Origin of the sequence: Pseudomonas sp. HB05 (assembly GCF_016756915.1) — a bacterium.
Classification (GTDB): domain Bacteria; phylum Pseudomonadota; class Gammaproteobacteria; order Pseudomonadales; family Pseudomonadaceae; genus Aquipseudomonas; species Aquipseudomonas alvandae.
Genome location: NZ_JAESPG010000009.1, coordinates 115,343 through 202,868, shown reverse-complemented (window position 1 = coordinate 202,868; position 87,526 = coordinate 115,343). Strand labels below are relative to the sequence as shown.

The 87,526-nt window shown below is 60.4% G+C and carries 77 protein-coding genes, 3 tRNA genes and 1 pseudogene (1 of these 81 only partly in view); 35 read left to right on the top strand and 46 right to left on the bottom strand.

What is annotated here, in order from left to right; all coding sequences use genetic code 11:
• The first annotated feature begins 475 nt into the window (after positions 1–475).
• Positions 476–802, top strand: coding sequence for a DUF6124 family protein (locus JMN22_RS11460; protein WP_198797784.1), 327 nt, complete (start codon positions 476–478; stop codon positions 800–802).
• A gap of 197 nt (positions 803–999) precedes the next feature.
• On the opposite strand, the gene pvdP is transcribed toward JMN22_RS11460, so the two are convergent.
• On the bottom strand, positions 1,000–2,616 hold the full coding sequence (gene pvdP, locus JMN22_RS11455; protein ID WP_198797785.1) for a pyoverdine maturation tyrosinase PvdP: 1,617 nt from the start codon (positions 2,614–2,616) through the stop codon (positions 1,000–1,002).
• A gap of 258 nt (positions 2,617–2,874) precedes the next feature.
• Here pvdP and pvdM point away from each other — a divergent pair, with 258 nt between their 5' ends.
• The 5 genes from pvdM (at position 2,875) to JMN22_RS11430 (ending at position 12,570) form a co-directional block, all read left to right on the top strand.
• Positions 2,875–4,245: a pyoverdine-tailoring dipeptidase-like protein PvdM gene (gene pvdM / locus JMN22_RS11450; RefSeq protein WP_198797786.1), complete on the top strand. Its 1,371-nt coding sequence runs from the start codon at positions 2,875–2,877 to the stop codon at positions 4,243–4,245.
• Positions 4,242–5,522 carry a pyoverdine-tailoring periplasmic protein PvdN gene (gene pvdN, locus JMN22_RS11445; protein WP_030140033.1) on the top strand — a complete coding sequence of 427 codons (1,281 nt, stop codon included), beginning with the start codon at positions 4,242–4,244 and terminating at the stop codon, positions 5,520–5,522. The genes pvdM and pvdN overlap by 4 nt, the downstream gene beginning before the upstream one ends.
• A gap of 20 nt (positions 5,523–5,542) precedes the next feature.
• Positions 5,543–6,418 carry a dihydropyoverdine dehydrogenase gene (gene pvdO / locus JMN22_RS11440; RefSeq protein ID WP_198797787.1) on the top strand — a complete coding sequence of 292 codons (876 nt, stop codon included), beginning with the start codon at positions 5,543–5,545 and terminating at the stop codon, positions 6,416–6,418.
• A 327-nt stretch (positions 6,419–6,745) separates the two neighbouring features.
• Complete coding sequence (locus JMN22_RS11435; RefSeq protein ID WP_198797788.1) at positions 6,746–8,404, top strand: cyclic peptide export ABC transporter; 1,659 nt, start codon at positions 6,746–6,748, stop codon at positions 8,402–8,404.
• 38 nt (positions 8,405–8,442) lie between these two features.
• Positions 8,443–12,570: a non-ribosomal peptide synthetase gene (locus JMN22_RS11430; protein WP_198797789.1), complete on the top strand. Its 4,128-nt coding sequence runs from the start codon at positions 8,443–8,445 to the stop codon at positions 12,568–12,570.
• A gap of 138 nt (positions 12,571–12,708) precedes the next feature.
• Here JMN22_RS11430 and JMN22_RS11425 read toward each other — a convergent pair whose 3' ends face one another.
• Positions 12,709–14,748 carry an oxidoreductase gene (locus JMN22_RS11425; protein WP_198797790.1) on the bottom strand — a complete coding sequence of 680 codons (2,040 nt, stop codon included), beginning with the start codon at positions 14,746–14,748 and terminating at the stop codon, positions 12,709–12,711.
• A gap of 235 nt (positions 14,749–14,983) precedes the next feature.
• Between JMN22_RS11425 and JMN22_RS11420 the strand changes: the two genes are divergently transcribed.
• The 3 genes from JMN22_RS11420 to JMN22_RS11410 all read left to right on the top strand — a co-directional run bounded on the left by JMN22_RS11420 (position 14,984) and on the right by JMN22_RS11410 (position 18,478).
• Positions 14,984–16,201: a DUF3422 domain-containing protein gene (locus JMN22_RS11420; RefSeq protein ID WP_030140028.1), complete on the top strand. Its 1,218-nt coding sequence runs from the start codon at positions 14,984–14,986 to the stop codon at positions 16,199–16,201.
• A gap of 106 nt (positions 16,202–16,307) precedes the next feature.
• On the top strand, positions 16,308–17,438 hold the full coding sequence (locus JMN22_RS11415) for a carbon-nitrogen hydrolase family protein (protein WP_198797791.1): 1,131 nt from the start codon (positions 16,308–16,310) through the stop codon (positions 17,436–17,438).
• A gap of 2 nt (positions 17,439–17,440) precedes the next feature.
• Positions 17,441–18,478, top strand: coding sequence for an AraC family transcriptional regulator (locus JMN22_RS11410; protein WP_198797792.1), 1,038 nt, complete (start codon positions 17,441–17,443; stop codon positions 18,476–18,478).
• A gap of 298 nt (positions 18,479–18,776) precedes the next feature.
• Here the strand turns inward: JMN22_RS11410 and JMN22_RS11405 are convergent, their stop codons facing one another.
• From JMN22_RS11405 to JMN22_RS11360, 10 genes are all read right to left on the bottom strand, one after another.
• A complete protein-coding gene (locus JMN22_RS11405) occupies positions 18,777–19,634 on the bottom strand; it encodes a DUF2242 domain-containing protein (RefSeq protein WP_198797793.1) in 858 nt (285 codons plus the stop codon).
• A 224-nt stretch (positions 19,635–19,858) separates the two neighbouring features.
• Entirely contained in the window at positions 19,859–21,730 is a 1,872-nt protein-coding gene (locus JMN22_RS11400; RefSeq protein WP_198797794.1) for a SurA N-terminal domain-containing protein, read from the bottom strand.
• 224 nt (positions 21,731–21,954) lie between these two features.
• On the bottom strand, positions 21,955–22,227 hold the full coding sequence (locus JMN22_RS11395; protein WP_008077714.1) for an HU family DNA-binding protein: 273 nt from the start codon (positions 22,225–22,227) through the stop codon (positions 21,955–21,957).
• Between the two features lie 149 nt (positions 22,228–22,376).
• A complete protein-coding gene (gene lon, locus JMN22_RS11390; RefSeq protein ID WP_030140023.1) occupies positions 22,377–24,773 on the bottom strand; it encodes an endopeptidase La in 2,397 nt (798 codons plus the stop codon).
• A gap of 162 nt (positions 24,774–24,935) precedes the next feature.
• Complete coding sequence (clpX, locus tag JMN22_RS11385) at positions 24,936–26,219, bottom strand: ATP-dependent Clp protease ATP-binding subunit ClpX (protein ID WP_030140022.1); 1,284 nt, start codon at positions 26,217–26,219, stop codon at positions 24,936–24,938.
• Between the two features lie 112 nt (positions 26,220–26,331).
• Positions 26,332–26,967, bottom strand: coding sequence for an ATP-dependent Clp endopeptidase proteolytic subunit ClpP (clpP, locus tag JMN22_RS11380; protein WP_030140021.1), 636 nt, complete (start codon positions 26,965–26,967; stop codon positions 26,332–26,334).
• A 93-nt stretch (positions 26,968–27,060) separates the two neighbouring features.
• On the bottom strand, positions 27,061–28,371 hold the full coding sequence (tig, locus tag JMN22_RS11375; RefSeq protein WP_030140020.1) for a trigger factor: 1,311 nt from the start codon (positions 28,369–28,371) through the stop codon (positions 27,061–27,063).
• Positions 28,372–28,792: 421 nt separating this feature from the next.
• Positions 28,793–28,877 (bottom strand) — tRNA-Leu (locus JMN22_RS11370).
• Positions 28,878–28,936: 59 nt separating this feature from the next.
• A tRNA-His gene (locus JMN22_RS11365) sits at positions 28,937–29,012 on the bottom strand.
• A gap of 40 nt (positions 29,013–29,052) precedes the next feature.
• Positions 29,053–29,129 (bottom strand) — tRNA-Arg (locus JMN22_RS11360).
• A 281-nt stretch (positions 29,130–29,410) separates the two neighbouring features.
• Here JMN22_RS11360 and folD point away from each other — a divergent pair.
• Positions 29,411–30,265, top strand: a complete 855-nt coding sequence (gene folD / locus JMN22_RS11355; protein WP_030140019.1) for a bifunctional methylenetetrahydrofolate dehydrogenase/methenyltetrahydrofolate cyclohydrolase FolD — start codon at positions 29,411–29,413, stop codon at positions 30,263–30,265.
• A gap of 329 nt (positions 30,266–30,594) precedes the next feature.
• Positions 30,595–31,533: a D-alanyl-D-alanine endopeptidase gene (gene pbpG, locus JMN22_RS11350; protein WP_198797795.1), complete on the top strand. Its 939-nt coding sequence runs from the start codon at positions 30,595–30,597 to the stop codon at positions 31,531–31,533.
• Positions 31,534–31,583: 50 nt separating this feature from the next.
• On the opposite strand, the gene JMN22_RS11345 is transcribed toward pbpG, so the two are convergent.
• Positions 31,584–31,787, bottom strand: a complete 204-nt coding sequence (locus JMN22_RS11345) for a DUF6021 family protein (protein ID WP_039589130.1) — start codon at positions 31,785–31,787, stop codon at positions 31,584–31,586.
• Between the two features lie 101 nt (positions 31,788–31,888).
• Positions 31,889–32,566, bottom strand: coding sequence for a peptidase C39 family protein (locus tag JMN22_RS11340; RefSeq protein WP_198797796.1), 678 nt, complete (start codon positions 32,564–32,566; stop codon positions 31,889–31,891).
• A 225-nt stretch (positions 32,567–32,791) separates the two neighbouring features.
• On the opposite strand from JMN22_RS11340, the gene JMN22_RS11335 reads away from it, so the two are divergent.
• Complete coding sequence (locus JMN22_RS11335; RefSeq protein WP_187293323.1) at positions 32,792–32,947, top strand: hypothetical protein; 156 nt, start codon at positions 32,792–32,794, stop codon at positions 32,945–32,947.
• 65 nt (positions 32,948–33,012) lie between these two features.
• On the opposite strand, the gene JMN22_RS11330 is transcribed toward JMN22_RS11335, so the two are convergent.
• Both JMN22_RS11330 and JMN22_RS11325 read right to left on the bottom strand, forming a co-directional pair.
• On the bottom strand, positions 33,013–33,762 hold the full coding sequence (locus JMN22_RS11330; protein WP_030140015.1) for a TerC family protein: 750 nt from the start codon (positions 33,760–33,762) through the stop codon (positions 33,013–33,015).
• A gap of 28 nt (positions 33,763–33,790) precedes the next feature.
• Positions 33,791–34,054 (bottom strand): hypothetical protein, encoded by a 264-nt coding sequence (locus tag JMN22_RS11325; protein ID WP_198797797.1) that lies wholly within the window; start codon positions 34,052–34,054, stop codon positions 33,791–33,793.
• A 136-nt stretch (positions 34,055–34,190) separates the two neighbouring features.
• Here JMN22_RS11325 and nhaR point away from each other — a divergent pair, with 136 nt between their 5' ends.
• Positions 34,191–35,087, top strand: coding sequence for a transcriptional activator NhaR (gene nhaR, locus JMN22_RS11320; RefSeq protein WP_198797798.1), 897 nt, complete (start codon positions 34,191–34,193; stop codon positions 35,085–35,087).
• On the opposite strand, the gene JMN22_RS11315 is transcribed toward nhaR, so the two are convergent.
• Positions 35,084–36,238, bottom strand: coding sequence for an MFS transporter (locus JMN22_RS11315; protein ID WP_198797799.1), 1,155 nt, complete (start codon positions 36,236–36,238; stop codon positions 35,084–35,086). The genes nhaR and JMN22_RS11315 overlap by 4 nt on opposite strands.
• A gap of 281 nt (positions 36,239–36,519) precedes the next feature.
• Between JMN22_RS11315 and sstT the strand changes: the two genes are divergently transcribed.
• Positions 36,520–37,752 carry a serine/threonine transporter SstT gene (gene sstT, locus JMN22_RS11310; protein WP_030140011.1) on the top strand — a complete coding sequence of 411 codons (1,233 nt, stop codon included), beginning with the start codon at positions 36,520–36,522 and terminating at the stop codon, positions 37,750–37,752.
• 72 nt (positions 37,753–37,824) lie between these two features.
• Here sstT and JMN22_RS11305 read toward each other — a convergent pair whose 3' ends face one another.
• Complete coding sequence (locus tag JMN22_RS11305) at positions 37,825–38,334, bottom strand: DUF1993 domain-containing protein (RefSeq protein ID WP_030140010.1); 510 nt, start codon at positions 38,332–38,334, stop codon at positions 37,825–37,827.
• A 130-nt stretch (positions 38,335–38,464) separates the two neighbouring features.
• On the opposite strand from JMN22_RS11305, the gene JMN22_RS11300 reads away from it, so the two are divergent.
• The gene (locus tag JMN22_RS11300; protein ID WP_030140009.1) at positions 38,465–39,112 is read left to right on the top strand and encodes a YceH family protein; all 648 of its coding nucleotides are present in this window, start codon (positions 38,465–38,467) and stop codon (positions 39,110–39,112) included.
• Between the two features lie 5 nt (positions 39,113–39,117).
• Here the strand turns inward: JMN22_RS11300 and JMN22_RS11295 are convergent, their stop codons facing one another.
• Positions 39,118–39,939, bottom strand: a complete 822-nt coding sequence (locus tag JMN22_RS11295) for a shikimate 5-dehydrogenase (RefSeq protein ID WP_198797800.1) — start codon at positions 39,937–39,939, stop codon at positions 39,118–39,120.
• Between the two features lie 249 nt (positions 39,940–40,188).
• On the opposite strand from JMN22_RS11295, the gene JMN22_RS11290 reads away from it, so the two are divergent.
• The gene (locus JMN22_RS11290; protein ID WP_198797801.1) at positions 40,189–40,539 is read left to right on the top strand and encodes a hypothetical protein; all 351 of its coding nucleotides are present in this window, start codon (positions 40,189–40,191) and stop codon (positions 40,537–40,539) included.
• 82 nt (positions 40,540–40,621) lie between these two features.
• Here JMN22_RS11290 and JMN22_RS11285 read toward each other — a convergent pair whose 3' ends face one another.
• The 7 genes and pseudogenes from JMN22_RS11285 to arsN2 all read right to left on the bottom strand — a co-directional run bounded on the left by JMN22_RS11285 (position 40,622) and on the right by arsN2 (position 49,963).
• Entirely contained in the window at positions 40,622–42,142 is a 1,521-nt protein-coding gene (locus tag JMN22_RS11285; protein WP_198797802.1) for a nucleobase:cation symporter-2 family protein, read from the bottom strand.
• Between the two features lie 138 nt (positions 42,143–42,280).
• Positions 42,281–43,102: an arylamine N-acetyltransferase family protein gene (locus JMN22_RS11280; protein ID WP_030140006.1), complete on the bottom strand. Its 822-nt coding sequence runs from the start codon at positions 43,100–43,102 to the stop codon at positions 42,281–42,283.
• Between the two features lie 110 nt (positions 43,103–43,212).
• Positions 43,213–44,007, bottom strand: coding sequence for an exodeoxyribonuclease III (xth, locus tag JMN22_RS11275; RefSeq protein ID WP_030140005.1), 795 nt, complete (start codon positions 44,005–44,007; stop codon positions 43,213–43,215).
• A 70-nt stretch (positions 44,008–44,077) separates the two neighbouring features.
• The gene (locus JMN22_RS11270; RefSeq protein ID WP_198797803.1) at positions 44,078–46,654 is read right to left on the bottom strand and encodes a bifunctional diguanylate cyclase/phosphodiesterase; all 2,577 of its coding nucleotides are present in this window, start codon (positions 46,652–46,654) and stop codon (positions 44,078–44,080) included.
• A gap of 202 nt (positions 46,655–46,856) precedes the next feature.
• Positions 46,857–48,428: a sensor domain-containing diguanylate cyclase gene (locus JMN22_RS11265; protein WP_198797804.1), complete on the bottom strand. Its 1,572-nt coding sequence runs from the start codon at positions 48,426–48,428 to the stop codon at positions 46,857–46,859.
• Between the two features lie 223 nt (positions 48,429–48,651).
• Positions 48,652–49,309: pseudogene (locus JMN22_RS11260) on the bottom strand (ribonuclease T2 family protein).
• Positions 49,310–49,537: 228 nt separating this feature from the next.
• Positions 49,538–49,963 (bottom strand): arsenic resistance N-acetyltransferase ArsN2, encoded by a 426-nt coding sequence (gene arsN2, locus JMN22_RS11255; protein ID WP_198797805.1) that lies wholly within the window; start codon positions 49,961–49,963, stop codon positions 49,538–49,540.
• Between the two features lie 191 nt (positions 49,964–50,154).
• Here arsN2 and JMN22_RS11250 point away from each other — a divergent pair, with 191 nt between their 5' ends.
• Positions 50,155–51,306 carry a mechanosensitive ion channel family protein gene (locus JMN22_RS11250; RefSeq protein ID WP_030140000.1) on the top strand — a complete coding sequence of 384 codons (1,152 nt, stop codon included), beginning with the start codon at positions 50,155–50,157 and terminating at the stop codon, positions 51,304–51,306.
• 87 nt (positions 51,307–51,393) lie between these two features.
• Positions 51,394–51,873, top strand: coding sequence for a hypothetical protein (locus JMN22_RS11245; RefSeq protein WP_030139999.1), 480 nt, complete (start codon positions 51,394–51,396; stop codon positions 51,871–51,873).
• A gap of 31 nt (positions 51,874–51,904) precedes the next feature.
• On the opposite strand, the gene JMN22_RS11240 is transcribed toward JMN22_RS11245, so the two are convergent.
• Together JMN22_RS11240 and JMN22_RS11235 are read right to left on the bottom strand one after the other, a co-directional pair.
• Positions 51,905–52,147, bottom strand: a complete 243-nt coding sequence (locus tag JMN22_RS11240) for a hypothetical protein (protein WP_051065964.1) — start codon at positions 52,145–52,147, stop codon at positions 51,905–51,907.
• A gap of 107 nt (positions 52,148–52,254) precedes the next feature.
• Positions 52,255–53,478, bottom strand: coding sequence for an MFS transporter (locus tag JMN22_RS11235; RefSeq protein ID WP_198797806.1), 1,224 nt, complete (start codon positions 53,476–53,478; stop codon positions 52,255–52,257).
• Positions 53,479–53,718: 240 nt separating this feature from the next.
• Between JMN22_RS11235 and JMN22_RS11230 the strand changes: the two genes are divergently transcribed.
• Positions 53,719–54,636 carry an AraC family transcriptional regulator gene (locus tag JMN22_RS11230; protein WP_198797807.1) on the top strand — a complete coding sequence of 306 codons (918 nt, stop codon included), beginning with the start codon at positions 53,719–53,721 and terminating at the stop codon, positions 54,634–54,636.
• Here the strand turns inward: JMN22_RS11230 and JMN22_RS11225 are convergent.
• Together JMN22_RS11225 and JMN22_RS11220 are read right to left on the bottom strand one after the other, a co-directional pair.
• Positions 54,620–56,140: an amino acid racemase gene (locus JMN22_RS11225; protein ID WP_198797808.1), complete on the bottom strand. Its 1,521-nt coding sequence runs from the start codon at positions 56,138–56,140 to the stop codon at positions 54,620–54,622. The genes JMN22_RS11230 and JMN22_RS11225 overlap by 17 nt on opposite strands.
• A gap of 11 nt (positions 56,141–56,151) precedes the next feature.
• Positions 56,152–57,459 carry a cation:dicarboxylate symporter family transporter gene (locus tag JMN22_RS11220; RefSeq protein ID WP_198797809.1) on the bottom strand — a complete coding sequence of 436 codons (1,308 nt, stop codon included), beginning with the start codon at positions 57,457–57,459 and terminating at the stop codon, positions 56,152–56,154.
• A 226-nt stretch (positions 57,460–57,685) separates the two neighbouring features.
• Here JMN22_RS11220 and JMN22_RS11215 point away from each other — a divergent pair, with 226 nt between their 5' ends.
• The gene (locus JMN22_RS11215) at positions 57,686–58,603 is read left to right on the top strand and encodes a LysR substrate-binding domain-containing protein (protein ID WP_198797810.1); all 918 of its coding nucleotides are present in this window, start codon (positions 57,686–57,688) and stop codon (positions 58,601–58,603) included.
• Here the strand turns inward: JMN22_RS11215 and JMN22_RS11210 are convergent.
• From JMN22_RS11210 to JMN22_RS11200, 3 genes are all read right to left on the bottom strand, one after another.
• Entirely contained in the window at positions 58,592–59,485 is an 894-nt protein-coding gene (locus JMN22_RS11210) for a LysR family transcriptional regulator (RefSeq protein WP_198797811.1), read from the bottom strand. The two genes, JMN22_RS11215 and JMN22_RS11210, sit on opposite strands and share 12 nt — an antisense overlap.
• 4 nt (positions 59,486–59,489) lie before the next feature.
• Entirely contained in the window at positions 59,490–60,176 is a 687-nt protein-coding gene (locus JMN22_RS11205; protein WP_033864494.1) for a cysteine hydrolase family protein, read from the bottom strand.
• Between the two features lie 338 nt (positions 60,177–60,514).
• Positions 60,515–60,790, bottom strand: coding sequence for a hypothetical protein (locus JMN22_RS11200; RefSeq protein ID WP_198797812.1), 276 nt, complete (start codon positions 60,788–60,790; stop codon positions 60,515–60,517).
• A 333-nt stretch (positions 60,791–61,123) separates the two neighbouring features.
• On the opposite strand from JMN22_RS11200, the gene JMN22_RS11195 reads away from it, so the two are divergent.
• Both JMN22_RS11195 and JMN22_RS11190 read left to right on the top strand, forming a co-directional pair.
• Entirely contained in the window at positions 61,124–61,402 is a 279-nt protein-coding gene (locus JMN22_RS11195; RefSeq protein ID WP_198797813.1) for a BrnT family toxin, read from the top strand.
• Between the two features lie 3 nt (positions 61,403–61,405).
• Positions 61,406–61,768, top strand: coding sequence for a BrnA antitoxin family protein (locus JMN22_RS11190; protein ID WP_198797814.1), 363 nt, complete (start codon positions 61,406–61,408; stop codon positions 61,766–61,768).
• Between the two features lie 34 nt (positions 61,769–61,802).
• Here JMN22_RS11190 and JMN22_RS11185 read toward each other — a convergent pair whose 3' ends face one another.
• Together JMN22_RS11185 and JMN22_RS11180 are read right to left on the bottom strand one after the other, a co-directional pair.
• Positions 61,803–62,660 carry a TIGR03915 family putative DNA repair protein gene (locus JMN22_RS11185; RefSeq protein ID WP_198797815.1) on the bottom strand — a complete coding sequence of 286 codons (858 nt, stop codon included), beginning with the start codon at positions 62,658–62,660 and terminating at the stop codon, positions 61,803–61,805.
• Positions 62,651–63,871 carry a putative DNA modification/repair radical SAM protein gene (locus JMN22_RS11180; protein ID WP_198797816.1) on the bottom strand — a complete coding sequence of 407 codons (1,221 nt, stop codon included), beginning with the start codon at positions 63,869–63,871 and terminating at the stop codon, positions 62,651–62,653. Before JMN22_RS11180 ends, JMN22_RS11185 begins: the two co-directional genes overlap by 10 nt.
• A gap of 161 nt (positions 63,872–64,032) precedes the next feature.
• Between JMN22_RS11180 and JMN22_RS11175 the strand changes: the two genes are divergently transcribed.
• The 5 genes from JMN22_RS11175 (at position 64,033) to tal (ending at position 67,797) form a co-directional block, all read left to right on the top strand.
• A complete protein-coding gene (locus JMN22_RS11175; protein ID WP_085987050.1) occupies positions 64,033–64,203 on the top strand; it encodes a YhfG family protein in 171 nt (56 codons plus the stop codon).
• Entirely contained in the window at positions 64,203–64,808 is a 606-nt protein-coding gene (locus JMN22_RS11170; protein WP_198797817.1) for a putative adenosine monophosphate-protein transferase Fic, read from the top strand. Before JMN22_RS11175 ends, JMN22_RS11170 begins: the two co-directional genes overlap by 1 nt.
• A gap of 116 nt (positions 64,809–64,924) precedes the next feature.
• Complete coding sequence (locus tag JMN22_RS11165; protein WP_334597298.1) at positions 64,925–65,596, top strand: metallophosphoesterase; 672 nt, start codon at positions 64,925–64,927, stop codon at positions 65,594–65,596.
• 100 nt (positions 65,597–65,696) lie between these two features.
• On the top strand, positions 65,697–66,692 hold the full coding sequence (dusA, locus tag JMN22_RS11160) for a tRNA dihydrouridine(20/20a) synthase DusA (protein ID WP_198797818.1): 996 nt from the start codon (positions 65,697–65,699) through the stop codon (positions 66,690–66,692).
• 178 nt (positions 66,693–66,870) lie between these two features.
• Positions 66,871–67,797 (top strand): transaldolase, encoded by a 927-nt coding sequence (tal, locus tag JMN22_RS11155; protein WP_198797819.1) that lies wholly within the window; start codon positions 66,871–66,873, stop codon positions 67,795–67,797.
• 219 nt (positions 67,798–68,016) lie between these two features.
• Here the strand turns inward: tal and rssC are convergent, their stop codons facing one another.
• The 3 genes from rssC to JMN22_RS11140 form a co-directional block, all read right to left on the bottom strand.
• Positions 68,017–68,499, bottom strand: a complete 483-nt coding sequence (gene rssC / locus JMN22_RS11150) for an anti-sigma factor antagonist RssC (RefSeq protein ID WP_181286889.1) — start codon at positions 68,497–68,499, stop codon at positions 68,017–68,019.
• The gene (gene rssB, locus JMN22_RS11145) at positions 68,499–69,680 is read right to left on the bottom strand and encodes a two-component system response regulator RssB (RefSeq protein WP_030139975.1); all 1,182 of its coding nucleotides are present in this window, start codon (positions 69,678–69,680) and stop codon (positions 68,499–68,501) included. The genes rssC and rssB overlap by 1 nt, the downstream gene beginning before the upstream one ends.
• 344 nt (positions 69,681–70,024) lie before the next feature.
• On the bottom strand, positions 70,025–70,714 hold the full coding sequence (locus JMN22_RS11140; protein ID WP_030139974.1) for an MlaA family lipoprotein: 690 nt from the start codon (positions 70,712–70,714) through the stop codon (positions 70,025–70,027).
• Positions 70,715–70,914: 200 nt separating this feature from the next.
• Between JMN22_RS11140 and JMN22_RS11135 the strand changes: the two genes are divergently transcribed.
• Both JMN22_RS11135 and JMN22_RS11130 read left to right on the top strand, forming a co-directional pair.
• On the top strand, positions 70,915–71,535 hold the full coding sequence (locus JMN22_RS11135; protein ID WP_198797820.1) for an HAD family phosphatase: 621 nt from the start codon (positions 70,915–70,917) through the stop codon (positions 71,533–71,535).
• Between the two features lie 109 nt (positions 71,536–71,644).
• The gene (locus JMN22_RS11130) at positions 71,645–71,908 is read left to right on the top strand and encodes a DUF4404 family protein (RefSeq protein WP_198797821.1); all 264 of its coding nucleotides are present in this window, start codon (positions 71,645–71,647) and stop codon (positions 71,906–71,908) included.
• A 172-nt stretch (positions 71,909–72,080) separates the two neighbouring features.
• On the opposite strand, the gene queF is transcribed toward JMN22_RS11130, so the two are convergent.
• Both queF and copI read right to left on the bottom strand, forming a co-directional pair.
• Positions 72,081–72,911: an NADPH-dependent 7-cyano-7-deazaguanine reductase QueF gene (queF, locus tag JMN22_RS11125; protein WP_030139971.1), complete on the bottom strand. Its 831-nt coding sequence runs from the start codon at positions 72,909–72,911 to the stop codon at positions 72,081–72,083.
• Positions 72,912–72,971: 60 nt separating this feature from the next.
• On the bottom strand, positions 72,972–73,496 hold the full coding sequence (gene copI, locus JMN22_RS11120; RefSeq protein WP_030139970.1) for a copper-resistant cuproprotein CopI: 525 nt from the start codon (positions 73,494–73,496) through the stop codon (positions 72,972–72,974).
• A gap of 158 nt (positions 73,497–73,654) precedes the next feature.
• Between copI and JMN22_RS11115 the strand changes: the two genes are divergently transcribed.
• Together JMN22_RS11115 and JMN22_RS11110 are read left to right on the top strand one after the other, a co-directional pair.
• On the top strand, positions 73,655–74,335 hold the full coding sequence (locus JMN22_RS11115) for a heavy metal response regulator transcription factor (RefSeq protein WP_030139969.1): 681 nt from the start codon (positions 73,655–73,657) through the stop codon (positions 74,333–74,335).
• Positions 74,332–75,681: a heavy metal sensor histidine kinase gene (locus tag JMN22_RS11110; protein WP_198797822.1), complete on the top strand. Its 1,350-nt coding sequence runs from the start codon at positions 74,332–74,334 to the stop codon at positions 75,679–75,681. Before JMN22_RS11115 ends, JMN22_RS11110 begins: the two co-directional genes overlap by 4 nt.
• A gap of 162 nt (positions 75,682–75,843) precedes the next feature.
• On the opposite strand, the gene JMN22_RS11105 is transcribed toward JMN22_RS11110, so the two are convergent.
• The 3 genes from JMN22_RS11105 to JMN22_RS11095 form a co-directional block, all read right to left on the bottom strand.
• Positions 75,844–77,088, bottom strand: coding sequence for a lipoprotein-releasing ABC transporter permease subunit (locus tag JMN22_RS11105; protein WP_198797823.1), 1,245 nt, complete (start codon positions 77,086–77,088; stop codon positions 75,844–75,846).
• Positions 77,089–77,151: 63 nt separating this feature from the next.
• Complete coding sequence (gene lolD / locus JMN22_RS11100; protein ID WP_437127700.1) at positions 77,152–77,850, bottom strand: lipoprotein-releasing ABC transporter ATP-binding protein LolD; 699 nt, start codon at positions 77,848–77,850, stop codon at positions 77,152–77,154.
• Positions 77,843–79,093 (bottom strand): lipoprotein-releasing ABC transporter permease subunit, encoded by a 1,251-nt coding sequence (locus tag JMN22_RS11095; protein WP_198797825.1) that lies wholly within the window; start codon positions 79,091–79,093, stop codon positions 77,843–77,845. The genes lolD and JMN22_RS11095 overlap by 8 nt, the downstream gene beginning before the upstream one ends.
• Positions 79,094–79,187: 94 nt before the next feature.
• On the opposite strand from JMN22_RS11095, the gene JMN22_RS11090 reads away from it, so the two are divergent.
• Positions 79,188–79,784 carry a PilZ domain-containing protein gene (locus JMN22_RS11090; RefSeq protein WP_030139964.1) on the top strand — a complete coding sequence of 199 codons (597 nt, stop codon included), beginning with the start codon at positions 79,188–79,190 and terminating at the stop codon, positions 79,782–79,784.
• Positions 79,781–80,503 carry a glycerophosphodiester phosphodiesterase gene (locus JMN22_RS11085; protein ID WP_030139963.1) on the top strand — a complete coding sequence of 241 codons (723 nt, stop codon included), beginning with the start codon at positions 79,781–79,783 and terminating at the stop codon, positions 80,501–80,503. The genes JMN22_RS11090 and JMN22_RS11085 overlap by 4 nt, the downstream gene beginning before the upstream one ends.
• A gap of 42 nt (positions 80,504–80,545) precedes the next feature.
• Here the strand turns inward: JMN22_RS11085 and sthA are convergent, their stop codons facing one another.
• Positions 80,546–81,940: a Si-specific NAD(P)(+) transhydrogenase gene (sthA, locus tag JMN22_RS11080; protein ID WP_003183399.1), complete on the bottom strand. Its 1,395-nt coding sequence runs from the start codon at positions 81,938–81,940 to the stop codon at positions 80,546–80,548.
• Positions 81,941–82,281: 341 nt separating this feature from the next.
• Positions 82,282–83,274 carry an FAD:protein FMN transferase gene (locus JMN22_RS11075; protein ID WP_236010386.1) on the bottom strand — a complete coding sequence of 331 codons (993 nt, stop codon included), beginning with the start codon at positions 83,272–83,274 and terminating at the stop codon, positions 82,282–82,284.
• Between the two features lie 227 nt (positions 83,275–83,501).
• On the opposite strand from JMN22_RS11075, the gene JMN22_RS11070 reads away from it, so the two are divergent.
• Positions 83,502–84,800, top strand: coding sequence for an MFS transporter (locus JMN22_RS11070; protein ID WP_198797742.1), 1,299 nt, complete (start codon positions 83,502–83,504; stop codon positions 84,798–84,800).
• 170 nt (positions 84,801–84,970) lie between these two features.
• Here the strand turns inward: JMN22_RS11070 and JMN22_RS11065 are convergent, their stop codons facing one another.
• Positions 84,971–86,434 carry a glyceraldehyde-3-phosphate dehydrogenase gene (locus tag JMN22_RS11065; protein WP_030139960.1) on the bottom strand — a complete coding sequence of 488 codons (1,464 nt, stop codon included), beginning with the start codon at positions 86,432–86,434 and terminating at the stop codon, positions 84,971–84,973.
• 168 nt (positions 86,435–86,602) lie between these two features.
• Between JMN22_RS11065 and mfd the strand changes: the two genes are divergently transcribed.
• A protein-coding gene (mfd, locus tag JMN22_RS11060; protein ID WP_198797743.1) for a transcription-repair coupling factor crosses the window boundary here: on the top strand, positions 86,603–87,526 show its start. 2,526 nt of this gene lie beyond the right edge of the window; 924 of the gene's 3,450 nt are visible here — the first part of the coding sequence; its start codon is at positions 86,603–86,605; the stop codon falls past the right edge of the window.

The following is an 87,526-nucleotide window of genomic DNA, read 5'->3' as shown; positions in this document are numbered from 1 at the left end:
AGCTTGCTCCCGCTGGGCTGCGCAGCGACCGCAAAATCTGGGTCTGCTGCGCCCGAGACGTCGGCCCAGCGGGAGCAAGCTCCCTCGCCACGGTATATTTGTCTCTTCACAAATTGTGTTCGGCTTTGGTTCTGTTTATCCGGCCATGTAGGACTCCCGAGTAAGGCTACGTTGCCTTGCGTCATTGCCTACAACTACGCCAGAATCCGCCGGCTTGTGCGCTTGGCTCGTGGCTTTTACTGTTCTCGGGTCGCTGATTTCAGCGATCGGGTTTGGTAGCCCGCGAGTCAACTAGGCGCAAGCGCCACCTCTTGCAGATGCTGTCTGGGCATCTGTTTCATGGTGGCCGTGCGCAGGGCGTCTTCGGGCGCGCCGGGTTCCTAGTGCTCCGGTCTACCAACCCGCGTACGGCCGCCACCCAATCGTTTGGTAGCGATGGTTTCGGCTCCTGAAAATGAATACTAGGAGTTACACCATGTTCAAAATTACCCCCAATCCCCCCGACGACGACGCCAAAAAACTCAACGAAGCCGCCGACCGCGCCCTCGCCTTTTACCTCGATCCAAAACCTGGAAAACCAAAGCTACCGCCGGGCCAGTTGTTCACCGTGGCCCAAGGCGCGGACATGGAGTGCCTGCTGGCCAACCTCAGCGAAACCCTCGCTTCGGTCAATGTCATGGCCAACGAACTGGCCTTTGATCTGGAGGGGGCGCCACGGAGTTTTGCACTGGGGATCCAGCAGATGATCGAGCTGAGTGAGCTACTGGCAAACCGCGCCCTGGATATCGCCGCACCGCGCTGACATATCTGAAGCCAAGCGATACCCGTGGCGAGGGAGCTTGCTCCCGCTGGGCCGGTCCGACGTCTCGGGCGCAGCAGCCCCATAATCTTGCGGTCGCTGCGCACTGGAGCGCCAGCCCGGCCGAGCGGGAGCAAGCTCCCTCGCCACAAAAGCAGTCATTGCGCACAGCACCAGGCTCTGTCAGTTCGAGCCTGGGCTCACACCGGCCTGGCCTTGAGATTCCGCGCATACCAAGGCCTCTGCGGCACGCGGCGGAACAGTTGCGCCAGCTTGTCGTCATCGCTGCCAAACGTAATGCGCAACGCCAGTTTCATGGTTTCCGGATCCATCTCCACCGAATGCCCAACCTGCAACCCCGGCGTGGTGCTGCAGCCGTGGGTGTCCGGGCCCAGCCACGGGTCGGCGATTTCCACCCAGCGACCCGGGGCGAACCAGGGCACGCCGTTGACTTCGAGCCGGCTCACTTCGCCAGGATGAAAACGTTCGTGGGCACGGAACCAGTCTTCGAGGCGGTCGTCGATCCAGCCGTGGAAGGCCCAGAACACCGGGTTCACATGGGAGGAAAACGGATCGCCGAGAAAGTCGTTTTCCGGTTCGAACCAGCGCTGGGCGAAGTCGGCCTGATCACGGGCGAACGGCACCGGATGGCCGTTGGAAGGATCGCGCGGCACCGAGGCCCAGCGCATGTGCAGCCAGTCATGCAGGCCCAATTCCACTTCCGAACCGAACTGGCCCAACGTCAGTTTCGATAGATAGCGCGGGTCGCGATAACGGGATTCCCAGACCTGGAAATTGCTGTGATAGGTCTCGGCGGTCTTGATGTCGCTGACCCACTGGGCGTATTGCTCGTCGCCACGGGCCAGCCAGGTCGGTGGCAGTGCAGTCCCGTCGATGTTGTCGAAATACCGGGCAAAGCCCAGGCGATCACGTTCCAACTCCGGTTGCGGCAACGGGAAGCGTGGCCATGACGGCAGCGGTTGGAAAGAACGCGCCGTGCCGAGCATATGCCGGTGCATGAAAAAGAAATCCACCCCCGAGCCGTTGCGATCCTTGCGCGGCCCACGGGCGTCACGCTCGTTGTCTCGCGGCCCGGGTTGCCAGCCGATGCCGCGCAGGGCGTCGCGCTTGTCTTCGTCGAGGGTGTGCCATTTGTCTCGCGAGGCATGCCAGAGTTGGTGGAACAGCCGGTGCTCGGGCGACACCAGCCAGGCCAGCAGCTTCGGGCTCAGCGGTGTCCGTTCCCGGGCTTCGGGGAATCGCTGTTTGACGGCGACGAATTGATTGTCGAGTTCCGGCAATGCCAACGGGCGATCCAACCGCAACACCCGGCCGCTGAGGGTCGCCGTGCCGGCATTGCCGAAACCGGCCCAGACTTCGTCGAGGGTCATGATGAATTCGTAGTCCGGCGCGTCATGCCTGGCAGCGATCAAGCGCCAGCTCAATTGCTTCGGGTCGCTGCCAGCCAGGTCGCCCAGCACTCGATAACGCGGCTCATCCCCAGCGCGCAGGCGTTCGGCGGTATCGACGCAACCCACCAGGCCACGGCCCTTGTGGGCGATGTCGAGGAAGACTTCCAGGTTGTCGTTCGGCAAGCCGTCGAGGCCGGCATCGCGCCCGCTGAAACGGATCGTCCAGACGCCCCGCAGCGTGTTTGCCCGACGCTGTCCGGCGACGTCCGCCACATCGAAGGAAGCCTCGCCGGGGGTGATGGTCGGGTCCGGCCGGGTCAGTTCGCGATGCCCGTAATACACCGCAGGCACGGCGGCACCGGTCAGCGCCAGGCCTGCCATGAACCATCGTCGAGAAATCGTCATTGCCTTACCTGTGTTCGCCCTGGGGTGGGCTTTATCCAAGCTAGAACGATGGGCGTCCTGACAAATTTATAGAGACTGTGAGGGCCTCATCGCGAGCAAGCTCGCTCCCACAGGTGAGCGCATTCCAAATGTGGGAGCGAGCTTGCTCGCGATGGCGGTCTCGAGAACACCTAAATTTCCCGCCCGATCACTCGTTCCCCCCAGATAGCAAAGGCCCCCGCGCCTGTCCTTCCAAGGCGAACCAGACTGAGATCGGCAATGACAACACCACGTTCTAGAAAGGCTCTTTTCACCGGCGTGCCCCTGGCCCTGGCGCTGGTTGTCGGTGGCGGGCTCGCGGCCTGGGACCATTGGTGGCGGGACAACCCCGGCTACCCGGTCAAGGTCATGAAGGAAGCCCGGGAATTGCACGAACGGCTGCTGTCCTTCGACAGCCACATCACCGTGCCGCTAGATTTCGGCACCGCCGGCAACGAAGCGGACAAAGACGGCAAGGGCCAGTTCGACCTGGTGAAAGCCAATCGCGGCCACCTCTCCGGTGCCGCATTGACGATCTTCGGCTGGCCCGAGTTGTGGAACGGGCCCAATGCGCCACACAAGCCCACCGCCGGATTCGTCGAGGAAGCGCGCAACCAACAAGAAGTGCGCTACAAGATCATCACCGGCATGGTCCGGGACTTTCCCAACCAGGTCGCCATCGCCTACACCCCGGACGATTTCCGCCGCCTGCACGGCGAAGGCAAGTTCGCGATTTTCATCAGCATGCTCAACGCCTATCCCCTCGGCCACGACCTGAGCCTGCTGGACCTGTGGACGGCGCGAGGCATGCGCATGTTCGGCTTCAGCTACATCGGCAACAACGACTGGGCCGACTCCTCGCGACCGCTGCCGTTCTTCAACGACTCGCCCGACGCCCTCGGCGGCCTGTCGGACATCGGCAAGCAAGCGGTGACACGCCTGAACGACCTGGGCGTGATCATCGATGTGTCGCAGATGTCGACCCAGGCCCTGGAGCAAGTCGCGCAACTGAGCCGCACGCCCTTGGTGGCCTCCCATTCCGCGCCACGAGCCATGGTGGACATCCCGCGCAACCTCAGCGACAAGGAAATGCAGCTGATCAAGGCCAGTGGCGGCGTGGTGCAGATCGTGGGGTTCTCCCAATACCTGCGCCCATTGACGCAAAAGACCCAGGACAGACTCAACGCCCTGCGCGAACGCTTCGACCTGCCGCCGCTGCCTAATCTGGCGATGGCGCTGATGCCGGGCGACCCGATCATCGCCGCGTGGCCGGAACAGAAATTCGGCGAATACGCCGGCCAGCTCTACGGCATTCTCGAAGAGGAACCCAAGGCCAGCCTCAAGGATTTGGGCGATGCCATCGACTATGCCGTGCGCAAGATCGGCATCGATCACGTCGGCATCAGTTCGGACTTCAACGAAGGTGGCGGCGTGAAGGGCTGGGAGAACGTCGGCGACATCCGCAACGTCACCGCCGAGCTGCTGACCCGTGGCTACTCCGAGGGCGACATCGCCAAGCTGTGGGGCGGCAACTTCCTGCGGGTCTGGGACCAGGTGCAGAAAGCCGCAAGCCCCGCTATTGCCTCGGCGCAGAAGGCCGCCCAGCCATGAACGAGCGCCGGATCTTTCTCAAGCAAGCCGGGGTCCTTGCCGCCGGTCTGTCATTGCCCGCCAGCCTGCCCGCCACGGCCAGCGCCGATCCAATGCCACCGCTGCCCAAGGACAAATGGGCGCAGCTGCGCTCGCTGTTCAACCAGGACCCGGACTATTTGCACTTCTCCAACTTCCTGGTCACCACCCACCCGCGCCCGGTGCGCGAGGCCATCGAGCGGCACCGCGCCGCCCTGGATAAAAACCCCGGGCTGTTGATGGACTGGGACTTGGGCGTCACCGAAGCGCGCGAGGAAAACGTGCGGACCTGGGCCGGTCGCTACCTGCAAGCGAACCCGAAGCAGATCGCCCTCACTGGCAGCACCACCGAAGGCCTGGCGATGATCTATGGCGGCGTCCATGTGCGACCCGACCAGGAAATCCTCACCACCGCCCACGAACATTACGCCACCCACACCATCCTCGACCTGCGCAAGCAACGGGACGGAACACGGGTGCGCAAGATCAAGCTGTTCGAGAACGCCCACGGCGCCAGCGAGGCGGAAATCCTCTCGGCCATCGACCGCAACATCCGCCCCGAGACCCGCGTGCTCGGCATGACCTGGGTGCATTCGGGCAGCGGCGTGAAGTTGCCCATCGGCAAGATCGGCGCCCTGGTGGACAAGCACAACCAGGGCCGCAGCGATGAACAACGCATCGTCTATGTGGTGGATGGCGTGCACGGTTTCGGCGTGGAGGATTTGAGTTTCCCGGAGATGAATTGCGATTTCTTCATCGCCGGCACCCACAAATGGATGTTCGGCCCACGGGGCACCGGCGTGGTGTGCAGCCGCAGCGAAGAGGTCAAGTACGTCACACCGATCATTCCGACCTTCTCCGAAGCCACGACGTTTTCCACCACCATGACCCCGGGCGGTTACCACGCCTTCGAGCATCGCTGGGCGGCGGACGAAGCGTTCAAGCTGCACCTGCAACTGGGCAAGGCCGAGGTCCAGGCGCGTATTCATGCGCTCAACAGTTACCTGAAAAAACACCTGCTCGCGCTGCCGCAGATCGAGCTGGTGACGCCGCTGAGCCCCGAGCTGTCGGCCGGCTTCACCTTCTTCCGGGTCAAGGATCGCAAGAGCGATGAGATCGCCGCCTACCTGATGCACAACCGCGTGGTCGCCGATGCCGTGCACCGCGATGCCGGGCCAGTGGTCCGCACCGCGCCGGGGCTGCTCAACACTGAAGCCGAGATCGATCGCTTCACGGCGCTGCTGGGCAAAACACTCTGATGACTGATCGAGAGCAATTGATGAACCGATTTTTATTGAAGACGCTTCCGGCATTGGCCCTCACCGCACTGTTGCCCTCCAGCGCCCAGGCCTCGCAGCCGGGCCAGGTGTTCCGCGACTGCAAGGACTGCCCGGAAATGGTCGTGCTGCCCACCGGCACCTTCCAGATGGGCACCCCGGAAAACGAGGTCGGCCGCGAGCCCGACGAGGGTCCGATGCACCCGGTGACGTTTGCCAAGCCGTTGGCGATCAGTCGCTTCCAAGTGCTCAAGGGTGAATGGTTCGCCTACCTGCGCGATACCGGCTACGTGATGCCCGATGGCGACAAGCGCCCCGGACGCGCGTGCCAGGCCGGGGTTCCGGACTATCAGGGCAGCGACCCGCGCAAGCAGTACACCGACCGGCACCCGGCGGTGTGCATGAATTTCGAAGAGGCCAACGCCTACGTGGCGTGGCTGTCGAAAAAGACCGGCAAGCCGTACCGATTGGTCAGCGAATCCCTGCGCGAATACGCCGCGCGTGGCGGCAGCACCGGCCCATTCCCCTTCCCGTTCGATGAAGGCAAGGACTACAGCATCGCCCAGCACGCCAACACCTATGGCGCCGCCGATGGCTACAACTTCACCGCCCCGGCCGGCAGCTTCGCACCCAACGCCTTTGGTGTGTATGACATGCACGGCAACGTCTACGAGTGGACCACCGATTGTTTCAACGAAAACTACACCGATGCGCCAAGCGACGGCAGCGCCGCGCTGACGGGCAACTGCAAGGTGCGACGCATCCGTGGCAACGATTGGGGCGAAGCGCCGGTGTTTTCCCGTTCGGGCAATCGCAATGCGGTGTTTTCCGATGCCCGTGGTGACTGGCTGGGGTTTCGGGTGGCTCGGGATATGTAGATCGGCAGGTCCACCCAAATACCTCTTTGGACATGGTGGCCCTGTGGCGAGGGGATTTATCCCCGCTGGGCTGCGAAGCAGCCCCAATGAAATCGCCGCGTGATCTCGGACTGATCGGTGTTGCCTGCTTGGGGGCTGCTTTGCAGCCCAGCGGGGATAAATCCCCTCGCCACAAATGATGTGGGTTAGATGGTTCCGCGTTAAATCCTCTTCCCCTCCAATCGTTCCTTAGGTGGGCGCGCCCCAACCGGCGTGCCGCTGTCCTCCAGCCCATGCGGTGAAAGCCCGCGATAGCCTTCGACCTTTTCATCTAGCAGGGAAACCTCCATGAGCCAACCAAAACGCGGGGTGATCACCGAGCTGTTCATCCTGCTCAAACCCTTCCGGCTGATTGTCGCAGGCTCCATCCTCCTGGGCATGCTCGGCGGGCTGAGCATCACCGCCCTGCTGGCAACCATCAACGACGCGCTGAACGCCGATGCCGGGCCGACGCCCCAGGTGCTGGCTACCTTTGCCGGCCTGTGCATGGCGGCGCTGCTGACCTCGATCCTGTCGGACATCGGCACCAACCACGTCGGCCAGAACATCATCGCCAGCCTGCGCAAATCCCTCGGCCAGAAAGTCTTGCTGGCGCCCATCGAGCAGATAGAGCGTTTCCGCAGCCATCGGCTCATCCCGATCCTGACCCACGACGTCAACACGGTCAGCAGCTTCGCGTTTTCCTTCGCGCCACTGGCGATTGCCTTTACCGTCACCCTCGGTTGCCTGGGCTACCTGGCCTACCTGTCGCTGCCGATGTTTGCGCTGCTGCTGGTGGCGCTGGTGATCGGCACGGTCATCCAGTACGTGGCGCGGGCCCGTGGGATTCGGGGGTTCGAAGCAGCCCGCGAGGCTGAAGATGCGCTGCAAAAACACTACAGCGCCATCGCTGCAGGCGCCAAGGAACTGCGCATCCACCGCCCGCGCCGCCAGCGCATGTTCAGCCAGCGCATCGAAGCCACCGCCGAGCAGATCTGCGCCACCAACATCCGTGCGGTCAACACTTTCGTCATCGCCAAGACCTTCGGCTCGATGCTGTTTTTCGTGGTCATCGGCCTGGTCCTGGCCCTGCAATCGCTGTGGCTGGGCACCGACAAAGCGGTGCTCAGCGGTTTCGTGCTGGTGTTGTTGTACATGAAGGGGCCGCTGGAATACCTGGTCATGACGCTGCCGGTGATCAGCCGCGCCAACATCGCGTTCAAGCGCATTGCGGAACTGGCCGAGCAGTTTTCCTCGCCGGAGCCGCACCTGCTGCTCAACGACAAGAGCGTGCCCAAGCCGACGATCCAGCAGCTTGAATTGCGTGACGTGCATTACGCCTTCCCAGCGGTCGACGGCAGCCAGGCCTTCGCCCTCGGACCGGTCAACCTGTCCATCGCCCAAGGCGACATCGTGTTCATCGTCGGCGAGAACGGCGGCGGCAAGACCACGCTGATCAAATTGCTGCTGGGCCTCTATGCGCCCCAGGGCGGAGAAATTCTCCTGGATGGCAAGCCGGTATCGGCGGCGGGACGTGACGATTATCGCCAGTTGTTTACCACGATCTTTGCCGACTACTACCTGTTCGATGAACTGGTGCAGGGCGACCAGCAGGTACCCGGGGACGCCAACCGCTACCTCGATCGCCTGGAGATCGGCCATAAAGTCAGCATTCGCGATGGCGCCTTCAGCACCACCGATCTCTCCACCGGCCAGCGCAAGCGCTTGGCGCTGCTTAACGCCTGGCTGGAAGAACGCCCGGTGCTGGTCTTCGATGAATGGGCCGCCGACCAGGACCCGGTGTTCCGGCGGGTGTTCTACACCGAGCTGCTGCCGGAGCTGAAGGCCCTGGGCAAAACCATCATCGTGATTTCCCACGACGACCGTTACTTCGACATCGCTGATCAACTGGTGCGGATGCAGGCCGGCCGGGTGGTCAGTGAAAAGGTCCCGGCAGCCTTCGCCTGAACCTGCCCGACGCCAATGCCGCTTACCGCGAGAACACCATGAACGAACTGCTAGATGATGATCTGCTGGCGCTGCTGCTCGATGAGGTCGCCGACGACAGGCACGCCCTGGCCAGCCGCGCCAGGCTGGATCGCGCGCCCCTGTCTTTCGCCCAGCAACGCCTGTGGCTGGAACAACAGCGGGATCCGACCCGCTCGGCCTACAACCTGCCCCGGGCCTTGCGCCTGACCGGCGAACTGAATGCCGATGCGTTGGAAGACGCGCTGAATCGGGTGATCGACCGACACGACATCCTGCGCACCGCGTTCATCGAAATCGACGGCGCCGCCACCCAGGTGATCGAGCGCAACGCCCGCCTGATCCTGCATCGCGAAGACCTCGCCGGGCTCGACCAGCCGGCGCTTTCCCGGCGCATCGAGCAACACGCCCGGCAACCGTTCGATCTCACCCAGGCGCCACTGATGCGGGCGACCTTGCTCCGATTGAGCCATACCGAACATGTGCTGCTGCTGAACATGCATCACATCGTTTCCGATGCCTGGTCCAACACGATCCTGATGCACGACATGACCCAGGCGTATGGCCGGGCACTGCTGGGTGATCGGTCTGCGCTGCCACCGCTGCCGATGCAATACACCGACTACGCGACCCACCAACGCGGCGACTATCTGCACAGCGCTGCCTGCCGACGCAGTGGCGAATACTGGAGCCAGTACCTGGGCCGTGACTTGCCCGCGCTGGAATTGCCCCAGGATTTCCCGCGCAGCGCGACCCAGCAACACCGGGCCGGTCGCGTACACGTATCGCTGGGTCCGTCGTTGGCGCAATCGCTGGAGGTTTTTTGCCAACGCCAGGGGCTGACGCCCTTCGTGGTGGCGCTGGGCGCCTGGCAATTGCTGCTGTCCCGCTACAGCCGCCAGGACGATTTCACCGTCGGCGTCCCCAACGCCAACCGCAACAGCCATGAAAGCCAGGATCTGGTGGGTTTTTTCGTCAGCAGCCAGGTGTATCGGGCGCGGATCGACTCGACCCGCAGCGCGTTGGATTTCTTACGGGCACTTCGCGGGCAATCCCTCGCTGCGCTGGAGCATGCCGATTACCCGCTGGAATTGATCCTCGATCAATTGGGCGCCAACCCGCTGTTCCAGGTCTTGTTCAACTGGCGCACCGGGTCACAGGCGGCGTCGCTGCCAAGCCCGGATCTGTTGACGTTGGAATTCCTCGACACCGGTGAAGGCCAGGCCAAATTCGATGTGTCGCTGGACGTCGACTATTCACAGCAGCAGATAGTCGCGACGTTCGAGTACAGCCGTGACCTGTACTGCACGACCACCGTCGAGCGCATGGCCGAGCATTGGCAGAACCTGTTGCGAGGCCTGATCGAGGCGCCCGACTGCCCTGTGGGCGAACTGCAATTGTTGAGCGCCGATGAACGCCGGCTGGTCCTGAACGACTGGAACCGCCAACCCACCCGACTGCACAGCGAAAACTGCCTGCACCGGATAATCGAAACCCATGCCGCCCACACAGGTGAGGCGATCGCCCTGACGTTCGACGGGCAGCACATGAGCTATGCCGACCTCAACCGCCACGCCAACCGACTGGCCCATCGGCTGATCGAGCAAGGCGTCGGTCCTGACGTGCTGGTGGGCATCGCCGTCGAGCGCACGCCGCAGATGATCATCGGCCTGCTGGCGATTCTCAAGGCCGGTGGTGCCTACGTACCGCTGGACCCGACCTATCCGGCCGACCGCCTGGCCTACATGATCCAGGACAGCGGCGTCCGGCAGATCCTGACCCAGGCCCACCTGCTTGAGTCATTGGCGTTGCCGGCTGGCATCGACTGCCTGCTGCTGGATCCGAGCGATGCCGATAGCGCCTGGCCTGAGCACAATCCCAACGTGTCCATGGATCCGGACAACTTGGCTTACGTGATCTACACCTCTGGTTCAACCGGCAAACCCAAGGGCGCCCTGCTCGCGCACCACAACGTCAGCCGGCTGTTCCGAGCCACCGAACAGTGGTTCGGTTTCGACCGGCAGGACGTGTGGTGCCTGTTTCACTCCTACGCCTTCGACTTCTCCGTGTGGGAGATCTTCGGCGCGCTGCTGCACGGTGCTCGGTTGGTCATCGTGCCCCACGCCGTGAGCCGTTCGCCCGAGGATTTCTACGCCCTGCTGTGCCAGGAGAAGGTCACGGTGCTCAACCAGACACCGTCGGCGTTCAAGTCATTGCTACGCGTTGCCTGCGAGCCTCGGCAGCCCCTCGTCCATCAATTGCGCCAGATCATTTTTGGCGGCGAAGCGATCGATGTGCAAAGCCTGCGCCCTTGGTTCGAACGTTTCGGGGACCAGGCGTCGCAGTTGGTCAACATGTATGGCATCACCGAAACCACCGTTCATGTCACCTGGCGGCCACTGTCGATGGCGGACTTGCACGGCGAGGCCGCCAGCCCCATCGGCGAGCCCATCGTCGATCTGTCCTGGTATCTGCTCGATGCGCACCTGAACCCGGTGCCCAAGGGTTGCGTCGGTGAGCTGTATATCGGCCGAGCCGGCCTGGCCCGTGGTTATCACCAGCGCGCCGATCTCACCGCCAGCCGTTTCATTCCCGACCCGTTCGACCCGCTGCCGGGTGGACGCCTGTACCGCACCGGGGACCTGGCGCGCTACCTCAGCGACGGCAGCATCGAGTATATCGGGCGCCTGGATCATCAGGTCAAGATTCGCGGCTTCCGCATTGAACTGGGCGAGATCCAGGCGCGCCTGCAAATGCTGCCGGGCGTGGGTGATGGTGTGGTGCTGACCCACGACGGGCCAGGTGGCCTGCAATTGATCGCCTACGTCATCCCGACGCAACCCGCCGTTGCCGAACTGCGCGAAAACCTGCTGGCCGCGCTCAAGGCGCAATTGCCGGATTACATGGTGCCCAGCCATCTGCTGTTCATCGATCACCTGCCGCTCAATGCCAACGGCAAGCTCGACCGCAAGGCCTTGCCCGAACCCGATGCCGCGCTCCGGCATACGAATTACGTGCCCCCCCGCACGCCGTTGGAGGAGGCCTTGGCGCAACTCTGGCAGCAGTCCCTCAAGGTCGAACGCGTGGGTATCAGCGACAGCTTCTTTGAACTGGGCGGGCATTCGATCCTGGCGATCGAGCTGATCGCCAGGCTCAAGGCAAACCTGAATATCACCGTGCGTCTGCAAGAACTGCTGGCCAACCCGAGCATCGCCGAGCTGGCGCTGTTCATCTCGCAGAAACACCGTGAGCAGACGCAGTGCCTCGTCGCCCTGAACAACGCCCCCGCGAGCGCACCGCAGCTGTTTTGCCTGCACCCCAGCGGTGGCATCGTGTTTTGCTATCAACCGCTGGCGCGCAAACTGCAAAACCGGGCACGCACTGTCGGCGTCATGCACCGCGGCTTCAGCGAACCCCATGCAGGCCCCGAGGCCTGGCGCGAGATGATCGCCGACTACAGCAAGGAAATCGTCGCCGCCCAACCGCAAGGTCCCTATTACTTGATGGGCTGGTCCTTGGGCGGGACGATCGCGCTCGACATCGCGGCGATGCTGGAAAGCCAGGGGCACACCGTTGGTTTTCTGGGGTTGGTGGACAGCACGATTCCGGAACGTTTGTATCCCTCAGGCTTGCCGCGTCATCGGCATTTGGCGGGTGACGGAAAAGACGATGCCGCCTCCCAGGATCTGCTTGAAGCGATTGAATACTTCGACCTGCTGTTCCCTTCGCTGACGGAGCGCACGGCGGCTTATCGACAGGAGCGACCGGACAGTCCGGTCAAGGCCTTCCATGAGTGGGCGGCCGGCCAGATCGAGCCTGGGCGAGGCGACCTGTTGTCGATCGTGCAGAGCGTCAAGGAAGAGGTCATGAACGCCCAGGCGTTCTCGGTGCATGATCGGTTGCTGGAGGCGTTTGAGGGGTTCAGCTTCAAGCCGATTCGGGTACGGCCCAGTTGCTGGTGGACACGGGCGGAGAAAACCGCCGAGGAATTGGCATTCTGCGAAGCCCTGCTGATGGAACACAGCCTGAGGGGTGAGCTGCAATGCTCGGTGCATTCGCCGTTGCGCCATAGAAGCATGATCTTTGATGAGGCGTTGCTCGACTCGCTGGTCGAGGCTTTTCTGGCCAATACGGTAGAAGGGAAATAGCCCCTCTGGTCCTATAGAACCTGTGGGAGCGACCCTGCTCGCGAAGAAGCTAGCACACTCAATATCTTCATTGACTGTGACACTGCCTTTCGCGAGCAGGCTCCCTCAGGAGATCCGGATGTCTACAGGCTTCGCGCCTTACAACTGCGCCGCGAGCCGCGAACCCTGGTCGATGGCACGCTTGGCGTCCAGTTCCGCCGCCACATCGGCACCGCCGATGAGATGGACAGTCTGCCCAGCCGCTTCCAGGCCTTCCTGCAATTCGCGCAGCGGATCCTGCCCGGCGCAGATGACGATGTTGTCCACCGGTAGCACTTGCGGCTCGCCCGTCTCGCCAATGCGAATGTGCAGGCCCTCATCGTCGATCTTCAGGTATTCGACGCTGTTGAGCATCTGCACCTGCTTGTTCTTCAAGCCGGTGCGATGAATCCAGCCGGTGGTCTTGCCCAGGCCATCGCCGACCTTGGACTTCTTGCGCTGCAACAGGAACACTTGGCGCGCCGGAGCATGGGGCTCTGCCTTGATCCCGGCGACACCGCCACGCGCCTGGAGGTGGGTGTCGATCCCCCATTCCTTCCAGAACGCCTCGCGGTCCTGACTGGTCGCAACGCCTTGATGGACCAGGAATTCCGACACGTCAAAGCCAATCCCGCCGGCACCAATCACCGCGACACTGCGGCCAACCGGCTTGCGTTCGAGGATCACGTCCAGGTAGCTCAGCACCTTGGGATGTTCCACACCCGGGATCGCCGGTACACGCGGCGCGATGCCGGTGGCCAGGATGATTTCGTCGTAACCGCCCGCCACCAACTGCGCCACATCGACGCGGGAATCGAGGCACAGCTCGACGTGGGTGGTCTGCAACTTGCGCTTGAAGTAGCGCAGGGTTTCAAAGAACTCTTCCTTGCCCGGCACACGCTTGGCGACATTGAACTGACCGCCTATTTCGCTGGCGGCATCGAACAATGTCACCTGATGCCCCCGCTCGGCCGCCACGGTAGCCGCGGACAACCCGGCAGGACCGGCGCCGACCACGGCGATTTTCTTCACCTGGGTGACCGGCAGGTAATTGAGCTCAGTCTCATGGCACGCCCGCGGATTCACCAGGCAACTGGTGAGCTTGCCGCCAAACGTATGGTCCAGGCAGGCCTGGTTGCAGCCGATGCAGGTATTGATCTCGTCCGCCCGGCCTTCGGCGGCCTTGTTGACGAATTCCGGGTCCGCGAGGAAGGGCCGCGCCATGGACACCATGTCGGCATCGCCTTCCGCCAGGATCCGCTCAGCCACGTCAGGCGTGTTGATACGGTTGGTGGTAATCAGCGGAATGCCCACCGAGCCACGCAGCTTGGCGGTGACTTTACTGAACGCTGCCCGCGGCACCTTGGTGGCGATGGTGGGAATCCGCGCCTCGTGCCAACCGATACCGGTGTTGATGATCGTCGCACCGGCCTGTTCGATGGCCTGGGCCAATTGAACGATCTCATCCCAAGTGCTGCCGCCTTCCACGAGGTCGAGCATCGACAGGCGGAAGATGATGATGAAATTGGGGCCGACCGCCTCGCGTACGCGGCGCACGATTTCCACCGGCAGGCGCATGCGGTTTTCATAGCTGCCGCCCCAGCGGTCGGTCCGGTGGTTGGTGTGGGCCGCCAGGAACTGGTTAATGAAATAGCCTTCCGAGCCCATGATCTCGACACCGTCGTACTCGGCCTTCTGGGCCAGCACCGAACAGGTGACGAAATCGCTGATCTGTTTCTCGATCCCCTCTTCGTCCAGTTCCTTGGGCTTGAACGGGTTGATCGGCGCCTGGATCGCGCTCGGTGCCACCTGCTTGGGGCTATAGGCATAGCGGCCGGCGTGAAGAATCTGCATGCAGATCTTGCCACCGGCTTCATGCACCGCCCGGGTGACGATCTGGTGCTTGAGGGCTTCTTCCTCGGTGGTCAGCTTGGCCGCGCCGGAATAAACGCCACCTTCATCGTTAGGCCCGATCCCGCCGGTCACCATCAGGCCCACGCCGCCCCGGGCGCGCTCGGCGAAATATGCCGCCATGCGCTCGAAGCCACCCGGCTTCTCCTCGAGACCGGTGTGCATCGACCCCATCAGGGTTCGGTTGCGCAACGTGGTAAAGCCGAGGTCCAGCGGGGCCAGCAAATGCGGGTAATGAGGGGCGGTCATCGGTAACTCCACTTCGGGCGATCACGGGAAATGCGGAAGCTCTTCGGCCTCCATCGTCTTGCTCGACAGCGTAAGAGCCGGGGTGCAGGCGCTCAATGACCGTAACTGACAAGTTAATGATCCAAATGCGCAGCGACGTCCGGCGACGGTCGTGACTTGCGGCAAAGAGCGCGAGTCCTATGGAAGCTGGCAGGTGCTCTACCCAACAATAACGCCAACCACACGGTCGCCTCGCATGCATCCCCAACGAAAAGAGCTGCACAACGAATTGCACGCCCGCCCGTCACTGTATTTCGACGAACCGGCCCACGTCTTTCACTTGGCCTTGCTGGGTGACAACGTCCGATGCGAAAAGCTGCTCGGGCAGTTGTGCCCCGACACGGTGGCGAGCGAGGCCGCACAGGGCATCACCCGGCTGGACGGGCATCCTCTGAAGTGGGAGCGCCACACCGAATTCTTCACCCTGACCCTGGTCGTTGCGGCGGGCAGCCATGCGCTGCAGTGGGCCGCCTTGCCCGAGTGCCTGGCGCGGGGCATCGAAGAACACCGCGAGCACATCATCAACGCCGTTCAGGTGCTGGTGCGCGGCGAAGCAGGACTCGATCTGGCCAGCTACGGCTTCAAGGACCCGTGCGGCTCCAGCGTCGGCGGCGGCGATGCCGTGGTCTGGAGCGACTTTCGACTGACCGAGGACGGTACCAATCGCTTGCTGTTCATCAATCGAAAACTCAACGCCTACCGCCAGGGACGGATGATCCGGCGGCTGTTGGAAATCGAAACCTATCGCATGATGGCGTCGTTGTCGCTGAGCACCGCCAAGGCACTGGACCCGCAACTGAATGAGTTCGATCGCACCCTCGTGGCGCTTTCCGAGCGCAATGCAAACGCCAGCGGGGTGCATGCCAAGGCCTTGCTGGAAGATATCACCCAACTGTCCCGCCAGGTCGTCAGCAGTACGGTCAAGAATCGCCACCGATTCAGCGCTACCCGAGCCTATGCGCAACTGGTCTTCGAACGCCTGGGCGAGTTGCGGGAAAGCCACCTGGGTGACTGTCAGCGATTGGGCGTGTTCATCGAGCGGCGCTTCAAACCGACGGTGCGGTATTGCGCCGCCACCGAACAGCGTCTTGAACAGCTGGCCATGAGCGTTGCCAACCTGGGCGACCTGCTGCAAGCCCGTGTACAGGTCGAGATGGAGGACCAGAACGCGGAAATCCTGCGCAGCCTCAACGCCCGCGCTGACGCACAAATCAAGATTCAACGTGCCGTGGAAGGTTTATCCATCATCGCCATCACCTACTACCTGATCAACTTGTTCAAACTGGTCTATAGCGGGCTGCATACGCTGGGGGCGAATCTGTCTGCCCGTGACGCGCTACTGGGCATGGCGCCGCCGGTATTGTTGATCATGCTGCTGATCATGCTTCGCATCAGGAAGGCCAAGAGTCACTAGGGCGATGTCCGGTGGACACCCTTTCGCTAATCCATTGTTTTCCGTACCCTGCCAAGTGACTCTTGATGAAAAATCACGATCCTGTACGCGGCGACCGACTGTTCTCATGCGCAAATTTCTGTACCTGCTGTTCTCCCTGGCGTTGTTGGCCGTCCTGATCACCTACGCCTCGTGGACAGCAGACCGCCCGATGGGCCACTACCTGTCGGATCTGCGGATCAACCTGGCGGTCGACCAAGGCACCCCCGCCGATCGAGGCAACCTGCTGGGTATCCAGCCTGAATTATTCCCCACCGACTACCAGAGCCCCGAACGCCTGCATCGAAAGCTCGCGGCCTACCTGCAAACCGCTCGCGACCAAGGCTTTCTCAACGACAAGACCATCGTGGTCCTGCCCGAGCACATCGGCACCTGGTTGATGGTCAGCGGTGAAAAAGACGAGGTGTACCAGGCACCGACCCTCAAACAAGCCATGCATTGGCTGGCGCTCAGCAACCCGTTGGCGTTCCTTCGCGCGTTGGCCGCCGCCCAGGGCGACAACCGCCTGGACGATGCGTACCTGCGCATGAAGGCAGGCGCCATGGCCCGCGACTATCAAATCCTGTTCGGCGGGCTCGCCAGGGAATTCAACGTAACGCTGGTGGCCGGTTCCATCGTCCTGCCCGAGCCCAGCGTCAATGAAGGCGAACTGACCGTCGGGCGCGGCGCCCTGTACAACAGCAGCCTGGTGTTCGGCCGCGACGGCCGCCCCATCGGCCAGCCCCAGCGTCAACGCTATCCGGCCTTTGACCAGCAGGACGTGCTGCAGGCCGAACAGCCAGACGCCACGCATGTCATAGAAACCCCCGCTGGACGCCTGGGCGTGCTGATCGGTACCGACAGTTGGTACCCGCTGCACTATCGGCAACTCAACGAACAAGGCGCGCAATTGATCGCCGTACCGGCCTTCGTCATCGGTCGCGATGCCTGGAACAAACCCTGGAACGGCTATAAAGGCCTGACCACCCCGAGCGAAGTGAGCCTCAAGCCCGGTGAAGTGAACGAAGGCCAGGCCTGGCGACGCCTGACATTGACCAGCCGATTGCCGGTCAGCCAGGCGCGTGGCGGCGTCAGCGTGTTCTTGCGCGGGCAATTCTGGGACAGCGGCAGCGCCGGCCAGAGTTTCATCAGCCACGACGGCCAGCAATTCGCCGACGGCGAAGCCCGTGGCGCACGCCTGCTCAACCTGTGGCTGTGAACATGAAGCCGCAACCGATGCGCCTGGGCGACCTGTCCGTAGGTTTCGTCCACAGCCTCGCTGATGCAGTGGCCAGCCATGGGCAGGATCCTCTGCCACTGCTTGAACAGTATGGCCTCGATGCGGCGCGCCTGGCCGAACCCGGGGCTCGCCTGTCGATTCCGCGCTACATGCGCCTGGGTCATGCCGCGATCCAACTGACCCGGGATCCGGCCCTGGGCCTGCGCATGGGCCAGCTCAGCCGCTTGAGCCAGGCAGGGCTGGCCGGCGTCACCGCGGCGCAAGCGCCTACCGTGCGCGAAGCCGCACGCTGCATGATCCGCTTCGAACCCCTGTACGGTTCCAACTACCGTGGGCAATCGAGTTTCCACGAGGACGCCAGAGGTGCGTGGCTGCGGTTCTATTCCATCAGTCCGTATAACGCCTATAACCGCTTTGTCGTGGATTCGATCATCGCCGGCTGGCTCCAACAGCTGTCCAGCATAAGCGACGTCCCGCTGCGGGCTGAACGTATCGAAATCGAATTCCAGGAGCCGCAGTACCTGGAGGCCTATCGTGTTTTAGGCGAGTGCCCGATCCAGTTCGGCGCCGAACAGAACCAGCTGCGCCTGGGCCTGGACAGTCTTGCCCAGCGCAACCGCCAGCATTGCCCAAGCACCTGGCACCATCTGGTCCAATTATGTGAGCGGGAATTGGAGCAACTGACACGAACCCGCAGCTTGCGTGAGCGCATCATCCAATTGCTGGGACCTTTGCTCAATGGCGGACGGGAGCCGGATCTCGAAGAAGTGGCCATGCGCCTGAAGTTGCCGACCTGGACGTTGCGTCGCAAGCTGGCTGAAGAAGGTACGCAATACAGGGCCATTCTCAACGACACCCGCCGAGACCTGGCCATGACGTACATTCGCGACACGGAACTGGCCTTCGGCGAAATCGCCTACCTGCTCGGGTTTGCCTCAGCCGAGGCGTTCCAGCGTGCTTTCAAGCGCTGGAACAACCAGACGCCGGGAGAGTTTCGTCGCAGTCGCAAGGGCGCTTGAGCGTCGCTCTTTGACGCATACCGCGGCAGCTACCTGGCCTACCTACAGCTCCGTCGCGTCTTCGGCGGGCTCCAACGGATCCAGCTCATACGCCTGATATTCCAGCAGCTCTTCCTGATAGTCATCCATTGCGTGTCCTTCCCAATTCGTTGAACCAGTGCCTGAAGGCCTGGAGTCAGCATAAGGCTGCTTTATGAACAAAACATGAAGCCGAGGCCTCATGAATTAAACGTAGCACAGCATCGGGAATTTAAAGCCGGCAGATGTAGCAAGGGATTACCTCCCTCCCTACATCGACTCAGGACGCAGGAAGCGGCTGGATGGGCTCGGTCGGCGCCGGCAGGGAACTGGCCGGTGGCGGCGTAATGGTTTCCGTCGACGAAGGTGCAGAGGACTCGGGCTCGCTGGGGGCAATCGGCGCGGGTTCGACCGGTGGTGCGACCGGCTCCGACACAGCGGGGGCGGGTTCGACCGGCGTCGCAGGTGCAGGGGCTGGCGTCGGTTCGGGTGCCTGCAGCGCCGCCGGCTGAGGGGCTGGAGGGGGAGCCAATGCAGCCGGTTCGGCCTTGGGCTCGGGAACGCCTAGCTCGGTTTTCGGTTTGTCGCCGGTCTCGACGGCTTTTTTTGCTTCCGGAGGCAGAAAGAGTTCCACCAACGTAAAGAAACGCTCGTAGAACTTGGCTGCCGACACGGTTTCGCTGGCCACCTTGACCATCGAATCATCCGAAGAGCCAATCGGCATCGACACAGACCCCAATACCCCCACGCCCAGGCTGGCGGAGTTATTGATTTTCTTCAGGGCATAACGGTCCTGCAGGGCATTGGCGAATATGGTCGCGCGATGTCCGGGGCCGCCGTCCTCGGCGCAGACCAGATTGAAACTGATCTCCATGTGGGTGTCACCGGTCTGCTGGAAACTCTTGTGACCGCTGACCAGCTTCGGATCGCTGCTGGTGATGATGTATCCCTGGCTGAGCAATGCCCGACGGCCCGCCTCACAGGTCGCCACATCAGTCACCGGATAAGTGCGCGAGAACGTGCCCGAATCATCAAAATTCTCGTGCTCGTAGATGGCCGTCTTCTTGGAGGAACAACCGGTTGCGACGGCCAGCAGCAATGCCAGCCCAACGGTGCGCATGTGAAGTGATCTGAACATTGAACATCCTGGGGAAAACATTCCGGCGCGTATTGTGCAACAGAACGCTGCCGGGCAGCTTGGCTAATCATGTCTCAAAGGGCTTACAAGTCTACGGGTGCTTCTCGACAGGAAAAAGACAAAACTCGACGAATCGACGAAACATCCCTATCCGTAGCAATACACAGATACAAAAAGACCCCGACCTTTCGGCCGGGGTCCTGACAAGCAAAACCTTCAGACCATCAGAAACGCTTGATGTCTGCCTGGCTTTCCAACTGCTTGCGATAAGCCGCGAAGTCCTGCTGGCCGACACGGGACGCCAGGTAGCGGCGATACTCGGTTTTTTCTGCCTCGGTCGGTGCCGCCGCTTCGTTTACGCCATTCAAGCGCAACACCGTCACGCTGCCGTCAGCCAAGGTCACGCTGGCAAACGTCGGCTTGTCCTTCGACTCAGGCTTGAGCATGCGGAACAACGCCTGCAACACGGCAGGGTCAACACCCTCCTGGCCACGGGTAGCCGCTTCGACGGCTTTCCAGCCTTGGCCATTGACGGGCTTGTCCAACGCAGCCTTGCCATCACGCAGGCTGGCGATCAGCTCGTCTGCACGAGTCTTGGCTGCCGCGCTGGCGTGCTCCTTGGCCAACTGGGCGCGGATAGGACCGGCCACGCTTTCCAGCGGCATTTGCTCAGGCTTGCGGTGCTCCTTGGCACGCAGCACCACGACCGTTTCCGGGTCCAGTTCGATGGCGGTGCTGTTGGCGCCCTCCTCCAGGACTTCCGGGCTGAACGCAGCAGTGACTACGGCGCGGTTGGCCGCAATCCCTTCACCGCCTTCACGACCGAACGGCGCCGACGTATGCACGGTCAGCTTCAGGTCCTGGGCCGGTTGGGCGAGGTCCGAAGCTTCAAACGACGCATCTTCCAATTGCTTGGTCGCTTCAACGAAGCGTTGCTCCACCTGCTGGGCCTTCAGCTCACGGGTGAGCTTGTCCTTCAGGCTCGCAAAGGTCGGAACCTCAGGTGCTTCCACGCCCAGCAGCTTGATCAGGTGCAAGCCGAAATCGGTTCGCACCGGCGCCGATACCTGATCCTTGTTCAAGGCGTACAGTGCCTTTTCAAACTCGGGATCATAGACACCTGGCCCGGCATAACCCAGGTCACCGCCATTGTTTGCCGAACCCGGGTCCTGGGAGTATTCCTTCGCCAACGCCTCGAACGATTCGCCTTTGGCCAGGCGAGCCTGGATTTCCTCGATCTTCGCCTTGGCCTGGGCTTCGGTGACCTTGTCGTTCACTTCGATCAGGATATGCGCAGCCCGCCGTTGTTCAGACAGATTGGCGATCTCTTTCTGATACGCCGCTTGCAAATCTTCGTCGTTGACGCTGACTTGGTCGAAGAAAGACGCTTTCTTCAATTCAAGGTAATCGATGACAACCTGATCAGGCGTCATGAATTCCTTGGCATGCTGGTCGTAGTAAGCCTTGACCTCGTCGTCGGTCAACTTCACCGCCGATGGATCTGCCTTGACGGTCAGGGTGGCGAAGTCACGCGTCTGCTTTTCCAGTCGGGCGAACGCCAGCACCTGGGCATCGGTGACGAAGCCGCTGCCGGCCAGGCCGGCGCGCAATTGGCCGATCAGCATTTCCTGGGCCAACATCTGGCGGAATTGCAAGCGACCATAACCCAACTGGCGAATCACTTGATCGAAACGCTCGGGGCTGAACTTGCCGTCGACCTGAAACTCAGGCGTTTGCAGGATCACTTGGTCCAGCGCGGCTTCGGAGAACGCGAATTTCGCGTCATGGGCACCTTGCAACAGCAATTTGCGCTCGATCAGGCCCTTGAGCGCCGAGTCGCGCAGCATTTTTTCGTCCAACAACGAAGCGTCGAAATCCTTGCCCAACTGTTGCATGAGCTGGCGGCGTTGCATGTCGACCGCCTGGCTCAGCTCGTTCTGGCTGATGTTTTCGCCGTTGACCTTGGCCGCTTCGTTACTGTTGGTGGTGGCTTTGAAAATGGCATCGAAACCGGTCAACGCCATCAATGCGACGATGACCCCGATGATGGTCTTGGCAATCCAGCCTTGTGAATTGTCCCTGATATTCTGCAGCATGCGTCCCCCAGAAACGGTTGAACTTCAAATTTAGGCAACCGTGGAGCGTGGGTAGAATCCGGATAGAAGAAAGGCGCATCCGAGGATGCGCCTTCTCGTAACTGGCGGAGCGGACCGGGCTCGAACCCGCGAGCCCTGGCGTGACAGCCCGGATGTTACCGGACGCATTACCGCTCCGCTGCCAAGTCAGGCATGACCCCGACCCGGATAAACTCAATGAAACCTTAGTTAACGGCTTCTTTCAGCGCTTTACCAGCTTTGAAGCCTGGCTTTTTGGCAGCAGCGATCTGCAGCGTCTTGCCGGTCTGCGGGTTGCGACCAACACGAGCTGGACGATCGGTAACGGAGAACGTACCGAAACCAACCAGAACAACAGAGTCGCCAGCCTTGAGAGCGCCAGTGACGGATTCGATTACAGCGTCCAGCGCACGGCCAGCAGCAGCTTTCGGGATATCAGCGGATGCAGCGATAGCATCAATCAGTTCCGACTTGTTCACTCTAAGTCCCCTTATATCTATTTTGAGATGATTCTAAGTTTTTTTGGTGAAAGCAAAAACGAGTGCTGAATGGCCTGCAGACACTTAAGAGCCGCTTTATAACAAGGGCTCTAAAAAACTGTCAAGGAAGCCCCCCAGGCAAATGCGTATTAATGCGTGCTAATTCTTTCCTTAGAGTCAGACTCTCGCTTTTCTTCCTTCGCGACAATCTCCGGAGCCACATCCGGCAAGGGCTCCGGCGCGTATTGCAGCGCAATTTGCAGGACCTCGTCAATCCATTTAACCGGTTTGATCTGAAGATCCTGCTTGATGTTGTCAGGAATTTCCTTCAGATCACGAACATTCTCTTCAGGAATGATCACGATCTTGATGCCACCACGGTGAGCCGCCAGCAGTTTTTCCTTCAGGCCGCCAATCGCCAGCACCTGGCCACGCAGGGTGATTTCCCCGGTCATGGCCACATCGGCCCGCACCGGAATGCCGGTCAGCGCCGATACCAATGCCGTGCACATGCCTACGCCAGCACTCGGACCGTCCTTGGGCGTCGCACCTTCAGGCATGTGGATATGGGTGTCGCGCTTTTCATGGAAATCCAGCGGAATGCCCAGGCTACGAGCACGGCTGCGAACAACCGTCAGCGCCGCAGTGATCGATTCGACCATGACATCCCCCAGGGAGCCGGTCTTGATCAACTGGCCCTTGCCCGGTACGACGGCGGCTTCGATGGTCAACAGCTCGCCACCGACTTGCGTCCACGCCAGGCCGGTCACCTGCCCGATCTGGTCCTGCTGCTCCGCCAGGCCGTAGCGGAATTTGCGCACGCCCAGGAAATGCTCCAGCGAGTCCGAAGTCACCTTGACCGCAAAGCGTTTCTCCAGAGCATGTTCCTTCACCGCCTTGCGGCAGACCTTGGCGATCTGACGCTCCAGGCCACGTACACCGGCCTCGCGAGTGTAGTAACGAATGATGTCGCGGATCGCTTCCTCGTCGAATTCCAGCTCGCCCTTTTTCAGGCCATTGGCCTGGATCTGCTTCGGCGAAAGGTATTTGACGGCGATGTTGATCTTCTCGTCTTCGGTGTAGCCCGGCAGACGAATCACCTCCATCCGGTCCAGCAACGCTGGCGGAATATTCATCGAGTTGGAGGTGCAAAGGAACATCACGTCCGACAGGTCGTAATCAACTTCCAGATAGTGGTCGTTGAAGTTGTGATTCTGCTCGGGATCGAGCACTTCGAGCAACGCAGATGCCGGATCACCGCGCATATCGCTGCCCATCTTGTCGATTTCATCCAAGAGGAACAGAGGGTTGCGCACGCCCACCTTTGTCATCTTTTGAATCAATCTTCCTGGCATGGAGCCGATGTACGTCCGACGATGGCCGCGAATTTCAGCCTCGTCACGCACGCCACCCAGTGCCATCCGAACGAACTTGCGGTTGGTGGCGTGGGCAATCGATTCCGCCAGGGAGGTTTTACCGACCCCCGGAGGCCCAACCAGGCACAGCACCGGGCCACGAATCTTTTTCACGCGTTTTTGCACGGCGAGGTATTCAAGGATGCGCTCCTTGACCTCTTCCAGACCGTAGTGGTCCGCATCCAGGATGTCTTCGGCACGCGCCAGGTCCAGGCGAACCTTGCTCTGGGCCTTCCACGGCACCTGGACCAGCCAGTCGATGTAGGAACGCACCACGGTGGCTTCGGCCGACATCGGCGACATCTGCTTGAGTTTGTTCAGCTCGGCCTGGGCCTTGGCAAGGGCATCCTTTGGCAGGCCGGCGGCATCGATGCGCTTCTTCAGCTCTTCGATTTCGTTATGACCTTCATCGCCGTCGCCGAGCTCTTTCTGAATGGCCTTCATCTGCTCGTTCAGGTAGTACTCGCGCTGGCTGCGCTCCATCTGTTTCTTCACGCGCCCGCGAATGCGCTTCTCGACCTGCAGCAAGTCGATCTCGCCATCGAGCAAGGCCAGTACGTGTTCGACACGGGCCGACAAATCGATGATTTCAAGAATTTCCTGCTTCTGCTCGATCTTGAGGGCCATGTGGGCCGCCATCGTGTCGACCAGGCGTCCGGGCTCGTCGATGCTGTTGAGCGACGACAGGACCTCGGCAGGCACCTTCTTGCCCAATTGCACGTACTGTTCGAACTGCGACAGCAGGCTGCGGACAAACACCTCGGATTCACGCTCCGGCGCATCGACTTCGTCGATCAGCGAGACCTCGGCACGGCAATACCCGTCCACTTCGCTGAAACGCTCGACTGCCCCACGCTGCTCGCCTTCAACCAGGACCTTGACGGTGCCGTCGGGCAGCTTGAGCAATTGCAGGACCGTTGCAATCGTACCTACGCGATAAAGTGCGTCTTCGCCGGGATCGTCGTCGGCAGGATTTCTCTGAGCGATCAGAAGAATCTGCTTATCACCCGTCATCGCGGCCTCAAGGGCTTCGATGGACTTCTCGCGCCCCACGAACAGCGGGATAACCATGTGCGGATACACCACGACATCGCGCAATGGCAGGAGAGGCAATTCGATGGTTGTCTTCATGATTTCGCCTCTACGGCGGCCATAAGGCCGTAAACAGATGGAAGTAAGCTTGAAACCAAGATGGGGGCAGCCTTCAAAAAAAACAAGCGCTAAGACACGTCTAAAACGCGCTAATAGCAAAGGGGCCCGAAGGCCCCTTCTTTTATTTCAACTGCGGGACACTCACGCGTCCGGTGCAGCCTTGGCAGCCGGCTCACTGTTTTCGTAGATATACAGTGGCTTGGACTTGCCTTCTATGACGCTTTCGTCGATGACGACCTTGCTGACGTCGGACTGCGACGGGATCTCGTACATCGTGTCCAGCAATACGCCTTCGAGAATCGAACGCAACCCACGGGCACCGGTTTTACGCTCCAGGGCACGCTTGGCGACGGATTTCAGCGCGTCGGAACGGAATTCCAGGTCTACACCTTCCATTTCGAACAGCTTGGCATATTGCTTGGTCAGGGCGTTCTTCGGCTCGGTAAGAATCTGCATCAACGCCGCTTCATCCAACTCATCCAATGTCGCCAGGACCGGCAGACGGCCGACGAACTCAGGGATCAGACCGAACTTGACCAAATCGTCAGGCTCGACTTCACGCAGGGATTCACCAACCTTCTTGCCTTCTTCCTTGCTGCGCACTTCGGCGTTGAAGCCGATGCCGCCGCGAGTGGAACGATTCTGGATGACCTTTTCGAGGCCAGAGAACGCACCACCACAGATGAACAGGATGTTACGGGTGTCGACCTGCAGGAACTCCTGCTGCGGATGCTTGCGACCGCCCTGGGGCGGAACGGAGGCAACCGTGCCTTCGATCAACTTCAGCAAGGCCTGCTGCACGCCTTCACCGGAAACGTCCCGGGTGATCGACGGGTTGTCGGACTTGCGGGAAATCTTGTCGATTTCGTCGATGTAGACAATACCCATCTGGGCTTTTTCCACATCGTAATCGCACTTTTGCAGCAGCTTCTGAATGATGTTCTCGACGTCCTCACCCACATAACCCGCCTCGGTGAGGGTGGTTGCGTCGGCGATGGTGAACGGAACGTTCAGCAAGCGGGCCAGGGTCTCGGCCAGCAGGGTCTTACCCGAGCCTGTCGGGCCGATCAGCAGGATGTTGCTCTTGCCGAGCTCGACCTCGTCATTCTTCTTGTCACGCTGGTTCAGGCGCTTGTAGTGGTTGTATACCGCTACGGCCAGTACCTTTTTTGCGCGCTCCTGACCGATTACATACTGGTCAAGGATGCCGCTGATTTCTTTGGGCGAAGGCAACTTATGCGCGCTGCTCTCGGCCTGGGCTTCCTGCACCTCCTCACGGATGATGTCATTGCACAGGTCGACGCACTCGTCGCAAATGAAGACCGAGGGGCCGGCAATCAATTTGCGTACTTCATGCTGGCTTTTGCCACAGAAGGAGCAATAAAGCAGTTTGCCGTTGTCCTCGCCGTTGCGGGTGTCAGTCATTCGATCGATCCAAATCCGATAGGCTTGCAACACAAGATGAAGGCAATTGCGGGCTTTTTCAAGCCCGCAGGTGATCGGACATGCCGACCACCCTCATTTTGAGCGGCTTATATTAAGCGGGGCGCTGGCTGATCACTTCGTCGATCAGGCCATATTCACGTGCGGCTTCGGCGCTCATGAAGTTGTCGCGGTTCGTATCGCGCTCGATTTCTTCAAGGGTGCGCCCGCTGTGCTTGGCCATCAAGGTGTTGAGGCGCTCGCGAATGAAGAGGATTTCCTTGGCATGGATCTCGATATCCGATGCCTGGCCCTGGAAACCGCCCAGTGGCTGGTGAATCATCACACGCGAGTTAGGCAGGCAGTAACGCTTGCCCTGAGCACCGGCGGTCAGCAAGAACGCACCCATGCTGCACGCCTGGCCGATACAAGTGGTCGAGACGTTCGGCTTGATGAACTGCATGGTGTCGTAGATCGACATGCCGGCAGTCACCGAACCGCCCGGCGAGTTGATATAGAGATGGATGTCCTTGTCCGGGTTTTCCGCTTCAAGGAACAGCAGTTGTGCACAGATCAGGTTGGCCATGTAGTCCTCAACCGGGCCCACCAGAAAAATCACTCGCTCCTTGAGCAGACGCGAGTAGATGTCATAGGCACGTTCGCCACGGGCGGACTGCTCAATAACCATCGGGACCAGACCGCCTGCGGCCTGGATGTCAGAGCTCTGCTGATAAAAAGAATTGCGGGACATGTCTCGCAGTCACTCCCAAATAGTTATGTCTTGAATACGCATAAGCCAGCGCGAAGGCTGGCTTATGGGTGTGTGTTTCTTACCGCGAAACCATCAATCGGCTTGTGGAGCTTCCACCGGCTTGACCGCTTCTTCGTAAGAGACCGCTTTGTCGGTCACGCTAGCTTTCTGCAGAACAGTATCCACAACTTGTTCTTCCAGCACAACCGAACGGACTTCGTTCAGTTGCTGGTCGTTCTTGTAGTACCAGGACACGACCTGCTCAGGCTCCTGGTAGGCCGAGGCCATTTCCTGGATCAGTTCGCGAACACGGGCTTCGTCAGGCTTGAGTTCGAATTGCTTGACCACTTCGGCAACGATCAGACCCAGCACGACGCGGCGCTTGGCTTGCTCTTCGAACAGCTCGGCAGGCAGTTGGTCTGGCTTGATGTTGCCACCGAACTGCTGGACGGCCTGCACGCGCAGACGGTTCACTTCGTTGTCCAGAAGGGCCTTTGGCACTTCGATCGGGTTGGAGGCCAGCAGACCGTCCATGACCTGGTTCTTCACCTTGGACTTGATGGCCTGGCGCAGCTCACGCTCCATGTTCTTGCGAACTTCGGCGCGGAAACCTTCCAGCCCGGTTTCCTTGATACCGAACTGGGCGAAGAACTCTTCGTTCAGCTCAGGCAGCTTCGGCTCGGAAACGCTGTTGACGGTCACGGTGAACTCAGCGGCTTTGCCAGCCAGGTCCAGGTTCTGGTAGTCCTCTGGGAAGGTCACGTTCAGGACGCGCTCTTCGCCAGCCTTGGCGCCGACCAGGCCATCTTCGAAACCTGGGATCATGCGACCGGAGCCCAGCACCAGCTGGGTGCCCTTGGCGGAGCCGCCAGCGAACACTTCACCGTCAACCTTGCCGACGAAGTCAATGTTCAGTTGATCTTCGGTCTGGGCAGCACGATCAGCCACTTCGAAACGGGTGTTCTGCTTGCGCAGGATGTCCAGCATCTTGTCCAGGTCGGCGTCCGACACGTCAGCGCTCAGGCGCTCGACGGCAATGGACTCGAAACCGGCGACAGTGAACTCAGGGAACACTTCGAACGTGGCAACGAACTCGAGGTCCTTGCCTTTTTCCAGCACTTTAGGCTCGACGGAAGGAGCGCCAGCCGGGTTCAGCTTCTGCTCGACCACAGCTTCGTAGAACGAAGACTGGATCACGTCGCCCACGGCTTCCTGGCGCGCATCAGCTTCATAACGCTGACGAATCACGCTCATTGGCACTTTGCCTGGGCGGAAACCTGGAATCTTGGCCTTTTGGGCAGTCTGCTGCAGACGCTTGTTGACCTGAGTCTCGATACGCTCAGCTGGCACGGTGATGCTCATGCGGCGCTCAAGAGCAGAAGTATTTTCAACAGAAACTTGCATGGATATTCCTCGTTGCACAGACGTTGGCCGGGCGTTTCCGACCCCAGAATCAAGGGCATGCATTCTAGTAGGTCAAACTCAAGAAGTCACCCTACTGAAAACGCGCAGGAAACAGGCGCCGAATTAAGGAGCGGGACAATCGGTCATGCCCCGCCCGGTTTGCAAATACAGTCACTCATCGCCAAGGCTCTGCAAAGCGCTTCTATATATAGAAGCGTCATTTCCAACAACCTGGCATGCCGCCTCCAGAGGAAGGCCGACGAACCTGTCGAGCATCATCGCGAAACACTTTTGCGACGAATCGACTACGACGCGTCCGCGTGAAAACCAGCGCAGACGCGAACACAACCCATGAAAACAAAAACGGCGCAGCCCTTTTCAGGTTCTGCGCCGTTCTCTGCTAATTAAATAGCCACTTGTATGGTGCGGACGGAGAGACTCGAACTCTCACACCTTGCGGCGCTGGAACCTAAATCCAGTGTGTCTACCAATTCCACCACATCCGCGTTTCAAGCTGTTTAAAGCAAAGGCGCCAGACCGTTAAATCTGGCGCCTTTCTAGAATATGGGGTGGACGATGGGGATCGAACCCACGACAACGGGAGTCACAATCCCGTGCTCTACCAACTGAGCTACGCCCACCATATTGCCTTGTTGCGTTACTTGTGCCAAAGCTGCCTAATGGCGCACCCGGCAGGACTCGAACCTGCGACCATCCGCTTAGAAGGCGGATGCTCTATCCAGCTGAGCTACGGGCGCCTTTTTAATCTGTATTCTTGGACGATTACAAACTAAGTGCTTTCAGTTTTGCCGAGTTGAAACAACCAACTCCGCTCCACCTTCTTAACCAGTGCTAGGCTGTGCCCGACAAGTGCGACGAATGTTATAGACGGCCTGATAGGTCGTCAACTCTTTTCTGAAAAAAATTCATTTAATTAAAGGGCTTAGGGGAATTTGCAGACCAAGCGCCTTTGCCCTCACGCCTCGGCATGCGAGAATGCGTTCTCTTTTTTTCCCCTCTCGATGGTTAACCACGCGCAATGACTGCACAACTTATCGACGGCAAATCGATCGCCGCCAGCCTGCGCCAGCAGATCGCCCAACGAGTCACCGAGCGCCGCGAGCAAGGTCTGCGCACGCCCGGCCTGGCGGTGATCCTGGTCGGCAGCGATCCTGCCTCTCAGGTTTATGTCTCGCACAAGCGTAAAGACTGTGAAGAGGTCGGCTTCCTTTCCCAGGCCTACGACCTGCCTTCCGAAACCACTCAGCAGGCGCTGGCCGACCTGATCGACCGTCTCAATGACGATCCGAACATCGACGGCGTTCTGCTCCAGCTCCCGCTGCCAGAACACCTCGACGCCTCGAAACTGCTGGAGCGTATCCGCCCGGACAAAGACGTCGACGGCTTCCACCCTTATAACGTAGGCCGCCTCGCCCAACGCATCCCCCTGCTGCGCCCCTGCACCCCCAAGGGCATCATGACCTTGTTGGAAAGCACCGGCGTGGATCTTTATGGGCTCGACGCCGTCGTCGTGGGCGCATCCAATATCGTCGGCCGTCCGATGGCTATGGAATTGCTGCTGGCCGGTTGCACCGTCACCGTGACCCACCGTTTCACCAAGGACCTGGCGGGCCACGTCGGCCGTGCCGACCTGGTGGTCGTGGCGGCGGGCAAGCCAGGCCTGGTCAAGGGTGAGTGGATCAAGGAAGGCGCGATCGTCATCGACGTGGGCATCAATCGCCAGGACGACGGCAAGCTGGTGGGTGACGTGGTCTACGAGACTGCCCTGCCCCGCGCCGGCTGGATCACCCCGGTACCGGGCGGCGTCGGCCCGATGACCCGGGCCTGCCTGCTGGAGAACACGCTGTACGCGGCCGAAACGCTGCATAGCTGACAAAAGCCCCAACCAAACCGGTGGGAGCGAGCTTGCTCGCGATAGCGGTGCACCAGGCAACACACTTGTTGACTGGACACGACCCTATCGCGAGCAAGCTCGCTCCCACAGCTTTTTTCAGGGGCTGGAGCTTTGATCAGGCTCGTGGCGCTCGGATTACAAATTTTTCAGATCCGACTCGCCAGGATCCCCGTCCATTAAACTTTATTTATTCTTCAGCCCCGCTGGCATGGGCATATAGCGCTGTCCTCGCCCATACTCATAAAATGCGGCGTTTTTTCAACAAGCCGCTGTTTAATGGCCTTTTTAACTCCATCGAGTCTACTCGCGTGAAAATTCGTCTTTCGATCCTCAGCCTGTTTTTCGCTTTCTCAGGCACCTTCATCACGCAAAACGTCAATGCGCAGGAAACCATCGCGGCGCCACGGGACACATCGAAACTTCAAGTCGCCTCCGGCAGCGCCATCCTGTTGGATTTACAGACAGACAAAGTGGTCTATTCGAGCAATCCGGACGTCGTGGTGCCGATCGCATCGGTGACCAAGTTGATGACGGGCCTGATCGTGCTGGACGCCAAGCAGAACCTCGACGAATACATTTCCATGACCATCACCAACACACCGGAAATGAAAGGCGTGTTCTCCCGGGTCAAGCTCAACAGCGAACTGTCCCGCCGGGATACGTTGTTGATCGCACTGATGTCGTCGGAAAACCGCGCTGCGGCCAGCCTCGCCCATCACTATCCGGGCGGCTACGCGGCGTTTATCGCGGCAATGAATGCCAAGGCCAAGGCCCTCGGCATGACCAGCACCCATTACGTCGAGCCGACCGGCCTGTCTATCCACAACGTGTCGACCGCCCGCGACCTGACAAAACTCCTGATGGCCGCTCGCAAATACCCGCTGTTGAGTGAACTGAGCACCACCAAGGAAAAGACCGTGACGTTCCGTAAACCGGTCTACAGTCTCGGTTTCCGCAACACCGATCATCTGGTGCACAAGGCCAACTGGGACATCCAACTGACCAAGACCGGCTTCACCAACGAGGCAGGCCATTGCCTTGTCCTGTTGACCAAGATGGGGAATCGGCCGATGGCCTTGGTCATTCTCGATGCGTTCGGCAAATACACTCACTTCGCCGACGCCAGCCGTATCCGCAGCTGGGTGGAGACGGGGAAAAGCGCCAGCGTTCCGGCAGTCGCCTTGCAATACAAAGCCGCCAAGAACCTCAAGAGTCGCCAGAGCGGCGTGGTGGAAGCGTCCAAATAAGGCGGATACGCCCACAATGAATAGCCCCGACTCGTCGGGGCTATTCACATTCAGGGCTTCAGATCGCCCAATGGATCATAAGGCCTGGAAGAAGGCGGATCCTGATCCTTCTCATCCCGGGGCGCCTTCGCGGGACCTATCGGGTCGACTTGAGGATCGTCGAGATCCGGTGAATCCGGATCGAACCCCAGATCGTCATCGCCGGATGAATGCTCGGAAGAATGCGGCCCCGAAGGTGTTTTCGACTGTGCCATTGCTGCCTCCTTGAATCATGGCCCGGAAACTCCAGGCCCTGACGATAAGAACCCGAGGCAAGCATGGTCGTGCCCGGCAGGTGACGAACGGGGATGTCACTTCAGTGTGCGTTCCCCAATGCCTTGGTGGCGCGCGCTGCCGCCTGCTCCTGCCCTGACCCGGCCAATTCACCGGCGGCCTTCAGCCAACGCTGCGAGTCGACATTGGCCGGAAGCTGCGTAGGTTGCTGGACCAGCACCGCCCAACCCCCTGCGCCCTTGAATGCTGATTCGAACGCACTAAAACTCATCAACGATCGCCGGTTCATCCCGGAGCGCAGCAGCACGGTGCGTTTCTGTCGGTTATACCCCGCAAGAATGGCGTATCGCGGGCCGGACCAGAACGCCGAACCCTCGGTGTAGCGCAACAGCACGGGATAACCCGCCGCCACCTGTTCAAGCAACGCGCCAAGCTCGCTGTCGAGCGGATAGACCACGAGCCCATACTCTCGCGCCAGGGTTTGCAGGTTCTGCTGCAACCGAGGCTCGCCACCCGGCAAGTGCAAAGGTTTTTCCAACAGTCCCGGGGTGATGACGGTGCCCTGCAAAGTCAGCAGCGCCGCCAGCGACTGCGGGGCGCCCTGATACATTTCGCCCCTATAGAACGGCACGCTGTTGAGTTCCACCCGTTCGGGCAGGCGCTGGATCTGCGGCGACACGCTCCCCGCGCACCCCACCAGGGCGACGAGGCAGGACGCCGCCAGTACCAGTGATCGAAAAGATGAAATGACCGACGACATGACGACTCTCTCGTTAAAGCAGACCCGGCATCCGGGCCGGGCTTGGGCGGACGATCATAAGGCGCCCGCAAGCCTGGGTATAGCCATTAACGACAGTTTCACCCTCGCAATAGAACGAACCGATCCGTTGGTCGATTCTACGGATCGACTGCTCGTAACACTTCAGCGACTAGACTGTCCATTGTAATGAGTGCATTGCCCGGCCTTGGGCAGAAGGAGGCACAGATGAGCCTGACGACGACTATTCTGATGCTGATATTCGGCTGGTTGAGCGTAGCCACCGCCATGTTATGGGGCGTGTTGCGGATCGCCCGGCGTCACCATCACAGCCCTGCGCGGCAAAACTCGAAACCCGCCAGGGGCCACGCCGCGGCACATTGATATTTATCGGCCTCTCATGAAAAAGCCGCCCCGGCGTTGGACCGGGGCGGCTTTTTTCACGTTGATCAGTTGTTCTCGACCATCGCCTTTTCCCTGGCGCGCCGGGACAACATGTTCAACACCTCGATCGCCGCCGAGAAGGCCATCGCCGCATAGATATAGCCCTTAGGCACATGGGCACCGAAACCTTCGGCGATCAGCGTCATGCCGATCATGATCAGGAAGCCCAGGGCCAACATGACCACGGTGGGGTTGTCATTGATGAACTTCGCCAACGGCTCGGCCGCCAGCAGCATCACCAGGACCGAAACCACCACGGCAATGATCATGATCGGCAGGTGCTCGGTCATGCCCACCGCTGTAATGATGCTGTCGATGGAAAACACCAGGTCAAGCATCAGGATCTGACCGATCGCGGCGGCAAAACCCAGGGTAACGCCAGACGAGGCCGACTTGGGGTCGTTGGGCGCCGGGTCCATGCTGTGGTGAATCTCGGTGGTGGCTTTCCATAGCAGGAACAGGCCGCCAGCAATCAGGATCATGTCCTTCCATGAAAACGCCTGGCCGAGAATTTCGATGACCGGCTCCGTCAACTGCACGATGAAGGCGATGGTGCTCAACAGGCCCAGGCGCAGGATCAGCGCCATGCCGATGCCTACCCGTCGTGCCTTGACACGGTGTTGCTCGGGCAGCTTGTTGGTCAGAATCGAAATGAAGATCAGGTTATCGATGCCGAGCACGATTTCCATGACAACCAGGGTTGCAAGGGCAATCCAGGCGGTGGGGCTGGCGGCGAGTTGTAACAGATAATCCATGGGTCAGTCCTGACTCGATTAGACGGGGTTAGAGGGTCTTGGTGGAGGTTTCAGATTCTTCAGCGTCTTCTTCAGGCGCTTTCTTGGGACTGATCAGCCCACCCGTGGCGTCGCTGAGGGCTTGTTCGGCCGCCTTGTGCGTATCGTCAATGGCCTGCTTGGCCGTTTCGACCGCTTGTTCCTTCAATTGCTGGGCAAGTTGCTGAGCGCTTTTTTCCGCTTGTTCACAGCCCACCAGGGCCACCGACGACAACGACAGCAAGGCTGCGAGCCCCAGGTTTCTATACATCATGGACAGTGCCTCTCAGAGAATAGACCGAGCACAAAAGATGGCTCACCGATGGCCCGGAATTCTAGAGACGGAAACACTTCAGGAAAATTCGTATTTTTGGCGGTTATACTTCGGTTTTTACGAAGCGGCCAATGTCATGCTCAATTATCGGCAGTTGCATTATTTCTGGGTGGTGGCGAAAACCGGGAGCATTGTGCGTGCCTGCGAGCAACTGAACCTGACCCCACAGACCATCAGCGGACAGATTTCGCTGTTCGAACAGACCTATAACATCAAGCTGTTCCGCCGTGTCGGACGCCAACTGGAACTGACCGAGGCCGGCCGCCAGACATTGCCGTATGCCGAGCATATGTTCCAACTGGGCGGCGAACTGGAACTGATGCTGCGGGCGCAGCCCAACGAGCAGCAAACATTGTTTCGGGTCGGGGTGGCGGATGTCGTGCCCAAATCGATTGTCTATCGGCTGCTGGCGCCGACCATGGAACTGACTGAACCGCTGCGCATCACCTGTCGCGAAGACAAGCTCGAACGGCTGTTGGCAGACTTGGCGATCCAGCGCCTGGACCTGGTGATTTCCGACAGCCCGATGCCGAGCCACCTGGATATCAAGGGCTTCAGCCAGAAGCTGGGAGAATGCGGAATCAGTTTTTTCGCCACCGCCGCGCTGGCCGATCGTCATGGACGGGATTTCCCCCACGGCCTGCATGACGCCCCGCTGCTGATCCCTGGGCCGGAAACCGTGATCCGCAGCCGCCTGCAACGCTGGTTCGCCGAGCAGCAGATCCAACCGCGCATCGTCGGTGAATTCGACGACAGCGCGCTGATGCAGGCGTTTGGTCAATCCGGCAGCGGGATTTTCATCGGCCCCAGCGTGATCGCTGAAGAGGTCAAGCGGCAATACGGCGTGCGGGTCATCGGCCAAACCGATGCAGTGAGCGAGTCCTTCTACGCCATCTCCGTGGAGCGCAAGGTCAGCCATCCGGGCATCGTCGCCATCGCCGAAGGTGCGCGCCGCGAGCTGTTCAGCGTCTAAGCGCAGGCCGCACGAGGCTTGAAGGTCATCAAAAGCAACGCCAACAATATCGACACCAGGATGAATCCGGCCGCCGCGAAACCGACATTGCCCAACCCCTGGGTATCAATGACCCGCCCGCCCACCATCGCGCCCAGGCCAATGCCCAGGTTGGCGCCAGCGATGTTCAGCGACGCCGCGAACGCCGGTGCCTCGGGTGCGGCTTTCATCAGCCGTACGTGGCTGACCAGAAACAAAGCCGCTTGGGTCACCCCCCAAATCCCCATCGCAGCCGCCAGACCCAGAGTCGAATGAATGCTTGGCACCAGTGCCACCATCCCGCCGATCATGAACAGGCAGAACACCATCGACGCGATCAACGGGTGCCGGTCCACCGCGCGACCGCCCAGGGAATTGCCCAGCAAGCCCACGGCGCCGAAGCCCATCAAGCACCAGCCCACGAGCGTGCCGTCGAAGCCGGCCAGGCGTTCAAGAATATCCGCCAGGTAGGTATAGGCAGTGAACATGCCGCTGAAGACCAGGATCGAAAGCAGCACATGCCCTTGCATCAAAGGGCTGCGCAAGATCTTGAATTGCGAGCGAAAGCTCACCTGATGCTGATGCAGGTTCGTCTTCGGCAGGTAAATGAACAGCAGCAGCGCCTTGGCAAACGCGATGACCGCCAGGATCGCAAAAGCACTGCGCCAGCCAAACGCATCGGAGATCAGCGTGCCCACCGGGATGCCGAACACGGTGGCGCAGACGATGCCGAAACCGATCCTGGCGATGGCACGCCCGGCGAACTGCGGCCCGACGATGTCCACCGCCGTTTCACTGGCCAACGCCCAGAACACTGGCAGGCCCAGCGCCGGGATCAACCGGGCAACGGCCATCACCCAGATATTCGGAGCCAGCGCTGCCAACGTGTTGGCCAGGCCGAACATCACCAGCACGCTGATGAACAATTTGCGCCGCTCGACACGGGCGAACCAGGCGGTCAGGAACGGCCCGAACGCCGCCACCGTAAACGCAAACAAGGTCACCAGCAGCCCGGCCTGGGGAATGCTGACCTGAAGATCGCGGGCAATGGCGGGGAGCAGGCCGACGATGATGAATTCCGTGGTCAGCACCGTAAATCCGGCGGCAGACAACAGGAAGATGGGCAACAGCATGCAAGACTCCAGCAAAACGACGACACCAGCGTTAGCCAAGGGCCCGCTGGAGATATTGAAAGGTGAGGAAAACAAAGCCTAACAGAATGTTCCTTCCGGCAAAATGCGCTTAAACGTGCGGGTGACGGATCGTCACAGGTCCGTCAGATTTTTCGTCGGGCTGTGATAAAGTCCGCGGCCTGCAAATTGCTCCACCTTCTTTTCGGTCCAGCTGATGTGGCCTGCCCGCTTGTTGCCCTGATTGGCTGACCGTTGCACATAAAAAAATCAGAGATGCCGTTATGACTGCTGTGTCCCCTTCACTTTTGCAACGCCTCAAACAGACTGGCCTGGTCACGCGAATCATCATCGGCCTGATCGCCGGTATTGTCCTGGCATGGCTGGCGCCAGATCTGGCGAAATCCACCGAGTTCATCGGCAAGGTGTTTGTATCCGCGCTCAAGGCCGTGGCGCCGATCCTGGTGTTCGTACTCGTCATGGCCTCCATCGCCAACCACAAGCACGGCCAGGAAACCCACATCCGGCCCATCCTGTTCCTGTATCTGCTGGGTACTTTTGCCGCGGCAGTGGTCGCGGTCATTGCCAGCACGTTGTTCCCCTCCAGCCTGGTGCTGGCCACCCAGGACGTTGCCGTCACGGCGCCAGGCGGCATCAGCGAAGTATTGCAAAGCCTGGCGCTCAGCGTGGTCGATAACCCGGTCCGTGCGTTAATGACCGGCAACTTCATCGGCATCCTGGCCTGGGCCATCGGCATGGGCATCGCCATTCGCCACGCGGGCCAAACCACGCGCACCGTGCTGGAAGACCTGTCCAACGGCGTGACGGTGATCGTACGGCTGGTCATCAGCTTCGCCCCGCTGGGGATTTTCGGACTGGTGGCCTCGACCCTCGCCACCTCCGGTTTCAGCGCCCTGCTCGGCTACCTGCACCTGTTGACCGTGCTGATCGGCTGCATGCTGTTCGTGGCGCTGGTGGTCAATCCGCTCATCGTGTTCTGGAAACTGCGTCGCAACCCGTACCCACTGGTGTTCACCTGCCTGCGCGAGAGCGGCATCACCGCGTTCTTCACCCGCAGCTCGGCGGCGAACATTCCGGTGAACCTGGAACTGAGCAAACGTCTTGGCCTGCATGAAGATACTTACTCGGTTTCCATCCCGTTGGGCGCTACCATCAACATGGCCGGCGCGGCCATCACCATCACGGTCCTGACATTGGCGGCCGTGCATACGCTCGGCATTGTGGTGGATGTGCCAACGGCCGTGCTGTTGAGCGTCGTCGCAGCGATCTGCGCCTGCGGTGCTTCCGGCGTTGCCGGTGGTTCGCTGTTGCTGATCCCGCTGGCGTGCAGCCTGTTCGGTATCCCCAGTGAAATCGCCATGCAGGTGGTTGCGGTGGGCTTCATCATCGGTGTGCTGCAGGATTCGGCTGAAACGGCTTTGAACTCGTCCACCGATGTCTTGTTCACGGCGGCGGCTTGCCTGGGCGAGGAAGAGCGAGCGCAGCGTACTGCGTAAACCGTACAGCCCCGCAAAAAAGAAAAGCCCGGAACGGCTCGCACCGTTCCGGGCTTTTTCATGGCGGAGGCTTTAGAAAGCGCCCATGTAATCACGCTTGCCCACTTCCACGCCGTTATGGCGCAACAATGCGTACGCGGTCGTCACATGGAAGAAAAACTGCGGCAGGCCATAGGTCAGCAAATAATTCTGGCCAGTGAAGCGCTTCTCCTTCGGCGTGCCCGGACGCGTCACGATCTCGATGCCTTCCTTGCCATCGATCTGCTCAGGCTTGATCCCTTCGATGAAGGCCAGCACCTTGGTGATCAACGCTTGCAGCTCGGCGAAGGTGGTCTCGCTGTCGTCATATTTCGGCACCTCAACCTCGGCCAGGCGCGCGGAAACACCCTTGGCGAAGTCCACGGCGATCTGCACCTGGCGCACCAGCGGGAACATGTCAGGGAACAGGCGGGCCTGCAGGAAAGCGTTCGGGTCGATGTTCTTCGAAGTGGCGTGGGCCTCGGCCTTGTTCAGGACGTCGCTCAGGGCATTGAGCATCTGCTTGAAGACCGGGACGGAAGCGGCATACAGGGAAAGTGTCATGGCAATCTCATGCGAGTGATAGAAGGGAATACATCGAACGTGGGCGATTATAGCCACGGCTTGTTACGCACCTTGTCTTTTATTGCGCAAGGATTACGCTAGGCGGCTTCCACAGCATAGGGAACGCGCGATGAGCATCGAAGAACAAAGCCCGGCCGACGAACCACGGCTCACCAGCATAGAAATCCGCATTCTCGGTGCACTGATCGAAAAACAGGCCACCAATCCCGAGACCTATCCTCTCACCCTTAACGCCCTGGTGCTGGCCTGCAACCAGAAAACCAGCCGCGAACCGGTGACCAATCTCAATCCAGGCCAGGTCGGCCAGAGCCTGCGCGCCTTGGAAGGCCGCGGCTTTACCCGATTGGTCATGGGCAGCCGCGCCGACCGCTGGGAGCACCGGGTCGACAAGGCGCTGGAATTGGTGCCAGCCCAAGTGATCCTGATGGGCCTGCTGTTCCTGCGCGGCCCACAAACGGTCAATGAACTGCTGACCCGCAGCGGCCGCATGCACGATTTCGAAGACACCGAGCAGGTCGTGCATCAGCTTGAGCGCCTGATTGCCCGCGGCCTGGCGCTATTGGTTCCGCGCCAGGCCGGCCAACGTGAAGACCGTTATGTGCATGCCATGGGCGATCCGGCGGACATCGAGGCCATCCTCGCCGCCCGCCACCAGCCCGCCGAGCGCAACACCGCTGGCGGCGTGTCGCTGGAGCGCATCGAAGAGCTCGAAGCGCGCATCGCGGCGCTGGAGGAACGGCTGGCGCGGTTGGAATAACAGCGCTACGCGGCCCGGGCGAAAGCCACGGCTTTTTCGAACTGCTCCAGGTTGGGCCGCACGCCGGTGTACAGGACAAACTGCTCCAGGGCCTGGATCGCGATGACTTCCAGCCCTGTGATGACCCGCTTGCCTTCCGCCCTGGCGCGCACGATCAACGGCGTTTCCGAGGGAATCGCCACGACATCGAACACGGTCTCGGCAGCGGTAATGGCGGACGGCTCGAATGCCAGCTGATCCGCCTCCACGCCCCCGGTCATTCCGATCGGCGTCACGTTGATCAGCATCTGTGGCCGACGCTCTCCCAGTTCGGCTTGCCAGTCGTAACCCAGGGAATCGGCCAGGGCGCGTCCGGTGGTTTCGTTGCGAGCGACGATCAGCCCGTTTTTGTAGCCCCCGTCGCGCAAGGCGCTGGCGACCGCCTTGGCCATGCCACCACTGCCCCGTAGCGCGAAGGTCGACTCCGTGGGCACGGCATGGCTTTTCAATAGTTGGGCGACGGCGATGTAATCGGTGTTATACGCCTTCAAATGGCCGTTGGTATTGACGATGGTGTTGATCGACTGGATCGCCGCAGCGGAAGGATCCAGCTCATCGACCAAGGCTATGCAAGCCTCCTTGAACGGCATCGATACACCGCATCCACGAATCCCCAGGGCGCGGATACCGCCCACGGCCCCGGGCAGGTCCTGGCTGCTGAATGCCTTGTAATAGAAGTTCAGCCCTAATTGTTCATACAAATGATTGTGGAAACGCAGGCCGAAATTGCCTGGGCGCCCCGACAGGGATATGCACAACTGGGTGTCTTTGTTGGGATTCATTTGCATACGGGTCTCCTCCGAGCACTTTTCGGACAAACGGAATCGCCGTCCTGACCGGTTTATTCGATGATCAGACACCGGGCGTAGGGCAGCGACTCGCCCGTTTGTGTAAAAAAAATCAGCGACAGACCTTACACAATATTTACCCAACGGCGTCGCAAATCCTGGGAAAATCGCTGTCATAGCAAGTATCCCCGCGCCCCTACTTGGGTCTGTTGCAGACCACAGGCGCCGGGGCCGGAACGAGGAATCGCCATGAAACGCACACTCCCCATCATCGCCCTGCTCGTGGGGGCACTCGCGGTCACCGGCCAGGCATCCGCCCATGGTCGCGGTGGTTGGGAGGGGCCCGCAGTGTTCGGCGCCATCGTCGGCTCTGCCATCGTCGGCTCCGCGCTCATCAGCCGTGACCGGCCGGTGTACGTCCAACAGCCGGTGTATGTGCAACCGCAACCGGTCTATGTGCAGCAACCCCCACCGGTCTACTACCAGCCGCAGCCGGTGTACGTGGAACAACCGATCTACTACCGCCCGGCTCCGGTTTATTACGGGCCACCACGGGGCTATTACTACGGCCCGCCACGCGGTCATTACGGCCGCTGGTAATCAGTTATTAGGCAATAAAAAAGCAGCCTGCGGTCGATGACCCCAGGCTGCTTTTTTCATGAAGGAGTCCTGTTATCAGGATTCAGACATGCTCGCTGCTTTTCAGACGCGCCGGGCCATGCTCTGGCGCCAGATGGTCAGGCACCGCCACCACCGGTATCTCATTGCCATCGCAGTCGTGCAGTTTGCCGTCGCTGAAATAGTCGCCTTCGCGCAACGCGGCCAGATCCTGATACCGCAAGACCCGCTCGGTGCCGGCGGCGAACACCGATTGTTGATCGGAATTACCGGCGGTGAGGTGGTTGAAGGCGAGGTTCAGGACAATCGCCATGATGGCCGAAGAGCTGATGCCGGAATGGAAAATAGTTGCGAACCAGCTTGGGAAATGATCGTAGAAGTTAGGCGCGGCGATGGGGATCATGCCGAAGCCGATAGACGTGGCGACGATGATCAAGTTGACGTTGTTGCGGTAATCGACCTTCGACAAGGTCCGGATACCGCTGGCCGCAACGGTACCGAACAGCACGATACCCGCACCGCCGAGTACCGACGTCGGCACGGCGGCAATCACCCGGCCCATGAACGGCAACAGCCCGAGCACCACCAGGAAAATCCCGCCAGTGGCCACCACGAAACGACTCTTGATACCGGTCACCGCCACCAGGCCGACGTTCTGGGCGAAGGCACTCTGGGTGAACGAGCCGAAGATCGGCGCGATCATGCTCGACAGCATGTCAGCGCGCAAGCCGTTGCCCAGCCGCCGGGAGTCGACCTTGGTGTCGATGATCTCGCCCACCGCCAGGATGTCGGCTGAGGTCTCCACCAGCGTCACCATGATGACAATGCACATCGACAGAATCGCAGCGATATGAAAGGTCGGCATGCCAAAGTGGAACGGCGTTGGGAAACCGAACATCGGGCCTTCGCTGACCGATGAAAAGTCGGCCATGCCCAGGAACACCGCAATGACCGTACCGATGACCATCGCCAGCAGGATCGACAGCCGGGAAATAGTCGCGCTGCCCATTTTGCTCAACAACAACACCAGTACCAGCGTCACAGCAGCCAAGCCGATGTTGGCCATGCTGCCGAAGTCAGGGGCGTGGCTATTGCCGCCCATCGCCCAGCGCGCCGCCACTGGCATCAGTGTCAGGCCGATAGTGGTAATGACGATGCCGGTCACCAGTGGCGGGAAGAACCGGGTGATCCGCGAAAACACCGGGGTGATCAACAGACCAATCAAGGAGGCGGCGATGACCGCGCCAAGGATCGCCTGGAAGCCCCCTTCACCACCGGTGCCAACAATCGCAACCATGGTCGCGACGCCTGAAAACGAAACACCTTGGACCAGTGGTAATTGGCAGCCAAAGAACGGCAGGCCAAGGGTTTGCAGCAGGGTCGCCAGCCCCCCCGCGAACAATGAGGCTGCGATGAGCAGACCGATGTCTGCCGGCGACAGTCCGGCCGCCTGGCCGATGATCAAGGGCACCGCGACGATGCCGCCATACATGGTCAACACATGTTGCAGGCCGTAAGCCATATTCGCGCCGACGCCGAGGTTTTCGTCCTCGGGCCGTGGGAGTGAAACATGGGGCGTTTTCATGGTTCGGGGGTTCCCTGTTTTTTGTTATGCGCACACTGTATTCAAAACTCAGGACAAATGTCCATAGAGTTGTATACAACTTGTTGCCAGTGGCGGCATCAACAGGACTGCAATTTCCAAACCATAATGATCAAAACGTCACACCAATAGCTGCTCGATGGCCGGACGCAGCGAGGCCAGTGGCGGCACTCGCAGGCTGAACTCATTCTCCAACAGCTCGATCAACTCATCGGCGTCGTTGATGGTGCGACGCTCGCTTTCATGCCCGATTCGGTGCAACGCATAACTGTTGCCGTTCAGGGTCTTGCGCACCCCATCGCCGGTGCGAGCGACCATCAGGCGGCCCATGAACGGTGATTCCGGGTGGGAGCAGACGTACCAATTGCCGACGGTGAAGTCGATTTCCTCTTGGCGTTGCAGATCGAACAGGTACATCGGACGCCATTCATCGGCGACTTTTGCACGCAACAGATAGCCGTCCTCGTTGACGTCGATTCGATACGGCTCATGCGGGGTCAGTTGCATCTCGCGGCTATCCAGCAGCAGCGGCGCAGTCGGCACCATGCCGCCGAAGCCGACGTCGGTGATATAGCGAACATCATCGATTGTCACCAGGCTCAAGCGATGGGTCCGTGCAGTCCAGGCACCTTCGGGGGCATTCATGACCACCCGTCCGGTGATCGCACGGACGTTGAAGCCGAGCGCCTGCAACAGCGCGAAGAACAGTTGATTGAGTTCGTAGCAATAACCGCCGCGCCCCTGTTCGAAAACCTTCCGCTCCACCGACTCCAGGTCGATCGGCACGGGTTCGCGCAGCAGTGTCGAAAGCGTTTCAAAGGGGAACTCGGCGGTGTGGCGCCATTGAAGCTGGCGCAGCGTTTCAAGGGTGGGTGGCGGTGCCGAGTCGAAGCCCAGGCGTCGCAGATAACGACCGGTATCGCTCAGTCGAAGTTGGCTCATGGGGGACTTCCTTTCCTGTGGAGTGCAGCGTTTTCAATAAGCGCGCTGCGATTGGGCAGGTATAAGGCATTTCCCGTCCACGGACAATCTGCCGGGTGCCACGCCCCCGTTCAACGCCGCTTGCGCGAAGACAACCGGATCCAGGTCGGGGCATGGTCGCTGGGATGTGGCTGGTTCCTCACCCAAGCGTCCACGCCCGCCTCGCTCAGGTAGGCACTGGCCAGCGGATTGAGCAACAGGTGGTCGATGCGCAGCCCGGAATTCTTCTGCCAGTGCTGACGGAAATAATCCCAGAAGGTGTAGATCCGCTCCTCGGGGTAGAGGTGGCGCAATGCGTCTGTCCAGCCTTGGTCCAGCAATCGCTGATAGCATTCGCGGCTTTCTGGCTGCAACAGCGCATCCTTGAGCCAGGAGCGCGGGTTGTAGATGTCCATGTCAGTGGGCACCACGTTGTAGTCGCCAGCCAGCACCACCGGATGGTCACTCGCCTGCAGCCCTTGGGCATAATCGATCAGCCGCTCGAACCAGGCCAGTTTGTATTCGAACTTCGGACCAGGCTGTGGGTTGCCGTTGGGCAGATAAAGGCACCCCACCAGGACGCCATGCACCGCCGCTTCAAGGTAACGACTGTGGCTGTCATCGTCGCCGCCCGGCAAACCGCGCCGGCTCTCCAGCGGCTGCGCATCGCGGGCCAGGATGGCGACGCCATTCCATGAGGCCTGGCCATGCCAGATTGATCCATACCCCACCGACTCCAGCTCCGCCGCGGGAAAGTCCTTGTCCGCCGCCTTGAGTTCCTGCAAACAGACGACGTCTGGTTTCTCCCGCTCCAGCCACTCCAGCAGATTAGGTAGCCGGGCCCGGATGCCGTTGATGTTGAAGGTCGCGATCCGCAGGTTTTTCATGGGCCATGAACTCGATTTACCAAGACACTAACTGTGACCGGCGGCAAGCGGCGCAGGTTGCAACAAATACTCAGGAACCGGTTCGCGGCAACGATCGACCGCTTTCGAGCAGGTCTGCAAACGCCTGCTTGTCGATAGGCCGGCTGAGGAAATAGCCTTGCACTTCGTGACATTGATCGGTGCCCAACGAACCCAGTTGGGCCAGGGTTTCCACGCCTTCCGCGGTCACGGTCAGGCCCATCGCCTTGCCCAGGTTGATGATCGCCTGGACCACGGCGCGGTCATTGCTGCTGTTGCTCATCGAGGCGATGAAGCGCTTATCGATCTTGATGCCATCGAACGGATAGGTGCGCAAATAACCAAGGGACGAATACCCGGTACCGAAATCATCCATGTTCAAGCGCACGCCCAGTTCCTTGAGCGCGTTCATGACCTGCAGCGCGCCGTCCACATCGTTGAGCATGACGTTCTCGGTGATTTCCAACTCCAGGCGACTGGCCGGGAAATGGGTTTCGATCAATACCTGGCGCACATCCTCCACGACGTCGCTGCGTTCGAATTGGGCCGGCGACAGATTGACCGACACCATCAGCGCGCGCGGCCAGCTCAGCGCGGTTTCGCAGGCTTCGCGCAACACCCAGCGCGAAAGCGGAACGATCAGGTCGGTTTGCTCGGCCAATGGAATAAAGGCATCGGGGCCCAGCAAGCCTTGGGTTGGGTGCTGCCAGCGGACCAGCGCCTCGACAGCCACGATCTCCCGCCCATCGACCGTATAGCGCGGCTGGAAATGCAGGACGAATTCGTTTTTTTTCACCGCCTGGCGCAGGTCGTTTTCCAGCTGGCGACGATGCTGGATCTGATCGTTCATGTGCGAAGCAAAATAGCACCAGGTCTTCTTGCCCTCGGACTTGGCCTGGTAGAGGGCAATGTCGGCGCAGCGGATCAGCTCGCCCGGCACGTAGCCTTGGCGGCGGCTGACAGCGATGCCGATACTGGCGCCTATGTGCAGCGAGTGAGTCTCGTAGTGGATCGGCTGCTGCAGGCTTTCGATCAGCCGTTCGCAGAACCGGTCAATCTCAGTGGTGTTTTCCATCCCACTGAGCACGACGACAAATTCATCACCGCCCAGGCGCGCCACCATGTCGTGCTCACGGGTGCAGTCGCGAAGCCGCTGGGCCACGTCCAGCAGGACCGCATCACCGGCTGGATGGCCGAGCGAATCGTTGATCGGCTTGAAATTGTCCAGGTCCACCATCAGCAGCGCCAGCGGCGCGGAATGTTCCTTGGCCACCAAGGCATCATCCAGGTGACGCGCCAATTTGTTGCGGTTCGGCAGGCCGGTCAGGGCATCGTGCATCGACAGGTGCTGGACCTGGGCATGGGCCGCCACCTCGTCGGTGATATCACTGGCGGTGCCGCGATACCCGGTTACGACGGCCTTGTCATGGATGGGCCGCGCCGACACTCGACAGAATCGCAATTGGCCGGAATGGTCGCGGTACGAGCAACGCAAGTTGCTGGCGTGCTGTTCTTCGTCCAGTTTGCTTAGCCACAACGCAATCGGCGTGGTGTCGCAGTACAAGAGCTGTTCGATATCCTGCCCCAGCCATTGCTGGTCGGAAAAACCCGTGACCGTGTTGAAGCGCCCCGACAGGTAGGTGATGTGCCGATGGCTGTCGACTTCCCAGATCCAGTCGGACGCGGCCTCGGCCACGGCGCGGAAGCGTTCTTCGCTGGCCTCGAGGGCCTGTTTCGACTTTGCGAGGCTGTCATACCCGGCGTCCACCTGGCGAGCCGTACGCATGGCATATCGAAAAAAGTAGGCGGTGAGCAACGCCAGGATCAGCAACGCCCCGCCCAATGGTGGTAGCAGGGACCAGAGCAGTTGCTGGCCCGGCCGTTCCAGCCGCGACACCAGGCTGTAGCCGGTGCTGTCCAGTGGCACGGCGGGCTGGTCGGAAGCCAACGCCGTATCCTTCACCAGGTTCAAGTCGGTGAGGCCATAGCCCTTGCCCAACTTGCGCAGCTTGACCGGCGTTAACTGATCGACGAACAGCAACATCGACGTGCCACGGCGATCGACCTGGGGGCGTTCGTCGTTGGGCGTGATCACCGATGCAGTGACAATGGCCGGCCAGCCGTCGAACAACGTGTAGCGGATCAGCGGCATCGTCAGGTCGGCCTGTGCCTGGAGCTGATCCACCAGGTCCGCCAATGGCGTGTCGATATATTCTGTCGCCTCGGCCTGGACATGCTGCCCACGTACCACCGCATACTTGGTGCGCTCGCGATCAATCACAAACACACCCTCATACTCATCGTTGGTGAACAGGGTCTTGCCCATGTTCTGTTCGGCGTAGGCCCACTGCACATCGACTTCGCCATTGAGGTGCTCATACGCCGTGGTCCAGAAGGCGTAACTGGTGATGTAGTTTTTCGACGCCGTGATTCGATTATCGAGGGCGCGTTCGATATAGAAATGCGTCTTGCCCACGTCCTCCGCGTCCAGCTTCTGCGCGATGTTGAACAGCACGGCGATGGCCACCAGGACACCTGCGACAAACAACACGCCGAGACCTATGACCAGGCGCAGGGTAATCGGCGCATGTCGGGTGACGTCAGAAGGGGTATCGGCAGTGGTATCCATTGACCTGCTCCTGTCCTTTCGGCGCTGGCTTCGCCGTGCAAGCTTCACAACATGAACCGCAATTGACCCTTGGTTTTTTTAACCGTAGCAGCCAACCCGCGCCAATCGACGAACCCACAGGATTTGCCGAAAAGGCCTACGCACCATGTGTGGAAGTGTTGAGCAATGGACCGCTATCCGCGGCCGATGATTCCAACCGATCTCAACGATCAGAGCGCTCCAACGCGCAGAGTCCATCTTCCATCGACAGCGCCGCGACGCGGTTCCGCCCGCCGTGCTTGGCCTGGTACAGCGCCGCGTCAGCTCGTTGGATGAAGACTTCGATGCTATCCAGACTGCTGGGCACGAAGGCATGACAGCCCAGGCTCACCGTCAGATAGCCGGTGGGAGAACCCGAATGAATGATGTTTTTGTCGATGACGCTGCGACGGATCTGCTCGGCCAGCGCCATGGCCCCTGGCAGGCTGGTATCGGGCAGCAGGACCGCGAATTCTTCACCGCCAAAACGCACCGCCAGGTCGGCCTTGCGGTGGCAGCAACCCTTGAGCACCCTCGCCACCTCCGCCAGGCAGTGGTCGCCGGCAACGTGCCCGTAGGTGTCGTTGTAGCGCTTGAAAAAATCGATGTCGAGCATGATCAGGCTCAAGGGGCTGCGCTGACGGGCGCCTCGGCCAAATTCGATGTCCAGCGCCCGCTCGAACAACCGTCGGTTCGCCAGCCCGGTCAGGCTGTCGTGGGTGGCGATCAGTTCCAACGCCTCCTGGGCCTTGCGCAGGTCCGCCTCGATCCGCTCGCTGTTGCGCACCTGACGCACGAATACCCAGCCGAACAAACAGATACCCAACACCACCAAGGCAACGATGAGGCTGGATTGAAAAGCCGTGTCGTACCAACCCGCCAGGATCGCCTCCTCGGACATCGCCGCGGTCACCACCAGCGGATAAGCCTGCAAGTGCTGGTGCGCATAAAGCCTGACAACGCCGTCGGGTGCGCTGCGAATGATCGCATCGCCGGCGCCGGCGTTCGACGGCTCATGCTTATAGATGTGCTCCTCGGCCAGCGGTTGCCCAATCAGGCCTTCATCGAACGGCCGCCGCGCCAGCAGCGTACCGTCGGACAGCGCCAGGGCCATTTCGCCTTTGGCGTCGAGATTGAAACTCTTAAAGAACTGATCGAAATACGACATCTTGATGCCAGCCAGCAGCACGCCCTGGAAATTGCCTTTCGCGTCATTCAATCGGCGGGAAACCGGGATGATCCAATCACCGTTTTGTCGACTCCGGATCGCCGGGCCGACATGGGCGATCAGCGAGGCGTTCTGCTGGTGAAACTTGAAATAATCACGATCCGCGATCCCCGCGCCCCGGTGCAGGCTTGCAAAGGACGTAATGACCCACTGGCCGTTCTTGTCGAACAGGAACAGGCCATGCAACTGCTCCAGCGATTGCACCCGCCGGGCGAAGGTCTGCTGCAGGCGCGGTCGTGTCGACGGGCCGAACCCGTCGTTCTGGATCCAGTCCGCCAGGCTGGCCAGCACGAGGTCAGCCTGTACGAACGTGTCCTGGGCCTGTTGGGCCATGGCCCGGGTGAGGTTGGCCGAGGCAACACGCGCGGAGTCCAGGTCATGGCGACGGGACTGCTCCAATTGAAAATAGAGCAAAGCGCAAAGGCACAGGCACACGGCGGCGATGAACGTCACCGCAGCCTTGAGCAACGGCAGGCGTTTCAAGGCGCCGCCGGGCGCATGGTTCGGATCATGGATGGGGATAGGCAAGCGAAAATCCTGGGGAGGGCAAAACATGAGCGAATCGCTCAAAAGCCCCCAATAATCGGGAGCTTAGCGTACCGCTTGGGGGGCGGCAATTTGCCTTTAGGAGGAAGTCGATGGATGGCCGAGTGGATCCAAAAACCCCGGTATTTTCTGGCCGATATGCCCTTCAAAAGCTCATTGAACATGCCTTTGGCGGGACATACCGCCTCTGTGTCGGAAAATGCGCTCAGCGAACCGGGGGGACTCGGATTTCGCCCGCCCTGCATTGAGTCTTGACGCCTTTGCCACAGGCGGTAAATGCCAAGTCCTTGTCCATGCACACCCGTACTTCCGATAACTGCGGACCACGGCAAATCACGGCGACACCATCGGCCTCGATACCAGGATTGCTTTGGCGAAACAGCCGGATGATTTCATCGGCTTCAAAATAATGAGAGGAAGTGAAAGGTTGCAATGGCGTCGGAATCTTCACTGCTCCAAGCGCCCGGTCGGAAGCGTCTAGGTAACCCATGGCACCGAGGCCGCTGCAGGTGCCGTGCTTGGACCACTCATGTTCCAGCAGTTTGCGGGTAGGAAATAGCGTCAAGCCTTTCTCGCGCTCGGCAGCGGTCAAGGGCATCTCGCTCGAACGATTGTGGCCAGCCACCCCTGGCATATTGCGGCCAGAGACCGTGCAGGACAAAACCGTAGCCTTTGCCGGAGCATTGCGAGTCGTTCTGATGGGTAAGGCAGAAGGTAGGTGACCAGGACAGCGACAGTACGTAATAGTCGAATACCCCTGCAACCGGCTCGACTCCGGCGTCGCGCGGCTCGCGGGCGTTGCCTGTGCTGATGAAGCCCAGCGACAGGATGAACAGCATGATTATAGGTAAACGTTGTTTCATGACCCCTCCTTGGGTAGATGTGCTACTGGCTGGAATCAGAGTCCGGCCCGTGATCATTTCAATTTGATCTCAGCATTCAACGGAGGATTTTTTACAAGCAAACCGTCTCGGGGGCCATCTGAAATATGTAACACCCCTAACGCAAGCGGCCTTCGAGTTCTGGACTCCCGCACGCAACCGAGGCCCGATACCTGGCGACCTGGCCGGGTTGGCGGTAAACCTGATGCATCAGGCAAGGCGCTTGCTCAGATAAGCCGCCGTGGCTGGACACAGGGTCCGGAATTGAGCCGTAGCACTGATTGAAGCAGGCGCCAGGGAGCGGTCCCGTACCCGATATCCCTGCCTCACAAAAAAGGCTGTGGCGGTGTCCGTCAGCAAGTGAAGCCGCACCACCCCCTCGCGTTTTGCAAACGCCTCAAGCGTCGCCAGCACTGTCGCGCCAATGCCTCGTCCGCGATGGCCATCCAGCACAACCAGAGAGCGCAGCAACCGATCGGCGCCCTCCCCCTCGATTCCACCGAATGCCATGTCGATGCCTTGCAGGCTAAACATGAAAAAACAGCGACCCGGATAGTCCAGGTCATTTACCGGAAGACGAGCCCGGACAAGAGCCTCCCGCAAAGGCTCCAGCTGTTCTTTTTTCAATGCTGTCATGAGCAAGACGAGGGCCCTCTTAGTGTTTGGGTAAAGCTACGCTGCTTACTCAAAGGCTCGCAATCGGTCCGGCAATAAATTTGAACGGCACCAACCCCACATGAACTAACAAAGTTCATGGCCCGGCCCGTGCCTTTGCACTGAATCGGCCAGGGCACAACCTGAACAGCAATGGCACAGGTGACCCGCCAATGGATTCAAGCTCCCTCGAAATTTTTACCGACACCCAACTGCTCGGCATTTCCATCGCCAATTGGTTACTGGCCCTCAGCGTGATGACGCTGAGTTTCATCGTCGCCAGGGCCGGTATCGGTTTCCTGTTGAAAAACGTGCGCGCCCGGGCGCAGAAGCCCGACGCCTACATCAGCCATATCGCCGTCGAGGTGCTGTCCAGCACCAGCAACACCTTGTTGCTGCTGGCCTCGATCCTCATAGGCATCGGTGTGCTGGATCTGCCGGAACGCTGGCTCGGACGGGTCAGCAGCCTCTGGTTCGTGGTCGCGGCCTTGCAGGTGGGATTGTGGGCAAACCGGGCGATCGCCCTGGCGCTGATGCATTATTTTGCCCGGCACAGCCACACCGATATCCATCAGAAAAGTGCCCTGGCAACGTTGAGCCTCTGGGGCGCGAAAGTGTTCCTCTGGGCGGTGGTGCTGCTGGCCATGCTTTCCAACCTCGGCGTGAACATCACCGCCTTCATCGCCAGCCTCGGTGTCGGCGGCATCGCCGTTGCGCTCGCCGTACAGAACATCCTTGGCGACCTGTTCGCCTCGCTGTCGATTGCCGTGGACAAACCGTTCGAAGTGGGTGACTTCATTGTCGTCGGCTCGTTGGCCGGTACCGTGGAGCATGTCGGCCTGAAGACCACACGCATCCGCAGCCTGGGCGGCGAGCAGATCGTCATGGCCAACGCCGGGATGATCAGCACCACCATCCAGAACTACAAACGACTGCAGGAACGCCGCATCGTCTTCGAATTCGCCCTGCCCCAGGAATGCTCGACCGAACAGCTTCGCCAAGTGCCTGCCATCGTCGAAAGGATCATCAAGGCCCAGGAAAAAACCCGTTTCGACCGCGCGCACTTTCGCAGTTTCGGCGAAAGCACGCTGGAATTCGAAACGGTCTACATCGTCCTGGACCCCAGCTACAACGTCTACATGGACATCCAGCAAGCCATCAACCTGGGGATGATGGACGAGTTCGCCAGGATCGGCGTGCGCTTCGCCATGCCGTCCCGGGCCGTGCATGTGGCTTCGTTGCCGGAGATGCCTGAACAACTGACCCAGGGCAACACCGTCAGAAAACCGCTGCGAGTTGATGCGTCATCCGGCGCCCAGCATTAACTTGCAAGTTCGCTTCCATGACCCAGCGCAACTGACCACCCCGCCCCTTCAGCTAAGCTCAACCCATCACCACGACAGGGAATCGACATGAGCAAGGCAGACGAACTCGCGGCGAAGCTGAGGCAGGCCCAACGCACGCCGGCCGACACCGACAATTGTGCGGACCTGGCGATCGAACATTGGCCTGGCCAGGTGTACGAGCTGTATCGCCAGCTTGAAACCTGGCTGGCGCCGGTCTGTGAGGCGGGCCTGGTTATCCGGCGTAACCCCACCCATGTATTCGAGCGTCATGCCAGCGGATCGACGTATAACTACGCCATTGATCAGTTGGTCATCGAAGGTAATCACCGTCGCATCTCGCTTGATCCGATCGCCCGTTTCTCCCCCGGCGCCGAAGGGTGCATCGAAATCCACATGAAAGGCATGGAGCGCTGCATCCTGCGGACGGTGGGCGAACATGGCGAGTCGCGCTGGCATCTGCAGCCAACCGGACAACCACGGCCCGAACCCGTCACGTTGGATGAAGATGATTTCCTCTCGATCATCGAGGAAGGCTTAGGTCTCTAATGCAAGAGGGCGACTCAACGAGTCGCCCGTCTTAGTTCGGGGCCGATTCGAATGTCGCGTCTGGCCCGCTTTTGGTCGGCGCCCCTGCTTGCCTGTCTATGAGGATCGCCAAGGCATTGTCGATCTCATCGGCGGCGCGCTCGGCATGTTGGGCGTCCGCCCAAGTCCAGTACTGCTCCGACACGAGCCCGCCGACCGCATGCGCGCATAACTCATCGCAACTGATGCCCATCTTTCCCGCAGCGGCGATGACTGCCAGGAGGGCTTGCTCCAAGGGCTGGACTCTTTCAGTAGACACAACTAACCAACTCGGTAGGTAACCAGCCTGGAGCTTACCAAGATATCAATGTGCCACCAACCGCAGGCGCCCAACGGTTCTTCTCAACCCACCGTGCTGTATGTCCTGGCGCGCGTTGCTCGCGAGGATTGTCGAGCCGCCGCGCGAGCGGCCAGGATCGTCAACACAGCGGCAACAACCAGCACGGCCGCGCTGGTCTCGAAGGTCGCGCGATAACCGCTCAAGTCGAACAGAACGCCGCCCACCGTGGCCCCCGAGGCGATGGCGAGCTGGACGATCGCAACCATCAAACCGCCCCCGGCCTCGGCATCGTCCGGCAACGTTCTGGCCAGCCAAGTCCACCAACCTACGGGGGCGGCCGTGGCCACCAGGCCCCAGAGGCCGAGCAGCACAGCCGTGACCGACGCGGAGCTGCCGAACCCCACCAGCGCGAGGGCGATCGCGGCCATCAACAGCGGGATAACAATGAGCGTGCGATACAGGCCGTTCTTCAAGAACGAGCCGATCAGAAAAGTGCCCAGCAAACCCGCCAGACCAATCGCCAGCAACATCAGCGATAGCAGCGAGACGCCCACCTGCGCCACGGTTTCCAGGAAGGGTCGCAGGTAAGTGAACAACATGAACTGGCCCATGAAGAACGTGCTGACCGCCAGCATGCCCAACGCCACCGGCGCCCGGGTCATGAGCTTGAAAGGATTCCCGCCGCCGCGCTTCGCCTGGTTCGGCATCGAGGGCAGGCTCAACAGCAGCCACGCCAGGGCAAGTGCGGCAACCGGCACGATGCAGAAAAACGCGCCACGCCAACCGATAATCGCCCCCAGAAAGCTGCCTAGCGGCGCAGCGACAACTGTCGCCAGGGCGTTGCCACCGTTGACGATGGCCAGGGCGCGAGGGACTTTATCTTCCGGCACCAGCCGCATGGCCGTGGCCGCCGACAGCGACCAGAAGCCGCCAATCGCAACGCCGATCAGCGCGCGACCGACCATGAAAATCAGGTAACTGGGCGCCACTGCCGCCACTGTGCCGGACAAGATCATCAACAGCGTCAGTGCCGAGAGCAGCCACTTGCGTTCGATCCGGGCCGCAATCGGTGCGATGAGCAGGCTGGTCACCAGGGCAAAGGCTCCCGAGACGGCGATGCCCTGGCCGGCCTGCCCTTCAGTGATCTGGAGGTCCGCCGCCACCGGCGTCAGCAAGCTGACTGGCATGAATTCGGACGCAACAAGGGCGAAGGCAGCCAGCGACATGGCAAGCACCGCGCCCCACGCAGGCTTGCCCTGTGGTTCTAGCGATGAGATAGAGGTCATAACAATCCTGAAATTTCTGGAGCGCTCGGAAGCCCTCGTGGGAGCGAGCTTGCTCGCGACGGCGACGATGACGCCATGAACTGAATCCGACGGGTATTTTCACGAATGGGTATCGACGGTCGGTAGAACATTTCGCTGGAGTTCTTGCCCGATCCTGTGAACCCGCCGGTTACGCATAGGCAACGCTTCGCTTGGCGGGTTAATGTTCTGCCCATAGCTATCAACCCAGACAGAATCGACATGACCACCCAAGGCAGATCGCCACAAGACCGGCTCGCAAACCTCATCGCCACCCGGACGGCCGGCGCGGGTGACTTTGAAACGTCAATTGCGGGCCTGTGCTTTTTCCGTCGCGACGCCCCTGCCCCGCCTATGACCTGCATGATCGAGCCAAGCATCGTCCTCGTCGCCCAGGGGATGAAGCAGGTGTGGATTGGCGGCCAGGCATACGGGTACGACACCACACGTTTCCTGATGACGTCGCTGGATATGCCCGCGAACTCCGAAGTGCTGGCGGCCAGCCCGGAGCAGCCGTGCCTGGGCCTGGTCATGCGGCTTGACTTGCGCATGGTCGCCGATCTGGTCGCCCAGGGTGGCGTGGCGCCCAGTGTCGAGCGCCCCGCGGGGATTGGTGCGAGTATCGGCACGGCGTCAGCGGATTTCCTCGAGCCGTTCGTGCGTCTGCTGGCGCTGCTGGATGAACCCGAAGCGATCCCCGTGCTGGCCCCGCTGATCCAGCGGGAGATCCACTATCGACTGTTGATGAGCGACCAGGCCGCGCGGCTGAGGCAGATTGCCTCCGTCGACAGCCAGGGTTACCGGATCGCCAAGGCCATCGACTGGCTGAAACTCAACTACACCGGGCCCGTTCGCGTGGACGACCTCGCGGCGCGCGCGCAGATGAGCGCCCCGACCTTCCACCATCATTTCCGCCAGCTCACCGCGATGAGCCCGCTGCAATACCAGAAGTGGCTGCGGTTGAACGAAGCGAAGCGCCTGATGCTCAACGAGCACCTGGACGTGGCGAGCGCCGCCTACCAGGTGGGCTATGAAAGCCCTTCGCAATTCAGCCGTGAATACAGCCGTCTGTTCGGCGCTTCGCCGAAGCGGGACATCGCGGCGTTGCGCAGGCCCGCGAATATCATGAACGCTGACTGATTCGCGGTGCCCGGTTCCATTGTGTCGAGGAACCCTCAACCTGGCCCGCCAGCGCAATACACTTGCGTGCCAGGATCAGAGTGGGGTCAACAAGCGCCACCTGATGCCCGTTGATATCGAACGCCTCGCAATGCCTCAACACCAACGGCAGCTCCGTACAGCCAAGAATCAACACCTGTGCCCCCAGTTCGCACAAGTGCTCAGCCGCCAGCAATAGCTGTTCCCGGCAAAGCCCCTCGGTGAAACCGGCCTTGATGCCTCGCGGCCCGTAGATGGCGTCCATCACCATGGCCTGATAGTCGACACCGGGCGTAACGATTTCCAGCCCGGCGCGGCTGGCCGCCTGGTGATAGACCTGGCTCTGCAAGGTGCCGGACGTCGCCAACAGACCGACTGCCTTGCCGGAGCCGTACGCGTTCACGATCCACTCAACCGTCTCGGTCAGCATATTCACGATCGGCACCGTCAGATGCGCCTGGATGCGCTCGACAAATGCGTGGGCCGTGTTGCAGGGAATGGCGATGGCGTCGGCGCCCGCACTCTCGAGGCGTTTGCAGGTGGCGTACAGCGCCATCGTCGGGTCCGCCTCATTGTGCAGCAGGTTCGCCGTGCGGTCAGGGATCTGCGGGTTCTGCTCAACCACCAGCTTGATGTGGTCCTGATCCTTGTCGGCGGGCGTATTGGCGACCACCTTGGCCATGAAATCCACCGTGGCGGCGGGCCCGACACCGCCGACGATACCGAGCTTGAAGGCTGGGCGATGGTGGGGTTGCGGGTCCTTCGTCGCGAAATCCGCATAGATCTGGTTGATGTCCAGGACATTCAGCCTTTGATCTTGCAAAGGCCCACAGATCAGCGAAAGCTCGGTCATGCCGGGGACGATTACCGTTGCGCCTTGGGCTCGCAGCGAAAGGCAGGCCTGGTGGACCGCCTCGAACGGCGCGCCATCGAAGTGGCCGTCCTTGATACCGTCGAGGCCGTACATCGCCTCCATCACCTTCGATTGCGCTTCGACGTCGGGGTAGATAACCGGGTAGTCCTTGCCAAAGTGCTCTTCGAACAGACCGCTATGGCGAACGAAGTCGGAAGCGATCACACCCAACGTCGCCCCGACAGGGACGCTACGGCGGACGTGCCCACTCAGGGCCGCCATCATGTCGAGCACGGCAATACCTAATTCAGCCTCGATTTCCGCGCGAAAGGTCTGGCTGGCGAAGCATGGCAGCATCACCGCATCCAGGCCGCTCGCCTCGAAGGCCTTGCACACCTGGAACACGTAGAACTTACGCGACGTCATGCTCGCGCCTGCGTCCAAGGGCAGCAGCACGTCCTTGAACGGATGCTGTTCGAACAGGAAATGATAGCGGCCCTGGTCTTCGATCACGGCCCTGGACTTGACCAGTTTGTAGAACAGGTCACCGCCGGCCAGCGACCCCAGGCCACCGACGATGCCCAGCTTGCGGACGACAGATACGTTGCGGATCGACTTGCCCTTGGCCTTCATATCGTTTCTCCTCAAACAACCGGGACCGTTCCGGGAGCCGCTTCGGCACGAGACCGGACGGCGGGCTGTTCGCAGGCTTCCTCGGCGTGCTCTTCGTATGGCTCGGCCTTGGCCACAACGGCCGTTGCGATGCTGTTACCCACCACATTGGTCGCCGTACGCGCCATGTCCAGGAATTGGTCGATGCCAATGATCAGCAACAGCCCCGCCTCGAGAAGGTTGAACATCGGCAACGTCGCCGCGACCACCACGACCGATGCCCGGGCCACGCCGGCCATGCCCTTGCTGGTGATCATCAGTGTCAGAAGAATCAGCATCTGCTGAGTGAAACTCAGGTCAATGTTGTAGGCCTGGGCAATGAACAGGATCGCGAACGCTTGATACATCATCGAGCCGTCGAGGTTGAACGAATACCCCAGGGGCAGCACGAAGCTGGAGACGCGTTTGGGCGCGCCAAATTTCTCCAGCGCCTCGATGGTTTTCGGATAGGCGGATTCGCTGCTCGCGGTGGAAAAGGCCAACAGGATCGGCTCCCGGATCAGCTTGCCCAAATGAAAAACCGAACGTCCAAGGAACACGTATCCAGCACCGAACAGCAACGCCCAGAGGATCAGGATGCCCAAGTAGAACTCGGCGATGAGCTTGCCGTAATCCACCAGCAAGCCCAGGCCCTGGGTGGTGATGGCCGAAGCGATGGCGGCGAACACACCAATCGGTGCAAAGGCCATCACGTAGTCGGTGATCTTGAACATCACCTTCGCCAATTCTTCGATGGAATCGGTGATGCGCGTGTGACCGGCGCGCTTGACGCCTGCCAGCGCGAAGCCGAAGAACAGCGAGAAAACCACGATTTGCAGGATCTCGTTATTGGCCATTGCCTCGGCAATACTTCGAGGAAAGACATGGCCGATAAACGCCTTGAGACTGAAATCCCCAGTGTTGACGGGCACGGCTGCGGACGCATGCTGGGCGACTTCCAGATTCAATCCGGCGCCAGGTTGGAACAGGTTGACCAACCCCATGCCAATCAACAGCGACACAATCGAAGCCGTCACGAACCACCCCATCGCCCGGGCGCCAATCCTTCCTACGGAGCGGGAGTTGCCCATGCTGGCGATACCACCGACCAATGTCGCGAACACCAGTGGCGCAATGATCATTTTGATCATGCGCAGGAAAATGTCGGTGACCATCGAGAAATATGCAGCGATTTCCTTGGCGCTTTGCTCGCTCCCTGCGAAATGGTGACACGCCCAACCCACCAGCACGCCCAGGGCGATGCCCATGGCAATTCGACGCGGGAGCTTGTTCTTTTTCACGGTGCTGTCCTCAAGTAGTTCTTGGATTTTTATTACTTGGCAGGTCACGCTGATTCGCCTGAAGCCGCGAGACGTCAGCGCTACGAGAACAATTCTAGGGAGAGCATCGAACGGCATGATGAGTAATCCGGCCACGCTCATGCATTTTCGGAATAGTTATGTGTTTGGCGCTACGGGCCGGGGGATTGGACCCTAGAATGATCCCTTCATGACGAGGGATTTCTAGATGCAACTCAAATGGCTGGACGACCTCCTGGCGATCGCCGAATGGAAAAACTTCTCCCGGGCAGCCGAAGTCCGCTGCGTGACGCAATCGGCTCTATCGCGACGTATTCGCTCGCTTGAAGAATGGGTGGGCGTCAAGTTGGTGGACCGTGGCACTTATCCGGTCCAGTTGACGGCGGCGGGGATCACTTTTTGCGATGAGAGCAGAGAGGCACTCGCCGGGCTGTTGAGGTTGCGTTCGGCCCTGCGCGATGTGGAGCGGATGCCGGGGCGCTCGATCCAGATCACTGCGGGTCACAGCCTGTCGATGACTTTCTTGCCCAAGTGGCTCGCGCAATTCCAGCAACACAACGAACAATTCAATGCCCGGGTGGTTGCCGCCAATATCCATGACGCCGTGATTGCCCTGGAGGAAGGCAGCTGCGACTTGATGATGGTTTATCACCATCCATTGGCGCCCATCCTGTTGGACGCCGAGCGTTTCGGCAGCCTGACCCTCGGTCATGATTCATTCATTCCACTCTGTGCACCGAACCGCAAAGGCGAACCCCTGTTCCCATTGTCAGGCCGCTCCGGCAAGGCCGTGCCGTACCTCGCCTACACGGCCACTACGTTCCTGGGTCGCGTCGCCGACATCGTCATCAAGAACGGCCCGACACCGACTGCGCTGGAACGCTGCTATGAGGCCGACATGGCCATGCTGCTGATGCGCATGGCGGTTGAGGGCTACGGCGTGGCGTGGCTGCCACAAAGCGCAGTGGCCGATGAGCTGGCGCGAGGGCTGCTGGTCAGGGCCGGCGATGAGCAATGGAGCACGCGATTGGAGATTCGATCGTACTGCACGAATGCCAATCGCAATCCAACGATGCGCAAGCTCTGGAAAACGCTGGAGGGCGCGTCGCTGCGCTCACCCGCCTGACATCGCCTGGTAGTACTGCGCCATGTAATCGACGAACACTCGCACCTTGGCCGGCAGATGCCGGGCGTGAGGATAAAGCGCGTAGTAGTGCCGTTCCCCAAGGGTGTGCTCAGGCAGAATCCGCACCAACCTTCCCGCCAGCAGGTCATCCTGCACCGTCGCCAGGGTAAATGCGGCAATGCCACCACCCGCCAAGGCACAGGCGTGCAAGGCAGTGATGGTGTCTGTGTGAAACGTGCCGTGACAGTCCAGGGTAATCGATTCCCCCTTCGCATTGGCGAGCGTCCATTGGCCAGCCGGTCCATAGGTGAGTAGCCGATGGTCGTTGAGTTCGGCAACGCTGCGAGGCAAGCCACGCTTGAACACGTAGGCCGGCGCCGCGACCAACACCAACGGCGATACGCTGAGCAACCGCGCGACCAGGCTGCTGTCGGCCAGGGGCCCACAGATGCGTAGCGCCACATCGAATCCCTCGGCCACCAGATCGACCAACGGATCGGAGCAAGACAAATCAATCTGGATGTCTGGGTACTGCGCCTGGAAGGCTGGCAACCAATGCGCCAGCTCCAGCGTACCGACCACCAACGGCGCGCTGATCCGAAGCAGCCCGGACGGACGCTCGCGTTCCTGCGTGACAGCTTGGGACGCGGCATCGACTCGATCAAGAATATCCACGCAGGCTGCGTAGTACCTTTCCCCCGCCGCCGTAAGACTCATGCGGCGGGTATTGCGATTGATCAGACGCACGCCCAACGCGGATTCCAATTGCTGCAAATGTCGGGAGACCGACGAGTGCGTGGTGCCCAGCCGCTCGGCGGCGGCTGTAAAACCCTGGGCCTCGACGACGCAGCGGAACACGCGCATGGCGAGCATCTGATTCATGGGGTTAGCGCACCGGTAGCTTGATGATTTCGGCGGTGTTCATCACATCGCCGAACGTGTCCTCGATTTCGGCGAGCGCGGCCTGGTGCAAGGCGTCCTTGTCGGTCGACTCTCCGTTGACCCGGGTAATCGCGCGGGTGGCCGATGCATCGGCCGCCACCAACACGTTATAGCTCAGCGGCGCCGCATCCCGGGCTGCGCCCGCCACGCACGCATGTGTCATGAGACCGGAGACGATCACGTTCTCAATACCCGCGGCTTTAAGACGCTTGTCCAGATCGGTACTGCCAAACACGCTGACGGTGGTTTTCTGCAAAACCGGATCCTTGGCCCTGGGCTGCATGTCGGGGTGGAATTTCACGGTTTCACCGTCGATGGCGAACACTGGCGAACCAGCGGGTGCAATGTGCCGGACATGGTAGACGGGCATCTTGTGTTCATCGGCGAACTCGATCAGCTTTCGGGCGTTGGCCAGCGCTGCCGGGCCGTCGGGGATCGGCATCTTACCGGTGAAGTATTCGTTCTGGAAATCGATCACCAGTAACGCGGTTTTACCGGCAGGCAACTGGCTGACCGGCACTGCGCCGGACATGGCGCGGATAGTTGGATGAGTTTCGGCCGAGGCGCCGGCGCTGGCGAGAACGCCTGAGATTACACAGGCGGAGAGGAAACGACGGGTAAAACGCTGCATGGACAGTTCCTTCTTTCGTGGAGTGAATGAAGGGAATGCTAGGGCCATGACCGGCACCCGAACACAGCGTGGGCGGCACAGGACTTGTTTAGGATTTGCACAGGTGAGCCGTGATCGGGGCGTTGCCGCTCGCTAAAGGACGTCGACAAACCCGTGGCGAGGGAGCTTGCTCCCGCTCGGCTGCGAAGCAGTCGTGAATCGGCGGGTGCGGTGTGTCTGACATTTCGAATTCGCTGGTTTAGGGGCCGCTTCGCGCCCCAGCGGGAGCAAGCTCCCTCGCCACGGGTCCATCGTTTTATCCAGCATCAAGGGCGACCCTGGCAAGGTCGCCGACTGCATCAAGACGCGAGAAGTTGTGCCTGTAAATGTCGTCCGATCACATCCAGCAAATCACAACCGTCGCGCAGAGGGATTGCCAATACCTGCGCGAAGTCGTGCAGGACGACGGCGTCGGTGCTGATTTCGGAACGCATCGCGAGGTTTTCGAGCAGTTGCGTGACAGCGGCGATTCGGTAGGCAGCTGTGTCGTGCAGCACGTCCAGAGGTGCTTCCGTGTCGATCAGAAGGGCGTGGAAATTGTTTTCGATACCGGTGATGGGCATGTAGCGGGACATGGGTGTTTCTCCTGCAGAGTTAGGTGTCCTAGGCTTAAAAGGGCTTCCACACCCTGCCGCTGAATTTGCAGCGACGGAAGGAATTTAACGTGCGGGGCAATTGGCGGATAGTCGGCGGGGAGCGACACGATTTGAGGGAAATTTCCGATGGGTATGTGCTCCTGTGGAGCGAGCAGCGATACGGATAACCTCAAAGACCAATTCTGAAACGAATGCACCTCCAAATCGCAAGGCTAGAAAAACGGCTTCGTCGTATGGTTGAGGCCATCGCCTTGGTTAGCCAAATGAAAGGAGCTGACACCGGGTCTTTTTTATACATATAGAATATGCATAATGAAAACATTCAGAGTTCAGTATGACTCGGTAAAAAACGTTGCGAACAAAAAGAAACACAAGGTAAGCCTAGCGGACGCCGAGGCCGTATTTTACGACGAGGTGGCTCTTGAACTAGAGGACAACGACCATGACGAAAAGCGCTGGATTATCATCGGCCAAGATGCCACCGGGCGTGTCCTCGTTGTCGCATATACCTACCGAGAGCCGGATTTCGTGCGTGTCATCAGCGCGCGCGTAGCGTCCAAAAATGAACTGCGCCAGTATCTGGGAGGGTAATCTGTGAAAGAAGAATACGATTTCGGCACCGCCAATCGCGGTCCCGTTGCAAGCAGCAAAGGCAAGACACGCATCACCATCATGCTTGACGATGACGTGATCGAAGCTGCTCGCGAGCGCGCCGAAAACGCCGGCATCGGCTACCAAACCGTCATCAACAATCTGCTGCGTCAGGCCCTTGTGTCTGAAACTGCCCACAATCTGGCACCAGCGACCCAAAAACGGGCGCGAACAATCAAACCCTACGCAAACGGTATCACCCGATCTGATGTGAAGGATTTGGAGAAACGGTTAGCCGCCATGACTGAAGAACTGCATAAGATGATGGATGCACCTAAGCCCGGCAAAGCCAAGGCATCGGTATGACGTGAGAAATCGGGATCCATTTAGAGGCACTGTTTCAATCCAGCGCCTCTACCTGGCTGCCCACAATTATCCGCTTCCCTACCTTCTCCCCCACCTCCAGAGCCTGCCCATCCCTCTGCTTCCCCTGCCGCGCCTGCCCCACCAACTGCGGAATCAAATCCCCTTCCGGCAAGTGCTTCCAGAACCGCCCCGGCATGTGCTGGCGCAACGCTGTAGGGTTGAGCCTCGCCGGGTTGAAGATGTGCCGATAATAGGTGCGCCACAATTCCGCGCCGGGGTCTTCGGCGTGGCGGGCCCATTGTTGCCATTGCTCGGGGCAACGGCGCTGGTAGTCCAGCGAATGCCCATCGAAACGAATGCCGTCGCGGGGCGTTGCGATCAGCCAGCGTTGTCGGCCCAATCGCTCGGCAAAATGCCCGCTCGCGCTTTCAAGGATGTCGTGGGCCGGCTGGTGGAAAGCCACCAGGTCCAGTTGCAGTTGTTCAGCGACCGCAGGCGGCAAGGGTATGAAACGCACGAATGCATGAAAGTGATGGGCTTCGCGACTGACCTGCTTGATGCGCCGTTGCAGCTCGCTGCCCAATCGATCACCGGCGAGCATAGCGGTGCGATCACCATGGGCGACGCGCCAGAGCACTTCGTACAACAGGTTCCAGCGTTGTTCGCCCTGGTAGCGACTGGCCTGTTCCAGTTGTCCCAACAGACCCGCCGGGACGCGTGTCTGGAACGGTCCCGGGCCTTGCGGCAATGCCGCCGGCACGGCCAGCAGGTCAGCCATGGGGCCTTGGGCCCAGGTTACGTCGCTGGGGTCGATTCCGTGGCCCAACAGTGTTCTGGCCTGACTACGCCAGGTGCTGAAATCGTCGTCGCAATCCAATGCAATCACGCCCACAACCCCATTTGTACGGGCCGCTGCGGATCGCGCAAGCGCGCTCGGAGCAAGCCGCTGCGCACCTGGCCGTCAGCGGGTCGGTAATCGCTGGTCACAATGAACGGACGGGCCTTTTCCAACACGCAACGCAACTGCACCAGGTCGTCGTAGCGAATCCGCCGTTCCCTGCGCAGTGCCACCAGGCGTTGCACGCTACGAAGGCCGATGCCGGGAATACGCGCGAGCAAGGCCGGCTCGGCACGGTTGAGGTCGAGTGGAAACACATCGCGATTGGCCAACGCCCAGGCCAGCTTGGGGTCGATGTCCAAGTCCAGGTTGCTGGACGTAGTCAACAGCTCGCCCGCCTTGTAGCCGTAGCCACGCATCAGGAAGTCGGCTTGGTAGAGCCGGTGCTCGCGCAGCAAAGGTGGCGCGGCGAGTGGCACGCTGGCGGGGCTTTCGGGGATCGGGCTGAAGGCAGAATAATAGACCCGCCGCAATCCGTAGCCTTGATAGAGCGACTCGGCATTGCTGAGGATGGCGTGGTCATCGGTGGCATCCGCCCCGACGATCACCTGGGTGCTCTGCCCGGCCGGGGCAAAGCGAGGCGCCCGCGGTTCGCCGGCCACTGCCTGTTGACCGTCGTGGATGGTGCCCATGGCCTGGCGAATCGTCTTCAATTGCTTTTCCGGCGCCAGGCGCTTGAGGCTCACCTCGGAGGACAATTCGATATTCACGCTCAGGCGATCCGCCAGCCGCCCTGCCTCTTCGATCAATAGCGGATCCGCGTCGGGAATGGTCTTGAGATGGATGTAGCCTCGAAAGTGATGCTCCTCGCGCAGCAACCGCGCCACCCGGACCAGTTGCTCCATGGTGTAGTCGGCCGAGCGAATGATGCCGGAGCTCAGGAACAGACCGCTGATGCAATTGCGACGGTAGAAATCCAGGGTCAGCCGGACCACTTCTTCGGGTGTGAAACGCGCCCTCGGCACGTTGCTGGAGCGACGGTTGACGCAGTACTGGCAGTCGTACAAGCAGAAATTGGTCAACAACACCTTGAGCAGCGATACACAGCGCCCATCCGGCGTGTAGCTATGGCAGATCCCCATGCCGTCAGTGGCCCCAAGCCCGTCCCGACCACGCGAACTGCGCTTGGGAGCACCACTGCTGGCACAGGACGCGTCATATTTGGCGGCGTCGGCAAGAATGCCGAGCTTGGCGATAAGCTCCATGGAAGATTCTCAAATACTGTATGCATGCACAGTATTTGGAGATTGACCGCGATGCAAGCTCCGCTGGTCAATCCAACCAACGAGCAGAGTGTGACTGGTGGATTCATCGGCACCATGATGGGCTATAATCCGGTCATTCACGCGATTCGAGGTCCAACCCCATGGGCACTGTCAGCCTTGAAACAAAAAAGGCCTACGCGGCCAGGACGCGCAGGTCCAACTACGCGGCCAGCCTGCGCCTGGAAGGTTTCAAAGTGTCTTTCGAGGACGGCGAACGCAAGCTGCCTTCCCGTGAAGATGTCTTGAAAACCTTCACCAAGACCCGAGCCTGATGCCGGACAAATATGGCGTCGGCGAGGACGCCTACTGTTATCCCGGCTCCACGGTCCTGCGCAACAAACTCGATATCCGCGACGAACCCACCCTGGGCGAAGCCGAACAACAACTCTCGGCCATCGCGGCAAGCAACGTCGAATTCACCCCTCCTCCTTACAGCCTGGCTTACCTCCAGAATATCCATCGCGCCTTGTTCGCCGACTTGTTCGAATGGGCTGGACAGTTGCGAACCGTCGGCATGGCCAAGCAGGACACGCGTTTCTGCCAACCCGAATACATGGAAAAGGAAGCCAATAAAATCTTTGCCAGGATGGCAGCGGCGAACTGGTTCGAAGGGATGGGCCGAGCAGAACTGATCGTGGCCGTGGCGGATGCGTATTCCGATATCAACGTCGTTCACCCCTTCCGCGAAGGCAATGGCCGCGCCCAGCGCATCCTGTTCGAGCACCTCATCATGAACGCCGGTTTCGAAATCAGTTGGTGGGGCATCGAAAAAGACGAATGGATCAGCGCCAACATCGCGGCCTACAACTGCGTACTCGAGCCTATGGAAACGGTTTTCAAGAAGTGCATTGGACAGCCGATACAATCCCGACCATAAGTTATCTGCACTTCCTCGCTTAAGTGATACATTCCGTGCCAGCCAACCCTGCCGAAACCCTCTGTATGTACCGGATTGCCTCCTTTCCCCCAAACGAGCAAGGCCGAGACTTTGTCGTGGGCGACGTACATGGGCATTTCAAGCTTTTGGCGAAGGCCTTGGACAACCTCGAGTTCAATACCGAAATAGACCGGATTTTTTCCGTAGGCGACCTCATCGATCGCGGCCCCGACTCCGAAGATGTATTGAATTGGCTTGGAAAATCCTGGTTTCACGCGGTACGCGGCAACCATGAGCAAATGGTGATCGACGGCATCCGCGGCCACGGAGACAAACCCAGGCACATCCGCAACGGCGGAGCCTGGCTCTACGCGTTGAACCCGGCCATCCAAGACCAACTTCTAAAAGCCCTTCAAGCACTTCCACTCATTATCGAAATCGACTTATCGGCTAATAAAACGATTGGAATCGTACATGCCCAAGCGCCGTTTTTCGGGCTGGATAATGATTGGCAAGGTGCGAAAGACGCCATTACCGGGGCACTCGGAAAGCAGGTTCAACAACAAGCCTTGGCGGAAGCCTTGTATGCCCGGGACAGGATTGAACAGCAGGACCCTACTCCCATAAAGGGCATCCACGAACTCTATGTCGGACATTCATCAGTCCCCACCGTCACGCGCCTCGGCAACATTGTCTATGTGGACACTGGCTGCTCCTTTTCCGACGGAGCACTGAGCCTGGTGGAAATCAGCAGCCAATCTGTTTTCAGCATAGGCATGACGCAGTGAGGTAAGGGACTGCCTCGCTCATCGGTCCAGGGCCGACGGCATTCGCTGCCGTCCCATACCTGATAAACTGTGCGCCCTTCGCATCCGCCTCCAGATTCCCATGCCTCTTCAAGAAACTTCGCAACAGTCCGTGTCCCGCCGCTTCAGCGTCGCGCCGATGATGGACTGGACTGACGCCCACTGCCGCTACTTCCTGCGCATCCTCTCCAAACACGCCCTGCTCTACACCGAAATGGTCACCACCGGCGCCCTGCTCAATGGCGATCACGAGCGCTTCCTGCGCCATCACGAAACCGAGCATCCGCTGGCCCTGCAGCTGGGCGGCAGCGTTCCCGGCGACTTGGCCGCTTGCGCCCGAATGGCCCAGGAGCACGGTTACGATGAGGTCAATCTCAACGTCGGCTGCCCAAGCGATCGGGTGCAGAACAACATGATCGGCGCGTGCCTGATGGGGCATCCAGAATTGGTGGCCGATTGCGTGAAGGCGATGCGGGATGCGGTGTCGATCCCGGTGACGGTCAAGCATCGGATCGGGATCAATGGTCGCGACAGCTACGAGCAGTTGTGCGAGTTCGTCGGGACGGTGCGTGACGCCGGCTGCACCAGTTTTACCGTGCACGCGCGGATTGCGATCTTGGAGGGGTTGTCGCCGAAGGAGAATCGCGACATCCCGCCGCTGCGTTACGACGTGGTAGCGCGGTTGAAAGCGGATTTTCCTGAGCTGGAAATCGTGCTCAACGGTGGGATCAAGACGCTGGAGGCCTGCCACGAGCATCTGCAGACGTTTGACGGTGTGATGCTGGGTCGCGAGGCCTACCACAACCCGTATCTGCTGGCCGAAGTGGATCAGCAGTTGTTTGGCAGCACTGCCCCCATCATCACTCGGGCCGAGGCCTTGGCAAAGCTGCGGCCGTATATTGCCGATCACTTGGCGAACGGCGGTGCCATGCACCACATCACCCGCCATGTGCTGGGACTGGGCACGGGATTCCCGGGCGCGCGGCGGTTCCGGCAGTTGTTGTCGGTAGATATCCACAAGGCCAAGGATCCGTTGGCGCTGCTGGACCAGGCGGGGCAGTTGCTGGAAGGGCGTTAACCGTCACTTGCTTTGAACCTGCGCGCGGTTTTGGCATCGTATTTACCGACAGTTGCCCCGGCCATTCAAACAGCCGTTTCCAGGTTGTTGCCGCTGGGGCCATCGATACCTCTTCACGCCCTTGAGTGGCTGCCAGCCCTCGGGTAATGTCAACGGACCCATAGGACAGAGCACGCTCATGACTTCCAAGCTGGAACAACTCAAGCAGTTCACTACCGTCGTGGCCGATACTGGCGACTTCGAAGCCATCGCCCGCATCAAGCCCGTCGACGCCACCACCAACCCTTCCCTGCTGCTCAAGGCCTCGGCAATGCACGGTTATGCCGAGCTGCTGAACGCCTGCGTGGCGGACTGCAAGGGCGACGTAGGCCTGGCCAGCGACCGCTTTGGCGTCGCGGTGGGCCAGGAGATTCTGAAAGTGATTCCCGGGCGCATCTCCACCGAAGTGGATGCACGCCTGTCGTTCGACACCGAAGCCATGCTCAAGCGAGCGCATCGTCTGGTCGACCTGTACGAAAAAGCCGGCATTGGCCGGGACCGCGTCCTGATCAAGATCGCTTCGACCTGGGAAGGCATCCGCGCCGCCGAGAAACTGGAGCGCGAAGGCATCCAGTGCAACCTGACGCTGCTGTTCTCCTTCGCCCAGGCCGCCGCCTGTGCCGATGCCGGGGTATTCCTGATCTCGCCGTTCGTGGGCCGTATCTACGATTGGTACAAGAAAGCCAACGGCAACGACTACACCGGCGCGGACGACCCGGGCGTGCAGTCGGTGACGCGCATCTACAATTATTACAAGTCCAATGACTACAAGACCGTGGTCATGGGCGCAAGCTTCCGCAACCTCAACCAGATCGAACAACTGGCCGGTTGCGACCGCTTGACCGTCAGCCCTGAACTGCTGGAGAAACTGGCCACCGATGAAGGCAAGCTGGAACGCAAACTGGCGCCTGGGCAAGCTGGAGAAGCGCGCCTGAGCCTCAACGAAGCGCAATTCCGCTGGTTGTCCAACGAGGACGCCATGGCGACCGAGAAGCTGGCTGAAGGCATCCGTCAGTTCGCCCGGGACCAGGAGAAGCTGGAGGCGTTGCTGCAAGCCAAGCTTTGAGCCGACTCGCAAGGCATGAAAAAGGGCGAACCTTGGTGGGTTCGCCCTTTTTTTATGCGGCTCAGCCTGAGAAATCTGGCGTCTGTGCAGGCCATTCGCGAGCAAGCTCGCTCCCACAGGAGAATTAGGGGCAGCTCCAAAGGCTGCGGCCCAACGCAAGACACTGTGGGAGCGAGCCTGCTCGCGAAAGCGTCAATTCGGTCTACACACGCTCAAGAATCAAGGCCGCTCCAGCGCATTCACCAGGTCATGGAACGCTTCACGATTGGAATCGTTCAGCCCCATGAGGATCTTGTGGGCTTCAAGCACCTTGATCCGCACTTCCTCTTCGGACTGGTCCTGATCAGGCAGGTCATCCAGGCATTCCGGACACGGAACCGGATCGCCAACGATGTTGAACACCTGGTCGAAGCCCATCGATTGGAGAAGACGGGTAATGTCGTTGTGGGTGGTGACGACAGTCGGCAACAGGCCAACCTTTTGCCGCGACAGGATCGACAGCTTGGCCAGCAGGCCCAAAGTGGTGCTGTCGATGCTGCGGGTTTCGGTCAGGTCGATCACGATGGCGTTGAAGTTCAGCGCGGTGAAGATCTTCTCGATTGTCGCATCCAGCGCCGAACACAAGGTCAGGCGCACTTCACCGACAAACTTCAGGACAAAGGTGCCGTCCTGCTCGGCGAACTGGATTCTACCGGTACTCATCAAAGGTTCCTGCTCAACACTAACAGGGCGATATCATCCGGCATCTCCCCTAGCGTGGCTAATCCAAACACTTGGCGCAGGCCTTCCAGGCTGCCGCCCGCCGCACTCACCCGCTCAGGCAAGGCCGCTTCTTTCTCTTTGAGTGTAGGTTCTGACAAAAGGTCCAGAATGCCATCAGACATCAGCGTCAAGCTGAACGTCGGTGGCAGCTCCAGAATGTGGTCTTCGTAGGTGGCCTCGTTGAACAGGCCTACCGGCAAACCACGCCCTTCCAGGTAACGAACACTGTCAGGTGTATACAACACAGGCAACGGCAGGTGACCGCCGATGCTATACGTCAACAAACCAGTCTCCTCGTCGATGACTCCACCGACCATCGTGACGTGTTTGCCCAGCTTACAGCTGATCAGGCCCCGGTTGATATGCCCAAGGACTTCCGAAGGCTTGAATTCCGGCAACGTACCGTTGCGCTTGGATTCGAACAACAGCCGCGTGGTCATGAATTTGAGCAGTACCGTCACGAATGCCGACGAAGCGCCGTGGCCGGAAACATCCGCCAGGTAGAACGCCACTCGTCGCTCATCGACGCGAAAATAGTCCACGAAGTCGCCCGACAGGTACAACGACGGGATGATCTGGTGGGCAAAGCGGAAATCGTCGACGGTCCAAGGGCTGACCGGCAGCATGTTCATCTGCACCTGGCGCCCGGCGTTCTGGTCTTCCTGCAGCAGGTTCAGGCTGGCTTCGAGCTCGCGGTTGGCGGTTTCCAGCTTTTCGCGGTAGCGCTGGTTTTCCACCAGCAGGCGCGAACGATCCAAGGCCCGACGCACCGAGTGCTCGAGCACCGCGAGGTCTTCAAGGGGCTTGATCAGGTAATCCGCCGCGCCCAGGCGCAAGGCCTCGACTGCATCGTTCATGACGCCCGCGCCCGACACCACGATCACTGGGGTCTGCGAGGAGATCTCGGTGACCTGGCGAATGAGTTCGAGTCCGCCCATCTGCGGCATGCGCAGGTCGCAGATGACCAGGTCGGGCTTCTCCTGTTCGAATACCTGAAGACCCTGTTGGCCGTTACTGGCCTGCAAGACGCTGAAACCACTGTCTTCCAAGTAGGCGGCGAGACTGGCTCGCACCACTTCGTCATCATCGATTATCAGCAGCGTGGCACTGGTTTTTGGCATGTGGGCAAACGGCGCCAGAATTAGGTTGGCGTAGCGGGCGGGGCGGCATGGCCTGGCACGCACTACTGGATTCGCTTTCTAGCCTCTCTGTCGTACCGGCTTCAGGCCTTTGCCCTACACACGGTTACACAGAGGTGCCCTTCTAAGGCGCAGACGGTACTCCCATCCGCGGGGCGTTTCAAGCTCATGCAGACGGTCGCTTGCCGTCATCATTTGTCAAAGTACAGAGAGTTATAAGAACCGAGCGAAGCGTAACTCAATGGAAGGACCAAACCCGCTCAAACGTGACGTCGATGCAAAGAAGGCGGCCTTTCGGGCCGCCTTCCGCGCTCTACGGGACGAGATCAAAAATCGTCTTCGACCTGGCCATCCTTGACCTTGAATTCGCGGTTCTGCAGGAACGCGTTGCGAATGAAGACGTATTTGTCGCCGCTCACCAGTTTTTCCGCGGACAACAGGCTGGCGCGGGTATCGACAATATTCAGGCCCCAGATCGAATTACGCACCGAAACGTTGTCGATGTAGGGATAAGGCGTGGTGTAGCTGTCCACCAGCTTGGCCGGCGCATCACGCAAGGTGCTCGGCCCCAACAACGGCAGCATGACGTACGGCCCGCTGCCCAGCCCCCAATAGCCCAGGGTCTGGCCAAAATCCTCATCGCTGCGCTGCAGGCCCATTTGAGTGCCCACGTCAAAGAAGCCCAGCAGGCCGAAAGTGGTGTTGAAGATCAATCGGGCGGTGTCGACCCCGGCGGCGGCCGGCTTGGCTTGCAGCACGTTGTTGGCCAGGTTGCCGACATCGCCGATGTTGCGGAACATGTTGTGGATGCCGTCCTCGAGGAATTGCGGCGTCACGTATTGATAACCCTGGGCCAGCGGCTTGAGCGCGTAGGTATCGATGGTGTCGTTGAACGTGAAGATGGGACGGTTGATGCTTTCCCAAGGGTCTTCTTCCGTGGCGGCCTGACTGGCGAACGGCACCAGCAGGACGCTGGCGGAAAGACACAGCTGAGCTAGACGATGGCTCCAGCGCATAGGGAAAAACTCCTTGGATTGATCAGGCAAGGGCGCCGAGCCCAGGCGGTGAGGCCGCTAGTATAAGACGGAACTCGCGGATAGGCAGCATTGAAAAAGAAGCTCCTGTAGGAAGATTCCACAACGCGCCGCCTTCATTTTCCTGTCACCGGACTGTCATCGCGACCCGTTAGGCTGCGAGTTATTTCAAGGACGTTCCCATGCCGCGCGCCGAAGCCCTGCCCCTCCCCGCTCCCAGTCTTACCGCTGTACTGTTCGGCCTGAGCGGATGCCTGGTGGATTTCGGATCGCGCATTCGCCAGCCAGGGGCGACGCCCACGGATCACGCCCAACCGACACCCGGCGCCCTGGAAAGCCTGCAACGCTTGCAGCACCTGAATATCCCCTGTGCCTGGCTCGACGAACTGCCTCCTGCCGTCAGTCATCGGCTGGCCGCCACGTTGCCTGGGTCGATCAAAGCACCGCAACTTCCTGCAACAAATAATCCTTGGCCAGCGCCACATGCCTGTTGGCAAGCGCTGATGGCGTTGGATGTCCAGCAACTGGACGGCTGTGTATTGGTCAGCGGCGAGCCAAGGCTGCTGCAATCAGGGCTCAACGCGGGATTATGGACCATCGGATTGGCCTCCTGCGGCTCGTTGTGCGGCCTGTCGCCGGCCGAGTGGCAAGACCTGAGCCAACAAGACCGGGAGATCAAGCGCGCCAAGGCGACCGTGCAATTGTTCAGTCTAGGCGTGCATTCGGTGATTGATCACCTGGGCGAACTGGACACTTGCCTGGCCGACATCAGCCTGCGCAGGCAAAAAGGCGAGAAGCCCTGACCGGGATCATGCAGGGCACGTGAGTGTGGATTACTCTTAAGGCAGGCCATGGACTTTTGACGCTGCGTCGCGGTCCATGGCAGTGCCTATCAATAAAGGGAGTACGCCAATGCCTGCCCGCGACTTGCAAGAACAGCTCAACACACTGCGCGAGCAATTGGACCAGAACCCGCCGCTGTCTGAGCCAGAGCGCGAACATCTGCATGAGTTGATGGCGCAGATCGAATCCCAGATCGAACTGGAAAACCAGGTTCAGGACAACAATCTGGTCGACGGGGTGAACCTGGCCGTAGAGCGCTTTGAAGTGGAGCATCCAACGATTGCTGGAACACTGCGCAATATCGTCAATACCTTGGGCAGCATGGGGATCTGAACCCTTCAAACATTGAAAAGCCCCGCTAGCGATAGCGGGGCTTTTCAATGTCCACGATCCAAATGCAATTCCGTATGGGAACGGGCTTGCTCGCGAAAGCGGTGTGTCAGCCAAGACAATGTTGAATGTGCCACCCTCATCGCGAGCAAGCTCGCTCCCACATTTTAGAGTCTCATTGGCGAACCAGGCGATGGTTCGGCAACGTCACCTCTTCAGTGCTGCGATACGGATTGATATCCAACCCACCACGCCGCACATACCGCGCGTACACGGTCAATTTCTCCGGCTTGAGCAAGCGCTGCAGGTCGAGAAAGATCCGCTCGACGCACTGCTCATGGAAATCCGAATGCTGGCGGAAGCTGACGATATAGGCCAGCAGGCTGGCATGATCCAGTGCCGCGCCACGGTACTCCACCGCCACGCTGCCCCAATCCGGCTGGCTGGTCACGGGGCAGTTGGACTTGAGCAGATGGCTGTGCAGGCTTTCCTCCACAACGCGCGAGTCATCACAACGCAGCAGCTCCGGACGCGGATGCTCGTAGGAGTCGACGCTGATGTCCAGTTCGTCAATGCAAACCCCAGGCAGTGCCACGACGCCTTCGCTCTCTACATCCTTGAGGCTGCGAATGCGCACGGCCACCGGTTTGCCCGCCGCTGCCGATAGATCCTGGCGCAAGGTCGCTTCCAGGCTCGCAGTGTCTGCGAACGGCGTCTGGTTCAACGAGTTCAAGTACAGCTTGAAGGACTTGGATTCGATGATGTTCGGCGAATCCGCCGGGATCGCGAACTCACCGATGGCCACCACTGGCTTGCCGGACGGCAACAGCCAGGACAATTCGAAGCAGTTCCAGAAGTCCACGCCTTTGTACGGCAGGGTCTCGGCCGTCAGCCCCAACTCCGCCCACTTTGCGGTACGCGGGATGGGGAACAACAAGGACGGCGTGTACGTAGCGATGTATTCGCTGGATTTGCCCAGCGGCGAATGTTCGGCTGCGGGATGCATGACGGAAACCTGACTGAAGAATCAGCGGATTCTACCAGCCTTTGCCACCGCCTTGAGCGTTTACTGACTGACTGTCAGGTCGCCTTTCATCCCGGCTTGATAATGGCCGGGCACATTGCAGGCGAACTCCAGGCGAGTGGCCTTGCTGAACGTCCAGGTCAATTCGCCGGTCTTGCCTGGCTGCACAAGTACGCTGTTGGGGTCGTCGTGGTTCATCCCGCCTTTATCCCCGTGGCTCATGGCGGCATGGTCCATGCCCGATTGCATCCCAGTGGGAGACAACATGCCCTCTTGTTGCATCTTGAGCATCTCCTGCTGGTGCTCCGCGTGCATCGCCGCATCGCCCAGGTTGAACTCATGCAACAACTGCCCTTTGTTGACCAATACAAACCGCACCGTCTCGCCGGCCTTGATGTCCAGCGTCTTGGGATTGAATGACATGTCGCCCATCACCACTTCGATACTGCGACTGGCCTTGGCTGCCGGCGCGGGTTGGCCAAAATCAAAGTGGCCCGGCGACGCCCAGGACGACACACTCAACGCCAGCACAGAGGCGGCCAGGACCAGGCGATTTATCATCAACATGTTCATACTCCAGCAAGAGAAGGGTTCAACTTGCCGAAGACTCTAAGCAGGCGCGACTGCCAGTTGACTGACATTTGCATTACAAGTTTGTCAGGTTGGCCCGCCTGCCCATGCGCCACGGTATAACGCCCTGGTACAAACACCGCCTCGAGCCGCCCATGAAACTGCTGATTGTCGAAGACCAACTGAAAACCGGCCAATACCTGCGCCAAGGCTTGAGCGAAGCCGGCTTCAACGCCGACCTGGTGGCAGACGGTATCACCGGCCAGCAATTGGCCCTGAGCGATGAATACGCGCTGCTGATTCTCGACGTGATGCTGCCCGGTCGCGACGGCTGGCAGATCCTGCAAGCCGTGCGCGGGGCCGGCCTGGACACGCCAGTGCTGTTCCTGACCGCGCGCGATGCGGTACAGGATCGCGTGCATGGGCTGGAACTGGGCGCCGATGATTACCTGGTCAAGCCCTTTGCCTTTTCCGAACTGCTGGCCCGGGTGCGCAGCCTGTTGCGCCGTGGTAGCTCGACGCCCCAGGAAACCAGCCTGCAACTGGCGGACCTGCGCCTGGACTTGATCCGGCGTCGGGTTGAGCGCAGCGGCCGACGTATCGACCTGACTGCAAAGGAGTTCGCCTTGCTGGAGATGCTGCTGCGCCGCCAGGGGGAGGTACTGCCAAAATCGCTGATCGCCTCGCAAGTCTGGGACATGAATTTCGACAGTGACACCAACGTCATCGAGGTGGCGATCCGCCGCTTGCGGCTCAAGGTCGACGACGAGTTTCCCAACAAGCTGATCCACACCGTGCGCGGCATGGGCTATGTCCTTGAAGAGCGCAGCCTGTGAGCCGGTGGTCACTGAGCAATCGGCTAGCGCTGCTCTTCGCCGCCTGCACCGCCGTCGTGTCGCTATTCGCGGGCGTGTTGTTCAGCCGCGGCAGCGAGGCGCACTTCGTGGAGCTGGACCGACAACTGCTCGAAACCCAACTGATCGGCGTACGGCGCGCCGTGCAAGACACCCACGGACATGATCCCCGGATGCGCCTGGACGATGAGTTGAGCCGCCAGGCGGACCTGACCTTGCGCATCAAGGACAGCAACGGCACCCAGTGGCATGGCAGCCCGATCCCGGCGCCGCCCGAACTACCGGAACGCCCCGGCCTGTCCACGCTTCGCGATGCAGACAATGACTATCGGGTGCTGAACGCGCTGCTGTACCCCGATCGCACCGACTCACCCCAACTGACCTTGTTGCTGAACATCACCCATCACCAACACTTCCTGCAACGCATGCAGCGGCTGATCTGGCTAACCGTCGGCCTCTCGGCACTGGCCACCGCCCTGCTCGGTGCCTGGGCGGCCCGGCGTGGCCTGCGCCCCTTGCGACGCATGGGTGCGATCGCCAGCAGCGTTTCGGCCCGCTCCCTCAATGCCCGGCTGCCGGAAGAGCATATGCCCGTCGAACTGGCGGAATTGGCCCGCAGCATCAACGACATGCTCGGTCGCCTGGACGATGCGTTTCAACGCCTCTCTGCGTTCTCCGCCGACATCGCCCATGAACTGCGCACGCCGCTGTCCAACCTGCTGACCCACACCCAGGTCACCCTCACCCGCGAGCGTTCGCTGGAAGACTATCGCGAGGCATTGCACGGCAATCTCGAAGAACTGCAGTGGATGGCGCAACTGGTCAACGACATGCTGTACCTGGCCAAGGCTGATCATGGCCTGCTGGCGCTCCATCGCGAACCGCTGCAATTGGCCGAGGAAGTGGACATCTTGCTGGACTTCTTCGCGCCCCTGGCCGAGGACTTCAATGTACGCCTGGGTCGCGACGGTGAGAGCCTGATCGAGGGTGACCGCAACATGCTGCGCAGGGCCCTTTCCAACCTATTGGACAATGCCCTGCGCTTCACCCCCAGTGGCGGCGAAGTGCGCGTGCGGATTGTCGATGTGGGTCAAGGAGTGAGCGTGTGCGTGGAGAACAACGGCGAAGGCGTTCCAGCGGATTTGCTACCACGCCTGTTCGACCGTTTTTATCGCGCCGACCCGTCCCGCCAGGAAGGCAGCAGCGAACATGCAGGACTTGGGCTGGCCATCACCCGCTCGATCATCCGCGCCCATGGAGGAGATATCAGATGCGAATCGGCCGAGGGCTGGACGCGGTTCGTGATTGAACTGCCCAAAAACAAGTGAGGCGAACAAATCTGTGGCGAGGGGATTTATCCCCGTTGGGCTGCGAAGCGGCCCCCTTCATCAGGCCTGACACACTGCGGTGGCCGAAGGATTAGGGGCGCTTCGCACCCCAGCGGGGATAAATCCCCTCGCCACAAGGATCGCGCAGTCGTTCCTGGATTATCAGGAATACCGCAACGCCTGCGCCGGTTCGATCTTCGCCGCGCGCCATGCCGGATACACGGTGGCGAGGAAGCTGAGGATGAACCCGGCAGAGCAGATCAGCACTACGTCGCCACGCTGCAACTCCGAAGGCAGGTTGCTGACGAAATACACGTCGGAACTGAAGATGTGCTGCCCACTGACCCGTTCCAGCCAGCCCACCAGCTCACTGACATTCAACGCCGCAATCACCCCCAGCACGCCACCGATCAACGTTCCGACGATGCCGATCACCGTGCCCTGGACCATGAAGATCGCCATGATCTGCCGCGGCGTGGCGCCGATGGTGCGCAGGATGGCGATGTCCGCGCCCTTGTCGTTCACCACCATGATCAGCGTGGCGATGATGTTGAACGCCGCCACCGCGACGATCATCAGCAGCAGCAAGCCGATCATGGTCTTTTCCATTTTCATGGCGCTGAACAGGCTGCCCTGGGTGTGGGTCCAGTCGTCGGCCTTGTAGTTCGCGCCGAGACCGGTGGCGATGTCGCCGGAGACCTTCGGCGCCGCGTACAAATCTTTCACCGCCAGCCGCACGCTTTGCACCTGGTCCGGCTGCCAATGCTGCATCTGCGCGGCGTCAGCCAGGTGGATCAGCGCCATGGAGCCGTCCAGCTCGGCGCCGACCTTGAACACACCGACCACGTTCAGGCGCTGCATCCGTGGCGTGATGCCCCCCGGTGCGGTACTGACTTCCGGCACGATCAAGGTGAGCTTGTCACCGACATTCAGGCGGAAACGCCGGGCCGTGATCTCGCCGATCACCACGCCATATTCACCCGGCTTGAGGGCGTCGAGGCGCCCCTGGACGATATGCTGGGCGACGATGGACACCTTGCCTTCCTGCGCCGGATCGACACCACTGATCTGGATCGGCTGCATCGACCCCTTATGGCTGAGCATGCCTTCCATTTCCGTGAACGGAACGGCAGCGGTGACTTCGGGATTCTTCAGCGCGGCGGCAGCTACCGGCTGCCAATCGTCGATCGGGTTCACGCCGACGATAGTGGCGTGGGGGACCATGCCAAGGATCCGCGAACTCATTTCACGCTGGAAGCCGTTCATCACCGACAACACCACGATCATCGCCAATACGCCAAGGGCGAGGCCGATCATCGACGTCATGGAAATAAACGAAACAAAGCGATTGCGGCGCTTGGCGCGGGTATAGCGCGTGCCGATGAAAATCGATAACGGTCTGAACATTCGCTGGGCACCGTATGAAAATAAAAGACCCGGCGCCTGCATCAGGCACCGGGTTTCGGTCGGTCAGATGGGCGTCAGGCAACCTTCCTGCAAATGCAGGACGCGGTCCATCTGGCGGGCCAGGTTCATATCGTGGGTCACCACCAGGAACGCTGTGCGCATCGAGGTGCTGAGCTCCAGCATCAAGTCCTGGATACCCTGGGCGGTATGGGAATCGAGGTTGCCGGTTGGCTCGTCGAGCATCACCAGGCCGGGCTTGTTGACCAGCGCCCGGGCAATCGCCACGCGCTGGCGCTCGCCACCGGACAGCTCGGCCGGCTTGTGCTCCAGGCGATGCCCCAGCCCAACCCGCTCCAGCAATGCCGTGGCGCGCTGACGCGCCTCGGGAATCGCCGTGCGGCCGATCAGCAGCGGCATGCAGACGTTTTCCAGGGCGGTGAATTCAGGCAGCAAATGGTGGAACTGGTAGACGAAACCCAGGGAGCGGTTACGCAGCAGGCCGCGGGCCTTCTCGTTCAACGCCGAGAGTTCTTCGCCGGCCAGCCAGACACTGCCGGCGGTGGGCGTATCCAGGCCACCGAGCAGGTTCAGCAAGGTACTTTTGCCCGACCCGGAGGTGCCGACAATCGCCACGCGCTCGCCCGGGTGCAGCTCCAGTTGCAGGCCCGACAACACTACCACCGACTCCGGCCCTTCCTCGTAGGATTTGCCCAGGTTGCGGCAGCTCAAGATTGCTTGTTCACTCATGCCCGACTCACTCATAACGTAACGCCTCCGCAGGCTGGGTGCGTGCGGCACGCCAGGCTGGATACAGGGTGGCGAGGAAACTCAGGACCAACGCGGCGCCGCAGACCATCAACACATCGTCGGCCTGCAACTGCGATGGCAGGTAGTCGATGAAGTACACGTCGGCGTTGAGAAACTTGTGCCCGATCAGGGTTTCGAGACCGGCAATCGCGGCGCTGACGTTCAGCGCGGCGAACATCCCGACCAGGGCCCCGACGAACGTACCGATGACACCGATAACGGTGCCCTGGACCATGAAGATGCGCATGATCTGTCCCGGCGTGGCGCCGAGGGTGCGCAGGATCGCGATGTCGCCCTTCTTGTCGTTCACCACCATCACCAGCGTGGAGATGATGTTGAACGCCGCCACGGCGACGATCAGCAACAGCAGCAGGCCGATCATGGCTTTTTCCATGCGGATCGCCTGGTACAGGTTGCCGTGGGTGCGCGTCCAGTCGCGGGCATAGTAACGGTCTTCGCCAAGCTGCTGGGCGATGTTCCAGGCAACGCGCGGCGCCTGGAACAGGTCATCGAATTTCAACCGCAGGCCTTGGACCTGGTCCGGTTTCCAGCGGTGCAGGCGGGCGAGATCCTGGAGATTGGTCACGCCGAGGTAGCCGTCCAGCTCACCAGCACCCACGTGGAAAATGCCGACCACGGTAAAGCGCTTCATGCGCGGGAACATGCCGCCCGGCGTGACGGTGACTTCCGGCGCGACGAAGGTCAGCTTGTCGCCGATGGCCACGCCGAGCTTGGCCGCGGCCTTGTCGCCAATCACGATGCCGAAATCGCCCGGCGCCAAGTCGTCGAGTTTGCCCTGCTTCATGAAGTTGTCGATGATCGACACTTGCCGTTCCAGCGCCGGGTCGATGCCGTTGAGCAAGACCTTGGAGACCTTGCCGTCATTGGTCAGCAGCCCTTGCATCTGGGTGAACGGCGCGACGGCCAGCACCTGCGGGTTCTGCTTGACCTTGGCAGCCAGGCTCGGCCAATCGCTGATGGCTTCGCCGGATTCGAGGGTCGCGTGGGGCACCATGCCCAGCACGCGGGTGCGCATCTCATGGTCGAAGCCATTCATCACCGACAGCACGACGATCATCACGACCACGCCAAGGGCCAATCCGATGATAGAGGTCAGGGAAATGAACGATACGAAATGATTGCGACGCTTTGCACGGGTATAACGCGTGCCGATGAATACGAAGAGAGGTCTGAACATGTCGGGGCTTGTTCGGAGGGAAAAGGAACGTCCTTGTGGCGGGGGTCACAAACCAGCTTTACACTCAGACCACCGCCGCTACCATGGGTTCGCCATGTCGACATTAGATGAAGAAGATCGCCGCGAATACTACCGTATCGAGGACACGATCGCACTGGAAATTCGGCCCCTGTCCATTCCTGAAGCTGCCAGCCAGGAAGTGTTGCAGGATGAGTCCCCATTGTTCAATCTGCTCAGCGAACTGCACCTGAGCGAATTCGAGTCACAGCACCTGTTGCGCCAGATCAGCGAGCGCGAGCGCAGCATCGCGGCGTACCTCAAGGCGATGAACAAACGCATCGACCTGCTCAGCCAGGTCATCGCCGTAACCGTGCTTGGTGAAATCGGCGAACCCCAGCCGGTGATCATTTCCGAAGGCGGTATCGACTTCCAATACCCCACCCCCATCGCCGTCGGGGCGCACCTGTCGGTCAAGCTGGTGTTGATGCCCCAGGCCCTCGGCTTGTTGTTGCGGGCGCGGGTCACCCATTGCGATCCGAAGGGTGGCGGCTACGACGTCGGCACCGAGTTTGAACACCCGACCGACGCCCAGCGTCAATTGTTGGCCCGCTACATCCTGCAAAAACAGGCGCAAGAACGGCGCCTGGCCCGGGAACTGAACGAATCTGGCATCAATAAGGAAGAACCGTGACCCTCATCTATGGCCACCGCGGCGCCAAGGGCGAAGCACCGGAAAACACCCTCACCGGTTTCCAGGAATGCCTCAAGCACGGCGTGCGCCGTTGCGAGCTGGACTTGCACTTGTCCATGGACGGCGAGTTGATGGTAATCCACGACCCGACCCTCAAGCGCACCACGGATCGCCGGGGCAAGGTGGTCGAACACACCGCCGCCGAACTGGTGACCTACGATGCGCGCAAGGGCGGCCCGGGCTGGATCAAGCCGTGCCCGATTCCGCGACTGGAAGAACTGTTCGAAAAATGTGATTTCGAACACTGGCAGCTCGAGGTGAAAAGCGCGTCACGCACCCGTGCCGCCGCGACCGTGCTGGGCATTCGTGAAATGGCCCAACGCTTCGGGCTGCTGGACAGGATCACCATCACCTCCAGCTCCCGGGAAGTGCTCAAGGCGGCCCTGGACCTGACCCCGGACATTTCCCGTGGACTGGTGGCCGAATACGCCTGGCTCGACCCGTTGAAGGTCGCCCAGAGCTACGGCTGCGAGATTCTGGCGTTGAACTGGACCCTGTGCACGCCGGAACGCCTGATCAAGGCGCAGCGCCAGGGGCTGCATGTATCGGTGTGGACGGTCAACGAGCCCGCGCTCATGCGCAGGCTCGCCGATTTTGGCGCTGACAGCCTGATTACAGACTTTCCCGGTTTGGCCACTGCCACCCTCGAGAATTGCTGAAATCGGTCTCCCCGGCCGGCTCAGGCCACCGGCCGGAGCCGCTCAAAAAAGCCGGTTGAGCCCGTCGTACGCCGCGACCCGATAGGCTTCGGCCATGGTCGGGTAGTTGAACGTCGTGTTGACGAAGTATTTGAGCGTGTTCAGTTCGCCCGGCTGGTTCATGATCGCCTGGCCGATGTGCACGATCTCCGAAGCCTGGTAGCCGAAGCAATGCACGCCCAGTACTTCCAGCGTCTCGCGATGGAAGAGGATCTTCAGCATGCCTTGCGGCTCACCGGCGATCTGCGCCCGCGCCATGCTCTTGAAGAAGGCCTTGCCCACTTCATAAGGCACCTTGGCCTGGGTCAGCTCCTGCTCGTTCTTGCCGATCGAGCTGATTTCCGGAATGGTGTAGATGCCGGTTGGTACGTCGTTGACGAAGCGCCAGCTGCCGTTGTCGACAATGCTGCCGGCGGCCGAACGGCCCTGGTCGTGGGCGGCACTGGCCAGGCTCGGCCAACCGATCACGTCACCGGCACCGTAGATGTTCGGCACGCAAGTGCGGTAGTTCTCGTCGACTTCGATCTGGCCACGGCTGTTGACCTTCACGCCGATGTTTTCCAGGCCCAGGGTGTCGGTGTTGCCGGTACGACCGTTGCACCAGAGCAAGGCGTCGGCCTTGATCTTCTTGCCGGACTTGAGGTGCAGGATCACGCCGTTGTCGACGCCTTCGACGCGATCATAGTCTTCGTTGTGGCGCACGGTGATGTTGTTGTTGCTGAAGTGATAGCTCAGGGCCTGGGAAATTTCCGAATCCAGGAAGCTCAGCAACTGGCCGCGGTTGTCCACCAGTTCCACCAGCACGCCCAGGCCGCTGAAGATCGAGGCGTATTCGCAACCGATCACGCCGGCACCGTAGACGATGAGCTTACGCGGGGTGTGACCCAGGCTCAGGATGGTGTCGCTATCGTAGATACGCGCATGGTTGAAATCGATATCGGCCGGGCGATACGGGCGCGAACCGGTGGCGATGATGATGTGCTTGGCCACCAGCTTCTCGACCACGCCATTGCCGCAGACCACTTCGACGGTCTGCTCGTCGGCGAAGCTGCCGGTGCCGAAAAATACATCCACGCGGTTGCGGGCGTAGTAGCCGGTACGCGAGGCCACTTGCTTGGAGATCACCTTCTCGGCGCTCTTGAGCACGTCAGGGAAGGAGAACCAGCGCGGCTCGCCGATGGCCCGGAACATCGGGTTGGTGTTGAACTGCATGATCTGCCGGACCGAGTGACGCAAGGCCTTGGACGGGATGGTACCCAAGTGGGTGCAGTTGCCGCCAACCTGCCGACGGCTGTCGACCATCGCCACTTTGCGCCCTGCCTTGGCCGCGTTCATTGCCGCGCCTTCCCCAGCAGGGCCGGAACCCAGTACTACCACGTCGTAGTTGTAGACAGCCATGCGTACTCCTCAGAACAGGCCGCGATGCCACGCTTGGCACCGACGGCTAAATCATGCCGGCCGGCGGCATGAAGGAACAATTTAGGGCCGGTTCACGAGCCCGGCCACAGTCTATAGAAGCGTCAACGCCGCGCACATTACCCCTTGGTCGCGTCGTAGGCTAGTTTTGCCTGCGCTATTTCGCCACAGGTAGGCTTTCAAAACGCTGTCAGCGTTCACTTAAGATTTGCCCAGATCATCGTGGCGAGGGAGCTTGCTCCCGCTGGGCTGCGCAGCGGCCCCCTTTTGTGAGCGCTTCGCACTCAAGCGGGAGCAAGCTCCCTCGCCACGGTAATCCCACTTCAGTGGTCATTGGTTTTTCCACGGGTCATCCGTTCAAAGATGTCGTTGGTGCGGCTGACGAAACGCTCCCCATCCCGCAATACGAAAAATACCCCGATGCCGTGCTTCTGGGCATAGTCCCAAGCCTGTTCAGGACCGAGAATCAGCAACAGCGTCGATAGTCCATCGGCCATCATCGCTGAAGGATGAATTACCGTGACTGACGCCAGGTTGTGTAGGACCGGTGCGCCGGTGCGCGCATCGAAGGTGTGGGAATAACGCTTGCCGCCCTGCTCGAAATATTTCCGGTAATCGCCCGACGTTGAAACCCCGTAGCCATTGATCTCGATGACGCGCTCGGCCACTTGCCGATCGTCCCGTGGTTCTTCCAGGGCGATGCGCCAGGGCGAGCCATCCGGCTTGTGCCCGACGGCCTTGAGTTCACCGGTGGCCTCGGCCAGATAGCTGTCGATGCCCAAAGCCTGGAGCCTGGCGGCGATGCGGTCGACGGCGTAACCGGCCGCGATGCTGTTGAAATCGACTTCCACGGCGGCGTCCTTGCACAGCCGGTCACCCTCAATTCGCAGATGCCCATGACCCACGCGCAGGCGAGCCTCGGCCAGGGCCTCGGCGCTTGGCACCTGTTCTTCCCGGGATTGCGGACCGAATCCCCACAGGTTCAATAATGGCTCAACCGTCAAATCGAAGGCACCGTCGCTTTGCGAGGAAAGTTGCTCGCCCGCACGGATCAACTCGAGCACCGGGCCGGGCATCGCCTGGCAGCTGTCGGCAGGCAACGCGTTGAAACGCTCGATGTCCGAGTCGCTGCGATAGGTGGACAACTGCCGATCCACTTCGGCGAGGATCTGTTCCACTTCGTCCTGCACCGTTTTCGGACCGGGCGTGGCGATATGCCTGACGTACTGGATGGAATAGCGGCTGCCCATGGTCGGGCCGTCGAAGCGCTCCAGGGTATCGCCGTTGCCACAGGCGGATAACACGCCCGCCAGCATCACAAGCCCTAACCATCGTCCAGTTAACAAATCTTCATCTCCCCTCAAAACCGCGCCAGCCATTATGAACTCCAGCGCGCGCAAAAAACCTGTGGGAGCGAGCTTTCTCGCGATAGCGGCGCAACAGTCAGCATCAAGGTGACTGACACACCGCCATCGCGAGCAAGCTCGCTCCCACAGGGGACGCAGCGCATCCATACAAGATTTGCCAGAGTGAGTACCTACCCATGTCTTCCAACACGAGCAACGGCAAGGCAATTTTCCGCGTCGTCAGCGGCAACTTCCTGGAGATGTTCGACTTCATGGTCTACGGCTTCTACGCCACGGCCATCGCCAAGACATTCTTCCCGACCGACAGCGCCTTCGCGTCGCTGATGCTGTCCCTGGCCACATTCGGCGCGGGGTTCCTGATGCGTCCCCTGGGGGCTATTTTTCTCGGCGCCTACATCGACCGCCATGGCCGTCGCAAAGGCTTGATCATCACCTTGGCAATGATGGCCGCTGGCACGGTGCTGATTGCCTGCGTGCCGGGCTACGCCACATTGGGCGTGGCGGCACCGTTGCTGGTGTTGCTGGGTCGATTGCTGCAAGGTTTTTCCGCTGGCGTGGAACTGGGCGGCGTATCGGTGTACCTCGCGGAAATTTCCACGCCGGGGCGCAAGGGTTTCTTCGTCAGTTGGCAGTCCGCCAGCCAACAGGCTGCGGTGGTGTTCGCCGGCCTGCTGGGTGTTGGCCTCAATCACTGGCTGAACCCACAGGAGATGGGCGAATGGGGCTGGCGCGTGCCGTTCCTCATCGGTTGCCTGATCGTGCCGGTCATCTTCATGATTCGCCGCTCGCTGGAGGAAACGCCTGAATTCCAGGCAAGAAAACATCGCCCTACCCTGTCGGAAATCACCCGTTCCATCGGTCAGAACTTCGGTATCGTCCTGGCCGGCATGGCGCTTGTGGTCATGACCACAGTGTCGTTCTACCTCATCACGGCCTACACGCCGACGTTTGGCAAGGCCGAGTTGAATCTGTCGGATTTGGATGCCTTGCTGGTCACGGTGTGCATCGGCTTGTCGAATTTCTTCTGGCTGCCAGTGATGGGGGCGTTTTCCGACAAGATCGGCCGCAAACCCCTGCTGCTCGGTGCGACGATCCTGGCGATCCTGACCGCGTACCCGGCGCTGTCCTGGCTGGTGGCAAACCCGAGTTTCAGCCATTTGCTGATCGTCGAGTTGTGGCTGTCCTTCCTGTATGGATCGTACAACGGGGCCATGGTGGTCGCCTTGACGGAAATCATGCCGGTCGAAGTGCGCACCACCGGTTTTTCCCTGGCCTATAGCCTGGCCACCGCCACCTTCGGCGGTTTTACCCCGGCGGCCTGCACCTACCTGATCCATGTGCTCGACAACAAGGCGGCACCGGGAATCTGGCTCAGCGGCGCGGCGGTGCTGGGATTGATTGCGACCCTGGTGCTGTTCAAGGGCAATCGGCATGAATTGCGGACGGCGCAGGCCTCGGTGGTCGGCGGCGCCTGATGGATTGCTTTCGCGAGCAAGCTCGCTCCCACAGTTGATCGAGTTGTTGCTGAGTTATGCGGTCCAATGTGGGAGCGAGCTTGCTCGCGATGAGGCCAGCCCAAGCAACAGAAAACCCAGACAAAAAAAACGCCCCGACAAGTCGGGGCGCTTTCATTTGCAGCTAAGGCTTAGCGCGGGAACGCAGGCGGATTCACATCAGCCATGTCTTCCATCACGCGAACCACCTGGCAGCTGTAACCGAACTCGTTGTCGTACCAGACGTACAGGACAACGCGGTTATCCTGGACGATGGTCGCTTCAGCATCGACAACACCGGCGTGGCGCGAGCCCACGAAGTCGGTGGACACCACTTCCTGCGAGTTGACGAAATCGATTTGCTTATGCAGATCGGAGTGCAGCGCCATGTAGCGCAGGTACTCGTTCATCTCTTCACGGGTGGCGGCTTTCTCAAGGTTCAGGTTGAGAATGGCCATCGATACGTTCGGCGTCGGGACACGGATCGCGTTACCGGTCAGCTTGCCAGCCAGCTCAGGCAGGGCCTTGGCAGCAGCAGTGGCGGCACCGGTCTCGGTGATGACCATGTTCAGCGCCGCGCTACGACCACGGCGATCGCCCTTGTGGAAGTTGTCGATCAGGTTCTGGTCGTTGGTGTACGAGTGAACGGTTTCGACGTGACCGTTGATGATGCCGAACTTGTCATTCACAGCCTTGAGCACCGGCACGATGGCGTTGGTGGTGCAGGAAGCGGCGGAAACGATCTTGTCGTCAGCAGTGATGTCGCCGTGGTTGATGCCGTGGACGATGTTCTTCAGCTTGCCCTTGCCAGGCGCGGTCAGGACAACGCGGTCGACACCCGGGCAGGCCAGGTGTTGGCCCAGGCCGTCGGCATCACGCCATACACCGGTGTTGTCCACCAGCAGTGCGTTCTTGATGCCGTACTGGGTGTAGTCCACCTCGGTCGGATTCTTCGCGTAGATCACCTGGATCAGGTTGCCGTTGGCGGTGATGGTGTTGTTTTCTTCATCGATGGTGATGGTGCCGTTGAACGAACCATGGACCGAATCGCGACGCAGCAGGCTGGCACGCTTGGTCAGGTCGTTCTCGGCGCCCTTGCGCACGACGATGGCGCGCAGGCGCAGGCCGTCGCCACCACCGGTTTTCTCGATGAGGATGCGTGCCAGCAGGCGGCCGATACGGCCAAAGCCGTACAGCACGACGTCGGTGCCTTTGCGCGGCGAAGCGTTTTGCTGGCCAACCACATCGGCCATTTCTTCGCGAACGAACTGCTCGGCGCTACGGCCATTGGCTTCGCTGCGGAATTTGAACGCCAACTTGCCCAGGTCCACCGAGGCCGCGCCGAGCTTGAGCTCGCTCATGGCCTTGAGCAGAGGGAATGTTTCGTGGACGGAGAGTTCGCTGTCGTCGGAAGAACGGTGGCGAGCAAAGCGGTGGGCTTTGAGGATCGCGATGACAGACTGGTTGATCAGGCTGCGGCCATAGATCGAGCTCACCACGTTGTTATTGCGGTAGAGCTGACCGATGAGAGGGATCATCGCTTCTGCGAGTGCTTCACGATCAATCCATTCACCAAGACACTGGTCGGGCTTCTGAGTCACGGTAACCTTCCACATGTAGGGGCTGAAAAAAGGGGCTACATTATGCCGCCGAGTCCTCGCCGGAGCAATGCGCGCCCGTCGCGCCGTGGTTTTGCGTTCTAGCAGCGTAGTCCGCGACTGACAGCCGGGCCCTTCAGCCGCTACAATTGTCGACTTTGTCGCAACGCTGGAGCTCAACCTTCCGTGCCCGTTCTGCGTCTTCCGCTTCTCCCTGCCGCGGCAGGTAAACAGCACTGGGGCAACCTGCCCGGTGCCGCCCTGAGCCTGGCTATCGCCGAGGCCGCCAGCGCTGCAAAGCGCTTCACCCTGTTGTTGACCGCCGACAGCCAGAGTGCCGAGCGGCTCGAGCAGGAGCTGGGTTTCTTCGCCCCGGATTTGCCGGTATTGCATTTCCCGGACTGGGAAACCCTGCCCTACGACCTTTTTTCGCCGCACCAGGACATCATTTCCCAGCGCATCGCCAGCCTTTATCGGCTGCCGGAGCTCAGTCATGGCGTTTTGGTAGTGCCGATCACCACAGCCCTACATCGCCTGGCGCCGACCCAATTCCTGCTGGGCAGCAGCCTGGTTCTGGACATCGGCCAGAAGCTCGACGTCGAGCAGATGCGCACTCGGCTTGAGGCCAGCGGCTACCGCTACGTCGACACCGTGTACGAGCACGGCGAGTTCACGGTGCGCGGGGCGTTGATCGACCTGTTCCCGATGGGCAGCAAACTGCCGTATCGCATCGATCTGTTCGATGACGAAATCGAGACCCTGCGCACCTTCGACCCGGAGAACCAGCGCTCCATCGACAAGGTCCAGTCGATCCGCCTGCTGCCGGCCAAGGAATTCCCACTGCAAAAAGACGCGGTGACTCGCTTCAAGGCGCGTTTTCGCGAGCGTTTTGACGTGGATTTCCGCCGTTGCCCGATTTTCCAGGACCTGAGCAGCGGAATCACTCCGGCCGGCATCGAGTATTACCTGCCGTTGTTCTTCGAAGAAACCTCCACGCTGTTCGATTATCTGCCCCAGGACACCCAGGTATTTTCTCTGCCGGGCATCGAGCAGGCCGCGGAAAATTTCTGGAACGACGTACGCAACCGCTACGAAGAACGTCGCGTCGAT

What these genes read in the sequence shown, in the direction of transcription:
- JMN22_RS11250 (WP_030140000.1), top strand. Translation starts at nt 50,155, where the DNA reads ATGGATTCAAGCTCCCTCGAAATTTTTACCGACACCCAACTGCTCGGC.
- JMN22_RS11425 (WP_198797790.1), bottom strand. Translation starts at nt 14,748, where the DNA reads ATGACCGCCCCTCATTACCCGCATTTGCTGGCCCCGCTGGACCTCGGC.
- copI (WP_030139970.1), bottom strand. Translation starts at nt 73,496, where the DNA reads ATGTTGATGATAAATCGCCTGGTCCTGGCCGCCTCTGTGCTGGCGTTG.
- JMN22_RS11070 (WP_198797742.1), top strand. Translation starts at nt 83,502, where the DNA reads ATGTCTTCCAACACGAGCAACGGCAAGGCAATTTTCCGCGTCGTCAGC.
- JMN22_RS11225 (WP_198797808.1), bottom strand. Translation starts at nt 56,140, where the DNA reads ATGAAGGCCAAGGGCAAGTCGATCCGCAACGTATCTGTCGTCCGCAAG.
- xth (WP_030140005.1), bottom strand. Translation starts at nt 44,007, where the DNA reads ATGAAAAACCTGCGGATCGCGACCTTCAACATCAACGGCATCCGGGCC.
- JMN22_RS11180 (WP_198797816.1), bottom strand. Translation starts at nt 63,871, where the DNA reads ATGGAGCTTATCGCCAAGCTCGGCATTCTTGCCGACGCCGCCAAATAT.
- JMN22_RS11215 (WP_198797810.1), top strand. Translation starts at nt 57,686, where the DNA reads ATGCAACTCAAATGGCTGGACGACCTCCTGGCGATCGCCGAATGGAAA.
- JMN22_RS11415 (WP_198797791.1), top strand. Translation starts at nt 16,308, where the DNA reads ATGCGCAAATTTCTGTACCTGCTGTTCTCCCTGGCGTTGTTGGCCGTC.
- JMN22_RS11270 (WP_198797803.1), bottom strand. Translation starts at nt 46,654, where the DNA reads ATGGATACCACTGCCGATACCCCTTCTGACGTCACCCGACATGCGCCG.
- JMN22_RS11400 (WP_198797794.1), bottom strand. Translation starts at nt 21,730, where the DNA reads ATGCTGCAGAATATCAGGGACAATTCACAAGGCTGGATTGCCAAGACC.
- JMN22_RS11170 (WP_198797817.1), top strand. Translation starts at nt 64,203, where the DNA reads ATGCCGGACAAATATGGCGTCGGCGAGGACGCCTACTGTTATCCCGGC.
- JMN22_RS11435 (WP_198797788.1), top strand. Translation starts at nt 6,746, where the DNA reads ATGAGCCAACCAAAACGCGGGGTGATCACCGAGCTGTTCATCCTGCTC.
- JMN22_RS11090 (WP_030139964.1), top strand. Translation starts at nt 79,188, where the DNA reads ATGTCGACATTAGATGAAGAAGATCGCCGCGAATACTACCGTATCGAG.
- JMN22_RS11330 (WP_030140015.1), bottom strand. Translation starts at nt 33,762, where the DNA reads ATGGATTATCTGTTACAACTCGCCGCCAGCCCCACCGCCTGGATTGCC.
- pvdN (WP_030140033.1), top strand. Translation starts at nt 4,242, where the DNA reads ATGAACGAGCGCCGGATCTTTCTCAAGCAAGCCGGGGTCCTTGCCGCC.
- rssB (WP_030139975.1), bottom strand. Translation starts at nt 69,680, where the DNA reads ATGCCAAAAACCAGTGCCACGCTGCTGATAATCGATGATGACGAAGTG.
- JMN22_RS11340 (WP_198797796.1), bottom strand. Translation starts at nt 32,566, where the DNA reads ATGTCGTCGGTCATTTCATCTTTTCGATCACTGGTACTGGCGGCGTCC.
- clpP (WP_030140021.1), bottom strand. Translation starts at nt 26,967, where the DNA reads ATGTCCCGCAATTCTTTTTATCAGCAGAGCTCTGACATCCAGGCCGCA.
- JMN22_RS11095 (WP_198797825.1), bottom strand. Translation starts at nt 79,093, where the DNA reads ATGTTCAGACCTCTCTTCGTATTCATCGGCACGCGTTATACCCGTGCA.
- sstT (WP_030140011.1), top strand. Translation starts at nt 36,520, where the DNA reads ATGACTGCTGTGTCCCCTTCACTTTTGCAACGCCTCAAACAGACTGGC.
- JMN22_RS11300 (WP_030140009.1), top strand. Translation starts at nt 38,465, where the DNA reads ATGAGCATCGAAGAACAAAGCCCGGCCGACGAACCACGGCTCACCAGC.
- JMN22_RS11245 (WP_030139999.1), top strand. Translation starts at nt 51,394, where the DNA reads ATGAGCAAGGCAGACGAACTCGCGGCGAAGCTGAGGCAGGCCCAACGC.
- lolD (WP_437127700.1), bottom strand. Translation starts at nt 77,850, where the DNA reads ATGAGTGAGTCGGGCATGAGTGAACAAGCAATCTTGAGCTGCCGCAAC.
- clpX (WP_030140022.1), bottom strand. Translation starts at nt 26,219, where the DNA reads ATGACTGACACCCGCAACGGCGAGGACAACGGCAAACTGCTTTATTGC.
- JMN22_RS11410 (WP_198797792.1), top strand. Translation starts at nt 17,441, where the DNA reads ATGAAGCCGCAACCGATGCGCCTGGGCGACCTGTCCGTAGGTTTCGTC.
- JMN22_RS11135 (WP_198797820.1), top strand. Translation starts at nt 70,915, where the DNA reads ATGCCGCGCGCCGAAGCCCTGCCCCTCCCCGCTCCCAGTCTTACCGCT.
- JMN22_RS11315 (WP_198797799.1), bottom strand. Translation starts at nt 36,238, where the DNA reads ATGCTGTTGCCCATCTTCCTGTTGTCTGCCGCCGGATTTACGGTGCTG.
- tal (WP_198797819.1), top strand. Translation starts at nt 66,871, where the DNA reads ATGACTTCCAAGCTGGAACAACTCAAGCAGTTCACTACCGTCGTGGCC.
- pvdO (WP_198797787.1), top strand. Translation starts at nt 5,543, where the DNA reads ATGAACCGATTTTTATTGAAGACGCTTCCGGCATTGGCCCTCACCGCA.
- rssC (WP_181286889.1), bottom strand. Translation starts at nt 68,499, where the DNA reads ATGAGTACCGGTAGAATCCAGTTCGCCGAGCAGGACGGCACCTTTGTC.
- JMN22_RS11195 (WP_198797813.1), top strand. Translation starts at nt 61,124, where the DNA reads ATGAAAACATTCAGAGTTCAGTATGACTCGGTAAAAAACGTTGCGAAC.
- pvdM (WP_198797786.1), top strand. Translation starts at nt 2,875, where the DNA reads ATGACAACACCACGTTCTAGAAAGGCTCTTTTCACCGGCGTGCCCCTG.
- JMN22_RS11205 (WP_033864494.1), bottom strand. Translation starts at nt 60,176, where the DNA reads ATGCAGCGTTTTACCCGTCGTTTCCTCTCCGCCTGTGTAATCTCAGGC.
- JMN22_RS11405 (WP_198797793.1), bottom strand. Translation starts at nt 19,634, where the DNA reads ATGTTCAGATCACTTCACATGCGCACCGTTGGGCTGGCATTGCTGCTG.
- nhaR (WP_198797798.1), top strand. Translation starts at nt 34,191, where the DNA reads ATGCTCAATTATCGGCAGTTGCATTATTTCTGGGTGGTGGCGAAAACC.
- JMN22_RS11325 (WP_198797797.1), bottom strand. Translation starts at nt 34,054, where the DNA reads ATGATGTATAGAAACCTGGGGCTCGCAGCCTTGCTGTCGTTGTCGTCG.
- folD (WP_030140019.1), top strand. Translation starts at nt 29,411, where the DNA reads ATGACTGCACAACTTATCGACGGCAAATCGATCGCCGCCAGCCTGCGC.
- JMN22_RS11200 (WP_198797812.1), bottom strand. Translation starts at nt 60,790, where the DNA reads ATGTCCCGCTACATGCCCATCACCGGTATCGAAAACAATTTCCACGCC.
- JMN22_RS11210 (WP_198797811.1), bottom strand. Translation starts at nt 59,485, where the DNA reads ATGAATCAGATGCTCGCCATGCGCGTGTTCCGCTGCGTCGTCGAGGCC.
- JMN22_RS11140 (WP_030139974.1), bottom strand. Translation starts at nt 70,714, where the DNA reads ATGCGCTGGAGCCATCGTCTAGCTCAGCTGTGTCTTTCCGCCAGCGTC.
- JMN22_RS11130 (WP_198797821.1), top strand. Translation starts at nt 71,645, where the DNA reads ATGCCTGCCCGCGACTTGCAAGAACAGCTCAACACACTGCGCGAGCAA.
- JMN22_RS11430 (WP_198797789.1), top strand. Translation starts at nt 8,443, where the DNA reads ATGAACGAACTGCTAGATGATGATCTGCTGGCGCTGCTGCTCGATGAG.
- pvdP (WP_198797785.1), bottom strand. Translation starts at nt 2,616, where the DNA reads ATGACGATTTCTCGACGATGGTTCATGGCAGGCCTGGCGCTGACCGGT.
- JMN22_RS11345 (WP_039589130.1), bottom strand. Translation starts at nt 31,787, where the DNA reads ATGGCACAGTCGAAAACACCTTCGGGGCCGCATTCTTCCGAGCATTCA.
- JMN22_RS11460 (WP_198797784.1), top strand. Translation starts at nt 476, where the DNA reads ATGTTCAAAATTACCCCCAATCCCCCCGACGACGACGCCAAAAAACTC.
- JMN22_RS11115 (WP_030139969.1), top strand. Translation starts at nt 73,655, where the DNA reads ATGAAACTGCTGATTGTCGAAGACCAACTGAAAACCGGCCAATACCTG.
- sthA (WP_003183399.1), bottom strand. Translation starts at nt 81,940, where the DNA reads ATGGCTGTCTACAACTACGACGTGGTAGTACTGGGTTCCGGCCCTGCT.
- JMN22_RS11420 (WP_030140028.1), top strand. Translation starts at nt 14,984, where the DNA reads ATGCATCCCCAACGAAAAGAGCTGCACAACGAATTGCACGCCCGCCCG.
- JMN22_RS11065 (WP_030139960.1), bottom strand. Translation starts at nt 86,434, where the DNA reads ATGTGGAAGGTTACCGTGACTCAGAAGCCCGACCAGTGTCTTGGTGAA.
- JMN22_RS11335 (WP_187293323.1), top strand. Translation starts at nt 32,792, where the DNA reads ATGAGCCTGACGACGACTATTCTGATGCTGATATTCGGCTGGTTGAGC.
- lon (WP_030140023.1), bottom strand. Translation starts at nt 24,773, where the DNA reads ATGAAGACAACCATCGAATTGCCTCTCCTGCCATTGCGCGATGTCGTG.
- JMN22_RS11230 (WP_198797807.1), top strand. Translation starts at nt 53,719, where the DNA reads ATGACCACCCAAGGCAGATCGCCACAAGACCGGCTCGCAAACCTCATC.
- JMN22_RS11175 (WP_085987050.1), top strand. Translation starts at nt 64,033, where the DNA reads ATGGGCACTGTCAGCCTTGAAACAAAAAAGGCCTACGCGGCCAGGACG.
- dusA (WP_198797818.1), top strand. Translation starts at nt 65,697, where the DNA reads ATGCCTCTTCAAGAAACTTCGCAACAGTCCGTGTCCCGCCGCTTCAGC.
- queF (WP_030139971.1), bottom strand. Translation starts at nt 72,911, where the DNA reads ATGCATCCCGCAGCCGAACATTCGCCGCTGGGCAAATCCAGCGAATAC.
- tig (WP_030140020.1), bottom strand. Translation starts at nt 28,371, where the DNA reads ATGCAAGTTTCTGTTGAAAATACTTCTGCTCTTGAGCGCCGCATGAGC.
- JMN22_RS11285 (WP_198797802.1), bottom strand. Translation starts at nt 42,142, where the DNA reads ATGAAAACGCCCCATGTTTCACTCCCACGGCCCGAGGACGAAAACCTC.
- arsN2 (WP_198797805.1), bottom strand. Translation starts at nt 49,963, where the DNA reads ATGACAGCATTGAAAAAAGAACAGCTGGAGCCTTTGCGGGAGGCTCTT.
- JMN22_RS11075 (WP_236010386.1), bottom strand. Translation starts at nt 83,274, where the DNA reads ATGCTGGCGGGCGTGTTATCCGCCTGTGGCAACGGCGATACCCTGGAG.
- JMN22_RS11280 (WP_030140006.1), bottom strand. Translation starts at nt 43,102, where the DNA reads ATGAGCCAACTTCGACTGAGCGATACCGGTCGTTATCTGCGACGCCTG.
- JMN22_RS11105 (WP_198797823.1), bottom strand. Translation starts at nt 77,088, where the DNA reads ATGTTCAGACCGTTATCGATTTTCATCGGCACGCGCTATACCCGCGCC.
- JMN22_RS11295 (WP_198797800.1), bottom strand. Translation starts at nt 39,939, where the DNA reads ATGCAAATGAATCCCAACAAAGACACCCAGTTGTGCATATCCCTGTCG.
- JMN22_RS11290 (WP_198797801.1), top strand. Translation starts at nt 40,189, where the DNA reads ATGAAACGCACACTCCCCATCATCGCCCTGCTCGTGGGGGCACTCGCG.
- JMN22_RS11235 (WP_198797806.1), bottom strand. Translation starts at nt 53,478, where the DNA reads ATGACCTCTATCTCATCGCTAGAACCACAGGGCAAGCCTGCGTGGGGC.
- JMN22_RS11305 (WP_030140010.1), bottom strand. Translation starts at nt 38,334, where the DNA reads ATGACACTTTCCCTGTATGCCGCTTCCGTCCCGGTCTTCAAGCAGATG.